Consider the following 110155-nt stretch of genomic DNA (forward strand, 5'->3'; position numbering starts at 1 on the left):
AACGGCTCGCGGGCGCGAAGCTCGCGCTGCTGGGCGAGGCAAGCCACGGCACGCACGAGTTCTATGCCGAGCGCGCGTGGCTTACGCAGCGCCTCATCCGCGACCACGGGTTCAATGCCGTCGTGGTCGAGGCCGACTGGCCGGACGCCTGGCGCGTCAACCGCTACGTGCGCTGGCGCTCCGACGACCGCGGCGCGGAGCAGGCGCTCTCCGGCTTCGAACGCTTCCCCACCTGGATGTGGCGCAACACCGTGGTGCGCGACTTCGTGGAGTGGCTGCGCGAGCACAACCACGCCCTGCCGCCGTCGCAGCAGTGCGGCTTCTACGGCATGGACCTGTACAGCCTGTACAGCTCCATCCGCGCCGTGCTGGACTACCTGGACCGCGCGGATCCGGAAGCCGCGCAGCGCGCGCGCAGCCGCTATGCCTGCTTCGACCACTACGGCGAGGACAGCCAGGCCTACGGCTATGCCGCGAGCTTCGGCATGAAATCGAGCTGCGAGGACGAAGTGATCCAGCAGCTGCGCGAGATGAACCGCCGCAGCGCGGAGATGTTCGCCGCATCGGGCGAGGACCGGGCCGACCTGTTCTTCGCGCAGCAGAACGCGCGCCTGGTGCGCAATGCCGAGGAGTACTACCGGACCATGTTCCACGGGCGGGTCTCGTCCTGGAACCTGCGGGACAGCCACATGGTGGAGACGCTGCAGGCGCTGGAGAAGCACCTGGAGAACCTGCACGGGCACGTGCGCATGGCCGTGTGGGCGCACAACTCGCACCTGGGCGATGCCAGCGCGACGGAGATGGGCGACATCGGCGAATGGAACGTCGGCCAGCTCGCGCGCGACCGCTGGGGCGACGACGCGATGCTGGTGGGCTTCAGCACCCATTCGGGGACCGTGACCGCGGCCTCGGAATGGGACGCGGCCGCGGAACGCAAGCGCGTGCGGCCGGGCCTTCCGGGCAGCTACGAGGACCTGTTCCACCAGGTCGGGGAGGCGCGCTTCTGGCTGCCGCTGAAAGGCAACGCGGCGCTGCGCGACCTGCTGCAGGAGAAGATGCTGCAGCGCGCGATCGGCGTGATCTACCAGCCGCGCACCGAGCGCCAGAGCCACTACTTCCACACGCGGCTGCCGGCGCAGTTCGACGCGATGATCCACATCGACCACACGCGGGCACTGGAGCCGCTGGTGCGCGAACCGCTCTGGCACGCCGGCGAAGCGGCGGAGACGTATCCGTCGGGACTCTGATCCGTACCCTGGGAGAGTTGCTTCGTTTCCGCCCCCTCCTGGCGCTGCGCCGCGTCGGATCGCGAACTGCCGCCCTTCGATGGGCAGCAGGAGGAGCGGACCGCAGTCGCCCGCGCAACGCAGGTCCAGGGCGGGGCAGCCCGTCCCGGTGAAGTCAAGGAGGAGGAGCGGCCCTCAGCCGGAGGCGAGGGCCGCGCGGGGGACATTCACCGGGACGGGCTGCCCCGCCCTGGACCGGCCCGGAGGCAACGCCCTATGCCGCCATCGGCGCGCTGACGCCCTGGGGCGGACGGCGGCGCAGCTGGCGCGCGAACAGCACGGCGCCCACGATCGCGAAGAAGACGAACCACAGGAAGGACCAGTTGGCGATGGAGCCGCCGAGGAAGGTCCAGTCGATCTTGGTGCAGTCGCCGCTGCCGCGGAAGATCATGGGGATCGCGCGCTTGAGCGGGAAGGTCTCGATCATCCCGTAGAAGTCGCGGCCGCAGGAGGCGATCTCGGGCGGATACCACTGCAGCCAGCTCTGGCGCGCGGCGACAAACGCACCGAAACCGGCGACGAGCGTCATGAGGCCGGAGCCCACGAGCCACGCACCGCGGCCCTTGAACGCCGCGGCCACGCCCGCGACGATCGCCACCAGCACCAGCGCGTAGCGCTGCACGATGCACATGGGGCAAGGCTCCAGCCCCACCACGTGCTGCAGGTACAGCCCGAAGGCGAGCATCGCCACGCAGGCCAGGGCCACCAGGGCCAGGATGCGCCGGGGCGCGGCATCGAACCAGTCCAGAATCCTCATCCTTCTCCGTCCTCTCCGCGCCGGCTGCTCCCTTTCAGATGCCGGCGCCGCTCTCCAGGAACACGCGGGCCTGCCGCGGTGTCGCCACCAGCGTCTCGCCCTCGCGCAAGCCCATCTCCCTGAACTGCTGCGCGGGGATCTGCGCCTCGATCAGGGGGTCCGTCCCCGCATTGTCCGCTGCTTTGGTCCCGTCGACCGGCAGAAGTTCCAGCCGCGCCACGGGGCCGACGACGATCGCGCGCGACAGCTTGACCACGATGCCGCTGGCGCCCGGCGCCCAGCGCCGGACGTCCAGGTCGTGCGGACGCACGTAGGCGGCCGCACGCGCGTTCTGCGCGCCGGCCAGTTCGGGAGAGTCGATCTGCACGCCTTCGAAGCTCACCGCGCCCTCGTGCGCACGCCCGTGGAACAGGTTCACGTCGCCGAGGAAGCCGTAGACGAACGGGCTGGCGGGATGGTCCCAGACCTCCTGCGGCGAGCCGACCTGCTCGATGTTGCCGGCGTTCATCAGCACGACGCGGTCCGCGACTTCCAGCGCCTCCTCCTGGTCGTGCGTGACGAAGATGGAGGTCACGTGCAGGTCGTCGTGCAGGCGCCGCAGCCAGCGGCGCAGTTCCTTGCGCACCTTCGCGTCGAGCGCGCCGAACGGTTCGTCGAGCAGCAGCACCTTGGGTTCCACCGCGAGCGCGCGGGCGAGCGCGATGCGCTGCCGCTGGCCGCCGGAGAGCTGCGAGGGGAAGCGGTCGGCCAGCCAATCGAGCTGTACCAGCCCGAGGAGCTCGTGCACCTTCTGCTTGATCTGCGCTTCGCTCGGGCGCTGCGACCGCGGCTTCACGCGCAGGCCGAACGCCACGTTCTCGAACACGGTCATGTGCCGGAACAGCGCGTAATGCTGGAACACGAAGCCGACCTGGCGCTCGCGCACGTGCACGTCGGTCGTGTCCTCGCCGGCGAACAGGATGCTGCCCGCGTCCGCGGTCTCCAGGCCCGCGATGATGCGCAGCAGCGTGGTCTTGCCGCAGCCGGAGGGGCCGAGCAAGGCGACGAGTTCGCCGGAATCGATGTTCAGCGAGACGTCGTTCAGCGCCTTGAAGTTGCCGAAATTCTTCGTGACGTTGCGGATCTCGATGCTCATGCTGTTGCTTTCCCTTCCAGCGCCATCGGGCGCTCCGGCGGCAGCTCGGCCGACGCCTTCATTTCGCGTTCCTGCTGCCATTCCGCCACCGACTTGATCACCAGCGTGACCAGGGCGAGCAGCGCCAGCAGGGAGGCCACGGCGAAGGCCGCGACCGACTGGTATTCGTTGTAGAGGATCTCCACGTGCAGCGGCATCGTGTTGGTCTGGCCGCGGATGTGGCCCGACACCACCGACACCGCGCCGAACTCACCCATCGCCCGCGCATTGCACAGGATCACGCCGTAGATCAGGCCCCACTTGATGTTGGGGAGCGTGACGTGCCGGAACGTCTGCCACCCGGTGGCGCCCAGCACGATCGCGGCCTGCTCTTCCTCCGTTCCCTGCGCCTGCATCAGCGGGATCAGCTCCCGCGCGATGAAGGGAAAGGTGACGAAGATGGTCGCCAGCACGATGCCGGGCACGGCGAAGATGATCTTCACGTCGTGCGCCGCGAGCCAGGGGCCCAGCCAGCCCTGCGCGCCGAAGACCAGCACGTAGATCAGGCCGGAAACGACCGGCGAGACGGAGAACGGCAGGTCCACCAGCGTGGTCAGGAAGGCCTTGCCGCGGAATTCGAACTTGGCGATCGCCCAGGCCGCGCAGACGCCGAACACCAGGTTCAGCGGCACCGCGATGGCGGCCGTGATCAGCGTGAGGCGGATCGCCGCCCAGGCATCGGGCTCCTTCAGGGCCTCGAGGTAGGCGCCCAGGCCCTTGCGCAGCGCCTCGGTGAACACCGCCGCGAGCGGCAGCACGAGGAACAGCAGCAGGAAGACGAGCGCCAGTGCGACGAGGGTCCAGCGGACCCAGGCCGGCTCGGTCGTGGTGACGCGCTTGCGCGTGAGGTCGGTCGCTGCCATCACTGGCCTCCGGACCGGCGACGCTGCCAGGCCTGCAGCGCGTTGATCACCAGCAGCAGGATGAAGGACATGACCAGCATCACCACGGCCACGGCCGTCGCGCCGGCATAGTCGTACTGCTCCAGCTTGCCGATGATGATCAGCGGGGTGATCTCCGAGACCATGGGCATGTTGCCGGCGATGAAGATCACCGACCCGTATTCGCCCACGGCACGCGCGAAGGCCATTGCGAAGCCGGTGAGGAGCGCCGGCGCGATGGCGGGGAAGATCACCTTGCGGAAGGTCTGCCAGCGCGTGGCGCCCAGGCACATGGCGGCCTCTTCCAGCTCCTTCTCGCTCTCTTCCAGCACCGGCTGCACCGTGCGCACCACGAATGGCAGCCCGATGAAGATCAGCGCGATCACCACGCCGTTGGGGTTGAAGGCGAGCTGGATGCCCAGAGGCTCCAGGTACTGCCCGATCCAGCCGTTGCCGGCCAGCAGCGCCGTCAGCGAGATGCCGGCCACGGCGGTGGGCAGCGCGAACGGCAGGTCCACCAGCGCGTCGACGATGCGCTTGCCGGGGAAGGAGTAGCGCACCAGCACCCAGGCGACCAGCAGGCCGAACACCGTGTTCACGCACGCCGCGAGGAAGGACGCGCCGAACGTGAGCCGGTACGAGGCGAGGACCCGGGGGGAAGCGACGGCCGCCCAGAACTGGTCCCACGACAGCGTGAAGGTCTTGAGGACCAGCGCCGACAGCGGGATCAGCACGATCAGGCACAGGTACAGGACGGTGTAGCCCAGGGTCAGGTGGAACCCGGGCAGCACCTTCCGGCCGCGGCCGCGCGAAGAAGAAGGCGCCGCCGCCGATCCCGGCAGCGGCGCCGCGAGTGCGCCACTCATGTCGTGCCTACCTGACGGTGTAGATCTTGTCGAACTGGCCGCCGTCGTTGAAGTGCACCTTCTGCGCCTCGGAGAGCGAGCCGTACAGTTCCTGCACGGTGAACAGCTTGATCTGCTTGAACTTGGGGTACTTCTTCAGCACGGCCTCGTTGGTCGGGCGGATGTAGTGCTTCGCGGCGATCTCCTGGCCCTCTTCCGAGTACAGGAAGTTCAGGTACGCCTTGGCGAGGTCGCCCGTGCCCTTCTTGGCGACGGTGCGCTCCACGACCGCGACCGGGTTCTCGGCCACGATGCTGACGGAGGGGTACACCACGTCCACCTTGTTCGCGCCGAACTCCTGGTTGACGGATTCCACTTCGGACTCGAACGTGATCAGCACGTCGCCGGTGTTGCGCTGCAGGAAGGCGCTGGTGGCGTCGCGGCCGCCGCGGGCCAGCACCGGCACGTTCTTGTAAAGCCTGGACACGAAGTCCGCGGCCTGCGCGTCGGTGCCGCCCTTCTTCTTCACGTAACCCCAGGCCGCGAGGTAGGCGTAGCGGCCGTTGCCGCCGGTCTTCGGGTTCACCACCACGACCTTGACGTCCGGCTTCAGCAGGTCGTCCCAGTCCTTGATGCCCTTGGGGTTGCCGTTGCGCACCAGGAACAGCATGGTGGACGTGGTCGGCGCCGCGTTGTGCGGAAAGCGCTTGGCCCAGTCCTTGGCGACGATGCCCTTGTCCGCGAGGAATTCGACGTCGGTCGTGGTGTTCATCGTCACCACGTCGGCATCGAGGCCGTCGGCCACGGCACGCGCCTGCGCGCTGGAGCCGGCGTGCGACTGCTCGATCTTCACGTCCTTGCCCGTGCTCTTCTTGTAGAAGGGCACGAACGCGGCGTTGATGTCCTTGTAGAACTCGCGGGCCACGTCGTAGGAGACGTTCAGCAGGCTTTGCTGGGCGGAGGCGATGCCGCTGGCGGCGAGGGCGAGGGAGGCGAGGAGGATCTTGAACTTGGTCATGGGAGAGGCATGCGGGGCCTCGGGGGCCCCGTCTTTCTGCTGGGTCTTATTGATTCGGCTGCGGCGTCAGGCGCAGGTACGGGCGCACGGCGTTGAAGCCCTTGGGGAAGCGCTCGGCCAGTTCCTTCGGGTCCGTGATGCTCGGGACGATGACGACGTCGTCGCCCTGCTTCCAGTTCGCCGGCGTGGCGACCTTGTGGCTGTCCGTGAGCTGCAGCGAGTCGATCACGCGCAGGATCTCGTCGAAGTTGCGGCCGGTCGACGCGGGATACGTCAGCGTCGCGCGGATCACCTTCTTCGGGTCGATGATGAACACGCTGCGCACGGTGGCGTTGGCCAGCGAGTTCGGGTGGATCATGTCGTAGAGGGTTGCGACCTTCTTGTCCGCATCGGCGAGGATCGGGAAGTTCACGGTGCAGTTCTGCGTGTCGTTGATGTCCTTCACCCACCCGTGGTGCGATTCGACCGGGTCGACGCTCACGGCGATGGGCTTCACGCCACGCTTGCGGAACTCGCCCGCCAGCGCGGCCGTCTTCCCCAGCTCGGTGGTGCACACCGGGGTGAAGTCGGCGGGGTGCGAGAACAGCACCACCCACGAGTCGCCGGCCCACGCGTGGAACCGGATGCTGCCTTCGGTGGAATCCTGGGTGAAATCGGGGGCGGTATCGCCGAGCCGCAAGGTCATGGCCTTCTCCTTCTGGACGGGGAAGGAGGATTGTGGAGACGCCCTCTTAGTTGCACAACGAATATGTCGTTGTGTGCTTATGGCTTCCGCCATCTAAAGCAGGGGGCGAAGCTCCCGTGCGGCCTCCTGCAGCAGAGGCAGGAGGTCTTTCTGCGCGGCGCGAGGTTCCAGCCTCTGCCGTGTGGTGACCACGTTGAGGGCCGCGATCGTGCGCCCGTCCATGTCCCGCAGGGGAACAGCCAGCGCGTGCACGCCCAGCTCGTGCTCTTCGCTCGCCATGCAGAAGTCCTGGCGCCGCACCTCGTCGATCAGGGCACGGAAGGTGCGCGGGTCGGCGACGGTGTGGCCCGTCAGCCGCGGCAGTTCGCGGCCCTTCATCCAGGCGCTGAACTCCGTGCGGCCCTTCGCCGCCAGCAGCACCCGGCCCGTGGAGGTCGCGTGCGCGGGCAGGCGCGCCCCGAGGTGCAGGCCGTAGGCCAGCAAGGCCGAGCCGCTGCGCGCGACGATCACGACGTGATCGCCTTCCAGCACGACCGCCGAGAACGATTCGCCGGTCAGTCCGGCCAGCCGGTTGAGCGTGGGCTGCACCGCCCGCGGCAGGCGCGCCGTCGCCAGGTAGCTGCCGGAAAAGCGCAGCACCTTGGGCGCCAGCCAGAACCAGCTGCCGTCCGTTTCCAGGTAGCCCAGGTGCGCCAGGGTGAGCAGGTGGCGCCGCGCGGCCGCGCGGGTGAGCCCGGCGCGCTCTGCGGCCAGCGTGGCGTTGAGCCGCTGGCGCTGGGTATCGAAGCTTTCCAGCACGGCCAGGCCCTTGGCCATGCCGGCGATGTAGTCGGCGTGCGCGATCGTCATGGGAGTCGGTGCGCGATGATCGCGCAAGGTGCGCAATGATCGCACAGAGCCGCGCGCCCTCCCCTGTTCTCCGGGGCCTGCAACGCCTAAGCTCGCGGCAACAGGAGACACCCATGACCATCCGCACCCAGGTCGCCATCATCGGCGCCGGCCCCTCCGGCCTTCTGCTCGGCCAGCTGCTGCACAAGGCCGGCATTTCCAACGTGATCCTCGAGCGCCAGAGCGCCGACTACGTGCTCGGCCGCATCCGCGCCGGCGTGCTGGAACAGGTCGCCGTGGACCTGATGGAGGAATGCGGCGTCGCGGACCGCATGCACAAGGAAGGCCTGGTGCACGAAGGCATCGAGCTGCTGTTCCAGGGCCAGCGCCACCGCATCGACTTTCCCGGCCTCACCGGCGGCAAGACGGTGATGGTGTACGGCCAGACCGAAGTCACGCGCGACCTGATGGCGGCGCGCTCCGCGGCAGGCCTGCCCACCTACTACGAGGTGGGCGACAGCGTGCGGCTGCATGGCTTCGACGGCACGAGCCCGAAGGTGACCTTCCGCAAGGACGGCCGCGACGAGGAGATCGCCTGCGACTTCATCGCCGGCTGCGACGGCTACCACGGCGTGAGCCGCGCGAGCGTGCCGAAGGACGCGATCCGCGAATACGAGAAGGTGTATCCCTTCGGCTGGCTCGGCCTGCTGGCGGACGTGCCGCCGGTGTTCCACGAGCTGATCTACGCGAACACGGAGCGCGGCTTCGCGCTGTGTTCCATGCGCAGCCCGACCCGCAGCCGCTACTACGTGCAGGTGCCGCTGACGGACAAGGTGGAAGAGTGGTCCGACGACGCCTTCTACGACGAGCTCAGCCGCCGCCTGGACCCGGAAGCGCGCGAGCGCCTGGTGCGCGGGCCGTCGCTGGAGAAGAGCATCGCGCCCCTGCGCAGCTTCGTCGCCGAACCCATGCGCTTCGGCCGCCTGTTCCTCGCCGGGGACGCGGCGCACATCGTGCCGCCGACGGGTGCCAAGGGCCTGAACCTCGCCGCCTCCGACGTGAAGTACCTGTCCGACGGCATCGTGGAGCACTACCGGGAGCGCAGCAGCGCCGGCCTGGACCACTACTCCGACCGCGCCCTGCGCCGCGTGTGGAAGGCGGAGCGCTTCTCCTGGTGGTTCACCTCCCTCATGCACAAGTTCCCGGGCGAAGGCCCGATCGCGCAGAAGCTGCAGGAGGCGGAGCTGGACTACCTGGTGAACTCGAAGGCGGCGTCGATGTCGCTGGCCGAGAACTACGTCGGGCTGCCGCTGTAGGCACGCCCGCAAGAAAAAAGGGCCGCGCGAGCGGCCCTTTTCGTTTCGTGCGGTCCTCAGTCCGCGAACTTGCCCCCGGCCTTGATCACCGGGCCCCACTTGTCGATCTCCGACTTCAGCCACGCGTGCAGCGCCTCGGGCGTGTTCGTGGCATCGGGCACGATCTCGGCGCCGAGGTCGTCCATGCGCTTGATCACGTCGGGATCCTTCAGCGCGGCGCGCACGGCGGCGTTCATGCGGTCGACGACCGGCTTCGGCGTGCCCTTGGGCGCGTAGATGCCGTGCCACACGACGACCTCGAAGTCCTTCAGGCCCTGCTCCGCCAGCGTCGGCGCGTTCGGCAGCACCTTCACGCGGTTCTTCGTCGTCACGCCATACAGCTTGACGCTGCCGGCCTTGATCTGCGGCACCGTCTGCGTGGTCTGGTCGCACAGCACGTCCACCTGGCCGCCCAGCAGCGCGTTCATCGCGGGCGCGGTGCCCTGGAACGGCACCTCGGTCAGCTGCACGCCCACCGCGCGCTGGAACATCATGCCGCACAGCTGCGACACGGCGCCCAGGCCCGCGTTGGCGAGGTTGATCTTCTCCTTGTTGGCCCGGATGTAGGTCACCATCTCCTGGAAGTTGTTCGCCGGGAAGTCCTTGCGCGCGAGGAAGGTCATCGGCACTTCGACCGCCTGGCTCACGAATTCGAAGTCCTTCAGGGGATCGAACGACAGCTTGCGGTACAGCGCCGGCGCGGTGGCCATGCCGTTGTGGTGGATGAAGAAGGTGTAGCCGTCCGGCTGCGCCTTGGCCACGTAGGCGGCGGCGACGGTGCCGCCGGCGCCCAGCTTGTTCTCGACGACGACGGTCTGGCCCAGGCTCTTGGTCATCGCGGCGCCGAGGGTGCGCGCCACGACGTCGGTGGGTCCGCCCGCCGCGAAAGGCACCACCAGCGTGATCGGCTTCGTCGGCCAGTTGCCCTGCGCGTGGGCGAATGCGGCCGTGCCCAGGGCCAGCAGCGTGAACAGGGTGCGCTTGAACTGCATCGTTGTGCTCCTTGATGGATGCCGGACTACCGCGGCATGGGCCGCAGGGTAGCCAGCCCGGCGGAAAGCACCATCGGTAAGTACCCGGGCGGGCCCTCTGCTAGCCTGTGTCCATGACCCACGCACCCTTGCACGGCATCCGCATCCTGAGCCTCGCGCTGAACCTGCCCGGCCCCGCGGCGCTGATGCGTTGCCGCCGCATGGGCGCGACCTGCACGAAGCTGGAGCCGCCCGCGGGCGATCCCATGGGCCACTACAACCCTTCGGCCTACTCGGAGCTGCACGAAGGCGTGAAAGTCCTGCAGGCCGACCTCAAGACCCCACAGGGCCAGGAGACGGTGCACCGCGAACTCGCGCGCACCGACATCCTGCTCACGTCCTTCCGGCCTTCGGCGGTGGAGAAGCTCGGGCTCGGCTGGAAAGGGCTGCACAGCCGCTACCCGGGCCTCAGCCACGTCGCCATCGTCGGGGCGCCGGGCGGGCGCGCGGAGGAGCCGGGACACGACCTCACGTACCTCGCGGACAACGGACTGGTCCCCGGGCTGGAACTGCCCGCCACGCTGTATGCCGACATGGGCGGCTCGCTCATGGCCTCCGAGGCGGTGCTGAAGGCGGCGCTGCGCAAGCACGAGCGCTATGCGGGTGGCGGCGACCCGCATCCCGAAGGCCTGTACCTGGAGGTGGCGCTGTCCGATGCCGCGGGCTATCTCGCGCTACCGCGGCGCTGGGGGCTCACGCAGCCGAGCGGCTCGGTGGGTGGCGCGCACGCGGGCTACCGCGTCTATCCCTGCCGGGACGGGCGCGTTGCCGTCGCCGCGCTCGAACCGCATTTCGCCGCCCGCTTGTGCGAGGCGGCCGGGATCCAGGCGACGGATGCGAAGACCATGTTCCGCCCGGACACGCATGCGGCACTGGCGACGTTCTTCGCCGCGAAGACGCGAACCGAGCTCGACGCGCTCGCGACCGCGCAGGACCTGCCGCTCCACACGCTCGTGCCCTAGGCGCGCGAGCCGGCGCCCTGCAGCAACGCCTCCACCTCCCGGTCCTTGTCCTCCCACAGCGCGGTGAGCCAGCGCCCGAAGGCGCGGCGGAACTGCGGGTCGGCCGCGTAGTCGCGCGCCGTGAATTCCGCCGGAATCGGCACCTGCCGCACGCGCACGACGACGCGCGGCACGCGGCCGCAGAGGAAGTCCCAGAACGTCGGGACCCCGCCGGGATACACGATCGTCGCATCCAGCATGCAGCGGAACTGCCCGCCCATGGCCTGCAGCGTGAGCGCGAGCGCGCCCGCCCGGGGCTTCAGCAGGTGGCGGTACGGCGAGGCCTGCGCCTCGCGCTTGCGCGGCGTGAAGCGCGTGCCTTCGGCGAAGTTCATGACGCTCGTGGGCACCAGGGAGAACTTGCGGCAGGCGCGCAGGGCCGCTGCGTGGTCCTCCGAACGCAGTTCGGGGCGCTTGCGCAGCTTGTCCTTCCCGTGCCGCTTCATGAAGGGGAAGTCGAGCGCCCACCAGGCGAGCCCGATCACCGGCACGTAGATCAACTGCTGCTTGAGGAAGAACTTCAGCAGCGGGATGCGCCCGCGCAGCACGTGCTGCAGCACGAAGATGTCGACCCAGGACTGGTGGTTGCAGTTCACCAGGTACCACGCGCCAGCGCGCAGGCCCGCCAGCCCCTCCACGTCCCAGCGCGTCGGTTGCGCCAGGTGCATCCACCCGCTGTTGCAGGCCACCCAGCCGTTGGCGAACGCATTGAGCACGGGGTCGACCCGGCGCCGCACCGCGGGGAACGGCAGGGCCAGCTTGAGCAGTGCGCCGGCGAAGACGGGAAGGCTCCACACCAGGGTGTTGAGCACGAGGAGCAGCAGCGCGAGCGCGCCGCGCAGGAACGAAGGCATGGACGCATCATCGCCACGCACGGCGCGGCGCGCCTTGCGTCGCGTCAAGCATTGCGCGCTCAGCGCGGCTTGCGGGGCGGCTTGGCGGCGCCGGTCACGCGCGGCGGCAGGCCGGTGTGCTGCGTCAGCACGGCGCCCTTGCGGGGCGCGGCCGTCGAGTTCTTGCGGCGCGGGCTCGCGTAACTGCCGTCCGTGACCGGCTGGTACGTCGGGACCAGGTGGTGCTTGCCGTTGCCGATCAGGTCGGCGCGGCCCATGGCCTTCAGTGCCTCGCGCAGCATCGGCCAGTTGTTCGGGTCGTGGTAGCGCAGGAAGGCCTTGTGCAGGCGCCGCCGGCGTTCGCCGCGCACGATGTCCACGGTCTCGCTGTCGCGCGTGACCTTGCGCAGCGTGTTCTTGCCCGAGTGGTACATGGCCGTCGCCGTCGCCATCGGGCTCGGGTAGAAGGCCTGCACCTGGTCCGCGCGGAAGCCGTTGCGCTTGAGCCAGACCGCGAGGTTCATCATGTCCTCGTCGCTGGTGCCCGGGTGCGCCGCGATGAAGTACGGGATGAGGTACTGCTCCTTGCCCGCTTCCTTCGAGAACCGGTCGAACATCTGCTTGAAGCGGTCGTACGAGCCGACGCCCGGCTTCATCATCTTCGACAGCGGCCCCTGCTCCGTGTGCTCCGGAGCGATCTTGAGGTAGCCGCCGACGTGGTGCTGCACGAGTTCCCTGACGTACTCGGGCGATTGCACGGCCAGGTCGTAGCGCAGGCCGGAGCCGATCAGGATCTTCTTGATGCCCTTCAGCGCGCGGGCACGGCGGTAGATCTGGATCAGCGGCCCGTGGTCGGTCTTCAGGTTCTGGCAGATGCCCGGGTAGACGCAGCTCGGCTTGCGGCACGCCGCCTCGATCTCGGGCGACTTGCAGCCGATGCGGTACATGTTGGCCGTCGGGCCGCCGAGGTCGGAGATGACGCCGGTGAAGCCTTCCACCTTGTCGCGGATCTCCTCCACCTCGCGGATGATCGAATCCTCGCTGCGGCTCTGGATGATGCGGCCTTCGTGCTCGGTGATCGAGCAGAAGGTGCAGCCGCCGAAGCAGCCCCGCATGATGTTGACGCTGAAGCGGATCATCTCCCAGGCCGGGATCCTGGCGCCGCCATAGGACGGATGCGGTGCGCGGGCGTACGGCAGGCCGAACACGTGGTCCATCTCCGCCGTCGTGAGCGGGATGGGCGGCGGCGTGAGCCACACGTCGCGTTCGCCGTGCGCCTGCACGAGCGCGCGGGCGTTGCCGGGGTTGGTCTCCAGGTGCAGCACGCGGTTGGCGTGGGCGTAGAGCACGGGGTCGGACTTCACCGCTTCGTACGAAGGCAGGCGGATCACCGTGCGTTCGCGGTTCAGCTTCACGCGCGGGTTCGGCACGAACTGCAGCGCCTGCACCGCGCCCTGCACGGGCCCGGCGCCCTCTTCCTTCGCGCACGTCTCGCCCTGGGCCTTCGCCTGCTCGGAGATCGTCATGTACGGGTTGACGTGCTCCTCCACGCGGCCGGGCGTATCGACGCTGGTGGAGTCGACCTCCATCCAGCCTTCCGGCGTGGAGCGGCGCACGAAGGCCGTGCCGCGCACGTCCGTGATGTTCTCCACGGGCTCGCGGGCCGCGAGGCGGTGCGCGATCTCGATGATCGCGCGCTCGGCGTTGCCGTACAGCAGCAGGTCGCACTTCGCGTCCAGCACGATGCTGTGGCGCACCTTCTCCGACCAGTAGTCGTAGTGCGCGATGCGGCGCAGGCTGCCCTCGATCCCGCCGAGGATGACCGGCACGTCCTTGAACGCCTCGCGGCAACGCTGGCTGTACACGATCGCGGCGCGGTCCGGCCGCTTGCCGCCCACGTCGCCCGGCGTGTACGCGTCGTCGCTGCGCAGCTTCCGGTCCGCCGTGTAGCGGTTGATCATCGAGTCCATGTTCCCGGCGGTCACGCCCCAGAACAGGTTCGGCTTGCCCAGCGCCTTGAAGGGCTCGGCGCTCTGCCAGTCCGGCTGGGAAATGATGCCGACGCGGAAGCCCTGCGCCTCCAGCGTGCGGCCGATCACCGCCATGCCGAAGCTCGGGTGGTCCACGTACGCATCGCCCGTCACGAGGATGACGTCGCAACTGTCCCAGCCGAGCGCCTCCATCTCCCTGCGGCTCATGGGCAGGAAGGGCGCGGGGCCGAAGCGATGCGCCCAGTACTTGCGGTAGCTGGTGATCGGCTTGGCGGCGCGGGCGAAGAGGGAGACGTCGAGAGGTGCGTTCATGGGGGGCGGGGAATTGTAGGGACTTCCCCTGAGCACCAAGGTTCCAGGGACTTTGCCGTCGCATGACAGCACATTGCCCTCCTGGCATCTGCGTGTGGCGTAGATCACACTGCACTCACTTTATCGCCGGCTTAGACGAAACAAGATGTTGCAGACGTCCAGCCGCTGGGGCACGCTTGCGGTTCGCTGACGAGGAGGAGTCGCATGAACAAGTACGTTGGGATCCTGGCGGCGTGCGCCGCCTTTGCGGCGTCGCAGCCTGTGGCGGCGCAAGTCCTGGAAGTGTCGGGCGCCACGACCGTCCAACGGCGCGTGCTCGAGCCGGGCGCGGAGCCGCTCAAGGCGGCCACGGGCATCCAGCTGAAGATCCTGGGCCCGGGCACGGGCAAGGGCATGCTGGCGCTGTTCGACGGCAAGGTGCCCGTCGCGGCCGCCGGCGAATCGCTGGAAGACGCCGTCGCCAGCGCCAAGGCCGCCGCCGCCGAGGCCGGCCGCACGGTGACCGTGCCCGCCAACCTCGTGTACCACCCGGTCGCCTCCGACAACATCGTGGTGGCCGTGCACGCCGCCAACCCGGTCAAGACCCTGACGCGCCAGCAGATCAAGGACCTGCTGACCGGCAAGACGAAGAACTGGAAGGACGTGGGCGGCCCCAACCTGCCGGTGAAGCTCTACGCCGCGGCGCCGGGCCAGGCGGTGCGCAACGCGGTCCAGAAAGGTTTCATGGAGGGCGCCGAGTACCCGGCGGACGCCACGGACATCCGCACCGCGGTGGAGCAGCTCAAGGTGATCGCTGGCGACCCCGCCGGCATCGGCGCGATGAGCGAACCCGTGATCAAGGCCGGCCCGGAGAAGGTCCACGTGGTCACGGGCGCGGTGATTCCCCGGCCGCTGGGCTTCGTCACCATCGGCGCCCCGAATCCGCAGGCGCAGAAGATGATCGACTACTTCCGCTCGCCGGAAGGCCAGAAGCAGATCAGGTAGGTCCTGCGATGCGCCATCTGAAGGTCGGCGTCCGCCTCGCAGTCGGCTTCGGCCTGCTGCTGGCGCTCATGGTCGCGGCGGTGCTGGTCGGCCTGCTCGGCATCCGCTCGGCACAGGAACAGGCCACCCGCCTGGAACAGGAGAACATCGCGCTGCTGAAGGCGACCAGCGCCATGCAGGTGGCGCAGCTGAACCAGGCCGTCGCCATCCGCGATTTCGTCGGCATGGCCGACGTGGAGAGCCAGCGCGCCGCCCTGCGCGCGCTGAGGGCGGGCGAAACGGCGTACGCCGAAGCGCTCGCGGTGCTGACGCGACTCGCCACCGACGGCAGCCTCGGCGGCGAGCTGCTCGCGCAGGCGAGCCAGCTCGAATCGGCCAGCAAGCGGGTCAACGCGAAGGTCAGCGAGGCGCTGGACCTCGTCGACACCGCGGAGTACCAGCAGGCACAGTCCGTCGTCTACAAGGAGGTGCGTCCGCTTCAGGCCGCCATCGCGACGCAGTTGCGCGAGCTGGCGGGGCGGACCCATGTCCTCGCCCAGGAGCGCGCCACGGCCGCACGGCTGGAGGCGCAGTCGAACGAGCGTCGCCTCGCACTGGTGCTCGCGGCGGCGCTGCTGCTCGGCGTGGGTGCCACGGTGCTGATCACGCGGGGCATCGTGCGTCCGCTGGCCGACGCCGTGCGCACCGCCGAGCGCGTCGCCGACGGCGACCTGACCGGGCACGAAGTGCGTGCGGGCCGCGACGAGACCGGTCGCGTCCTCGCGGCGCTCGCAGGCATGCAGCAGGCGCTGAACGGGCTGGTGCGCTCCGTCCGGGTGGGGGCGGAAGGCGTGAACCACGCCTCGGCGCGGCTCTCGAGCGGCAACGCCGAACTCGCCGCCCGCACGGAAGAACAGGCAGCTGCGCTCGAGGAGGCGGCCGCCAGCGTCGAGGAACTCACGGCCAGCGTCAAGCACAACACGGGCAGCGCGCTCAAGGGCAGCGAACTCGCGCGCGAAGCCGCGCAGCTGGCCGGCAGCGGCGGCACCGCCGTGCAGGACGTGATGGGAACGATGGCGGGCATCCAGAAGTCGGCCCGCCGCGTGTCCGACATCGTGGGCATGATGGACGAGATCGCGTTCCAGACCAACCTGCTGGCGCTCAACGCCGCGGTCGAAGCGGCACGCGCCGGCGACCAGGGCCGCGGCTTCGCCGTGGTGGCGGCGCAGGTCCGCGTGCTGGCGCAGCGCAGCGCCGAGGCGGCGCGCGACATCAAGCAGCTCGCGCACGAGGCCGTCGGCCAGGCGGACACCGGCGCCAAGGCAGCCGAACGCGCCAGCGAGACCATGGAGAAGGTCGTGCGCGTTGCCCGCGACGTCGCGGAAGTCGTGTCGGACATCGCGCGGGCGAGCGAGGAGCAGCGCTCCGGCATCGAGCAGGTGAACACCACGGTGAGCCAGCTCGAGACCGCGACGCAGAGCAACGCGGGGCTGGTCCAGGAGATCAGCACGCTCACCGACGCCCTGCTCTCCGGTGCGCGCGACCTCGTCGCGGCCGCGAACCGCTTCCGGCTCGACGCGGGAGAAGCCCACGCTGGCGGCTTCGACGACCAGGCGCCGGTGCAGGAGCCGCCCGCCGTCGGCTGGCAGGAAACGCGGCCCGCCCTGACCTAGCGAGCGTCGTCCTGCAGGCAGCGTTCGCGCGCACGCGCCACGAGCCGCAGGACTTCCTCCGCGTCGGGCGCCTTCGCCATCAGCCCCAGCGCAACCATCGCGAGCAGCAGCTCGCTGCGCGCGGGGCCGACCTCCCCGAGCGCCCGGCACAAGGCGGTGTAGCTGCGATCCAGCTCGGTGTCGCTCATGGCGCGAGTCCCTTCTCTTCCAGGCAGGCGAGCACGGGCGCGGGATCCAGGCCCCGCCACCGGCCCATCACGTAGCCGTCCGGACGAACGAGCACCAGCCCCGTCGCCCCGGGCGCGGGCAGGCCGTAGCGCGCCCATGCCTGCCCGTGCGCATCGGCTTCCGGTGCGATCTCCAGGACCCCGATGCCGTGCGCCGCGAGGTCGGCCACGGCGTGCGGCACCGCGCCGTCGCAGAACACCAGGCAGGTGAAGTCCGTGCCGAAGCAGCGCGTGAGGTGCCAGGCGCCTTGCCGCCCCTGCAACAGCGCCTCCGGGGCAGGCTGCCCCGGAGCCGCCTGCGCGTTCGCCCACGCACCCTGCTCCGGCGCGTTCAGCGGCGAATCGCCGTATGCGACCGGCGCGACCTGCCGCGGGTTGATCAGGGAGCGCACCGCCGGCTCGTCCAGCGCGAGCCGCAGCGTCGCCTCGCGCAGCAGCCGGAACGCGAAATCCGGCGGCGCCATGAACTCGGTGCTCTTGGCGCCGTAGGCGATGTTCTCGCGCGCGGCCTGCACGCGTTCGGACGAATACGTGTCCAGCAGCGCGTCGGCCGCGCCGCCTTCGAGCACGAGCGCCAGCTTCCACGCGAGGTTCGCCGCGTCGTCGAGGCCGGAGTTCAGCCCGCGCACGCCGAAGATCGGCACCAGGTGCGCCGCATCGCCGGCGAACAGCACGCGCCCGTGGCGGTACGCGGGCAAGGTGAGGCACTTCGCGTTGTACATCGAGGCCCACAGCAGCTGCCAGGGCGCGTCCTCGCCGATCATCGCGAGGTGGCTCTGCACGCGCGGCAGGATGTTCTCCGGCTTCAGCGCCTCCACCGCATCCTCGCCGTCCCGCAGCTGGTAGTCGATGCGCCAGACCGAGTCCGGCTGGCGGTGCATCAGCAGCGTGGAGCCGGGGTTGGAGGGCGGATCGAACCACGCCAGGCGCTCCACCGGGCGGCGCGTCTCCTGCACGATGTCGACGATCACGTAGCGGCCTTCGTACTGCGTGCCCTCGAAGGCGAGCCCGAGCTGCTCGCGCACGGTGCTGCGGCCGCCGTCGCAGGCCACGACGTGGTCCGCGCGGATGCGCTGCGGGCCGGCGGGTCCCTCGGCCTCCACGACCACCCCGTCCGGCCCCGCGTCGAGGTCGACGAGGCGCGTGGACCAGGCGACCTGCACGAGGTCCGGCACGCCTTGCAGCGCCGCGTGCACGAAGGCTTCCACGTGGTACTGCTGGATGTTCACCATGGGCGCGAAGCGCTGCGTGGGCTCGTGCGGCATCTCGAAGTGCAGCACTTCGCGGTCGCGCCAGTAGCTGCGCCCGCCGGTCCACGGCAAGGCCTTCGCGGCGAGCGCGGGGCCCGCTCCCGCCGTCCAGAGGATCTCCTGGGAACGCCGCGAGATGCAGATGGCGCGGCTGCCCGTGCAATGGCCCGCGTCCGCCTCCAGCACCAGGCTGCGCACGCCGTGGCGCGCCAGCAGCGCGGCCAGGGTGAGTCCCACCGGTCCGCCGCCGGCGATGAGAACCGGAACGGTGTCCGGCAGCGGAGGGGATGAGGCCACGCAAGCTCCTGTATCGTGCGGCGCCACTCTAGCGCACGCACGGGACGAGGAGCGCTAGCGGTCCTTGGGCAGCTTGCCGCGCGCCGCTTCCAGCTCCCAGGGGCTGTCCTCGACGTTCGGGCCGTCCGGATACGACGCGGGCCCTTTCGCGATGCCGGGCCGCGCGCGCGCGCCGGGCACGCCGGCGGGCACCTGCGCGCCCGCTTCGTCCAGGACGCCCTCGGCCCCCGCGGGCGGCTGCTGGGTGGCCTGGTCGCCGAGCGTCTTGTTGCCGCAGCCGTCGGCGTTGCCGTGGTTCTCGTTGCCCCCGCGGTCGCCCTCGGGGCCGATGCTCGTGTTCGTGCTCATGGGGACGAATCTAGGCGCGGCCGGCGGCCGCACCTGCAAGCAGCGCCGCCGGGGCGGTGTAGGACGCCACGCGCGCAGCTCCTAAACTGGGCAGCCCCACAGGAGGAGCGCCCATGCCGATCTTCAGCACCCTTCGCATCACCCAGGACGAGCAGCATCCCCGCATCGCGCGGCTGCTCCTCGACCGGCCCGAGCGCCTGAACGCCATCAACGAGGAGATGCCGCGCGAGATCCGCGCGGCAGTGGACTGGGCGAATGCCAACGACGAGGTGCACGTGATCGTCGTGGAAGGCGCCGGCAAGGGCTTCTGCGGCGGCTACGACCTTTCCATCTTCGGCCAGGGCGACGTCGACCACCCGTGCCAGCAGGAACGCAGCCCCTGGGACCCGATGGTCGACTACGCCTACATGAAGCGCAACACCGAGGACTTCATGGCGTTGTGGCGCAGCCCGAAGCCGACGATCGCGAAAGTGCACGGCCACGCGGTGGCGGGCGGCAGCGACATCGCGCTGTGCTGCGACCTGCTGGTGATGGCGGAGGACGCACGCATCGGCTACATGCCCACGCGCGTGTGGGGTTGCCCCACCACCGCGATGTGGACCTTCCGCCTCGGCCCCACGCGCGCCAAGCAACTCATGTTCACCGGCGACACCATCGACGGCCGCACGGCCGCCGCGTGGGGGCTGGCCAACGAAGCGGTCGCTGCCGAGGCGCTGGACGCCGCCACGCTGGCGCTCGCGCAGCGCATCGCGGGCGTGCCGCGCAGCCACCTCGCGATGCACAAGCTCGTGGTGAACCAGGTGCTGCTCACGATGGGCCTCGAGCAGGCGCAGAGCATGGCCACCGTGTTCGACGGCATCACGCGCCACAACCCGGAAGGCCTGTGGTTTCGCCGCTATGCCCAGGCCGAGGGCTTCAAGGCCGCCGTGCAGTGGCGCGACAGCGGCCGGCCCGTTCCCGAAGGAGACGAGGCGCGCGCGCTCGCGGAGCAGCTGAGGCGGGACCGGCAGGGCTGAGTTCCCCTGCCCCTGCGCAAGCCAGCTCCTACACCAGCCGCGCGCACGTCCGACATGCACGGCGCCCGGCCGTTCTTACATTGGTTGTCGGACCGGCCCCACGCCGGCCCTCTCGCAACTTCAAGGAGAGCACGATGGCACAAGGCCAAGAGCAGAACCGCCAGCAGGACCAACACAACCAGCAGAACCAGGGTGGCTCCGGCATGAACCAGGGCGGCAGCCAGCAGCAGGACCGGGGACAGGCCTCGCAGGACCAGCAACGGCAACGCCAGCAGGACCAGCAGCAGGATCGCGGCCAGGCATCGCAGGACCAGCAGCGCCAGCAGTCCGGCAACCAGCAGTCCGGCAGCCAGCAGGACCAGCAACGCCAGGACCAGCAAAGGCAGGACCAGCGCTGATACGGACCTTCCACAGGACGGAGGCGGGGCGGTACCCCGCCTCTTGTTTTTTGCGCGATGCCCTAAGCTCGCGGCCATGAGCGACGAGCACGATCCCACCGAGGTGCTGCGGTTCTGGCGCGACGCCGGCCCCGCGCGCTGGTTCCGCGTCGACGCTGGCTTCGACGCCCTCTTCCGCGATCGCTTCCTTGCCGCGCACGAAGCCGCGGCCACCGGCCGCCTGGCGCACTGGAGCGAATCGCCGGACGGCGCGCTCGCCCTGGTCCTGCTGCTGGACCAGTTCCCGCGCAATGCCTTCCGTGGCACGCCGCGCGTCTACGCCACCGATGCCAAGGCACGCGAGGTCGCCGACGCGGCGATCGCGGCGGGACACGACCTGCGCGTCGAGCCGTCGCTGCGCCCCTTCTTCTACCTCCCGTTCATGCACTCGGAAGAACTGCGCGACCTGGACCGGTGCGTGGCGCTCACCCGGGAGCTCGGCGGCGAGCACCTGCGCTTCGCGCAGCACCACCGGGGCATCGTGGAACGCTTCGGCCGTTTCCCGCACCGCAACGCGGTGCTGGGACGCCGCAGTTCAGCGGAGGAAGAGCGCTTCCTGGCGGAAGGCGGGTTCCGCGGCTAGGAGCCTGCGCGGCAGAGAAACGGGCCTGCGCCGGTGCCTGGAAGCGCGCCAGGCTAGGCGCGGGCGACGCCGTGTAGTTCATCTACACAAGGAGCCCGCAACAACGCATGGCGCGCTTCCAGGCACCGGCCCGAAGGGTTGGGCCGATAAGGGGGCGCCTGCGTCGTTGCGAAAGCGGGTCAAGCCGTCCAGGCTTGACCCGCTTTCGCGCCTAGCATCCGCCCCCTTCTCGGCCCAACGCAGGCCCGTTTCTCTGCCGCGCAGGCTCCTAACAAACGATGTCGACGGCGGTCGCTTCGCTGTGCAGCGCGAGCGTCGACAGGTCGAGTTCGGAGTCCTCGAAGTCGGGGGCGTCCGCGTCGGCATGCAGCCGCACGCGGCCCTCGTTGGGCCCGTAGGTCTCGGGAGAGATGACGATGCCGCCGACACTGGCGCTCGCGGCGACGGCCGCGGCGCGCTCCGGCTGGCTGCCCAGGGGGGTGCACCACAGGCGCCCCTGCACGCGGAAGTAGGCCAGCGTGCAGACCCCGCTCACCACCCCGATGCGCAGCGGCATGGTGTCCGCCACGCGCTGCAGCTCGATGGCCATGCGCACGGCAGCGCCGGGGTTCTCGAAGGTCACCAGCGCAGCGCCGTCCTGGTAGGGGTCGAGCCGGCCGTTGTGGCGGCCGTTGAGGACCTGCAGGGCCTGGTGGAACGAAGCGAGCCCGTCCGCCCGGGAAGGGGCGGCGCTCAGGTCCGCGTGGACCAGCGTGAGGTGGCGTTGTTCGAAGCGGATGCTGTCGCGCTCCTCCCCGAGGAAGAGCCCCTTCCAGACGGTGGCGGGCAGCTGGTGCAGCACCTTGTCCGAGAGGGCCTCGAGCAGCAGGGCACGTTCCTGGACTGATTGCATCTTTTCCCCTTGCGACGTAACGGGATGAAACCACGCACTCATCCGTGACGCGATAGGGAAAACGGTCGGGCTGCTAGGGGATTTTCCTAGGGCCGGCGCTTGCGTGCCCTGGCGGGAGGGGCTGTGGCGGCGGCGAGATCCAGTTCCACCCAGGTCGGCGCGTGGTCGCTGGCCTTCTCCTCCCCGCGCACCCACGTGTCCACCCCCGCTGCGCGCAGGGAAGGCGCGAGCCGGCGGTTCAGCAGCAGGTGGTCGATGCGCAGGCCGGCGTTGCGCTGCCAGTGCTGGCGGAAGTAGTCCCAGAACGTGTAGACCGGCGCGTCGGGGTGCAGCTTGCGGATGGCGTCCGTCCAGCCCTGCTCGAGGAGCCGTTCCCAGCAGGCGCGGCTTTCCGGCTGCAGCAGCGCGTCCTTGCGCCACGAACGGGGGTTGTAGATGTCCGCGTCCGTGGGCACCACGTTGTAGTCGCCGCAGAGGACGACCGGGTGCTCCGAATCCACGAGCGTCTTCGCATGCGCGATCAGGCGCTCGAACCATGCGAGCTTGTAGTCGAACTTGGGGCCGGGCTGCGGGTTGCCGTTCGGGAGGTAGAGGCAGCCCACGATCACGCCCTCCACCGCGGCTTCGAGGTAGCGGCTCTGCTCGTCGGCTTCGTCGCCGGGCAGCGCACGCCGCACCTCCACCGGCTCGACGCCGCGCGCGAGGATGGCGACGCCGTTCCAGGAACGCTGGCCCTTCCACAGCGCGTGGTAGCCCGCGGCGCGGATCTCCTCCGCCGGAAACCCTTCGTCCAGCGCCTTGAGCTCCTGCAGGCAGGCGACGTCCGGCTGCTCGCGCTCGAGCCAGCGCAGCAGGTGCGGCAGCCGCGTCTTCACCCCGTTGACGTTGAAGGTCGCGATTTTCATCGGCGGCCCGATCCTACAGAAGACCGCCGCGCGCCGGGCTTAGATTGGCTGCATCGCACAGGAGAAAACGACATGCCCGATCCCAAGGACAACGCCAAGGCCAGCGGCGACGTGCACCTGCCGGAAATCGAGGAGCAGGCGCGCCGCAACAGCGGCGGCCGCGCCCGCGCGGAAGACAAGGACCCCGACCCGGACCTGCAGGACGAAGCTCGCCCCGGCAAGGGCGAGAACCAGGCCGGCTTCCTCAAGGACAAGGAAGCCCCCGGCCCCGGCGAAGGGTCCCGCTCCCGCTAGGGCCTGGCGCGGTCGCGGCGGAAGGCTTCGGCCCCGCCGCTGCCGCCGCCGTCGGGGAAATCGTGCGGGTCCAGCCGCCTCTTGTTCGGCACCTGCGGCGCCTCCGTGATCGTGCTCGCCGAGTTCTCGCCGTGGTCCGGCTTGGCCGGGACCGAGGACGTGGGACGCTCGCCGAGGTGCGCGTTGCGGGTGCGGGTGTCTCGGGATTTCATGGTGCAAACTTAAATCCCGGCCGCCGCCCCACGCTGTCGGACAAGCCCGCGATGCATGCCTTCCTCCCCGCCTGTGCCTTGCTGCTGCTCGCGGCGGCGCAGCCCGTGCGCGCGCAGGAGGACCCGCTGAAGTCGCCCGCGTGCGGCGCGGCGCTGGCGAGCCTGCAAGCGGCACGCTCGCAGGGCGAGGCCGCAGCGCGCGTGGAGACGCTGCGCAGCGCGGCGGCGTCCACCTGCCTCGGCTCGGGCACCGTGCCCACGCGCCTGTCGCGCGTGGTGCAGGCACCGGTCGTGGTGCCGCCGCCGCAGGTCGAGGTGACGCCCACGGCGCCGCCTTCGCTGCCGGCGCCCACGCCGTTGCCGCCGCCGGTGGCCATCGAGCGCCTTCCCCTGCCCTCGACGTGCGACGCCACCGGCTGCTGGACGAACGACGGCACGCACCTGCGGCACGTCCCGCCCAACCTCATGGGCCCGGGCGGGCTGTGCAGCCAGCTGGGCGGGATGGTGTATTGTCCGTAGCCTTTCACAACCCCGAAGCAGAAGGAAGCAGCCCCATGGGCAACAAGATCGTCACGGAAGCCGACCGCAAGCGCACCCCCGCGCCGAAGACCGCCAATGGCCTGAGCGTCCGCAAGCAGGGCACCGGCCAGAAGGTCAGCCTCGAGCGCGGCGTCTCCACGCGCAGCAAGAAGAACCCCGGCAAGCGTCCGCACAAGGGCGGCTGATCGCCTGCGGTGCACGGCGCGAAGCGCCCTGCACCCTTCGCCTGCGCCGTCCTACAGGGGCGGCGCGGCGTGTCCCCTACCGTGGATGGGCTGCAGACACAGGATTTCGCATGCCCGCACCCACCAGCTCCCGCACGCTCTGGAAAGGCGCCATCAGCTTCGGCCTGGTGCACATCCCCGTGACGCTGCACTCCGCGACCGCGGAGAGCCGCATGAAGTTCAACCTCCTCGAGAAGTCCTCGATGACCCGCGTGGGCAACAAGCAGGTCAACAAGGCCACGGGCGAAGCCATGCCCCGCGAGGAGATCGTCAAGGGCTTCGAGGTGGAGAAGGACCAGTTCGTCGTGCTCACGCCCGACGAGATCAAGGCGGCCATGCCCCGGTCCACGCAGACGATCGACATCGAGTCGTTCGTCGACCGCGAGCAGATCCCCAGTGTCTTCTTCAACAAGCCCTACTACGTGAGCCCGGCCGGCAAGGGCGGGCAGAAGCCCTTCGCGCTGCTGCGCGAGACGCTCGCGCGCACCGGCAAGGTGGGCATCGCCAAGGTCGTGATCTCCACCAAGCAGCACCTCGCGATGCTGGTGCCGCAGGACAACGGCCTCGTGCTGAACCTGCTGCGCTGGTCCGACGAGGTCCGCGACACCGCCGGCCTCGCGTGGCCCGCCGAGGACACCACCGTGAGCGCCGCCGAACTGAAGATGGCGGAACAGCTCGTCGACGCGATGGCGGGCGACTGGCAGCCGGACCTCTTCCACGACGAGTTCCGCGAGAAGCTGATGGCGCTCGTGGAGCAGAAGGCCAAGGAAGGCGGCCTGCGCGCGGCCGCGCCCCTGCCGGGCGAGGACGCGCCCGCCACGGCGGAAGTCATCGACCTCACCGAGCTGCTGCGCCGCAGCCTCAAGGGCAATACGGGCGCCGCGGCGCCTGCCGCGAAGAAGGCCGCGGCCCGTCGCGAGGCGGAAGCGGCGAACGACGCGCCCGCCCCGCTGAAGAAGGCCGCCGCGCGCAAGAGCGCCACGACGGCGCGCGCCAGCGCGAAGCCGGCCGCGAAGCGCAAGAGCGGCTGATCCCGGGAGTGCTCCCATGAAGCTCAGGGGGTTGTTGGCCCTGGCGCTGCTGGCGGCCGCCATCGCGGGCTGCGACGGCAGCCGCCGCAACGACACGGCCGTCCTGGGCGGCAATGGGCAGGGCGGCGGCGGCGAGCAGGCCCTGGTCGATGCCCGCGGGCGCGCGATTCCGCGGCCGCCGGCGCCGCCGGGCACCACCGTGCAGGCCGTGCGCAGCGCCGAGGACGCCGCGCTCGCGGCGTGGGTCGCCGACGACCACGTGGTGGCGTCCGCCTGGACGCCCGCGACCGGATGGTCCGCCCCGGAACCGCTCGAACGCATCTACGGCGAATCGCGCGACGTGCAGCTCGCGAGCAACGGGCAGGGACAGGCCATGGCCGTGTGGCACCACCGCGTGGGCAACATCCACAGCCTGCGCTTCAGCCGCTTCGACGCGAACGGCTGGAGCCTCCCGGACGTGCTGCCCGGCGCGCTGCCCCGCCCCGCCGTCGCGGGCACGCCCGCAGGCCAGGACGCGCCGCAGCTGCAGATGGACGCGCAGGGCAACGTCATGGCGCAGTGGCCGAGCGGCTTCCATGCGAACGAGCTGCAGGTCGCCCGCTACACCGCCGGGCAAGGCTGGAGCCGGGCCGTCAGCGAGCCGGTGGCGTCAGCGCCGAGCGCATCGCCTCCGAGCCCTGCGCCATCATCTGCCCGATAGGCACGGCGAGCGCGTCGGGCAGCAGGTCCACGGTCCACTCGAACCGGCAGCGGTCGTCGGCGAGCGGCTGCACGTGGACGACACCGTTGTAGTGGCTCGCGCGGCCGCCTTCTGCGGTGTAGGCCAGGCGGCGCATGGCGTCGTCGAGCGTCACGAGCCGCTCGCGCACCTGCATGCCGTTGGCGAAGGTCACCAGGCGCACGGCGCCGCCCTCTTCGACCGCGCATGCGCCGACGAAGCCCGGGGCGAGCCGCACGAGCCCGCCGAACTCGCGCACCACCGCCCACACCGCCTCCGCGGATGCGGGCACCTCGAAGTCCTTGCGGATCGTGGCCATCAGTTCCTCCTGGGGGTCGGCTGCGCCTGCAGCCAGTCGGCGAAGGCGCGGGCGCTGGGGTTGTGCGCCGCCTGCGGCGCAAGGGTGACGCAGTAGCCGCGGCGCGATGCCGCGGGACTGCGGAACGGGGCGACCAGCTTCTTCTGCCGCACGAGGTCGGCCAGCAGCGGCAGGCGGCCGATCACGACACCCTGCCCTGCGACCGCGGCGGCCACGGCCTCGCCGTACTGCGTGAAGCGCAGCGTGTGCGCCATGTGCAGGCCCGGCAGGCCCATGAGGCGCAGCCAGGGTTCCCAGTCGACGGTGAGCGGCGCGTCCTGCATCTCCACCGTGAGCAGCGTGTGGCGCTCGAGGTCGGCGGGGGCCTTGAGCGGCCGCGTGGCATCGCGCAGCAGCTGCGGCGCGCACATGGGCTGCACCTCCTCCTCGAACAGCAGCGGCCCCTGCCCCTGCGCGCTCGGCAGGAAGCGCACCGCGAGGTCCACGCCGCTGCGCTCCAGGTCGACGAGGTCGAGCGTCGCCGAGATGCGCACGTCGACGTCGGGATGGGCCGCGGTGAACCCGGCCAGGCGCGGGATCAGCCAGAACGAGGCGAAGCCCGGCGTGCAGGTGAGCGTGACGTGCGGGCGGACCGCGGTGCTGCGCACGCGCGCGGCCGCGTCGCGCAGGCGTTCCAGGCTGTCCTCCACCGCGCGCCGCATGATGCGGCCCGGCTCGGTGAGCGCCAGCGCGCGGTGGCGCCGCTCGAACAGCGGGGCACCGACGCTTTCTTCCAGCTGCTGCACCTGCCGGCTCACGGCGGACTGCGACAGGAACAGCTCCTCCCCCGCCTTCGTGAAACTGAGGTGGCGCGCCGCGGCCTCGAAGGTGTGCAGCAGGTCCAGCCGCAGCTGCCGCGACCGCGGCTCGGGTGCGTTCGCATTCCGTTCCTGCATGCGAGACATGCGATTTCGCCGTTTCTCCAAGGGAGGAGCGGCCAGTATATTGATTCGCATGCCGCATGCAAAGGAGCACGCCATGGACGCCGCACCGACCGTTTCCCTGCCCGCCCGCCAGCTGTTCGCGATCGCCGACGCGTCCACCGCGCGCATCACCTGCACCAGCGGCTGCCTGTGGCTGACGCTGGACGACGACCCGCGCGACGTGATCCTGGAGCCCGGCGACAGCTTCGCCACGGGCGAGCCCCGCCGGGCCCTGCTCTATGCCTTGCAGGGTTCGGCGTTCGTGCTGGCGCCGCAGCCTCAGCGCAGCGTGCGGCGCAGCGAGGCGAAGAACAGGTCGGACTGCATGCGTTCGCCCGCCGTCTGGGCGGCGACGCGCGCGGCGAGTTCGGGCTGAACCGGCCGCAGCGGCCGACCGGTCGCCTGCGCCAGCACCTGGTGCATGCAGGCGCGCTCCAGGTAGTACAGGTCGTCGAACGCCCAGCCCACCTGCTCGCCGCAGACGATCACGCCGTGGTTGGCCAGGAATGCGACGTCGGCATCGCCCATCGCGCGCGCGATCCGCTCGCCTTCGCCCGCGTCGAGCGCGAGCCCGTTGTACGCGGCGTCCACGGCGATGCGCCCGTGGAAGCGCATCGCGTTCTGGGACAAGGTGGTGTCCAGCCCGCCGCTGTCGGTGAGGGTGAGCGCCGTCGCGTACGGCATGTGCGTGTGCATCACGCAGGCCTTGCGCGCGATGCGGTGCACGGCCGCATGAATGAACATCGCCGTGGGCTCGACGGGGTGCGTGCCGGCCAGCCGCTGTCCTTCGGCATCGACGAGCACGATGTCGTGTCCCTGCACCTCGCTCCAGTGCATGCCGCGCGGGTTGAGCAGGAACCACTCGGGCCGCTGCGGCAGCGCGACGCTGAAATGGTTGCACACGCCTTCGCCCAGGCCGTGGTGCGCGGCGGCGCGCAGCGCGAGCGCGAGGTCGTCGCGCAGGGCGCGCACGGCGGGGGCGCGGAACAGGTCCTGGGCCTGGACGGGGATCTCGTTCTTCATGGCAGGGTGCCTCCTGCACGCCATCCTAATCGCAGCCGTTGCGCCGTGTGCGTCCTTGTCCTACGTCGGCGACAGGCCGGCGACTACAGTCAATTGCGTCCCGCAGCCCACACTCGCGGCAACCGCAGGGAGGGCAGCAGGTGGGCAAGCGCACGACCGGCTCCGGGCCCGCCAAGCCCGGGCGCAAGGACAAGGCAACGCCGCCGTCGCCGCTCGAGCGTCACAGCGGCGAAGGGTCCGCGAGCGCCCTCGAGACCCTGCAGAAGCTGGAGAAGCGCCGGGTGGCGTCCCGGCCCGCCGATCCCCATCGCGACGACGACAAGCTTTCCTAGGCCCGCGCCACCGGCAGGTCCTGCCAGCGCGTCGTGTACTGCGGCGTGCGCCATTGCTGCTTCATCGTCCAGCTCCGTGCATCGCCGCCCAGACCGGCGCTGGCGAGTTGGACCGTGCCGCGGCCGAAGCGGTCGTTCAGGCGATCCACCGCGGCCATGAGGTTGTTTCCCGAAGGCCAGGCGGCCGCGTCGCCGTCGAGCGCGAGCTCTCCCTGCACGACAGCCGCATCCTGCAGGTCCAGCAGGATCACGCCCGCCTTGTGGATGCGGAAGCCGCTGCGCCAGATCGTCCGCAGCCCGCTGAGCGCCGACGCGACGATCGCCGCCGTCTCCGCGCTCGGCCGCCGCAACGGCACCGTGATGCTGCGCGCGTACTGCCGCTCCGAGCGCCGGAAGGGGTTCGTGTGGATGAAGACGAGCACCTGCGCGGCGGTGCTCGCCTGCTGCCGCAGCTTGAAGGCGGCACGCGTGGCGTATTCGCTCACGGCTTCCACCAGCGGCGGCAAGGTGGCCACCGGGTCCCCGAAAGCGCGCGTGCAGGACACCTCCTTGCGCGCCGGCGGCACGTCCTCGACCTGCAGGCACGACACGCCCTGCAGCTCGCGCACCGTGCGCTCCAGCACCACGCCGTAGCGGCGGCGCAGGCTGGCCGGGTCGCAGCGCGCCAGGTCGAGGGCGCTCGCCACGCCGTCCGCGCGCAGGCGGGCGGTGAGTTGCCGGCCCACGCCCCAGATGTCGCCTGCATCCGTGGCGGCGAGCAGCGCATCGACGGGGACGCCGGGCGCGGACAGGTCGCAGACCTGCGCGAGCGACGCCGGATACGGCCCGCCCGGGCGGCGCTCCGCTTCCTTCGCGACGTGATTGGCGAACTTCGCGAGCGTCTTGGTCGGGCCGATGCCGATGCCGCACGGGATGCCGATCCACTGCAGGAGGCGTTCGCGCAGGCGCCGCGCGCGTTCGCGCAGGTCGCCGCGCAACCCGTGCAGGCCGACGAAGCATTCGTCGATCGAATAGATCTCCTGCGCCGGCCCCAGCCCGGCCGCGATCGCCATCATGCGGCTGCTCATGTCCCCGTACAGCGGGAAGTTGGCGGACAGCGCCACCACGCCCGCGTCGGGCAACGCGGCCCGCACTTCGTGGAAGGGCGTGCCCATGCGGATGCCCAGCGCCTTCGCTTCGTTGCTGCGCGCGATGGCGCAGCCGTCGTTGTTGGACAACACGATGACGGGCTTGCCGTTCAGGCTCGGCCGGAACACGCGCTCGCAGCTGACATAGAAGTTGTTGCCGTCCAGGAGCGCGTACATGGCCGCCACTGTACATCCATCCATGTGTTGGCATGCCAACACACACGCACATCCGGTTCGCATACCGACGCGGCCGCGGCATGTCGTCCTACACTCCGGCGCGCCGCGGGATGACAGGATCGCGCCGACCCGACCCGATCTGATTCCAAAGGTTGACCTCGCACTTGCACGCTGTTCCCGCCCGCTTTCCCGACGATCCGCCCGGCGACGCGCTCGCCGCCCTGCGCGGCGCCACGCGCGCCCACCACGACCGGGTCGACCGGCTCGTGGACCTGCCCCGCATGCAGGACCGGGACCACTACACGCGCGTGCTGCAGGTCCTCGACGCCTTTCTGGCCGGATGGGAACCGGTGGTCGCCGCGGCGCTCGGTGCGCGCTGGCAACCCTGGCTTCAGGCGCGCTCGCGCCGTGCCTTCCTGCGGCAGGACCTGCGCGAACTCGGCGCGGCGCCGGATGCACCCGCGCGCATGCCGGCCCTGGCCGGCGGCGCAGCCGCGTGGGGCTCGGTCTACGTGATGGAAGGCTCCGCGCTCGGCGGGCAGTTCATCGCGCGCCACCTCTCGCACACGGGCGCGGAAGGCCGCTCCGCCGGTTCCTATTTCCGCGGCTGGGGCGAAGCCACCGGCGGGATGTGGCGCGACGTGCGCGGCCTGCTGGCGCAGGAGCTCGACACCCCCGAGCGCATCGCGCAGGCCTGCGACGCCGCGCGCGAGACTTTCGACACCCTCGCCCACCTGCTGGAAGGCACGCTGCATGAGCGCACTCCCGCTGCCTGACCTGTCGCAGTGCGCGGACGAACCGATCCGCACGCCGGGAGCGATCCAGCCGCACGGCCGGCTGGTCGTGCTCACCGCCGACACGGGCCGGCTGGTCGCCTACAGCGCCAACTGGCCCTCGGACGCCGCGGCGCGCGAAGCGCTGTCCATGTTGCCCGTCGACAGCCTGCGGCTGCAGCCTGGCAGCGGCCCCGCATGGCTCGGCAGCCTGCCGCTCGAAGGCCGCACCTGGGACGCAGCCGCGCACCGCCAGGGCGACCACGTCCTGGTGGAATACGAACCCGGCGGCCCCGCGGCCAGCATGGTGGCGCCGATCTACAGCGTCGCCCGCGACCTGCTGCCGGTGCTGCAGCAGGCCGAGTCGGTGGCCGCCCTGTGCGAGACGGTGGCGCGCGAGATGAAGCGGCTCACCGGCTTCGGCCGCTGCCTGATCTACCGCTTCGACAGCGACGGCCACGGCGAGGTGCTGGCCGAGCGCGCGGACCCGGGCTACCACTCCTACGCGGGGCACCGCTTCCCCGCGAGCGACGTGCCCGCGCAGGCGCGCGAGCTCTATCGCGTGAACCACATCCGCCTGATCCCGGATGCCGACTACGATCCGGTGCCGCTGCTGCCCGCGGCGGACGGCCCCGAGCCCGCGAACCTGGACCTCAGCTTCGCCGCGCTGCGCAGCGTTTCGCCGGTGCACCTCGAGTACATGCGCAACATGGGCACGCTGGCTTCCATGTCCGTGTCCATCGTGGTGGGCGGGCGGCTCTGGGGCCTGATCTCCTGCCACAACCGCGAGCCGCGGCACCTGCCGTTCCAGACGCGCGTGGCGTGCGAGCACCTGGGACGGCTGCTGTCCCTGCAGATCCAGGCGCAGGAGGACAACGCGGAGGTCGCGCAGCGGCTCGCTCTGCACCAGCGCGTGCTGACGCTCGTGGCCCTGATGGCGGAAACCGACGGCACGCTGCAGCGCCTGACCGACCCCGAGCTCGCGATCGACCGGCTCACGGGAGCGACCGGCGCCGCCGTGGTGCTCAACGACAGCTGCTGGACGATCGGCGAGACGCCGCCGCAGGACGACATCCGCAAGCTCGCGCACTGGATCGTGGCGCGCGGGGAGGACCTGTTCGCCACCGACCGCCTGCCCGAGGTGTACCCGGAAGGCGAGGCCCTGCTGCCCGCCTGCGCCGGCGTGCTGGCGATCTCCATCTCGCAGGTGCACCGGCACTGCGTGCTGTGGTTCCGTCCCGAACTGATCCAGACGATCCGGTGGGCCGGCGACCCGCGCAAGACCCTGCCGGCGCACGGGCGCATCCATCCGCGGCAAAGCTTCGAGAGCTGGCAGGAGCGCGTGCGCGGCCGCAGCGCCCCCTGGCTGCCCGCGCAGCAGGCGGCCGTGTCGGAACTGCGGCAGGCGCTCATCGCGCTGGTGCTGCGGCGCGCCGAGGAAATGGCGGGCCACGCCGTCGAACTCGGGCGCGTCAACAAGGAACTGGAAGCCTTCAGCTACACCGTCTCGCACGACCTGCGCGCGCCCATGCGCCACATCGCGGGCTACGTGGACCTGGTGCTGGAGGACAACGCGGACAAGCTCGATGACCGCGCGCGCCGCTACCTGCGCCACGTGAAGGACGCGGCGTCGTACGCCGGCCAGCTCGTGGACGCGCTGCTCGACTTCTCGCGGCTGGGCCGCTCCGGCCTGAGGCCCTCGGCGGTGGACAGCGCGGTGCTGGTGGAGGACCTCGTGGAGGAACTGCGCCAGCAGGAACGCGGCCGCGCGATCGAATGGGACGTCGCCGGCAAGCTGCCCATGCTCTGGGCGGATCCGCTGCTGCTGCAGGTCGCGGTGCGCAACCTGCTGGGCAACGCGGTGAAGTACACGCGCGGCCGCGCGCCGGCGCGCATCCGCGTCACCGCGGTGTCGCTGCCCGAGGGCGACGGACTGGAAATCAGCGACAACGGCGTGGGCTTCCCGATGAAGTACGTCGGCAAGCTGTTCGGCGTCTTCCAGCGGCTGCACCGCACCGAGGATTTCGATGGCACCGGCATCGGCCTGGCCAACGTGAAACGCATCGTCGAACGCCATGGCGGCAACGTCTGGGCGCGCGGCGAGCCCGACCGGGGGGCCACGTTCGGCTTCGTGCTGCCGCCCCGACCCAAGAACAACGAGGGGGCCGCCGGCGCGCGCCCCGAGGAGTCTGCCTGATGCTCAAGCCCATCCTGCTGGTCGAGGATGACCCCCGCGACCTCGAACTGACCCTGGTGGCGCTCGAACGCAGCCAGCTCGCCAACGAAGTGATCGTCGTGCGGGACGGCGAGGCGGCGCTGGAGTACCTGACCCGCTCGGGCGAATACGCCGCGCGGCCCGAAGGCAATCCCGCCGTGATCCTGCTGGACCTGAAGCTGCCGAAGGTGAACGGCCTGGAGGTGCTGCAGACCGTGCGCAGCACCGATCCCCTGCGCAGCGTGCCGGTGGTGATGCTCACGTCGTCGCACGAGGAATCGGACGTGCTGCGCAGCTACCAGCTGGGCGTGAACGCGTACGTGGTGAAGCCCGTCGAGTTCAAGCAGTTCGTCGAGGCCATCGCGGACCTCGGCATCTTCTGGGCCGTGCTCAACGAGCCGCCGCCGGGGTCGCTCCGGACGAGGCGGCGGCATGACTGAGGCGCGGGAGGACACCCGCCCCCTGCGGACGCTCCTGGTCGAGGACTCGCGGCTCGACGTGGAGCTGCTGCGCGTGCAGCTCGAGCGCGCCTATCCCAACGTGCGGCTGGACGTGCTGCGCGAGGAGGCGGCGTTCGTCGACGCGCTGCGCGGCGAACGCTGGGACCTGATCCTCTCCGACTACGAGCTGCCCGGCTTCACCGGCGCCGACCTGCTGGAGCACCGCAACCGCATCGCGCCGCAGACGCCCTTCATCTTCGTCTCCGGCGTCATCGGCGAAGACAACGCCGTGGAACTGCTCAAGCGCGGTGCGACCGACTACGTGAGCAAGTCGCGGCTGGCGCGGCTCGCGCCCGTGCTGCAGCGCGCGCTGCGCGAGGTGGACGACCGCCGCGGCCGCGAACTGGCGGAGCGCCAGCTGCGCCACGCGGACATCATCTTCGCGCGCGTGGTCGACGGCCTGCGCGATTACGCCGTCATACTGCTGGACGACGCCGGCTGCATCCAGTTCTGGAACCAGGCCGCGCGCAGCATCTTCGGCTACGAGGCCGGGGAGGTGCTCGGGCGCTCCGCCGCCCTGCTCTTCCCGCCCGAGGCGCAGCCCGAGGCCGCCCTGGGCGCGGAGATGGACCAGGCGCGCACGTCCGGCAAGGCGAGCGACAACCGCTGGCTGATCGCGCGCGACGGCCGCCGGCTGTGGGCCGAAGGCGTGCTCACCGCGCTGGACAACGAGGACGGCCGCGGCGGCTTCTGCAAGCTGGTGCACGACGCCACCGAGCGCTACCTCGCGGCCGAGGCGCTGCGCGCCGCGAAGGAGGAAGCCGACCGGGCGAACCAGTCCAAGGACCGCTTCCTAGCCGTGCTGTCGCACGAACTGCGCACGCCGCTCGCGCCGATCACCACCGCCGTGCACGTGCTGGAGAAGGTCGCCCAGGTCGACATGCGCCACCGCGAGCTGCTGCCCATGATCCGGCGCAACGTGGCGCTGGAGGCGCGGCTGATCGACGACCTGCTGGACCTCACCGCCATCAGCGCCGGCAAGGTCCACCTGCAGCGCGAGCGCGTCGACATGCACCAGCTCACGCAGGCCGTCGTGGCCATGGTGCAGGAGACGCTCAAGGACAAGGAGATCCGGCTGGACCTGCAGCTGGAGGCGGCGAACCCGTGGGTGGACGCCGACCAGGCACGCATGCAGCAGGTGCTGTGGAACATCATCCGCAACGCGAGCAAGTTCACGCCGCGCGGCGGCCGCATCGTGGTGCGCACGCGCGACGTCGACGGCCGGTTCACGCTGGATTGCACGGACACCGGGATCGGCATCTCGCCCGAGGCGCTGCCGCGCATCTTCCGTCCCTTCGAACAGGCGGACGCGGAAGTCTCCAAGCGCTACGGCGGCCTCGGCCTGGGCCTGGCGATCGCGCAGGGCCTGATGGCGCAGCATGGCGGACAGATCGTCGCCAGCAGCGACGGACGCGGCAACGGCTCCACCTTCAGCATCGGCATGCATTGCGCCGGCTCCTTGCCGCAGCCGGACGCGGCGCCGCGCCCCGAGTCCGCGCCGGTGGACGGCGGGCGCAAGCGCGTGCTGCTGGTGGAGGACAACGAGGACGCCGCCGTGGCGCTGGCGATGTGCCTCGAGGAGTACGGGTACGTCGTGCATCACGTCGCCACGTGCGCCGATGCGCTGCGGACGGCCCGCTCGCAGGCGTTCGATGCGGTGCTCACCGACCTGGGCCTGCCCGATGGCAGCGGCATCGACGTGGGCCGCGCCCTGGCCAAGGACCTGCCGGTGGTCGCGCTCAGCGGCTACGGCCGCGAGCAGGACCGGCAGCGCTCGGCCGAGGCAGGCTTCGCCGCCCACCTCGTGAAGCCCGCGGACCCCGCGGAAGTCCACGCCACGCTCACCGACGTGCTGTCCGGCCACGCCATCGGCGCGTAGGCCGCGCGTAGCACAGCGGGTTGCCCGCGTCGGACGGTGCTTGCCGTCCGGGTCTTACAGCCGGGCTTTCGCGCGGCTCCCAGAATTCAGGTCACCAACCAAACCAAAGGGAGTCTTGCCATGCGCCAAACCGCTTTCATCCTCGCCGGCCTCGTGTCCGCCGCGTCCATCGGCCTCGTCGGCTGCGACGTGCAGAAGACCCAGGAAGGCAACGTGACCGTGCCGAAGTACGAAGTGTCCAAGACCCAGGAAGGCGACGTGACGCTGCCGAAGTACGACGTGGACGCGCCCAAGGTGGACGTGACCACCGAGAAGAAGGAAGTCGAGGTGCCGAAGGTCGGCGTCTACACCGAGAAGGAGACCCTCACGATCCCGAAGGTGGAAGTCACGCCCGCCAAGGACCGTGACGACGACAAGGTTGCCGAGAAGAAGTAAACAACAACAGCGCTACCAGGGTTACCGGGGCCGGCTTGCCGGCCCTTTTCCTTTTCAGCGGAACTTGCGGATGGCGGCCGTCACCACGCCGCAGATCGTCAGCACCTGGCCTTCGCGCGGCACGATGTCGGGAAAGGTCGGGTCCGCGGCCACGAGCTTCACGCGGCCCGCGCGCCGGTGCAGGTACTTCACGGTGAAGTCGTTGTCGACCTCCGCCACGACGATGTCGCCGTGCACCGGGTCGAGCGCGCGGTTCACGACCAGGATGTCGCCGTCGGCCACGCCGGCGCCGTGCATGGAAGTGCCGCGCACGCGCCAGAAGAAGGTCGCGGCCGGATGCGTGATGAGCAGGTCGTTCAGGTCGTGGCGCTTCTCCGCGAAATCGTCGGCGGGCGACGGGAAGCCGGCGCGCACCGTGCCCTGCACCATCGGCAGCGGCAGCGGCGCTCCGGCCACGAAGGGCCACGGACACGATCGGCGACAACTGTACACGCGTCCAGTATAGCCACGCGGGCCGCGCGCAGCCTGCGGCGAGGCTGACGTCGCGGTGCGCGCGGGACCTGCGATGCGGCGTTGTCTGGCACGCGTGCAGGACAAGGCCGCCACCTGATCAACTCACACCCAATGCACATCGAAGGCGCTTAGACTCTGGGCCCACCGGCCCCGCGAGCCGGACGCCTCGCCCGTGCCACACAACGCCATACCTGCCCACGTCCTGCTGGTCGACGACCAGCCCGCCAACCTGCTGGCCCTGGAAGCCGCACTGGATTCGCTCGGCGTGAACCTCGTGCGCGCCGTCTCCGGCACGCAGGCGCTCGCCGCGCTGGAGAAGCAGGACTTCGCCGCCGTGCTGCTCGACGTCCGCATGCCGGGCATGGACGGCTTCGAGGTCGCCCGCGAGATCCGCTCGCGCGCGCGCTCCCGCTTCACGCCCATCCTCTTCGTCACCGCGGGCGACGACCCCGACGAAGCCATGCTCTCGGCCTACGCGCTCGGCGCGGTCGACTTCCTCTCGAAGCCGCTGCGCAGCGAAGTGCTGCAGGCGAAGGTCGGCGTGTTCGTGGAGCTCTATCGCAGCAAGGAGGAGTTGCGCGTGCGCGAGCGGCGCGACTTCGAGCAGCGGCTGGAAGCCAAGGAGGAGCGCTACCGCGCGCTCTTCGAGTCCATCGACGAGGGCTTCTGCGTCGTCAAGCTGCTGCGCGGCCCCGACGGCGAGGTGTACGACCTGCGCTACGAGGAGGCCAACGAGGCCTTCAGCATGCACACCGGGCTGGAGAACCCGGTCGGCAAGACCATGCGCGAACTCGTGCCCGGCTACGAGGGCACGCGCTTTCCCGTGTACGACCGCGTCGCGCGCACCGGCGAGGCGACGCGCTTTGTGCAGGAAGACCGCACCATGCAGCGCTGGTTCGACATCTACGCGAGCCGGCTCGGCGCGCCGGGTGGCGACCTCGTCGCGGTGCTCTTCTCGGACATCACGCAGCGCCTGCTCGCCGAGCAGGACCTGCGCCGGCTCAACGAGGAACTCGCGCAGGCCAACCGCCGCAAGACCGAGTTCCTCGCCACGCTCGCGCACGAGCTGCGCAACCCGCTCGCGCCCTTGTCCAACGGCCTGCACCTCATGCGCATGGCCTCCACCAAGCCGGAGCTGCTGGAGAAGACCCGCCAGATGATGGAGCGGCAGATCCAGCACATGGTGCACCTCGTCGACGACCTGCTGGACGTCGCGCGCATCAGCACCGGCAAGGTGGAACTGCGCCGCAGCCGCATCGACCTGCGGGACGTGGTCGCCACCGCCGTGGAGACCAGCGCCTCGCTGGTCGAGGCGGGCGGCCACCAGCTCACCGTGGACGTGCCCGACGAGCCGCTGCCCATGGACGCCGACCCGACGCGCATCGCGCAGGTGGTCAGCAACCTCCTGAACAATGCCGCCAAGTACACGCCGCAGGCCGGACGCATCGCCCTGCAGGTGCGCGTGGAAGGCAACGAGGCCGTGCTGAGCGTCAGCGACACCGGCATCGGCCTCGCCCCCGACGCGCTCGACAAGGTGTTCGAGATGTTCGCCCAGGTCCCCGGTGCGGGCAAGCCGCAAGGGGGCCTCGGCATCGGCCTGTCGCTGGTACAAAGCCTGGTGGCGCTGCATGGCGGCAGCGTCTCCGCATCCAGCCGCGGCCCCGGCCAGGGCAGCACGTTCGCCGTGCGCCTGCCGCTCCTTTCGCCCGATTCGGAGGTGACCACCCTTATGTCGCAGCCCGCAAGCTCCACCCAGCCCGACCAGCTGCACGTGCTGGTCGTCGACGACAACACCGATGCCGCCGAAAGCCTCGGCGTGCTCCTGGACATCGAGGGCCACGCGGCCCACATCGCGCACACCGGCGCCGAGGCGCTGCAGCTCGCGCAGACGCAGCCGCTGGACGTCGTGTTCCTCGACATCGGCCTGCCCGACATGACGGGCTACGACGTCGCCAAGCGCATGCGCCTGCTGCCGAGCATGCAGAAGACGCTGCTCGTGGCGCTCACCGGCTGGGGCACGGAAGACGACCGCCAGCGCACGCGCGATGCCGGCTTCGACCGGCACCTCACGAAGCCCGCGGAACTGCCCGCCGTCGAGGAATTGCTGCGCGCCGCGGCGCAGGCCAAGCGCGACGGCTAGGAGCGCTACACGCGCGACAGCAGGCCGCGCGCGATCTCCTCGAGCTCGCGCGCGAGCGGCGCCACCGCGTCGTCGCCGCTCTCGCCGTTGCGCGCGCGCTGCCAGTGCGCGATGAGCTCGGCGCGCCGCGCTTCCACCGCCGCCACCACCTCGCTGCGCCAGGATTGCGGCAGGCCGCCCTCGCCTTCGCCCGGGCTGCGGTGCGCCGCGGCCAGGTAGGCCAGGAGCAGGCTCTCGGTGAGCGTCTGCAGCAATTCGTCGCCGATCTGCACCTGCGGCTGGCCCGTGGCGCTGCCGCGGTTCTTCCAGGCCGCGGCGGCATACGCGGCGCCACCGCCGATCACGGCACCGAGTGCCGTCGCGGCGCCCAGCGTCAGGCCACCGGTGATCAGGTCGATGCCCGCGCCCATCGCGGCGCCCGTGGCAGCGCCCGCCATGCCGGCCTGCGGCGAGTCCACGGTCTGCTGCTCGCTGAAGCCGCTTTCCATGCGCGCGCCGGACAGCGCCGCCACCGGCGTGCCGGTGCGGTGCAACTGCACCAGCGCGGCGAAGGTGTCCGCCTCGCCCGCGCGCAGCCGCTGCAGCAGCGCCGAACGCGCCGCCTCGCGCGCGCGCTGCGCCGCGTCGCGGTCCGCGGCGCTCACGAGTTGCCGGAGGCTGACCGGCGCGCTGCCGACCTCCTCCGCGTCGCGCGCGGCGCGCACCAGTTCCGCGGCCACGCGGTGCATGGCCTCGGTGAAGCGCACCGCGTTGCGGTCCTTCCAGGTCGCCGCGATGCGCTCGAAGCCGGCGCGCTTGCCGGTCGGCATGCGCGCCGCGGCGGCCTCCAGCAGCAGCGGGTCGCGCAGCCAGTGCGCCATGGAACGCTCCAGCGGCAGCACTTCGGCGGCCAGCCCCAGCCGCTGCACCGCGCTGCGGTACGGCACGTCGTCGCCCGGCACGAGCAGCAGCGCGGGCTGCGCGACCCAGTGCAGCAGGCGCGTGGCTTCCTGCACGTCCACCGGGCTGGCGGGCAGCAGCAGCAAGAGGTCCGTCTCGGCCAGCGCGCTGCCGACCGCATCGTGCGCCAGCGCGCGCGGCGCCGCCTTGAAGCGCCCGAGCAGGTCCTGCAGCCACGCCTGCGCGGACGGCAGCCCGCCGGCATGCGCCGCCACGGCCGGCGCGGGCGGCCGGTAGCCAGGAGGCACCTCCAGCACCCGCAGCACGTCGCCGCGTGCCGTGCCCAGCACGGTCCACGGGCCTTCGCGCGGCGGCGGATGGTCCGACACCTCGCGCAGCATGCGTTCCCAGGCCTCGTGCCCGCCGCCTTCGCTGGCAAGCACCGCGAGCGTCACGCGCGCCGGGCTCACGCGCGCGAGCAGCTGCACGAAGTACGCGTCCCGCAAGTCGATGGGCACGGCGCGCGCGAGGCGCCGCCGCTGCCAGTGCGACCAGCCGGCCAGCAGCGCGCGCGGCACGAGCACCACGACGAGCAGCAGGGCCACGTACATCCAGACCCAGCGCCGCGCTTCCTCCACGCCGATGGTGGCGCCGGAGCGGAAGTGCATGCGCTGCAGGTCCGCGACGCTGAACGCCTCGAAGGGCAGCAGCGCCACCACGGGCGCGAACATCGCGCTCAGGAAAGCGTGCACCTGGCCCACCTCCAGCAGCGTGCTCTCCCAGCCGACGCGGTACTCGCGCACCACGCCGCCGAGCACGATCGAGATCGCCAGCCCCACCGCCCACCCCGCGGCGGCGAGGTGCAGCAGCTCCTTGCCCCACAGCCACTGCTGCGCCCCGGCGACGCGCAGCCAGTGCTGCTGGAAGCGCGCGAGGACGTCGGCCCGCAGCCGGCCGGTGCGGCGCCCGTCGCCCGGCGCGCCTGCCAGCCAGCGCTGCACGTGCCCGAGCAGGCCCTGGGGCGCCGCCGCGCGCGGCCACAGCGCCGACACGACGAGCATCACGTAGACGGCGAGGTTCCAGGCGAGCACGCCGAGCAGCGGCGGCGACAGCATGTTCACCTGCTGCGGGTTGTCGATGCGGTCCATCGCCGCGCCGAGCACGCACGCGAGCAGCGGCAGCAGCACGAGCAGCCAGGAGCGCCAGGGCTCCGGGTCCTGCAATGCGGCCACGCGCGGGTTGCGGTTCTCCACCGTGGCGAGCACGCGCCGCGCGCGCTCCCGCAGGTAGTCGGGGATGTCGATGCCGCCGGCGGGGCCCTGCCGGCTGGCCTCGAGCGCCTCGCGTTCGAGCTTCTCCCGCTCGACCTCGCTCAGGAGCCTGCCCTGCGTGTCGGCGTCCTCGATGGCGCGCACCAGCACCAGCTGGCGCGCGCGGGCTTCATCGAGATGCAGGATGCCGTCTTCCACGTACTCCGAGTCTAGATGCGGGTGGGCCTGTCGTGGTGGCGGACACAAGCCGTAACCGATCTTCATCCTTCTTCGTGCACGCCGGTGCGCCGCGACACGGCGCCCGCGTTGAATGCCTCATGGGGCGCAGTCGGCCCGGGCGAGGCGGCATGGTGGACACGGTGGGCAACGGTACGCAGGCGGGCCAGCGGCCCGGCGGCCAGGGCAGCGACAGGCGCCCGGGCCGCAGCGGCGAAGGTGCCCGCAGCGCCTTCGAGCAGCTCATCCAGCAGGAGCGCCGGCGTGCTGCGCAGCTCCCGCAGGAGGCCGCGGCCGAAGCCGCTCCGCCCCCGCCGCGAGGCGGCTAGGAGCCTGCGCGGCAGAGAAACGGGCCTGCGCCGGTGCCTGGAAGCGTGCCAGGCTAGGCGCGGCCGACGCCGTGTAGTTCATCTACACAAGGAGGTCGCAACAACGCATGGCACGCTTCCAGGCACCGGCCCGAAGGGTTGGGCCGATAAGGGGGCGCCTGCGTCGTTGCGAAAGCGGGTCAAGCCGGCCAGGCTTGACCCACTTTCGCGCCTAGCATCCGCCCCCTTCTCGGCCCAACGCAGGCCCGTTTCTCTGCCGCGCAGGCTCCTAGGCGCGATCAGCGCGCCTGGCGCAGGAAGCGGCGGACGTTGTCCGGATCGTGGCCGACGTACGTGACCGCGTGTTCGAGTTCGGCCTCGCTGCACCCCAGCCAGTTGCACCAGTTGCGGCGCTCCCATTCGGGCTCCAGGTGGATCAGGAGCTGCTCCGCGGCCATCTTGTTCGCATCTTCGGACATGGTTCGTTCCTCCTTGCCGATGCCCGAAGGTTAGGCGGCGCCCCGCGCTGCCGCGGCAGGACGGCGGTGCCGCATGGCGTGCGCGCGCACTTGGCGCGGCTGTAGGAAGCACCACTGCGGGGCCGCCCCTCGTCCTTCCTGCGCGATGGCGCTGCGACTACAAGGCCGTGCCTGCCGGTCGTCGACCATGGCGCATTGCCAAGGAGGTCCCCATGCTGCTGCGCAAGCTCATCGTCTTCGCCGTGACCAGCGGCCTCGCCAAGAAGGCCTGGGACCAGGTCCGCAAGGACCAGGCCCACAAGCGGCTGCCGGTCGACATCACCGAGGTGGTCGCACGCCCCGTGGCGACCGCCGACCCTTCGCGGCGGCGCACGGTCGCCGAGCGGATGGGCGCGCGTCGCCGGCGCGAGGGCCCGAGCGCGTAACTTTGCGGTTACGGGCAGGGATTACACTGCCCCGATGTTCCAGAAAACCCTGCTGATCCTCGCGATCGCCGCCGCGTGCACGACGGTGCACGCCCAACAGACTTCCACGCCCGCGAAGAAGGAACTCGTCGCGCGCATCCTCAAGATCCAGCAGCCCGCGATCGACACGATGGCGCAGGGCCTGGTGCAGCAATCGCTCGGCCCGCTGCTGGAGCAGGTGGACAACGCCGTGCGCCGGGTGCCCGCCGAGAAGCGCGACGCGGTGACCAAGGGCATCCAGGCCGACATCCGCAAGTACGTCGACGAGACCGTGCCGCTGGTGCGCGACCGCGCGAACAAGGTGGCGCCCACGACGGCGGGCGCCATCCTCGAAGAGAAGTTCACCGAGGACGAACTCAAGCAGGTCATCACGCTGCTCGAGTCGCCGGTGCTCACGAAATTCCAGGCGGCCGGCGCCGACATCCAGCGCGCCCTGGTCCAGAAGGTGGTCGCGGAAACGCAGCCCCAGGTGGAACAGCGCTTCCAGGCCCTCGAGGACAGCATCGCCAAGCGCCTGGGCATCGCGCCGCCCGCAGGCGGCAATGCACCGGCCGCTTCGGGCGCACGCGCGCCGGCGAAGAAGTGACGCGCACGCCGCCATGAAAAAAGGCCCGCAGCTGCGGGCCTTTTGCATGGCGGCGTCGTTCCGTCAGCCTGCCGCGGCGTCGGGCGCGGGCTGCGCCGGCTGCGCGCTGGCCGCGCCGTTGAGGCCCACGCGGCTGTCGAAGCTGTGGCACGCCGCCTCGAACGCGCGGATCTCGTGCAGCGCGTCCTTCAGGCTCATCTCGCCCTGGTCCATCAGCTTGCCGGCCAGGTGCTCGGTCAGCGGCTTCAGGCGCGCCAGCGCGGACTTGGTCTCGCCGTACAGGCGCTCGCTCTGCAGCTCCATGATGGAGCGCGTTTCCTCGTCGACGGTGCGGTTGCCGCTGTCGTTCAGCGCCCCGAAGTTCAGGCGCGTCTTGCGGTACATGCCCATCTCGGCGACCGCGTGGTGCAGCAGCTTGGTGACGCGCGTGATGTCGTTGTGGGCGCCGTTGGTGGTGCCCTCCTCGCCGAAGAACAGCTCCTCGTTGGCCATGCCCCCGAGCAGCACGCGCACGTCGTGCTCGATGTCGGACTTGGTCTTCAGCAGGTTGTTGCCCTGCTTGTGGAACACAAAGCCCAGCGCGTTGTTGCGCGGGTTGGCCTTCAGCGAGATCTTGATGGTCTTCATCTCGCCGAGGATCTTCTCCCAGTCGCCGCCGGCCTTCTTGCGCTCCAGCTCGAAGTCCACCAGGAAGTGGCCCCACTCGTGGATGGCGATGATGCGGCGGTCGCGCTCGCGCTCCTTCGTGGTGTTGGAGTTCACGTTGCCGACCAGCACGCGCTCGGCGGCCTGCATCAGCGTGTCCGCGTCGATCAGCTCGCCGTGCTGCACGGCGGTGATGCCGGCCTGGTTGACGATGGTCTCGAGGTCGGCGGGGCTGCGCCCCTCCGTGATCTCCACGATGTGGCGCAGGTCGAGGTCGTTCGCGACCTTCTCCGAGCGCTGCGCGAGGTAGTGCTCGAAGATCGCCCGGCGTTCTTCCTTGTTCGGCAGGCGGAAGTCCACCTTCATCTGGAAGCGGCGCAGCATGGCCTCGTCCATCGCCATGGACTCGCTGTTGAAGTTGGAGGCCACGATCCAGATGATCTCGGCGTCGCTCTTGGTGCGGACGCCGTCGAGGATCGCCAGCAGCATGTTCTGCGTGTCGTCGTCGAACTTGCGGTGGCCGCCGCGCTTCATGAAGAGGTCCTGCGCCTCGTCCAGGAAGACGATGCAGCGCTTGCGGCGCTTGGCCATGGAGGCGATGCGCGCCAGCGTGTTGGAGCCGCCGGCCACGTAGCCGGTCTCCAGGTTCGCCGCGGAATGGAACAGGATCGGCAGGCCCAGCTCCTTGGCGAGGTAGCTCGCGAGCTTGGTCTTGCCGGTACCGGCCGGTCCGCTGAACATCACGTTGAACGGCTTGTCGATGCCGTACTCCGCGTAGTCCGCGCGCCGCTCGTACTGGTCCTTGATCTGCCGCACCTCGGACTTGATGTCGTCCATGCCGACCAGGTCGTCGATGGAACCCTGCACCTGGGCGGGCTCGATGAAGCGCAGCGACTTGAACTGGCCCTTCAGGTGGAAGGCGAGGAAACCCAGCAGGCCCACCGTGAGCGCCGCGGACAGCACGCCGCTCACGCCGGCCTTCCAGCCGTCCTTTTCGGACTGCGGGCGCGCGCCGCTGAAGCGCTCGTCCAGCTTCTCCAGCATGTCCTGGCTGGTCGCGGACAGCTCGCCGCGCGGGACGAAGACCATCTTGGGGCCCCACGAGGCGGTCACCGCCTTGTCCGCGAAGATCTTGGTCTCCATGTCGCTCGGGTAGTACGCGTACTGCGTGCCCTTCGACTCGATCAGGACGATGCGCTCGGAGACGTTCCACATCAGCGGCTTGTAGACCACGGTAATGCGTTCGACGGGATTCGCTTCCAGGAAGCCGAGCACGGAGCCGGAGCCGAAGACCACCGGCAGCTTCTCGTTGAGCGTCCACATCGCCTCGGCGCCGGTCTGGCCGGCCATGGCCTTGACCTGCTCGGCGACCGCGGCCTGGCGCTGCCACACGGTGAACGAATACACCCCGGTCACCGGGATGAGGATGGCCACCGCGATCAGCATGCACTTCATGGCGGTGGACTGGATGGTGAACCAGTCGGAAAGACGGGCGCCCAGCTTCCTGAGGCTGGGCCAGAGGCTGGAGGACGCACCTTCGTCGGCGTCTTCCACGGTGTCTTTCTTGGCGGCGAGGTCGGACATGGGTTCCTGCTCGGGTTGGCTGCGCGCGGCGCGTGCAGCACGGAAATCGGTTCCGGAGAGCCTCCGAAAAGAGGCGACTCTTGTCAGAGTCATCCTACATAAAGGGTTCCCGGGAAGCGAGATCAAAAATGTTTCGCCAGGGGGGTGGAAACGGCGGCGTGACAAATTCACGAACGCCCCGGACTCCGCCCGTTGCGCGCTTGCACAGGTCCCCGGCGGCGGGAACCCCGGCACGACTTGTGCAATCAGAAGGATTGAGCCGGGTTCTTTTTCAAGTTTCTTTCCCGGCTACTTATCCCCTCGGGGCAGCAGTGCCCCGGGGGATTTTTTATTGTGCTCCCGGTGCGCGGCGCGAGCACGGCGGGCGGCCTTCATCCCTACGGCACCTCGGGCATGCGCGGCCGCGCTTGCTACAGTGGCGCGCATGCCGCTGCAGAAACTCCGCAGCCAGCGCTGGCTGGCACGCGACGACTTCCGTTCCTTCAACCATCGCTCGCGCGTGATGCAGATGGGCTTCGACCCCAAGGACTGGGAAGGCAAGCCCGTCATCGCGATCCTGAACAACTGGAACGACTACAACCCCTGCCACCAGCACTTCAAGCACCGGGTGGACGAGGTCAAGCGCGGCGTGCTGCAGGCCGGCGGCTTCCCGCTGGAGCTGCCGACCGTGTCGCTCGGCGAAGCGATCATCAAGCCCTCCGCCCTGCTCTATCGCAACTTCCTGGCGATGGAAGTGGAGGAGATGATCCGCGCGTACCCCGTCGACGGCGTGGTGCTGATGGGAGGCTGCGACAAGACCACGCCGGCGATGCTGCTCGGCGCCACGAGCGCGGACGTGCCGGCGATCTTCCTGCCCGCGGGCCCCATGCTGCGGGGCATGTCGCGCGGGCAGACGCTGGGCTCCGGCTCCGACGCCTTCAAGTACTGGGACGAGCGCCGCGCCGGCACGATCACCGAGCCGCAGTGGCAGTCCATCATCGGCGGCATCGCGCGCAGCGCCGGCACGTGCATGACCATGGGCACCGCCAGCACGATGACGTCCATCGCCGAGGCCATCGGCATGACGCTCCCCGGCGCGGCCTCGATCCCCGCCGTGGACGCCGGGCACCAGCGCATGGCCGCGCAGTGCGGCCGCCGCATCGTGGAGATGGTGCTGGACGACCTGCGGCCGGCGCGCATCCAGACCCGCGAAGCGTTCCTCAACGGCATCACCGTGGCGATGGCGCTGGGCTGCTCCACCAACGCCATCATCCACGTCATCGCGCAGGCGCGACGCGCCGGCCAGGAGATCGGCCTCGCCGACTTCGACCGCATCAGCCGCGAAGTGCCGGTGCTGGCGAACATCCGACCCAACGGGACCAGCCAGTACCTGATGGAGGACTTCCACTACGCCGGCGGGCTGCCGGCCCTGATGTCGCGCCTGAAGCCGCACCTCGCGCTGGACCAGCTCACGGTCAACGGCCGCACCCTCGGCGAGAACCTGGAAGGCGCGGAGTGCTTCAACGACGACGTGATCCGCCCCCTGGCCGACCCGGTGTACCGCGAAGGCGCGCTGGCGGTGCTGCGCGGCAACCTCGCACCCGACGGCGCGGTGATCAAGCCGTCCGCGATGAGCGAGAAGTTCCTGCAGCATTCCGGGCCGGCCATCGTCTTCGACGACTACCCGAGCCTGAAGAAGATGCTCGACGACCCGCAGGCGGACGTCACCGAAGACCACGTCATCGTGCTGCGCAACGCGGGCCCCAAGGGCGGCCCCGGCATGCCCGAGTGGGGAATGATCCCCCTGCCCGTGAAGCTGCTGAAGGAAGGCAAGCGCGACATGCTGCGCATCAGCGACGCGCGCATGAGCGGCACCAGCTACGGCGCGTGCGTCCTGCACGTCGCGCCCGAGGCTTTCGTCGGCGGCAACCTGGCGCTGGTGCGCACGGGCGACCGCATCAGCGTCGACGTGCCGAACCGCAGCCTGCGCGTGGAGATCCCCGACGAGGAGATGGAGCGCCGCCGCGCGGCGTGGAAGCCGATGCCGCCGCGGTTCGCGCGCGGCTACGGGTGGATGTTCACGCAGCACATCCTGCAGGCGAACGAAGGGTGCGACATGGATTTCCTGCGGACGGAGTTCGGGGAAGCGGCGGGGGAGCCGGATATCTTCTGAGCGCCGAATCGGTGGGGTTCGCTTCGCTCACCTGCGCGCGCTACCGCGCGCCCACCCTGCAGGGAACCGGCGCGGCCGGAATGTAGAGTGGCGACGCGACAGCGTCGGACGGTGAGCAACGCGAACCCCACCGATCACCCTCCCCCCTCGCTCGCCGCCCGCCAGAACCCCTCCGCGTGCGGCGTCATCACCTCGGGATCCCGGTACAGCCGGACCTCCACCGGCAGCCGCCAGTGCACCGGCCCCGCCACCTGCAGGCGCCGCGCCGTGAGCTCCTCCCGGATCAGCGACTCGGGCAGCCACGCCATCCCGCGGCCTTCGAGGGCCATGGACTTCAGGACGGACGCGAGCCAAGCCGTGAACACGGTCTGGAACCCGGCCGCCGCCAGCTCCGCGCCGAGCGCGTGCCGCACGATGCGGCCCAGCCCGGACTCGTCGCTGAACCCGAGCAGCGCCCGCTCCGGCGCGCCCGCCGCATGCACCGGCAGCAGCATGTCGGTCCCGACGACGATCGACGGGACGCCCGCCGCATCCAGTTCGCCACGCCCGCCGGCCGGCGCATGCGCGATCACGAACTGCACCTGCCGCTGCTGCAGCAGCCCCTCGCAGCGCGCGAGCACGTCCGACACCAGCCGGATCGGCCCGCCCGCCGTGTGCGCCTCCAGCGACTGCAGCCAGCGCGGCACGAAGGTGAAGGACAGCGCGTGGGTCGCGGCCAGGCGCAGCGTCGTCGCGTTCGCCTCGGCATGGGCGCGCGCCTGCGGCGGCAGCCCGGCCACGCGGGCCAGCAGGTCCTCCGCCTGCGGGCGCAGCCACTCGCCGGCTGCCGTGAGGCGCGCGGGCTGGGTGCTGCGGTCGAACAGGTCCACGCCCAGCCACTCCTCGAGCGCGCGGATGCGCCGGCTGAACGCCGGCTGCGTCATGTGGCGCTCCTCCGCGGCGCGCGAGAAGTTGCCGCTGGCGGCGAGCGCGAGGAAGTCCTCCAGCCAGGTGAGGTTCATGGGCGGTGCCGTGGCGGCATGGAAACCGAGAAAAGAAGCATTGGCGTGCGCGGCGTGCCTTGGCGATGATCCGTTTCCCAAGGAGCATCCATGAAGATCGTCGAGATCCGCGAAAAGACCGTCCCCATCGCCTCGCCCATCCGCAACGCGTACATCGACTTTAGCAAGATGACGCTGAGCCTCGTCGCCGTGATCACCGACGTGGTCCGCGACGGCAAGCCGGTGGTGGGCTACGGCTTCAACTCGAACGGCCGCTACGGCCAGGGCCAGCTGATGCGGGAACGCTTCCTGCCGCGCCTGACCGAAGCCAAGCCCGACACCCTCCTGGACGCCCGCGGCATCCTCGATCCCCACAAGATCTGGGACACGCTGTTCCGGAACGAGAAGCCCGGCGGCCACGGCGAGCGATCGGTGGCCATCGGCACCATCGACATGGCCGTGTGGGACGCGGTGGCGAAGATCGAGAACAAGCCGCTGTTCCAGCTGCTGGCGGACCGCTACGGCGACGGCTCCGTGAACCGCAAGGTGTTCGTCTATGCGGCCGGCGGCTACTACTACCCGGGCAAGGACGACGCGCAGCTGAAGGACGAGATGCGCAGCTACCTCGACCGCGGCTACTCCGTGGTGAAGATGAAGATCGGCGGCGCCTCGCTCGCCGAGGACCAGCGCCGCATCGAGTCGGTGCTGTCCATCCTGAAGGACGGCCAGCGCCTGTGCGTGGACGCCAACGGCCGCTTCGACATGGACACGGCCATCGCGTACGCGAAGGCGCTGCAGCCGTACAACCTGTTCTGGTACGAGGAAGCCGGCGACCCGCTGGACTACGAGCTGCAGGCCGTGCTGCGCAACTACTACACCAACCCCATGGCGACGGGCGAGAACCTGTTCTCCATGCAGGACGCGCGCAACCTGGTGCGCTACGGCGGCATGCGCCCCGACCGCGACTGGCTGCAGTTCGACTGCGCGCTGTCGTACGGGCTGGTCGAATACCTGCGCACGCTGGACATGCTGAAGCAGCACGGCTGGTCACCCGCGCGTTGCGTGCCGCACGGCGGCCACCAGATGTCGCTGAACATCGCCGCCGGCCTGGGCCTGGGCGGCAACGAGTCCTATCCGGACCTGTTCCAGCCCTATGGTGGCTTCCCCGACGGCGTGAAGGTGGACGACAGCTACGTCACCATGCCCGACCTGCCCGGCATCGGCTTCGAAGGCAAGAGCGACCTGATCGCGGAGATGCGCAAGCTGTCGGCGTGATCGACGGCGCCGGACGGCGTGGATCGCACGCCACATCGTCCGCGCATGCCTGTTCGCGTCCCGAGGACGATGCGCTACGCTCCCGGCCACAACGACCGGGAGGAGATCGATGGGAGTGATTCGCTGGGGGGCCGCGGCCCTCGCGGCTGCGTTCGCCCTGCACGCGCATGCGGCCGGCGAGGATGCTGGGATGCGCGAGCAGATCCGCGACGAGGTGCAGCGCCTGTTCGCGGCGGGCGACTATCGCAAGCTCGAGGCGAGCTACAACGACGTGCTGGCGAAGCGTGCCAGGACCTACAGCGGCGAGTACATGGCCGACGTCATGCGCAAGGCGGTGGCGGAAGTGCCGGGAGCGCCCGCCGGAGACCACGGCATCTGGGAACGGAAGGAACGCGCACTGCAGGACTGGCTGCGGCAGTACCCCCGGTCGACGCTGGCAGCGGTGGGACTCTCGCGCACCTACCTCTCCCATGGATGGGCCTGGCGGGGCGGCGGCTACTCGCGCGACGTCAGCGACCAGGGGCGGCAAAAGATGGCGGAGTACACGCAGCGCGCCTACGACACGTTGATGGCGCAGCAGGACGCCGGCCGCAGCGACCCTTACTGGTATGCGCAGATGCTCATGGTCTCGCGCATGCAGGGCTGGCCCCGCGAGCGATTCGTCCAGCTCGCCGGCGAGGCGACCCAGGCCTTCCCGCTGAACCAGGACATCTACCTGGCGGCCGCCAACCGCCTGCTGCCGCAGTGGGGCGGCAGCATGGAGGCGTTCGAAGGCTTCGCCGACTACGCCGTGCAGCGGTCCCGCGCGAGCGAAGGTGAATCCATGTTCGCGCGCATCTACGTGGGGATGGCGGAGCAGATGCACCTGGACCTGTCGGCGCCCGGCAGTCCGTGGCCGCGCATCCGCGCCGGCTTCGAGGACCTCGTGAAGCGCTACCCCGACAGCTCCAACCTGAACCAGTACGCCTGGTGGGCGTGCCAGGCGCGGGACATGGAGACCGCACGCAAGGTCCTGGCGCGCATCGGGGACCAGGTCGAGCCGGACGTCTGGCCCTCGCGTGCCAACTACGTGCGCTGCATGCAAGCCGCCGGCGTGCAGAGGGCGACGCCTTGATCCGCGCGGCGGCCCTGGCGGTCGCCCTCCTGAGCGCCGGTGCCTTCCCCTCCGTGCACGCGGAGATCAGCGACGTGAAGGACGTCCACGCGGCGTTCGCGGCGCAACGCTACGACGAGATCGAGGCGCTCTACGACAAGGTCCTGCGCGAGCGCAGGCGCGCGGCCGACGGGCGTTTCCAGTCCGAGGTGTTCCTGGGCAACCTGCCCTGGTACTCGGACGACGACCCGGCCAGCGAGAGTTACTGGCCGAAGGTGGATGCTGCGACGGCCGCCTGGCTCGCGCACTCGCCCGGTTCGCCGCTGGCCGCCATGGTGCGCGCGCACGTGCTGGCCCGCCGGGGCAACAGGCTGTCGGCCATCGGCCGCTGGAAGGAAGTGGACGCACTCGTGGCCGAAGCGCGCCGCCTCCTGGCCGGCGCTCGCGAGCAAGGCAAGAGGGATGCGAACTGGCATGCAGTGCGCCTGCGGGTGCTCGGGGTGGAGGGCGTGCCGCGCGAGGACGTGCTGGATGCGATCCATGCGGCCGCGGCGGTGGACCCGTACCCCTTGCGTCCCTGGCAGTTCGCCGCGCTCGCGCTGTCGCCGGATGGCCGCTCCACCGGCGACCTGCCCTGGCTCATGCGGCTCGCCGTGGAGCGCACCCGCACGACCGAGGGCACGACCATGTATGCGCGGGTGCTCGCGTCCGCGTACTGGCACTTCCCCCATCTCGCGGCGCATCCCTTCGGGCACGACGCGCTGGACTGGAACGTGGCGCACCGCAGCTTCACCGAGCTGAAGCAGCGCTACCCGGAAGGCTACGAACCGAATCTCCACGGCGCGCTCGCCTGCTTGGCCGGCGACCGCGCGGTCACGGCAGCGGCCCTGGCACAGGCCGGCGCGTACGCGAGAGAGGACGTGTGGAAGATCTGGGGTGGCGACAAGCACCTCGCCCGGTGCAGGGCATGGAGCACGGGCGAGGCGCAGGGTCCGCGCGCCTGAGTGCCACCCGTCCCCGCGCACCCGCCGTTCAACGGATCCCGTCCACGTTACGTTCACGCGCGCGCCGCCGGCGTGAACGAGTGCCGGGACGAACCGCCCGTCCCGCGCGCCGCACCGCCCGGGCCCCTGCGACGGGCGCGGTTTGTGAGCCCTCGTGATCCGGCGTGAGCAGCTGTGACAGCCATGCGTTGCTGGCTGCCAAACGGCGGCGCCGGGCGGCCGGAGCGGATTGCCCGCTCACCTGCCTCCTCCCTACAGTGGCCCGACACCAGGAGGAGCGTCATGAAGTCCACCGCCTCTCACGTCCGGGCCGCCGTCCTCGCGGTGGCCGCCCTGCTCGCACCGCGCGCCGATGCGCAGCAGCAGCCGCAAGTACCTCCCGCCGTCGCCGGCCTGGCGCGCGCGATCGCCGCCGAACTCGTCATGCACTGCCCGCTGGCGGACGCGGACGACGCGGGCGCCTTCGAAAGCTGCCGCGCCGCGCTGGAGGAAGGCGGCGTGCTGCGCAAGTCCCTGCCCGACTTCGTGCTGTGGGGCCGCGAAGGCGCGGAGCCGGCGCGCGCGCTGGAGCGCGGCACCTTCGCGCAGCTCGCGCCGGAGGTGTGGACGCGCCTGTACGCACCGCTCTTCATGTTCAACGGCAACCACCGCGTGGAATGGGTGGCGGCCGAGAACCAGTTCGTGATCCGCCTCGAGGCCGCCTTCCGCAACCGCCTCGCGCCCGGCCAGTTCCCCTATCCCTTCTGGCACGACGAGGCGACCTGGTCCGCGTACCAGCATGCGAACGGCGTGCTGCTGTGGGTGCAGCCGCAGACGGGGCGCGTGCACGTCGCGCAGTTCACCGAGCGCGCCGCCACGCCGCCGCTCCAGCCCGTGTCGCCCGTCGCCCGCCGCTTCGAAGGCCAGTGGTCCTGGACGGATGCGGCCGGCCGCATGCAGCCCGCCGTGACGCTGTTCGACGGCCAGTACCGCGCCGGCAACCCGCACCGCCCCGCGATCGACCGGACCTGGCGCGACCTCGCGCTGCAGCTGCGCGAGGCGGATTGCAGCCGCTGCCACGCGCCCGACAACGCGGAACGCAGCCGCCGGCTGGTGCTGCTGTCCAGCCCGGCCCATGCCGCCGGCGAGATAGAGCGCGTGATCCGCGTCGTGCGGGAGCCCACCCCGCGGCTGAAAGTCCATGCCCTGTCCGCGGACGACAAGCAGTGGCTGCTGCAGAGCGCCGAGGCCTTCCGCGACACCGTGCGCAGCGCGCGGGCCTGGGAAGCGGAGGCGGCGCGGCGCGACCAGGCACGCGAAGGGCAAGGCGCCGAGCGCGCGGTGTCGCTGCGTGCCGAGACCGAGCTGCGCCTGCGCCCCTAGCTGTGAAGTGTCAACAGGTTCTTTCGAGGAATCGAAAGACGTGAAACGGGCGCCGCCAGGTTGATGCCGTGGTGAGGGCGGTGCCAGTTGTAGAAGTGCGTCCAGGCCGGCAGGGCCTGCCGGCGCTGCTCTGAGTTCTCGTAGCGGCGGCCGTAAGCCCATTCGCGCAATGCCGATTGGATGAAGCGCTCGGCCTTGCCGTTGGTCTGCGGGCGAAATGCGCGGGTGAACTTCTGCGTCACACCCAGCTCGAGGCAAGCCTCGGAGAACAATGCAGAGTGGAACGACATACCGTTGTCCGTCAGTACGCGCTGGATCGGCACCCCCCAGCTATGGAAGTGGCTCACAGCCGCGCGTAGGAATGCCGCGGCGCTGTGCCGCGTCTCGTCCGGATACACCTGGGTGAAAGCCGCCCGGCTGTGGTCATCCACGGCAACGAAGACGTAGTCCCAGCCGACGTCACGGGCGCGCTGGCTACGGTCGCCGGTAATGCGGTGGCCCGCCTTGTCAAAGCGCCCGAGCTTTTTGATGTCGACGTGCAGCAGCTCGCCGGGGTGCTCACGCTCGTAGCGCTGCACGGGCTCAGCAGGGCCCAGATCACTCAGGCGGGACAGCCCCGCCCGACGCAGCACGCGGCTGACGGTGGCCTTGGATACGCCCATGTAGGAGGCGATGCGCGCTTGCAGGAACAGCTTGCGGCGCAACTCCACGATGGCCAGAGCCACATGCGGGGCGATCGAGCGGGGAGACCTCTCGGGCTTGGACGATTTGTCCAGCAACCCGGCCGCGCCGCCAGCCAGGTAGCGTCCCAGCCACTTGCGTGCCGTCACGGCGCTGACGCCCTGCTTGGCCGCGGCCTCTGAGGCAGAAAAACCGCCTTCGACGATGTCTTGAACCATCTCCAGGCGACGAAGGTACGTCAATCGGGCATTCTTATGGGTGTTCATCCGGTTTGGAAATCTTGGTTGACGGGGGGTTTGGCGATTCCCAGTCTCTCAAAACCTCTCCGGGTGAACACCCGCAATAACCTATTGAACCTTCACACCTAGCGCGCGCGCCGCTGCGCGTGACATCGGTCGCGGCCGGGCCAGGCCGCGGTGTAGGACCGCGCCGCGAATCGCTGTCCCGCACGTCACGGCCCAGCATCCGCTGTCGCACACTCCCGGCCGAAGAAGCAGTACAGGGAGTGTCAGCATGGAAAGGATCTGGGGGCCGGTCAACGGCTTCTACCTCGCCGCCTACGCCGCCCCCGTGGGGGATGGCGATCGTTTCAGCAGCTATGCCAAGGTCTGCTGGAGCCGTCCGGACAGCTACTGGGACGCCGACTGCGCGTTCAAGATCTTCGGCGGCGAGCACCATCGCTCGCTCGAGGGCGCGCTGAGCGCCGTCGCGATGGAGGCGCGCAACGAGATCTCCTACCTGCCCCGCCACGCGCGCACGCTCGCCGAGCAGCGCCGGCGCGACCACGTGCCGGTGCCGCGCCTGTTCGTGACCTCGTTCTTCCGGCACCGCTGGGCCTGAGCCGCAAGCTGCTGTTTTTGTAGCAGGCAACCCACACCCCGAGGGACCATGCGCGCTTTTGCTGGACGGCCGGCCGACGAAGCTCTGAAAATCGTAGCAATGGCCGACACCATGCCCACTTACTACGACGTGCTCCAGGTCGAGCGCGACGCGACGCCCGAGCGGGTGCGCGCCGCCTACCGCAAGCTCGCGCAGAAGTACCACCCGGACAAGATGCCGGGCAACGTGAACGCGGTGCGGGCGATGGCGGCCATCAATGCGGCCTACGAGGTGCTGTCGGACGCGCACCGCCGCGCCGAACACGACCTGTGGATCCGGCGCGCGTCGCAGACGAGCCAGCCCGCCCCCGCGGCGGCGCCCCTGCCCGCGAACATCTGGGCCTACCTGCATCCCGCCACGAACTGGCCCTGGTACCTGCTGTTCGGGACCCTCGCCGTCGCGCTCGGCACCGTCGCCACGGCCATGTACCTCACGGCCATGCCCGCCCGGGCGGCTTCCTACCCCATGGCCCAGCCGTGCGCGGCCACCGTCGCCGCCGCTCCCGCCGCCGGTACCACGACGCCCTGCCGCCACCGCACCTGAGCCGCAGGACATCCCTGCGGCAGGCCAGACGCCGCTGACGGGCAGAACCGCCGGGGTCCGATCCCGTTGCGACCAGCCCGGCCGCACCTTCTCCTTGTTCCGACAAGGAGATGACATGAAGCACAAGACCCTCATCGCCGCCGCGCTGGCCGCCAGCGCCTTCGCGGGCCTCGGCGTGGCCCAGGCCGCGCCTGCCGTCGTGGCCGGCACCACCCCCTACGGCAACAGCGGCTCCGTCCCCTATTACGGCGGCGGCACCGCCCCGTACTACGGCAGCACGGCACCGTACTACGGCAACACCCAGGTGTACACGTACCCCTCGAACACGGTCGTGGTGCAAGGTGCGCCGCCGGCCCCGATCTACGAGAGCGTGCCCGCCTCGCGCGAAGGCTACATCTGGGCGCCGGGCCACTACGTGTGGGAGAACGGCCGCTACCACTGGCGCGGCGGTGAATGGATGGCCTCCCGCCCCGGCTACGCCTGGCAGGCCGCGCGCTGGGAACAGCGCAGCGACGGCTCGTGGTACCTCGTGGGCGGCACCTGGGTGCGCACCGACAACGTGGCCTACGGCGACAACCGCCGCGGCCCGTACGGTGACCGCGACGGCGACGGCGTGATCAACCGCGACGACAACTATCCGCGCAATCCGAACCGCTGGTAAGCCAGCGTTCGAGCTTCGCCAGGGTGCCCGTCCAGCCGCGTTCGTGGCTGTCGCGGGCAGCCTGGTCGAAGAAGCGGTCGTGGAGGAACGCGAGCTCCGTGCCTCCGGGCACGGGTTGGAGTTCGATGCACACCCGTGAGACGCGCTCGGGCGTGCTGTGCCACGCCCAGCTGAAGACCAGCCGCCGGGGCGCCTCCACCTCCTCGTAGCGGCCGCCGACCTCGTGCTCCTCGCCATCGGGCGTGCGGAAGCGGATGCGGTAGGCACCGCCCGGGCGCACGTCGAGTTCCGCGTGCGTCACCGAATGCGGCTCGCCGGGGCCGAACCAGGCGCTCAGCGCCTGCGGGTCGGTCCACGCGCGCCAGACTTTTTCGGGGGCGACGGGGTAGCGGCGCGTGAGCCGGAGCTGCGGCTTTTCGCCGACGGGGCGGTCCATGGCTGCACTTCCTCCTGGTGGTACAGGTAGCGGCCCAGCGCGTCGAGGCGCTCGGTCCAGAATCTCTCGTAACGCGCGAGCCACATCGCAGCGTCCTCCAGCGCGCCGGGCGCCAGTTCGCAGCGCACCGTTCGTCCTTCCTTTTCGCGTACGACCAGGCCGGCGTCCTCCAGCACGCGCAGGTGCTTCATGAACCCGGGCAGCGACATGCCGTGCGGCTGGGCCAGCTCGCTCACGCTCGCCGGGCCGTGCGTGAGGCGGTCCACCACGCTGCGCCGCGTGGCGTCGGACAACGCCCAGAACACCTGGTCCAGTGCCGCGTCGTCGGTCACGAAGGCATCAGCGGCTGCAGCATGCTCAGGCGGTTGCGCTCGGTGTCGTAGAAGGCGACGTACGGGCCCACGCCGGGGATCTCCATCGGCTCGCCGAGCACTTCGCCGCCGGCTTCCTTCACCCTGCGCATGGCGGCCCGGATGTCCTGCACGCCGACGACCACGGACGGGTGCTGGCCGGGCATCTCGGGCGAGCGCTGGAAGAAGCCGCCGTTGATGGCGCCGCGGTTCGCCTTGCCCTGCGGCATCAGGTCCTGTTCCGCGGTGGTGGCGAGCACGTAGTTGCCCATCTCCTGCCCGAGCATCTCCAGCTTCCAGCCGAAGGCGGACTGGTAGAAGCGCGCGATGCGCTCGCGGTCGTCGTAAGGCAGTTCGAAGTGGACGACGGGATCCATGTGCATGTCCTCCTAGCGGGAGCGACCGTCGAAGTGCTTCACCGGGACGCTGTCCACGTCGAAGCCTTCGAGCGTACGCAGGTTGATGGCGGCCATGGGCGTGCCGTCGGGCATCTTCCCTTCGCCGAACGTGTGGATGCCGCAGTTGGCGCAGAAGCGGTGCCGGATCACGTGCTGGTTGAACATGTACGTGGCGGCGTCCTCTTCGGGCGTGAGCAGGCGCAGCTTCTCCCGCGGCACGAACCACAGCAGCGACGCGCGCCGCGCGCACATCGAGCAGTTGCAGGCCATGCCGCTGTCAGGCTCGCCTTCGACTTCGAAGCGGACGCGGCCGCAGTGGCAGCTGCCGGTTTGTGCCATGGGGGAGCTCCTTTTTTGTTAACCGAGTGGTTTAGTTTAGGCGGGATGGGCGGCGTGTCAAGCGCGGGGATCGTGATCGCCGCGCGTATGTTCGTCATCCGCAAAGGCAGGAACCCAGGGCTCCCGCGCCTCGTGGTCCGGCCGCGCTGTGGGACCGGGCACGTAGGCTGGGTTGCCCGAAGGGCACCCCAGCTTTTCGCAACGGCGCGGGTTGCTGGGGTGCGCTCCGCGCAACCCAGCCTACCGATGCGACACCGGCCCTCAGCGCCCGCCCAGCCCCATCGCCCGCGTGATCACCTCTTTCATGATCTCGTTGGTGCCGCCGTAGATGCGCTGCACGCGTGCGTCGGCGTATGCGCGCGTGATGGGGTATTCCCACATGAAGCCGTAGCCGCCGTGCAGCTGCACGCATTCGTCCATCACCTTGCACTGCAGGTCGCTGGTCCAGTACTTCGCCATGCTGGCGGTCGCGGTGTCCAGCTTGTCCTGCAGCACCAGCTCCAGGCAGCGGTCGACGAACACGCGCGCGACCTGCACCTCGGTCTGCAGTTCGGCGAGCGTGTAGCGAGTGTTCTGGAAGGCGGCCACGGGCTGGCCGAACACGCGGCGGTCCTTCACGTACTGCACCGTCCAGTCGATCGCCGCCTGCGCCGCCGCCACCGCCGTGATCGCGATCTGGATGCGCTCCCAGGGCAGCTGCTCCATCAGGCCGATGAAGCCGCGATTCAGCATCGCCTCGCCGCCCAGGAGGTTCTCCGCCGGCACGCGCACGTTGTCGAAGAACAGCTCGGACGTGTCCTGCGCCTTCAGCCCCAGCTTCTTCAGGCGCTTGCCCTTCTCGAAGCCCGGCATCCCGCGTTCGACGAGCAACAGGCTCGTGCCCTTCGCCCCGGCCTCGGGATCGGTCTTCGCCACCACGACCACCAGGTCCGCGTGCCAGCCGTTCGTGATGAAGGTCTTGCTGCCATTGAGCAGGTAGCTGCCATCCGCCTGCCGGATTGCCGTGCTGCGGATGCCCTGCAGGTCGCTGCCCGCCGCCGGCTCGCTCATGGCGATCGCGCCCACCATCTCGCCACTCGCGAGCTTCGGGAGGTAGCGGCGCTTCTGGTCCTCCGTGCCGTAGTGAAGGATGTACGGCGCCACGATCTCGCTGTGCAGCCCGAAGCCGACGCCCGTGAAGCCACCGCGCGCGAGTTCCTCCATCTGCACCACCGAGTACAGCTTGTCGACGCCCGCGCCGCCGTACTCCTCCGGCATCGTGGGACAGAGGTAGCCGTTCGCGCCGGCCTTGTTCCACAGCGCGCGGTCCACGTAGCCCTGCTCCTCCCACGCCTCGTGGAAGGGAGCGACCTCCTTGTCCACGAAGCGGCGGAAGGCGTCGCGGAAGGCTTCGTGGTCGGCGTTGAAGAGGGTGCGTTCGATCATCGTGAGGTCCCCGGAAAGCAAAAGGCCGCCGCCCTTGCACGGGGCGACGGCCTGGGAGCTTACGCGTTCAGAAGCGCGTCGACGTCGGGGCATCCCCCAGCGGCTGGCCGCCGGGGCCGTTCCTGAACGTCAGCGGGCTCTGCGCCGCCTGCTGGCCGACGCCGGGCTTGCTCCAGTCGCACACGCCGCCCTGGAACACGACCTGCATGCGTTGCCACTGCGCGTCGGTGAAAGCGACACCCGTGTACTCGGAGCGGTTCAACGGCTTGAGCTGGCACTTCAGCACGTCCTCCGAGCGCGGGCCGCCGGCCACCTGGCGCGGCGAAGCGGCCGGCTTCAGCCATGGGTCCGCGTCGCACACCGCCATGTCGTAGATGCGGTTGCTCTGCGTCGTGTCGTCCGGCTTCAGGCAGAAGTCGCGCGCCTCGTTCGGACGCGTGGCGCGCACCTTCGCCTCGATGGAGCGATTGCTCGGCTCCGTGACCAGCGCGGTGAGCCACTGGTCCATGACGTTGAATGCCTCGAGTCCGACGGTACCCGGTGCGGCGAGGCCGGTACGGGCGAAACGCCACAGCGCCTGGTTGTTGGCGTCGCCCGCGTCCCGCGTGATGCGGTCGCGGATGGCCCAGCTGTACCACTGGTGGTGGATCGGGATCGTGTTGCCGGAGAGGCCCGTGCCGGAGGAGTTCACGGCGACCGGGTTCTGCCCGGGCGGTACGTTGATGTTGGAGTCGTCCCAGCCGCGCAGGTCGATGATCGGCGCCTTGGCCAGGTTCTTGCCGGAGGCCACGATGCCGGAGCGGTAAGCCGTCTCCAGCGCCGCGGTGTCGGCCTGCGTACGCGCCGCGCGCAGCTCGGAATCCTTGTTGGTCCCGCCGATCTCCTCGTTGAGGGTCACGAACTCCTCCACCGTGATGGAGCCCGCCAGGAGCGCCTTCAGGCCGTACTGCACGCCGACGTTGTCGCGCGTGTCCTGGGGCGTGGCCGTGGTGCCGATGTGGCCCCAGATGCTCTCGCCCCAGGCCCACGCATTGCACCGCGGCAGGTTCGCCGTCGCCGTCGGGTTCGCCGGGTTGTAGACGGCCGTGTTCGGCAGCTCGCAGTTGTTGGTCTCGAAGGGAACGGTGCGGATCGTGCCCGTGTCCCAGTCCGAGAGCCGCTGCGCGCCGTTGCCGAGGGCGCCGACGGTGCGCTGGCTGTACACGCCCGGACGGCCGTTGCTGCCGAAGGCGTTGTACCAGGCCTGGCAACCGGACTGGTCGGGGTGGCCGTTGATGGCGCCCTTCCTCGCGTTGATCTGCGACTGGGTCAGTCCCATCGAGCTCCACAGGTTCAGCACGCGCGTCTTCTGGTACGCCTCGACCAGCAACGTGCAGTCACCGACCTCCAGCGTCGTGGTCTCCGAGTCCGGATATGTGCAGCTGGTCACCACGCCATCCAGCAGGCCCGGGAAGATGGAGAGGTTCATGTTCGAATTGATCGAACCGCCGGAACAGCCGGTGCCCATGGTGAACCGGATGGGGCCGTACGTGTCGATGATGTGCTCCTTCATCATCATCACCGTCTCGGTCATGAGCACGCGGTTGGAGTTCTTCACCGAGTCCGTCATGCTGTTGCCCACGACCAGCCAGCCGCGCTTGAGCTGTTCCTCCTGCGCGGACCAGGCGGTGGCCGTCGGGCGCGCCTGGCGCCGCGGCTGCCCGGTGCTGGCACCGAAGCTGTAGTAGACCTTCCCGTTCCACTGCGCCTGTGGCGCGGTCGACTTCCATTCCTTCGCGGGGTCGAAGAGCACCGCGATGTCATAGATGCCGCGGTTCATCGTGCCGCGCTCCAGCCGCACGACGAAAGGCAAGGTCCGGCCGTTCTCGGTGGTGATCGTCGCCATGTCCGCCGGCGTCGTGCCCGCCGTGTACGGCTTCCAGCAGGGATTCGCCGGCGCCGCCGGCTGCGCCGGGATCGTGCCGTTCACGCCGTCGCTGTTCCACGCCGGGTCGGGGATCGCGAGCGAACACGCGCCCGTGCCGCTGCTGGCCGTCGTGGTGCGGTAGTAGAGCTTCGTCTCGGTCGGGATGTTGCAGTTCGCGTCCGGCTGGCCCGACAGGCCGCTGCCGTTCGTGGCCGGCGTGCTGCCGGAGGCGGGCTGCGGCGTCGGGGTCGCGCAGTAGAACGGCTTGACCTGCGCGCCCGAATAGATGGGCCCGCTGCGCGGCGCGTTCGTGATCACCAGGCGCTCGCTCTGGCCGATCCCGCGCGACGAGAACTGGACTTCCAGCGTGTTCTCGCCCGTCTTCAGGCCGGTGAGCAGGCCCACGAGGCGGCCGTTGCCCTGCCGGGTGAAGCTGCTCGCGACGTTGGCGCCGTTGAGGTTGACGAGGAGGCCCTTGTCGATCTGGCCGGGAGGCGCGGTGATCTCCACGAGCGCGTCGCCGTCGCTCACGAGGTCGGCGCGGTTCGACAGGGTGTTGATCTGGATGGCGCCGCCGCCTCCGTCGCCACCGCCTCCGCCGCCGCCGCAGGATGCGAGCAGCACGGAAGCGAGTGCGACGGCGGCAAGCCGCCACGGTGCGGGCGCGGGGAGCGCCTTGCGGGTGGGATGGGGTAGCAAGCTTGTCTCCTTGGGATGCGCCCGCGTGACCGCCGCAGGCTGCGCGCCAATCTAGAACCGCCGCTCGCCGCGTGGGTGGCGGCAAACCCGGAACGCGTCACGTCGGTGACAGATCCTGCGCGACCGTGGCACGCGACGCCCGGATTCCTGCTGGGCAATTGCTCGGTGCGCGTGCCTATACTGCGGCGCATCACCCCAGGAGACGACATGACCGACGCCTACGTCTACGACGCGATCCGCACGCCCCGCGGCAAGGGCAAGAAGGACGGCAGCCTCCACGAGGTGAAGCCCGTGAACCTGCTGGCCGGCGTGCTCGCCGAGCTGCAGCGCCGCAACGACTTCGACACGGGCCAGGTCGACGACGTGGTGATGGGCGTGGTGTCGCCCATCGGCGAACAGGGCTCCGTCATCGCGAAAGTCGCGGCGCTCAAGGCGGGCTGGGACTGGCGCTGCAGCGGCGTGCAGCTCAACCGCTTCTGCGCCTCCGGCCTGGAGGCGGTGAACATGGCGGCGCAGAAGGTGCGCTCGGGCTGGGAAGACCTCGTGGTCGCCGGCGGCGTGGAGAGCATGAGCCGCGTGCCGATCGGCTCCGACGGCGGCGCGTGGGCACAGGACCCGGAAACCAATTCCGCGACGGCGTTCGTTCCGCAAGGCATAGGCGCGGACCTCATCGCGACGCTCGAAGGCTTCTCGCGCGAGGACGTGGACGCGTTCGCGCTCGAATCGCAGAAGCGCGCGGCCCGCGCACGCGAAGGCGGCTTCTTCGCGGGCAGCGTCGTGCCCGTGAAGGACTTCCTCGACCAGGTGATCCTGGACCAGGACGAGTTCATCAAGCCGCACACGACGCTGGGAGGCCTGGGGTCGCTCAAGCCCGCGTTCGAGCAGCTCGGCGCGATGGGCTTCGACCAGGTCGCCATGAGCCGCTACCCGCAGGTCGAGCGCATCCACCACGTGCACCATGCGGGCAACTCCTCGGGCATCGTCGACGGCGCGGCCGCCGTCCTGATCGGCAGCGAGGCGGCGGGCAAGACGCACGGGCTGAAGCCGCGGGCGCGCATCGTCGCGGCGGCGCTATCCGGCGCCGACCCCACCATCATGTTGACCGGTCCCATGCCCGCCGCGCGCAAGGCACTGGCCAAGGCCGGCCTCACCGTGGACCAGATCGACCTGTTCGAAGTGAACGAGGCCTTCGCGGCCGTGCCCATGAAGTTCATGAAGGAGATGGGCGTGCCGCACGAGAAGGTGAACGTCAACGGCGGCGCGATCGCCATGGGCCACCCGCTCGGCGCGACCGGCGCCATGATCCTGAACACGCTGGTCGACGAGCTGCACCGGCGCAAGCTCCGCTACGGCCTGGCCACGCTGTGCGTGGGCGGCGGCATGGGCATCGCCACGATCGTGGAGCGGATCTGACGCCATGAAGACCCTGCGCTACGAACTGGCCGACGGCATCGCGACGATTACCTTCGACGAGCCCGGCTCGCCGGTCAACACCATGTGCCTGCAGTGGCAGGAGGACCTCACCGAGGCCGTGCGGCAGGTGGTGAAGGACAAGGACACCATCCGCGGCATCGTGCTCGCGTCCGCGAAGACGACCTTCTTTGCCGGCGCCGACCTGAAGGGCACCATGCGCCTGCAGGCGGGCGATGCACCGCAGGTCTTCCGCGAGATCGAGCAGGTCAAGAAGAACTTCCGCACCCTGGAGACCCTGGGCAAGCCCGTGGTGGCCTGCCTGAATGGCGCCGCCCTCGGCGGCGGCTGGGAGGTCGCGCTCGCGGCGCACCACCGCATCGCCGTCGACAACCCGAAGATCCAGTTCGGCCTGCCGGAGATCACGCTGGGGCTGATCCCCGGCGCCTCCGGCATCACCAAGATGGTCCGCCTCCTGGGCCTCATGGGCGCGCAGCCCTACATCCTCGAAAGCAAGCTGTTCGCGCCGCGCGAGGCGCTGGAACTCGGCCTCGTGCACGAACTCGTGCCGGATGCCGAGGCGCTGCGTCCTGCCGCCCTGGCCTGGATCGCCGCGCATCCGCAGGCGCAGCAGCCGTGGGACGCGAAGGACTACCGCATGCCGGGCGGCACGCCGTCCAACCCGAAGATCGCCGGCATGCTGTCCGTCGCCCCGGCGGCGCTGAAGCAGAAGACGCGCGGCCTCTACCCCGCGCCCGAGGCCGCGCTCGCCGCGATGGTCGAAGGCGCGCTGGTGGACTTCGACACCGCGCTGCGCATCGAGACGCGCTACCTCGCCCGCCTGATCGTGTCGCCCGTGGCGAAGAACATGATCAACACCTTCTTCTTCAACATGAACGCGATCAAGGCGGGGCAGTCGCGTCCGAAGTGGGAAGGCCGCTTCAAGCCGCAGAAGGTGGGCATCCTGGGCGCCGGCATGATGGGCGGCGGCATTGCCTACGCGCAGGCGAGCCGCGGCATCGCCACGGTGCTCAAGGACGTCTCGCAGGACAAGGCCGAAGCGGGCAAGGCGTACTCGGCGAAGATCACGCAGCCGCGCGTGGAGAAGGGGCGCATGGACCCGGTGGAGCAGCAGGCGCTGCTCGCGCGCATCACGCCCACCGAATCCGCGAAGGACCTGGCGGGTTGCGACCTCATCATCGAAGCGGTGTTCGAGAACCGCGACCTGAAGGCGAAGGTCACGAAGGAAGCCGAGCCGCTGCTCGCGCCGGGCGGCTTCTTCGCGAGCAACACCTCCACCCTGCCGATCACCGGGCTCGCGAAGGCGAGCACGCGACCGGAGAAGTTCGTTGGCATCCATTTCTTCAGCCCCGTCGACAAGATGAAGCTGGTGGAGATCATCCGCGGCAAGGCGACGGACGACGAGACGGTGGCGCGCGCCTTCGACTACGTGCAGGCGCTCGGCAAGATCCCGATCGTGGTGAACGATGCGCGCGGCTTCTTCACCAGCCGCGTGTTCGGCACCTTCGTGATGGAAGGCGCCGCGATGGTCGGCGAAGGGATTCCCGCGCCCGTCGTGGAACAGGCGGGGCTGCAGGCCGGCATGCCCGTGGGCCCGCTCGCGGTGCTGGACGAGACGGCGCTGTCGCTGTCGGTGCACGTGCTGGACCAGACGCGCGCCGACTTCCGCGCCGAAGGCCAGACCTACATCGCCACGCCCGGCGAGCTGCTCGTGGAACGCATGGTCAAGGAGTTCGACCGCAACGGCCGTGCGGCCGGCGGCGGCTTCTACGAATACCCGCAGGGCGGGAAGAAGTTCCTCTGGCCGCAGCTCCAGACGCTGTTCGAGAACCCGGACGCGCCCTGGGACCTGCAGGAACTGAAGGACCGCCTGCTGTACCGCCAGGCCGTGGAAACCGCGCGCTGCCTCGCCGAAGGCGTGCTCACGAGCGTGCACGACGCCAACATCGGCTCGATCTTCGGCATCGGCTTTCCGGGCTGGACCGGCGGCGCCATGCAGTTCATCTACGGCACGGGTATCGACACCTTCCTGCACCGCGCGGAAGTGCTGGCCTCGAAGTTCGGCCCGGGTTTCGTCGTGGCGCCGCAGGTGAAGGACGCGATCCGCAGGTTCGAGCCGAAGTACTGAGGCCGGGCGCGCGCCGCCCTTGTAGGCTGGGTTGCGCGAAGCGCACCCCAGCGATCCCGCGCGTGGCGAAACGCTGGGGTGCCCTGCGGGCAACCCAGCCTACGGGCCCCGCCGCGGTCACGCGCCGAATCGTTGACTCCGGCAACGATGAGGGCCACACTGCCGCATGCCCTCCGTCGCCAAGTCCCACGTCAAGGCAGTCCGCGCGTTCAACCGCTTCTACACGCAGCGCATCGGCGTGCTCAAGCGCTACCTGGACACGGACTTCACGCTCACCGAAGTGCGCGTGCTGTACGAGCTGGCGCACCGGCCGCCGCTCGCTGCGCGCGACCTCGTGCGGGAGCTGGAGCTCGATGCGGGCTACCTGAGCCGCATCCTGCGCCGCTTCGAGGACCGGGGCTGGATCGCCCGCGAGACCGCCCCGCACGACGGGCGCCAGCACCTGCTGCGCCTCACCGAGCCCGGCTACGCGGTCTTCGCGCCCTTGCAGCAGAAGTCGCGCGACGAGACCGCCGCGCTCCTTGCCACGGTGCCGCGCGACGCCCGCCCGCAGCTGATCGCGGCGCTGGAGAAGGTGCATCGCATGCTCGAGCCCGCCGCCGCGCGCGAGCGCCGCATCGTGCTGCGCGACCCCGTGCCCGGCGACATGGGTTGGGTGGTGCAGCAGCACGGCGAGCTGTACGCGCGCGAGTACGGCTTCGACTGGACCTTCGAGGCGCTGGTGGCGGAGATCGCCGCGAAGTTCATCCGCGATTTCGATCCGCAACGCGAGAAAGGCTGGATCGCCGAAGTCGACGGCGAGCGTGCCGGCAGCGTGTTCCTCGTGCGCCAGTCGGCGCAAGTCGCCAAGCTGCGCCTGCTGATCCTGCGGCCCGAGGCGCGGGGCCTCGGCCTGGGCGGGCGGCTCACCGACGCCTGCATCGCCTTCGCGCGTGCAGCGGGCTACCGCAAGCTGGTGCTCTGGACGCAGGACAACCTCACCGCGGCGCGGGCGATCTACGCCTCGCGCGGCTTCGTGCTGAAGGCGAGCGAGCCGAACGAGGCCTTCGGGCAGAAGCTGGTGAGCGAAACCTGGGAGCTCGTGCTCTGAACCTCGCGCTGCTCGCCGCCGCGGCAACCGGCGTGCAGGTGGGCGCCGCCATCGTCGCCTCGCGCTTCGCGGTCGCCGAGGTGCCGCCGCTCACGCTGGCGATGCTGCGCTATGCGATCGGCTTCTGCTGCCTGCTGCCGTTCGCCGTGCCCGCGCTGCGCGCGATGCGCACCCTGCCCCCTGCACGCGACCTGCTCGCGATGGCGGCGCTGGGCACGGGACAGTTCGGCATCCTGATCGCCCTGCTCAATGCGGGCCTGCGGACGGTGCCGGCGGCGCCGGCCGCCCTCCTCTTCAGCCTGTTCCCGCTGCTCACGCTGCTGCTCGCCGCGGCGCTCGGGCGCGAGCAGTTCTCGCTGCGGCTGCTCGCCGGCGTGCTGCTGTCCATTGCCGGCGTGGCGGTGTCGCTGCTGCCCAAGCTGCACGGCGCGCACGGCGGCAGCTGGTGGGGCGAGCTGGCCGTGCTCGCGTCGGCCTGCGTCGGCGCGCTGTGCAGCGTGCTGTACCGGCCTTACCTGCAGCGCTACCCCACGGTGCCGGTGTCCGCCTTCGCGATGCTGGCCTCGGTGTTGTTCCTGGCCGCCATCGCATCGGGCGAGGACTGGCCTGCCCGCCTGCGAGGGGTGTCGCCGCCGGCCTGGGGCGCGGTGGCCTTCGTGGGCCTGTCCAGCGGCATCGGCTACTTCTGGTGGCTGTACGCCCTGAAGCACGAGTCCCCCACGCGCGTCACCGTGTTCCTCGCGCTCAACCCGGTGACCGCCGCGCTCCTCGGCTGGTCGCTCCTGGGCGAGCCGCTGCCGGCGCAGATGCTCGGCGCGCTGGTGCTGATCGCCGCCGGCCTCGCGCTCGCCACCTGGCCCCCGTCGGCGAAACGACAGGCGGCCCCCGGATAATCGGGGCATGTCGTCCCCCTCCGAAGCGCTGGCGGCGCCCGCGGCCGCGCGGCCCGAGAACCTCACCGACCTCTTCGTCTCCTTCACGCTGCTGGCCCTGCAGGGCTTCGGCGGCGTGCTCGCCGTCGTGCAGCGCGAGCTGGTCGAGAACAAGCGCTGGATGACGAAGGAGGAATTCGTCGAGGAATGGGCCGTGGCGCAGATCATGCCGGGGCCCAACGTCGTGAACCTCGCGATCACCCTGGGCTCGCGCTGGTTCGGATGGCGCGGCGCCCTCGCCGCGCTGGCGGGCCTGCTCACCGCGCCGCTGCTGGTGGTCCTGGCCCTGGCGCTCGTCTACGCGAACTTCGCCGACAACCCGCATGTGTCCGGCGCGCTGCGCGGCATGGGCGCGGTGGCCGCCGGCCTGATCACCGCGACCGGGCTCAAGCTGCTCCCGGCCCTGCAGAGGAACGTGATGGGCCTGCCCCTGTGCACCGCGCTGGGCATCGCCTCCTTCGTCGCGATCGCCCTGCTCAAGCTGCCCCTGGCCTGGGTGCTGGGCGTGCTCGGCGCCGTCGGCTGCATCGCCGCGTGGAGGAAGCTCGCGCCGTGAACCCGATCTCGCTGCACGCGGCCGACTGGCTGTCGCTCTTCCTGCACTACGCTTCCCTCTCGCTGCTGTGCGTGGGCGGCGCCATCACCACCGCCCCCGACATGCACCGCTTCCTGGTGCAGGAAAAGGCCTGGCTCACCGACCCGCAGTTCAGCGCCTCCATCGCCATCGCCCAGGCGGCGCCGGGGCCCAACGTGCTCTTCACCGCCCTCATGGGCTGGAACGTGGGCCTCAACGCGGGCGGGCTGTGGACCGCGCTCCTCGGCATGCTCCTCTGCCTGGGCGGGATCATGCTTCCCAGCTCGGTGCTGGTGTACCTGACCGCGCAATGGAGCCACCGCAACCGCGACCTGCGCGGCGTGCGTGCCTTCAAGCAGGGCATGGCCCCGCTCGTGATCGCGCTGCTGCTGTCCACGGGCTGGATCCTCGCCACGGGCCAGGGCTATGCCCTCGCGCACTGGCGCTCGTGGCTCGTGACGGCCGTCGCGGCGCTCTTCGTCTGGCGCACGCGCGTGCACCTGCTGTGGCTGCTCGGCGCCGGCGCGGTGCTGGGCTGGTTCGGCTGGATCTAGCAGCCCGCGCCCGCGCCGCTCACAGCGGCTTGATCTCCACCTTGCGCCACTTGATCGTGCCGCGGCCCCACTGCAAGGCGATCGGGCCCTGCGCCAGCTTCGCGTCGCGCACGTCCACGGTCTTCACGCCGTTGAACACCAGCACCAGGTGGTCGCCGCGCGCGGTGATCTCGTAGGTGTTCCACTTGCCGCCGGCCTTGGGCATCGGGTCCGGCGCCTTCGCCACCTTCACGATCGCGCCGGTGCCGTAGGTCGGGTCCGGGCGCTGGTCGAAGATGTTCGCCTCGTAGCAGTTCTCGTCGGTGATGACGGCGGGGTTCTGGCAGCGCAGGAAGATGCCGCTGTTCGCGTCGTCGCTGGCCCAGAATTCGGCGCGGAGCTGGAAGTCGCGGTAGCTGTTGCTGGTGACCAGGTAGCCCGGGTCCTTGCCGCCGCTGCTCGCCTGGATGGCGCCGTCGGCGGCGACCCAGTTGGCATCGCCGACGCGGCGGAAGTTCTCCAGGCCCCGGGTGCCGTCGACGAGGGGCGTCCATCCCATCATCGTGCTCATCGTGCCGCAGCCTGCCAGGGCCAGCACCAGGGCGGCCGAAGCCAGGGCCGCCGTCGTCCGTTTCTCCATGTCCCGTCTCCTTGGTGGATGCGCGGCCGGAAGCCGCGCCGGGCATCCTGCGACGCTTTGCGCCGCCGCACAAGGAGGGCCTTACCGGGGGTTCTCGAAGAACACGTAGTTGCCCAGGACGCCGGTCTCGAAGTAGACCTTCTTCTCGCCCGGGTCGGGCACGAAGTTCAGGTTCTCGTCCAGGATGCCGTAGCCGTAGCGATAGGCCCGCGGCTCGCCGTCGCTGGTGCCCAGGGCGGTACTGAGCTTGTCGACCCGGATGAAGCGGCGCACCAGCTTGTCGCCCGCGTAGATCTCCAGCACGCCGTCGGTGCCCGTCCAGTTCTGGATGCCGCGCCCCAGCTGGTTCTGCTGCTCCTGGGTGCAGCCGGCGGCGAGCACCGCGGCAAGAAGGGTGGCAAGGGTCCGTCGCATGTCTAGTCCTCCAGCAGTCGCGGCAGCAGCATGGCGGACGTGCCTGCGAGCACGACGTCCGCCACGTCGTCCAGCGCGGTCGGTTCGGGATTCACGACCACCACCCGGCCCCGCGTCGCGCGTGCCAGGCCGGCGGCGGGGTAGACGCGGCCCGAGGTGCCGACCACCAGCACCAGGTCGCTGCCGCTCGCGGCCTCTTCCGCCTCGACGAGCGCCGCGGCCGGCAGCAGTTCGCCGAACCAGACCACCGCGGGCCGCCGCAGGTTGCCGCACGCCGCGCACCGTGGGGGATGCCCATCCTGCACGTTCTCCGCGGTGCAACAGGCGCGCGGCCGATCCAGCCACTTGTCTTCCGCAATGTTGCCGTGCAGGGCGAGCACGCCCGCCGAGCCGGCGCGCTGGTGCAATCCGTCCACGTTCTGCGTGACCACGGTGAGGCGGCCCGGGTGCCGCTGCTGGAACGCGGCGACGGCGCGATGGCCGGCGTTCGGCTGCACCGTGGCCATGCCCACCCGCCGCGCGGCGTACCAGTCCCACACGAACCGCGGGCGGGCACGGAAGGCGTCCTCGGTGGCGAGTTCCTCGGGACGGAAGTTCGTCCACAGGCCGGACTGCGCGTCGCGGAAGGTGGGCACGCCCGATTCCGCGCTCATGCCCGCGCCCGTGAGCAGCACGATGCGACGCGCGTCGCGCACCCAGGTCTTCACGGCGGCTACGTCGCGCTCGCCCATGGAGGCCCCGCCGTCAGGCGCCCGTGCGCTGCCGCACCGCCTCGTACAGGCAGATGCCGCTGGCCACCGACACGTTCAGGCTCTCCACGGCCCCGAGCATGGGGATGGAGACGAGCGCGTCGCAGGTCTTGCGCGTCAGCTGGCGCAGGCCCGCCCCTTCCGCGCCCAGAACGAGCGCGGTGGGGCCCTTGAGGTCCGACTGGTACAGGGTCTGCGTGGCCTCGTCGCTCAGCCCCAGGCACCAGATGTTGCGTTCCTTGAGTTCCGTGAGCGTGCGCGCGAGGTTGGTGACCATGAAGTACGGCACCGTCTCGGCCGCGCCGCTGGCGACCTTGGCCACCGTGGCGTTGATGCCCACGGCGTGGTCCTTCGGCGCGATCACGGCATGCGCACCGGCGCCGTCGGCGACGCGCAGGCAGGCGCCGAGGTTGTGGGGATCCGTCACCCCGTCCAGCACCAGCAGCAGCGGCGGGCCCTCCAGGCCGTCGAGCAGGTCGTCGAGGGAGGTGGTCACCGGCAGGGGTTCCACGCGCGCCACCACGCCCTGGTGGCCGGCGCTGCCCGCCAGTCGCGACAGGCGCAGGCCGTCGGCCTCGATGGGGCGCAGGCCCGCGTCCTGGGCCTTCTGCAGGAACTGCCGCATCCGCGCGTCCTTGCGCGTGGCGTCCACGTAGAGTTCGAGGATGGTCTTCGGGGCCGTGCGCAGCCGCACGCCGACCGCGTGGAAACCGTAGAGGACTTTGGGAGTGGCCATCGCGCGATTATCGAGTGGCGACCGCGTCCTCCTGCCGCGCGATGCGGCCGGCCTCGATGGTGATGCGCCGCTGGCAGCGCTGCGCGATGCCGCGGTCGTGCGTCACGAGCACGAGCGTCGTGCCCTGCTCCCGGTTCAGGTCGAACATGAGGTTCATGACCGTCTCCCCGGTCGCGAAGTCCAGGCTGCCCGTGGGCTCGTCGGCCAGCAGCACGGCCGGCTGCACCACGAAGGCGCGCGCGAGCGCCACCCGCTGCTGCTCGCCGCCGGAGAGCACGCGGGGATAGTGGCCGAGCCGCTCCGACAGCCCCACCCGCGCCAGCATCTCGCCGGCAGCCTTGCGCGCGTCGGACCGTCCCGCCAGTTCGAGCGGCAGCATCACGTTTTCCAGCGCGGTGAGGTTCCCCATCAGCTGGAAGCTCTGGAAGACGAAGCCCACCTGCCGCGCCCGCAGCTCCGCGCGGGCGTCCTCGTCGTGGGCGAAGAGGTCCTGTCCCGCCAGCCGCACCGTGCCCTGCGTGGGCGTGTCCAGCCCCGCGATGATGGACAGCAGCGTGCTCTTGCCCGAGCCGGAAGCGCCCACGATGGCGGCGGTTTCCCTTGGCGCCAGCGAGAAATGGATATCGCGGAGAATCTCGAGGGTACCGGTCGAGTCGGTGACCGACTTGTGCACGTGTTCGACGGAGATGATGGGTTCAGGCATGCGTTCGTGTTCTTGGCAGCGGCGCGACTTTATCGCGGCGCTTGTTTCTGCTTGTTTCGCGGCCGGCGCAACCGCGGCGTCGCCGGCGGTGATCCTGGTCGTGGGCGATTCGCTCAGCGCCGAGTATGGCCTGAAGCGCGGCAGCGGCTGGGTCGCCCTGCTGGAAGACCGCCTCGCGAAGGAAAAGATCCCCGCGAAGGTGGTCAACGCGAGCATCAGCGGTGACACCACGTCCGGCGGCCGCGCGCGCCTGCCCGCCCTGCTCGCGCAGCACAAGCCCACGCTCGTGGTCCTCGAGCTGGGGGGCAACGATGCCCTGCGCGGGCTGCCGATCTCCGGCACCGAGGACAACCTGGCGCAGATGGCGCAGGCCGCGCAGAAGGCGGGCGCGAAGGTGCTGCTGGTGGGCATGCAGGTGCCGCCCAACTACGGCACCGACTACACGCGGCGCTTCTCGGAGGCGTACGTGAAGGTGGCGAAGCAGTACAAGGCCGGGCTCGTGCCCTTCCTGCTGGCGGGCGTGGCCGACGTGCCCGATGCGCGCGCGCTGTTCCAGGCGGACGGCATCCATCCGCGGGCGGAGGCGCATCCGAAGATGCTGGAGAACGTCTGGCCGGAACTGCGGAAGCTGCTGAAATGAGCGTGTTGGTCGTTCCCGCTTCAGCCGCCATCGAAGGTCTCGCGGCTTACGACGCGGTGCTGGATGCCCGCAGCGAATCCGAATACGCCGAGGACCGCCTTCCGGGCGCGGTGAACTGGCCTTCGCTCAACGACGCGGAGCGGCACGAGGTCGGCACCCTGTACAAGCAGGTCAGCCCGTTCGAGGCGCGCAAGCGCGGCGCCGCGCTGGTCGCGGCCAACATCGCGCGCCACATCGCGCGCGACGTGATGGACAAGCCCAAGGACTGGCATCCGCTCGTCTACTGCTGGCGCGGCGGCCAGCGCAGCAACTCGCTGGCGCTGGTGCTGGGGCAGATCGGGTTCCGCGTGGCGCTGGTGGAAGGCGGCTACAAGGCCTTCCGCGGCGCGGTGCTGGAGCAGTTGCCCGCCCTGGCGCAGCGGCTAGCCTACCGCGTGGTCTGCGGCCCCACGGGCTCGGGCAAGACGCGCCTGCTGCAGGCGCTGGATGCGGCCGGCGCGCAGGTGCTGGACCTGGAAGGCCTCGCCAGCCACCGCAGCTCGGTGCTGGGGCTCATCCCGGGGCAGCCGCAGCCTTCGCAGAAGCGCTTCGACACGCTGGTGTGGGAGAAGCTGCGCTCCCTCGACCCGGGGCGGCCGGTGTACGTGGAAAGCGAGAGCAGGAAGGTCGGCAACGTGGCGGTGCCCGAGGCGCTGATCGCCGCGATGCGCGCCAGCCCCTGCCTGCGCCTGGACCTGCCCGACGACGAGCGCGTGCAGCTGCTGCTGGAGGACTACGCCTTCTTCAGCCACGACACGGACCTGTTCTGCCGCCGCCTCGACGCGCTCGTGCAGCTGCGCGGCCGCGAGCAGGTGGAGCGCTGGCAGGCGCAGGTCCGCGCCGGAGAGATCGAGCCGGTCGTGCGCGAGCTGCTCGTGAAGCACTACGACCCGGGGTACGCGAGTTCGACGGAGCGGAATTTCCGGCAGTTCGGGGAGGCGCGGCCGATTGCGCCCAGGGACCGGACGCCGGAGGCGATGGCCGCCCTGGCGCGCGAGCTGGTCCTGTCGTGACGCCCTTCGGTGGGGTTCGCTTCGCTCACCGCCACCCTACAGACAGCCAGACGGGTCTCCTGCAGGGTGGCGCGGCGCCAGCCGCGGAAGGTGAGCGCAGCGAACCCCACCGCTCACGGCACATCCCACCCCACGGAGTCCTTGTACGCGTGCCACGTCGCATACCCCAGCCACGGCCCCACCACCACGATCCCGATCCCCCAGGGCCACAACGCCAGCAGCGTCAGCGCCACCACCAGCGCGCCCCAGAACAGCATCGCGCCCAGGTTGTTGAGCACGACGAACAGGCTCGTCAGCGAGGCCGTCACCGCGTCCGTGTCGCGGTCCAGGATGATGGGGATCGTCACCGCCATGAAGCAGAACACGGCCGCCGCGAACACCGCGCCGATGCCGAGGTAGGTCGCGACGAACTGCCAGTTGCGCGGATTGAAGACGGCGTCGAACACCGTGAGCGTCGTGGGCAGCCCGTTGTCGAAGAACAGCGCGAAGGCCACCAGCGAGGCGCGGCCCCACAGCATCTCCAGCAGCACCAGCACGAGCACCAGCAGGCTCATGCTGCCCAGGTGGCGCTGCCAGCAGGTGAGCGAAGCCGAGAGGTCCGGCTCGGCGCCCTGCTCGCGTTGCCGGCTCACCTCGTACAGCCCCATGGCCAGGAAGGGGCCCATCAGCAGGCAACCCGAGACCAGCGTCATGGTCCATTCCGGCCGGTAGCGGAACACCACGCCCAGGATGGCGGCCATCGCCCAGAAGCAGGCGCCGTAGAACGCCGCGATGCCCGGATAGGCCACGAGGTCGCGGGCACCGCCGGCGAGCCAGCGCAACGGAGCGACAAAGGGGATGGAGCGGACGCGGGGGATGGGCGGGGCGACGCGCGCGCCCGCGGCTTCGGTTTCGGAGATCGGGTGGTCCATGGCAACCCTCCTTCGCCGCACAGGGTAGCGCGGCGCGGGCCGCAGGTCCACTAGGTCAGGGGGCAGCACGCAGCGCGGCCAGCGCCTGCGCCAGGTCCCCTTGCAGGTCGTCCGGATCCTCCAGGCCGACCGAGAAGCGCACCAGCACCCCCTTGTGGGGCCAGGTCGCCAGCTGCGCGCTGCGCATGGAGGGGATGTCGTAAGGCACCACCAGGCTGAGCGGCCCGCCCCAGGAGTAACCGAGCTTGAACAGCTTGAGCGCGTCGCAGAAGGCGTCCACCTGCCGCACCGGGTAGCGCTCGTGGAACACCACCGAGAACAGGCCTGCCGCGAGGCCGTCCTCGCCGCAGAGCGCGCGCCAGTGTTCGTGGCCGGGGGAGCCTTCCAGCGCCGGATGCAGCACCTGCGCGACCTCCTCGCGGCCGGCAAGCCAGCGGGCCAGCTGGCGCGCGGCGGCGTCGTGCGCGCGATAGCGCACGGCGATGCTGGGCAGCGAGCGCAGCACCGCCTCCGCGTCGTTGCCGCCCACGCCGAAGCCCATGCGCATGTGCGTGAGCTTCAGCTGCTGGTGCAGCTTCTCGTCGCGCGTGACGATGCTGCCCATGAGGACGTCGCCCCCGCCGCTGGGATACTTGGTCAGCGCCTGGACGACGATGTCGGCGCCGCTGCCCGGCGTGAAGCGGTCGCCGCGCCCCAGGTCGAAGCCGTTGAACGCGAGGCCGGCGCCCCAGGTGTTGTCCAGGGCGGAGAGTACCCCCCGCTGGCGGCAGATGTGCGCCAGGTGCGCAAGCGGCGGGAACTCCATCGTCACGGAGCCCGGCGCCTCCAGCCAGACCAGCTTCGTCTTCGGCCCGATGCGCGCTTCGAGGTCGGCGGGCTTCATCGGGTCGTAGAGCTGGTGCGTGATGCCCCACGCCTTGAACTCGCCTTCGGCGAGCGCCCGGCTGGGCCCGTACACGTTGTCCGGCAGCAGCACCTCGTCGCCGGACTTCAGCAGCGCCATGCCCACGTTCGCGATGGCGGCCAGTCCGCTCGGGACCAGCACGCATTCCGCGCCGCCTTCCAGCGCCGCGATGCGCTCCTCCAGCGTGAAGGTGGTCGGCGTGCCGTGCAGGCCGTACGTGTAGCCGTTCTTGTGCTTCCAGTCGCGCGCGCGCATGGCCGCGACGTTGGCGAAGAGGACGGTGGAAGCCTTGAAGACGCCCGGCTGCGGCGCGGCGAAGCCGGCGGGCGGCTGGTAAGGATGGTGGATGAGGTCGGTGACCGGCTTGCTCATGCGAGCATGCTACCCCGTCGTCACACCTTCCACTTTTCGATGAGCTTCTCCGGCCGCATCGAGTCGTAGGTCTCGAAGGGCTGGTGGATCCACGGGTTCGTGGGCAGGAACTCCACGGAGTAGTCCGCGGTGAACTTGCTCAGGCCCTTGGTCCACAGGACGGCGGTGCGCAGTTCCGTGACCTTGCTGTACTTGCTGCGCAGCATCTCCACCACCTTGTGCAGCGTCAGCCCGGAGTCCGCGAGGTCGTCGACCAGCAGCACCTTGCCCGCGATCTCGCCCTTGGGCGTGGTGATGTAGTGCGCGATGTCCAGGTGGCCCTGCACCGTGCCGGCCTCGGCGCGGTAGGAGCTCGTCGACATGATGGCCAGCGGCTTGTCGAAGATCCGCGACAGGATGTCGCCGGGGCGCATGCCCCCGCGCGCCAGGCACAGGATGGTGTCGAACTCCCAGCCGCTCTGGTGGATCTTGATCGCGAGCTTTTCGCAGAGGTTGTGGTACTCGTCGTAGCTCACGTACAGGTGCTTGCCGTCTTCCGTCAACATCACTCTTTCCTCTCAGTTATTCACGATGCCCGCAGCAGGACGCTGCGCCAAACCATCCAGTGCCGCCGCGGAACCGGCTTTGCCGGGCCGCTGGGGGCGCCCCCTTGAGGGGGAGGCGCCGCAGGCGCTTCGGGGGTGGGCCATTCTTCAGGCCAGGTAGGGGTGCCGCATCATGATCGTGTGGTCGCGATCGGGGCTGGTCGAGATGATATCGACGGGAACGCCGGTCACGTGCTCGATGCGCTGCAGGTACAGGCGCGCGTTCACCGGCAGCTTGTCGTACTGGGTCACGCCCACCGTGGATTCGGTCCAGCCTTCCATCGTCTCGTAGACGGGCTTGCAGCGCGCGATCTCGTCCGCGCCCAAGGGCAGGATGTCGATGTGCTCGCCATCCAGCTCGTAGCCGGTGCACAGCTGCAGCTCCTTCAGGCCGTCGAGCACGTCGAGCTTGGTGATGCAGAGACCCGTGAGGCCGTTCACCTGCGCGCTGCGCTTCAGCAGGGCGGCGTCGAACCAGCCGCAGCGGCGCGAGCGGCCGGTGGTCACGCCCTTCTCCGCGCCGACCGTGGACAGGTGGTAGCCCACCGTGCCCGGCTTCTCCCAATCGAGTTCGGTCGGGAACGGGCCGCCGCCCACGCGCGTGCAGTAGGCCTTGGTGATGCCCAGGATGTAGTGCAGCATGCCCGGGCCCACGCCGGCCCCTGCCGCCGCATTGCCGGCCACGCAGTTGCTGGAGGTGACGTACGGATACGTGCCGTGGTCCACGTCCAGCAGCGTGCCCTGCGCGCCTTCGAACAGCAGGTTGTCGCCGTGGATGTGCGCCTCGTTCAGCTCGCGCGAGACGTCGGCCATCATGGGACGCAGGGTCTCGCCGTGGCGCAGCGCCTCGTCCAGCACCTGCTGGTAGTCCAGCGGCTGGGCCCCCAGGAACTGCGTCAGCACGAAGTTGTGCAGCTCCAGCAGTTCCTTCAGCTTCGCGGCGAAGCGCTCGGGGTGCTTCAGGTCCTGCACGCGCAGCGCGCGGCGGGCGATCTTGTCCTCGTAGGCCGGGCCGATGCCGCGGCCGGTGGTGCCGATCTTCTCGGTGCCGCCCTGCTCCCGCTTCGCCTCGCGCGCGATGTCCAGCGCGGCGTGGAAGGGCAGGATCAGCGGGCAGGCCTCGGAGATGCGCAGGCGCGAACGCACTTCCACGCCGGCCTTCTCCAGGCCTTCGATCTCCTCCAGCAGCTTGGCCGCCGAGAGCACCACGCCGTTGCCGATGTAGCACTTCACGCCGGGGCGCATGATGCCGCTGGGGATCAGGTGCAGCGCGGTCTTCACGCCGTTGATCACGAGCGTGTGGCCGGCGTTGTGGCCGCCCTGGAAGCGCACCACGCCCTGTGCCATCTCGGTCAGCCAGTCGACCAGCTTGCCCTTGCCTTCGTCACCCCACTGGGTGCCGACCACGACCACGTTGCGGCCCTTCGTCTTCGTCATGACTTGCTCTCGGGAAAAATGATTCGGGGTTCAGAGGGCGCGCACCGCCCAGCGGCCGGCGGCATCGCGCGCCAGCTCGCGGTCGCAGTGGAACTCGTCCACTTCGCTTTCGTGGCCCGGCAGCACGCAGACCACGGTCTCGCCCTCGCGGCGCAGGCCGGCGATCGCCGTGCGCAGTTCGGCGGCGTCCGGCCCGGCATCGAGCCAGGGCGCGCGGATCGCCGCCTTCAGCGGCCGCTGCGCGGCCACGCCCACCAGCTCGCGCACGTCCAGGCTGAAGCCCACGGCCGGCCGGTTGCGGCCGAACACGGCGCCCACCTCGTCGTAGCGGCCGCCGCGCACCAGCGCGTCGCTCGCGCCCGGCGTGTAGATGCCGAAGCGCACGCCGCTGTAGTACGCGTAGCCGCGCAGGTCGGCCAGGTCGAAGGTGACGCGGGCGCCCTGCACGCGGCCCGACAGCCACTGCAGCTGCTCCAGCGCCTGCTGGATCACGGGCGTGCGGGGCAGCACCTTCGCGGCCTCGGCGAGCACCTTCGCGTCGCCATAGAGCGTGATCAGGGCCTGCAGCGCCTGCTGCGTGGCCGCGGGAAAGTCCTTCGCGAGCGAGGCGAGCTCCGTGGCGTCCTTGGTCGCCAGGGCGGCGTGCAGGCGCTCCAGGCGCGCCGCATCGACGCCGAGTCCGGACAGCAGCGAACGGACGATGCGGGCATCGGCCATGTCCACCGTGAGCGCCTCGACCTTCGTCGCCTTCAGGCAGTCGAGGGCGAGCTGCAGGGCTTCGACGTCGGCCTCGAGGCCCGCGTGGCCGTAGATCTCTGCACCGAACTGCAGCGGCTCGCGCGTGGCGTGCGGGCGGTCGGGGCGCGTGTGCAGCACGGGGCCGCAGTAGCACAGGCGGGTGATGCCCTGGCGGTTCAGGAGGTGGGCGTCGATGCGGGCGACCTGCGGCGTCGTGTCGGCGCGCAGGCCCAGCATGCGGCCGGAGAGCTGGTCGACCAGCTTGAACGTCTGCAGGTCCAGCGCCTCGCCCGTGCCGGTGAGCAGCGACTCCAGGTGCTCCAGCATGGGCGGCATCACCAGCTCGTAGCCGTAGCCACGGGCGGTGTCCAGCAGTTCGCGGCGCAGTTCTTCGATGTGCCGGGCCTCGGAAGGCAACACATCGGCGATGTGATCCGGCAGGACCCAGGCGGACATGGGAATGCGGGGGCTGTTAAAAACGTGATTCTACCGGGCGGCGGGGAACGGCCGAGCTTCGCTGGGGTGCGCTTCGCGCAACCCAGCCTACGAACGCCGCGAACGCCACGCACCGGCAACGGTACGTAGGCTGGATTGCGCGTCAGCGCACCCCGGCGCTCACCCGAGCGACAGCACCCAGAGCGTCACCAACCCGATCGCGATGCTCCTCAGCCCGAAGAACCGCAGCTGGCCGTCCCGCAGTTCGATCAGCTTCATGAAGGTCCGGCGCCAGCCGCCCGGCGACAGGAAGGGGAACAGCCCTTCCAGCACCAGCATCAGCGCGAGCGCCGTCCAGAGGACGTCGGTATCCAAGGCTCAGCGGCGCGCAGGAGCCGCGGGCGCAGCGGCCCCGCCGCCGCCACCGCCGGTGAGACCGTTGCGGAACGTGCGGAAGAACTCGGTGCCGTTCGGGTCGACGACCAGCACGTCGCTCTTCTTGTTGAAGCTGCCCTTGTACGCCTCGAGGCTGCGGTAGAACTGCGCGAACTGCGGGTCGCGGCCGAAGGCCTCGGCGTAGGCCGCCGCGGCCTGCGCGTCGCCCTCGCCCTTGACCTTCTGCGCATCGCGGTACGCGTTGGCGACCGTCACCTCGCGCTGGCGGTCGGCGTCGGCGCGGATCTTCTCGCCCTCGGCCGCGCCGGTGGAGCGCAGCTCGTTGGCGACGCGCTTGCGCTCCGCTTCCATGCGGCGGTACACGGACTCCGTGATGGCCTCGACGTAGTCGGCGCGCGTGATGCGCACGTCGACGATCTCGATGCCCCAGGGCTTGGCGCCCTTCACGGTCTCGGTCGTCTCGCGCTTCACGTCGGCCATCAGCTGTTCGCGCTTGGACGACAGCAGTTCGCGCACCGTGAACCGGTTGACTTCCTCCTGGAAGGCGTTGCGCACCACGCGATTGAGCTGGTTGGCACCTGCCGCTTCGTCCAGGCCCACGTTGCGGATGTACGCCAGCGGGTCGGTGATGCGCCAGCGCACGTACCAGTCGATCACCACGCGCTGCTTCTCCGCCGTCAGCATGGGCTCGGTGTCCACGCTGTCCAGCGTCAGCAGGCGCTTGTCGATGTAGCTCACGTTCTGCAGCGGCGGCGGCAGCTTGAACTTCAGTCCCGGCTCGGAGATGACCTCCTTCACCTGGCCCAGGGCGTAGACCACGCCGAACTGGCGCTGGTCCACCACGAACAGCATGGAACTGAGCAGCGCGAGCGCGACCAGCAGCGACGTGACGATGAATCCGATGCGGTTCATTAGCGGGACTCCCTCTCGCGGCCGCGCGCGTTCTCGCGGTTGCGGGCGTCGCTGGACGCGCCCGCGCTGGACGAAGGCGGGGTGGTGCTCGCGGGCGGCGCGGCTTCCGGGGCCGGGGCCGCGGCACCGCCCGCGGCCACCTGCTGCATGATCCGGTCCAGCGGCAGGAACAGCATGTTGCCGCCCTGGCGGGACTCCACCATCACCTTGGTCACGTTGCTGTAGATCTGCTGCATGCTTTCCAGGTAGAGCCGGTCGCGCGTCACCTGCGGCGCGCGCTGGTATTCGGCCAGCAGCAACTTGAAGCGCTGCCCGTCACCCTGGGCCTGCGCGACGATGCGCGCCTTGTAGCCCTCGGCTTCCTGCTGCAGGCGCGAGGCGGCGCCCACCGCGCGGGGGATCACGTCGTTGGCATAGGCCTGCGCCTCGTTCTTGGCGCGCTCGCGTTCCTGGCCGGCGCGCAGCACGTCGTCGAAGGCGGACTGCACCTGCTCCGGCGGACGCACGCCGCCCTGCTGCAGGTTGATGCCGACCACCTCGACGCCGATCTTGTAGCGGTCCAGGATCTGCTGCATCAGCACGCGCACGCGGGGCGCGATCTGGTCGCGCTCCTCGGCCAGCGCGGTGTCCATGCGCATCTTGCCGACGACTTCGCGCACGGCGGTCTCGGCGGCCTGCACCACGGCTTCCTGCGGGTTCTTGCTCTCGAACAGCCACGCACGCGCGTCGTTCAGGCGGTACTGCACGGCGAACTTGATCTCGACGATGTTCTCGTCCTCGGTCAGCATCGCCGATTCCTTGAGGCCCGTCGCGCGGATCACGTTGTCGCGGCCCACGTCCACGGCGCGGATCTGCGTGACGTTGACGATCTCGTGGCGCTCGATCGGGTACGGCAGGCGCCAGTTGAAGCCGGCGCCGACGGTGGCGCTGTACTTGCCGAAGCGCGTGATGACGGCCTGCTGGCCTTCCTGCACGATGAAGATGCCGGTGCCCATCCAGATCACGACCACGACGATCGCGATCAGGCCGGCCCCCACGCCGGCGCTCTTCATGTCCGGCTGGAAGTTGCCGCCGTTGCCCCCGCCATAGCCGCCGCCGCCTCCCCGGCGGCCGCCGAACAGCCCGGACAGCTTGCGGTTGAAGTCGCGCCACAGCTCGTCGAGGTCCGGCGGTCCCTGGTTGGGGCCCTTGTTGTTGCCCTCGGGACGCTGGTTCTCGTTCTTGTTGTCGTCGCCGCGGCCCCAGCGGGGATCGTTCAGGTTGAACATCCCCCGGATGCGGTGTCTCAGCCCGGTGAAGGCCAGGCTGCGGGACAAAAGGTTCATTCGTTCGTTTTCTTTCGGTGGTCGGCGGGTGCCATTGTGCCCAAGGTCTCTGACGTCAGGATGAGCCAGGAGTTTCCGCGGGAGCCGGCGTGGCCTCGTGGACGATGCGCGCCAGCTCGCGCCGCAGCTGCGCCAGGCCCTCGCCCGTCCGGCTGCTGACGAAGACGCGCGGCACCTGCACACCCTCCACCTCGTAGCGGTCCACCGTCGCGAGCGGCTGCTGCCCCGGCGGGAGGGCGTCAATCTTGTTGAACACGACCAGCTGCGGCACCTCGGCCGCGCCGATCTCGTGCAGCACCCGCTGCACTTCCTCGACCTGCTCCGGGTGGTGCGGGTTGGACGCGTCCACCACGTGCAGCAGCAGGTCGGCATCGGCCGCCTCCTGCAGCGTGGCCTGGAAGGCGTCGATCAGCCCGTGCGGGAGGTCGCGGATGAAACCCACGGTATCGGACAGGGACACCGATCGGCCGGTGCCGTCCAGGCCCTCCTCGTCGCGCAGGTAGAGCTGGCGCGTCGTCGTGTCGAGGGTGGCGAACAGCTGGTTGGCCGCATAGGCCCGCGCCTTCACCAGCGCGTTGAACAGCGTGGACTTGCCGGCGTTGGTGTAGCCGACGATGGAGATGTTGAAGGTCTCGCGGCGCTCGCGCTGCCGGCGCTGCGTGGCGCGCTGCTTCTTCACCTTCACCAGGCGTTCGCGGGTGCGCTTGATCGCGTCGTCGATCATGCGCCGGTCCAGTTCGATCTGCTTCTCGCCCGGGCCGCCGCGCACGCCGGCGCCGCCGGTCTGGCGCTCCAGGTGCGACCAGCGCCGCACGAGCCGGGTGCTCAGGTACTGCAGGCGGGCGAGCTCCACCTGCAGCTTGCCCTCGTGGCTGCGGGCGCGCTGGGCGAAGATCTCCAGGATCAGCAGGGTGCGGTCGTTGACCGGCAGGCCCATGTGCCGCTCCAGGTTGCGCTGCTGCGCGGGGCTGAGGGCCTGGTCGAAGAGGATCTCGCTGGCGCCGGTTTCCTCGGCGAGCTGCTTGATCTGGTCGGCCTTGCCCTTGCCGACGAAGAGCGCGGCGTCGGGCGCCTTGCGCTTGGCGGTGATGCGGGCGACGGGCTCCATGCCCGCGGTCTGGGCCAGCTGGCCCAGTTCCTCGAGCTCGGCGTCGAAATGGGGAAGGCCCAGGTCCACCCCCACCAGGATGGTGGCGGCGGCCGGGCGGTCGGGTGATGCGGTCAAGCCGGCAACCAGGAGGGACTGCGGGTCAGGCGCCCGGGGTTCCGGGCGCCGCGGGACGGCGGCTTCAGCTGGCGGTACCCTCGCCGGCTTCGCTCGGCGAGAAGTTCACCGCGCGGCCGGGCACGATGGTGGAGATGGCGTGCTTGTAGACCATCTGCGTGACGGTGTTGCGCAGCAGGACGACATACTGGTCGAAGGATTCGATCTGTCCCTGCAGCTTGATGCCGTTGACGAGATAGATCGACACCGGCACATGCTCGCGGCGCAGGGTGTTCAGGAAGGGGTCTTGTAGTAGCTGCCCTTTGTTGCTCACGATATTCTCCGTGTTCCGGCGTTGTTGGAAGTTGCACATTACCACAGCAAGGCGCCGTGGCGGTCAAGCCGAGGCTGACCAGTTGCCGCCGTTCGGGCGGAAAACAAGGCCGGCGGGCGGGGCCCCGCCCTATTCTTTGTCCGCGTAGGGGTTCTTGCTGGTGCGCATCTCGATGCGCAGGGGCGTGCCCACCAGGTTGAATTCCTTGCGGAAGCGCCCTTCCAGGAAGCGCTTGTAAGCGTCCGTCACGTGTTCCAGGGAATTCCCGTGCACGACGATCACCGGCGGGTTCATGCCGCCCTGGTGCGCGTACCGCAGCTTGGGCCGGAACATGCCGGCGCGCTTGGGCGACTGGAACTGCACCGCCTCGAGCACCAGGCGGGTGAGCACGGGCGTGGTCATCTTGACCATCGCCGACCGGTAGGCGTTGGCGATCGAGGCCCACAAGGGCCCCAGGCCCTGCCGCTTCTGCGCGGAGATGAAGTGCAGCTCGGCGAACTTGAGAAACACCAGGCGCGTCTCGATCTGGCGGCGCACCACTTCGCGCTCGTAGTCGTCCACCGCGTCCCACTTGTTCACGGCCAGCACCACGGCCCGGCCCGACTCCAGGATGTAGCCGGCGATGTGGGCGTCCTGGTCGGTCACGCCCTGCGTGGCGTCCAGCAGCAGCAGCACCACGTTGGCGGACTCGATCGCCTGCAGCGTCTTGACCACCGAGAACTTCTCGATCGCCTCGAACACCTTGCCCTTGCGGCGCAGGCCGGCGGTGTCGATCAGCTCGAACTTCTGGCCGTTGCGCTCGAAAGGCACCGAAATGGCGTCCCGCGTGGTGCCCGGCATGTCGAAGGCCACCAGCCGTTCCTCGCCCAGCCAGGCGTTGATCAGGGTGGACTTGCCGACGTTGGGCCGGCCGGCGACCGCCAGCTTGATGGTCCCCGTGCCTTCGGCCTCGTCGCTTTCCTCGTCCTCGGGCAGGTTGAGCGGGTCGAAGGCGGCATCGACCAGGCTGCGGATGCCCTGACCGTGCGCCGCGGAAATGGGGTGCAGCTCGCCCAGGCCCAGCTCGTAGAACTCGGCGAGCTGCGGGCCTTCCTGCATGCCTTCGGCCTTGTTGGCCGCCAGCACGGTGGGCTTGCCCAGCTTGCGCAGGTACTTCGCGATGTCGTGGTCCTGCGCGGAGAGGCCCTCGCGCGCATCGACGACGAAGACGACGACGTCCGCCTCGGCCACCGCCTGGCGGGTCTGCTTGGCCATCTCCTTGTAGATGCCCGACTCCGCCGTCGGCTCGAAGCCGCCGGTGTCGATCACGATGAACTCGTAGCGCCCGTGCTTCGCGTTGCCGTAGTGGCGGTCGCGGGTGAGGCCCGCGAAATCCGCGACGATCGCGTCGCGCGACTTGGTCAGCCGGTTGAACAGCGTCGACTTTCCGACGTTGGGGCGGCCCACCAGGGCCATCACCGGCTTCATGGAATCCTCTTTTACTGGGGTGCGAAGGCGAAGACGCCCCCGTTGCGGGTCACGACGACCAGGCTGTTCGACGCCGCCACGGGCGCGGCCGCGATGGCCGAGCCGTCGGTGGCCAGGCGCGTGAGCAGCGTGCCGTCCTCGCGGGAGAGCAGGTGCACGAAGCCGAAGCTGTCGCCGACGACGACCGAGCGGCCGAGCGCCAGCGGCGTGCCGAGGCCGCGGTGCAGCAGGCGCTCGTTGGTCCAGGCGCGCTGGCCGTTCTCGCGCTTCCACGCGACGACGCGGCCGTCGTTCTCGGTGCCGAACACGGAAGCTCCGTCGCCGCCGAGGCCCTCGCCGCCGTTGGCGCGCTGGGTCCAGGTGGTGCGGCCGCCGGCCGTGTCGACGCAGCCCACGGCGGCCTGGAAGGCCCGGGCGCAGACGGAGTCGCCGACGCGGCTGGCGTGGCCCACCAGGTCGACGAGGCGTTCGATGTCGTTGATGCCGCGGGCAGCGGCGATGGTGCTTTCCCAGCGGACGCTGCCGTTCAGGGGGTTCAGGCCGACCAGGCGGCCGCCCTGCCCCACGACCAGCGTGTCGCCCACCGGCAGCATGACGCCGGCCTGGCGCAGCACCAGGGGCTCGCCCGTGCGCTGCTGCGACCAGAGGCGGCGGCCGGTGCCGCCGTCGAAGGCGCTCACGGAGCGGTCGCCGCTCAGCACGAAGACGCGGGCGCCGGCCACCAGCGGCGGCGTGTACGACAGCGCCGGCAGCTTCTGGCGCCAGGCTTCCTTGCCGCTCACGAAGGCGACCAGGTCGTTGTTGCGGGTGACCACGGCGGCGGTGCTGCCGTCGAAGCCGATGCCGGCGGCGATGGGCGCGCCGGCGGTGCCGCGCCACTGCTCGCGGCCGGTGGTCGCGTCGAAGCCGGCGACGGTGCCGTCACCGGCAGCCACGGCCACGGCATTGCCGCTCACGCCCACCACCAGCGGGAAGTCCACGGCCGCCACGCGCCCCGTCCAGGCCTGGCGCACGCCCAGCAGCTTCGGGTCCGGCTGCAGTTCGGCGGGCTTGGGCTTTTCCGAGGAGCCGAACCAGCCGGTCGGCATCATGGAGCAGGCCGAGAGCGAGACGAGCGATGCGACGGCGAGGGTGCGGAACATCATCGTGGCGGCGCGGCTCATGACTTGGGGGCCTCCGCGGGCTGCTGCGCCTTGAGGGTGGCCACGTCCACGCCGAGGGCGGTCAGCTTGACCTCCACCAGCGCGCGGTAGTCGGTGTCGGCCGCCAGGCCCTGCCAGGCCTTGGTGTATTCGGCCTTGGCCTGGTCCTTCTTGCCCTGCAGGTTGTAGATGTCGCCGCGGCGGTCGGCCGCCAGCGGCTCGAACTTGCCCGGCAGGCCCGAGGAGAGCTGCTTCAGCGCGTCGTCGTAGCCCTTGGACTCGACCAGCAGCCCGGCCAGCCGCAGCTTGGCCAGCGCCTGGTAGCCCTCGTCGCCGGCGTTGTCCGCCACCCATTGCAGGGCGGCCTTGGCGGCGTCCGGCTTGCCCTTCTCGGCCAGCACCTTGCCGGCGAGCAGGCCCGCCTGCTGCGCGTAGGCCGTGCGGCCGAACTTGTCCTGGATGTCCTTGAAGGCCTGCTCCACGCGGGCGGTGTCGCCCGTGCCGGCGGCGCGCTCCACCTCGTCGTACAGGACGGACGCCTCCAGGCCCTGCTTGCGCTGCCAGTACTGCCAGCCGTTGAAGGCGGCATAGGCGCCGAGGACGGCGATGAGCACCCAGGTGATCAGGTTGCCGTACTGCTTCCAGAAGTGCTTGAGCTCGTCAAGCTTCTCCTGTTCTTCGAGGTCGAAATGTGCCATGTGTTGCCCAGTTGCGGGCGAGATTGTAGTTACCTCAGGGAGGCGGCCCAGGCCGGTACCGCGTCCAGCGGCTGCAGCACCTGCGCGGCTTCGCGGTCGCGCAGCGATTTCACCGCCACCTTGCCCTGCGCGATCTCGTCGGCGCCGAAGATGAGGGCGTGGCGGGCGCCGCTGGCGTCCGCCTTCTTGAACTGCGACTTCATGCTGCCGGGGCCGTCCGCGCCGCCCGCGTGCTGCACCACCCGGACGCCGCATTCCCGCAGCTGTTCGAGCACCGCGACCACCGCCGGCAGCGGCGTGCCGGGCGGCACGATGGCGTAGGCGTCGGCGCCCGCATCGGGCACCTTCACCTGCAGTTCCTGCAGCAGGAGCAGCAGGCGCTCGATGCCGAGGCCGAAGCCCACGGCGGGCGCGGGCTTGCCCCCGAGCTGCGCGATCAGGCCGTCGTAGCGGCCGCCGCCGCAGACCGTGCCCTGCGATCCGAGCTGGTCGGTGACCCACTCGAACACGGTGAGGTTGTAGTAGTCCATGCCGCGCACCAGGCGCGGGTTGACGCGGTAGGCCAGGCCCACGGCGTCCAGCGCCGCCTTCACCGCGTCGAAGTGCGCGCGCGAGGCCTCGCCGAGGAAGTCGATCAGCTTCGGCGCGCCTTCGATCACGGCCTGCATCGCGGGGTTCTTGCTGTCCAGGATGCGCAGCGGGTTCGTGTGCAGGCGCCGCTGCGAGTCCTCGTCCAGCGTGGCGGCGTGCTGGGAGAAGTACGCGACCAGCGCGTCGCGGTGCTGCTTGCGCTCCTCGGGCTCGCCCAGGCTGTTGATCTCCAGGCGCACGTCCCTGCCTTCGACCAGGCCCAGCTCGCGCCAGAGCGCGCGCGCCATGAGGATCATCTCCGCGTCCACGTCGGGCCCGGCGAAGCCCAGGGCCTCGACGTCGAGCTGGTGGAACTGGCGGTAGCGGCCCTTCTGCGGCCGCTCGTGGCGGAACATGGGGCCGATGGTCCACAGGCGCAGCGGGCCGTTGTACAGCGCGTTGTGCTCGTTCATCGCACGCACGATGCCGGCGGTGGCCTCGGGACGCAGCGTGAGCCGGTCGCCGTTCATGGCGTCGACGAAGGAGTACATCTCCTTCTCGACGATGTCGGTCACCTCGCCCAGCCCGCGCACGAACAGCGCCGTGGGCTCCACGATGGGCGTCAGCAGGTACTGGTAGCCGTAGCGCCCCATTACGCCGCGCACGCAGGACTCGAACCATTGCCACAGGCCGGAATCGGGCAGCTTCTCCGTGCGCGGCACGGAGGCCGGCAGGATGTCGTTCATGCCCTTGACGGCAACGAGCTTCTCCGCCTTCTTCGGGGCGGCCTTGTTCTCAGTGGTCATGTCGCTCAGGCGTGCTCGACCGCGTGGCCGAACCGCTTCTCGATGTACTTCTCGACGATCTGGTGGAACTCGCGCGCGATGTTCTCGCCGCGCAGGGTCATCGCCTTCTGCCCGTCGATGAACACGGGGGCGGCGGGCGCCTCGCCCGTGCCGGGCAGGCTGATGCCGATGTCGGCGTGCTTGCTCTCGCCGGGGCCGTTGACGATGCAGCCCATCACGGCCACCTTCATCTTCTCCACGCCCGGGTACTTCGCGCGCCACACCGGCATCTGCGCGCGCAGGTAGTCGTCGATCTGCTTGGCGAGTTCCTGGAAGGTGGTGCTGGTCGTGCGGCCGCAGCCGGGGCACGCCGTCACGCTGGGCACGAAGCTGCGCAGGCCCAGCGCCTGCAGGATCTCCGAGGCGATCACGACTTCCTGCGTGCGCGACTCGCCGGGCTGCGGCGTGAGCGAGACGCGAATGGTGTCGCCGATGCCTTCCTGCAGCAGGATGCCCATGGCGACCGACGACGCCACCGTGCCCTTGGTGCCCATGCCGGCTTCGGTGAGGCCCAGGTGCAGCGGGTAGTCGCACCGGCGCGCCAATTCCCGGTAGACGGAAATCAGGTCCTGCACGCCGCTCACCTTGCAGGACAGCAGCACCTGCTCGTGCCGCATGCCCAGCTCCTCGGCGAGCTTCGCCGACTGGATGGCGGAGGTGATGAGCGCCTCGTACATCACCTGCTTCGCGTCCCAGGGCTGCGCGCGCTGCGCGTTCTCGTCCATCAGCTGCGCGAGCAGTTCCTGGTCGAGGCTGCCCCAGTTGACGCCGATGCGCACGGGCTTGTCGTACCTGAGGGCCGCTTCCACCATCTGCGCGAACTGGCGGTCCTTCTTGTCGCCCTTGCCCACGTTGCCGGGGTTGATGCGGTACTTGGACAGCGCCTGCGCGCAGTCCGGGAATTCGGTGAGCAGGCGGTGGCCGTTGTAGTGGAAGTCGCCCACCAGCGGCACCGCGATGCCCATGCGATCGAGCTGCTCGCGGATGTAGGGGACCTGCTTCGCGGCCTCGGGCGTGTTGACCGTGATGCGCACCAGCTCGCTGCCGGCCAGCGCCAGTTCCTTCACCTGGATCGCGGTGGCGATCGCGTCCTCGGTGTCGGTATTGGTCATCGACTGCACGCGCACCGGCGCGTCGCCGCCCACCGTGACCACGTTCGCGCCCCAGGCCACGCGGGCCTGGGCGGAGCGGCGCGCCTTGGGCGCCGCGGGTTCGATGGGCAAGCAGGGCTCCTTCATCGCAGGATCACTTCACTTGGAAACGGGCCACGTTGTCCTTGGACACCGGGCCGAGGTTGTAGGGCTGGCCCCGCACCTGCACTTCCGTGGCCTCGACGCTGCCGACCACGACCGACAGCGGCAGGGTGCCGTTGGCGCCGGCGCTCTCGCCCGGCTGCATCAGCCGCTGGAGCACGGTGGCGCCGGCGGCATCCGTGACCTGGATCCAGGACGGGGCGCGGGTGCGGAACACGACGATGCCGCGCGCGTCGATCGGGCCCGAAGCCGCGGCTTGCGGCGCGGAGGCGGCGCTCGCGGCGGGGCTGGCCGGCGCGGGCGCGGCACTCGCCACGACCGCGGGGGCCGGCGGAGCGAGCGGCGCGGGAGCGGCCGACGGCACCCCGGGGGCGGTCGCGGGCGCGGGGTCGGAGGCCGGCACGACGGCGGCCGGCGGCGCGGGTTCCGCCGGTGCCTGCGTCGCCGGCGCACCGGGAACGGATGCGGCCGGCGGCACGCCGTTGTCGTTGCCTGCCGTGGTCACCGCGTCGTAGCCGCGCTGCGCCATCGGCAGGAAGATCAGGACGAGCGCGCCGAGCAGCAGCGCCACCACGGTGAGCACGACGGGGCGCGAGACCTGGTCCAGCACGCCGGGGCTGGGGCCGTCGCCGGGGGCGCGGAACGGGGCGTTGATGCCCTGCGCATCCTCGACGAGCCGCGGCGACGCGGTCTGCGGCAGCCGCTGCAGCACCGGCTGCGGATCGATCTTGAGCGTGCGGCAGATGCTGGAAGCCAGCGCGCGCACGAAGACCGCATCGCCCAGCAGGTCGTAGCGGTCTTCCTCCAGCGCTTCGAGCTTGCGCAGCGGCACCTTCAGGTTGGCGGCCAGGGTGGCGGCATGCAGGCCGGCCGCTTCGCGCGCCTCGCGCAGCAGCGTGCCCGCCGTGGTGCCGTCGGCCGGGACGGCGGCCTCACTCATCGAAGGCCTTCCGGTCCAGCGACGAGCGCTCGCGCGACTGCGGGTAGCGCTTGCGCAGCTGCTCGCTCAGCTGGTTCATCGCCGCCATGTCGTTCATGCGGTTCTCGACCTTGATGCCGAGCCACAGCGTTTCCGCGTTCGCGAGCTCGCTGTTGTTCAGGCGGCGGATGTAGAACTGCGCGCGCGGGTACTCGCCGCGCTGGTACAGCACGCGGGCGAGGTTGTAGCCGGTGACGGGATTGGCCGCGTCGAGCTCGTACGAGCGCGCGAGGCTGCGCTCCGCCGCTTCGAACTGGCCGGCGCGCGCCTGGCACACGCCCATCGCCAGGAAGGTCTTGGAGCGGCCGCCGTACAGCGGGTTCGTGAGCGCCTGGTGGAACTGCGCTTCCGCCTCGGGGTAGCGCCCCTGCTGGCACTGCAGCCAGCCGAAGTTGTGCAGCGTCTCGGAGTCGCGCGGGTTGAGCACGATCGCGCGGCGGAAGCTGTCCTCCGCCTGGCGTGCGTCGCCGAGGCGCATGAAGATGAGGCCGCGCAGGTTGTACGCGTCGGAGTAGTTCGGGTCGATGGCCAGGACCTGCTTCAGCTCCTCGAGCGCGATCTCGGTCTTGCCTTCCTCGAAGTAGCTGGAGGCGAGCTCCAGGCGGATGCGGGCGCGCTTGCGGGCTTCGCTTTCCTCGATGGTGGGCGCCGCCAGGTCCGCGGAGGCCTGCTGGTTCGGGGCGGCGCAGCCCACGAGCACGGTCCCCAACACGCCGGCCAGCGCAACGGCCGCCAGCCCTCCCGCCGTGAAGCGGCTCGCTGCCGCCATGGCTTTCGTCATGATCCCCTAGGCCTCCTTCGTGGTGTCCGCGGGGACCGGCTTGAGCATCACCGTACGCTGCTGCGCGATGCGCCGGTCCACCCGGGTGCGGTCCTTGACGTCGCCGGCCAGCTGGCCGCAGGCGGCATCGATGTCGTCGCCGCGCGTCTTCCGCACCGTCGTGACGATACCAGCATCACTCAGGATTTTCGCGAAAGCCTGCACGCGCTGTTGCGGCGAACGCACCAGTCCGGAGGCGGGGAAGGGATTGAACGGGATCAGGTTCAGCTTGCACGGCACGCCGCGGCCGCCGTGCGTCTGCACGAGGCGCGCCAGCTCGCGCGCGTGCTCCGGCGTGTCGTTCACGCCATCGAGCATGCAGTACTCGAAGGTGATGAAGTCGCGCGGCGCGTGCACGAGGTAGCGCGTGCAGGCGTCGAGCAGTTCGGCGATCGGGTACTTTCGATTGAGGGGGACGAGCTTGTCGCGCAGTTCGTCGTTCGGCGCGTGCAGCGAGACGGCGAGCGCCACCGGCGCGTCCTCGCCGAGCCGGTCGATCATCGGCACGACCCCGGAGGTCGACACGGTCACGCGACGGCGCGAGAGGCCGTAGCCGTGGTCGTCCAGCATGATGCGCAGCGCGGGGACGAGCGCGGCATAGTTCTGCAGCGGCTCGCCCATGCCCATCATCACCACGTTGGAGATGACGCGCTCGCCGTTCGTTTGGAGGTGCGCGCGCAGGAAGTGCTCGGCGAACCAGAGCTGCGCGATGATCTCGCCGGTGCTCAGGTTGCGCGAGAAGCCCTGGTGGCCCGTGGAGCAGAAGCGGCAACCCACGGCGCAGCCGGCCTGGGAAGAGATGCACAGGGTGCCGCGGTCAAGAACTGACGGCCCCCAGCCGCCTGCGGCGGCAGCCCCCCGAGGGGGCAGTACGGCGCCTTGGGGCGGCCCGGCGTCGCCGTACTCGGGGATGAACACGGCCTCGACGGCGTTGCCGCCGCCCACGTCGAACAGCCACTTGATCGTGCCGTCGGCGCTCTCGTGCCGGGAGATGACGGGCAGGCCCTCGATGCGGGCGCTGCCCTGGAGCTTGTCGCGCAGCGACTTCGCGAGGTCGGTCATCTCGCCGAACTCGCGCGCGCCCTTCTGGTGGATCCAGCGGAACAGCTGGGTCGCCCGGAACTTCTTTTCTCCGAGCGACGCGCAGAACGCGGCCAGACCCTCGAGGTCGTAATCGAGCAGGTTGGCCGTCATTTCATGCTTATCGCGAGTAGATGTTCATGGCCGGGAAGAAGAAGGCGACTTCGTTCTTCGCGGTCTCGGCGGCGTCGGAACCGTGCACGGCGTTCGCATCGATGCTGTCGGCGAAGTCGGCGCGGATGGTGCCCGGGGCGGCCTTCTTGGGGTCCGTGGCGCCCATCAGGTCGCGGTTCTTCAGGATGGCGCCCTCGCCTTCCAGCACCTGGATCATCACCGGGCCGGAGATCATGAAGTCCACCAGGTCCTTGAAGAAGGGACGCTCCTTGTGCACGGCGTAGAACTGCTCGGCTTCCGCGCGCGACAGGTGGGCCATCTTGGCGGCGATGACCTTCAGGCCCGCGGCTTCGAAGCGGGCGTAGATCTGGCCGATCACGTTCTTCGCCACGGCGTCGGGCTTGATGATGGAGAGGGTGCGTTCGATAGCCATGAGGGGTTCCTGAGCTTGTGTTTTAGGGTTTCGCCGGAGGCAAAAAGTTCGGCAAAGCCCGCAATTCTAGCTTGCGGGCATGACAAATGCCTGTATGCGGGAAAGGGCCGCTAGCGCCCGCGGCCGCCGCGGCCACCGCCGCGCCCGCCCCGGCCACCACCGCCGCCGCCACCGCCGCCCGGCATGCCGCCACCGGGGCCGCCGCGGCGCTGCCGGTTGAAGCTGTCGGCGCCGATGTAGCCCAGCGAGGTCTTCATCGGATCGGGCTGGCCGCCACCGCCGCCGGCGCCACCACCCCCGCCGCCGGACTTCCGCCGGCCCTGGCCGCCCTGCCCCTGCCCCTGGGCATTGCCCTGGCGCTGGCCAGGCCCGCCTTGCGGACGCGGGCCGTCGCCGCGCGGGCCGCCGCGGCGCTTGTTGCGCCCGCCGCCGCCCTTGCCTTCGTCGCGCTGCTGGCCTCTATCCGGTCGCGCCAGTCCCGGCACGCCGGCCGCGCGGGTGAGTGCCTCGATGTCGCGCTCGTCGAGTTCCATCCACGCCCCGCGCTTGAGGCCGCGCGGCAGCAGCATCGCGCCGTAGCGGATGCGGATGAGGCGGCTCACCGCATGGCCGACCGCCTCGAACAGGCGGCGCACCTCGCGGTTGCGGCCTTCGCTGATCGTCACGCGGTACCAGACGTTGGAGCCTTCGCCGCCGCCTTCGTCGATGGAGCCGAACTGCGCGCGGCCGTCGTCGAGGTCCACGCCATCGAGCAGCTTCTGCCGCTCCTCGTTGCTCAGCGCGCCGAGCACGCGCACGGCGTACTCGCGCTCGAGGCCGAAGCGCGGGTGCATGAGCCGGTTCGCGAGCTCGCCGGAGTTCGTGAACAGCAGCAGGCCCTCGGTGTTGAGGTCGAGGCGGCCCACGGACTGCCACTTGCCCTGCTGCAGCTTGGGCAGCTTGCGGAACACGGTGGGCCGGTTCTGCGGGTCGTCGTGCGTGACGACCTCGCCCACCGGCTTGTGGTACGCGATCACGCGCGCCGGCGGCGGCGCGATGCGCACCTTGATCGGCTTGCCGTTGACCTTGATCTGGTCGCCGAACTGGATGCGCTGGCCGATGTGGGCGGGCTCGTTGTTGACCGAGATGCGCCCTTCCATGATCAGCTGCTCCATCTCGAGGCGCGAGCCGAGGCCGGCCTGCGCCAGCACCTTGTGCAGCTTGGGCTGTTCGGGTTGCGGCGCGAGCACGCGCTTGAGCGGCGCTTCGGCGGATTCCTCCTCGGCGTCGAAGCGGCCGGTGATCACGTCCTCGAAGCGGATGCCGGGCACGGGAGCGGCCGCGCTCTGGCGGCCACGGGGCGCGGCGCGCTCGCGGTCGTCGCGATCTTCGTCGTCGTCGTCGTCCTCGTCGTCGCCTTCGTCCTGGTCCTGGTCCTGGTCGTCGTCGGCGGCTTGCGCCACCGGCGCTGGCTCCTCGGCCGGGGCGGCAGGCGCGGCTTCGGCCGGCACGGTCGCGGCGGCTTCGGTCTCCGCCTGCCGCGGCTCCTCGGGCGTCTCGTCGGACGGGGTGCGCGCCATCGCGTCGCTGGGATTGTTCATGTCAGTTCTCGATGGCCTGCGCGGGGTCGTGGTCGCCGATGTCGCCGGAGGGCGCGGGGCGGGATTCGCCTTCGGCGGACCCGGCTTCGGCTTCGGCCGTGGCGGTTTCGCCGTTCTCGCCTTCCGGCGCGGCTTCCGCGGGCTCCATCGCCAGCTCCGGCTGCGGTTCGCCGGCGTGCGCGAGCGCCTCGAACACGCCTTCCTGGGCGGGGCTCTGCAGCTCGGGCAGCTGGTCGAGCGAAGCCAGTCCCAGGTCGTCCAGGAACTGGCGCGTGGTGGCGTAGAGCGCGGGGCGCCCCACGGCTTCGCGGTGGCCGATCACCTCGATCCAGCCCCGGTCTTCCAGCTGCTTGAGGATCTGCGTGTTGATCGTGACGCCGCGGATGTCTTCCATGTCGCCGCGCGTGACCGGCTGGCGGTACGCGATGATGGCGAGCGTCTCCAGGGCGGCGCGGCTGTACTTCGGCGGCTTCTCCGGATGCAGCCGGTCGAGGTACTCGCGCATCTCGGGGCGGCTCTGGAAGCGCCAGCCGGTCGCGACGCAGACGAGCTCCACGCCGCGCTGCGCCCATTCCTGCTGCAGTTCTCCCAGCAGCTCCTTGACCGTGTCGGCCCCGAGCTCGTCGTCGAACAGCACGCGCAGCTCGCGCACCGTGAGCGGCTGCTGGGTGCAGATCAGCGCGGTTTCGAGGACGCGCCTGGCATCCGCCGTATTCATCGTCTTGTCGTGTGGAAGAGTGCCTCGCGAGGCACTTCGGTTCTGGGCCCTGGGCTTCGTCCTGGTCGCCGCTGGGCACCCCCTCCGGGATGCTCAAGCGGGTGCCGGGCCGGACAGGCCATCGAAGGCTGCCGCCGCCGGCTGGCTCGTGAGCCATTCGGATTCATTGTAACGCAGCCCCCACGCCGCCCATGCGCTGCGCAGGTCCGGCGGCAGGGGGGCGTGGAAGGCGAGGGACACGCCCGTGACCGGATGCGCGAACGCGAGGCGGAAGGCATGCAGCGCCTGGCGCTGCAGCCCCGCCGCCGGCGCGCCGCCGTAGAGCGGGTCCGCCACGAGGGGATGGCCGATGTGCGCGGCGTGCACGCGGATCTGGTGCGTGCGGCCCGTCTCCAGCGTGCACAGCAGGCCGCAGCCCTGCGGCGACTGGTCCAGGAGCTGGAACACGGTGGCCGCGGGCTTGCCGGAATGGCGCTCGGGATCGACCACGGCCATGCGCAGGCGATTGCGCGGGTCGCGACCGATCGCCGCGTCGACGCGCCGGCTCGCGGGCCCTTGCCACGGCCGGTGCGCGAGCGCGAGGTACTGGCGCGCCACTTCGCGCGCCGCGATCTGCGCGACGAGGCGGTCCATCGCGGCGCGCGTGCGCGCCACGACCATGAGGCCGCTCGTGTCCTTGTCCAGCCGGTGCACGATGCCGGCGCGCGGCAGCAGGCGCGCGCCCGCGTCGCGCGCGAGCAGCGCGTTGAGGAGCGTGCCGCGCCAGTTGCCCGGCGCGGGATGCACCACCAGGCCGGCGGGCTTGTCGACGACGAGCAGGTGCTCGTCCTCGTGCACCACGGTGAGCGGGATCGCCTCGGCCACGAAGGCCTGGCTCTGGGGCGTGGGGCGCAGCTCGATCTCGCCGGCCTCGCCCGCCTTCACGCGCTGGGACGGCTTGGCCGCGACGGCGCCGCGCACGCGCACGGCGCCGGCCTCGATCAGCTGCTGCAGGTAGCTGCGCGAGAACTCGGGCACGAGCTGCGCGAGCGCGCGGTCCAGGCGCTCGCCATGCGCGGCGGCGGCGATCACGAAAGGACGCGTCTCCGCTTCGGCGCCGGGTTCGTCCAGCAGGTCCTCGGCGGGGTCCTGCGGGGGGTCGGTCGATATAATGGCTCGCCCTTCAGGTCAAGAGAGTTGCATGCTTGCTCGCGCCAAATTATCGGTGGTCCCCCTCGCCCTCGCCGCGTCCCTGCTGGCAGGGTGTTCCAGCCTGAAGGACGAGGACAAGACCGCCCAGTGGAGCCCGAACCGGATCTACGCCGAGGCGAAGGACGAGATGAACTCGGGCGCCTACGACAAGGCGATCCCGCTGTACGAGAAGCTGGAAGGCCGCGCGGCCGGCACGCCGCTCGCGCAGCAGGCGCAGCTGGAACGGGCCTACGCGTACTACAAGCAGAACGAGCAGGCGCAGGCCCTCGCCACGCTGGACCGCTTCATCAAGCTGCACCCGGCCAGTCCCGCGATGGACTATGCGCTGTACCTCAAGGGCATCGTCAACTTCAACGACAACCTGGGCATGTTCTCGTTCATGTCCCGGCAGGACCTGTCCGAGCGGGACCAGAAGGCCGCCAAGGAATCGTTCGAGGCGTTCCGCGACCTGGTGAACCGCTTCCCCGACTCGAAGTACGCGGCCGACGCGCGCTCGCGCATGACCTACATCGTCAACTCGCTGGCGAAGTACGAGGTGCACGTGGCGCGCTACTACTACAGCCGCGGCGCCTACGTGGCGGCGATCAACCGCGCGCAGAGCGCGCTGGCCGACTACCGCGACGTCCCGGCGCTGGAAGAGGCGCTGTTCATCCTGATGCGCAGCTATGATGCGCTGGGCATGGCGCAGCTGCGCGACGACACCCGTCGCGTGATGGAAAAGAGCTATCCGCAGAGCCCGTACCTCACCGGCAGGGGGCCGGGGGTGAACAAGCCCTGGTGGCAGGTGTGGTGAGATGAGGAAAGGGCCGCGGTTGCGGCCCTTGTCGTTTCTGGCGGTGGGGTTCGCTGACGCTCACCTTCCGGCGCTGTCGCGCCGCCACCCTACGAATGCAAGGCGCGCGGAAGTTGTAGGGTGGCGCGGCGACAGCCGCGGAAGGTGAGCGTCAGCGAACCCCACCGATCAGCCGGCCAACGCGTCCAGCGCCTCCTCGAACCCGCCCTCGTCCACGATCCGCCGCATCGGCGGCAGCGCCGCCAGCAGCCGCCGCCCGTACCCCATCTGCTCCAGCCGCGTGTCGCACACCACCAGCAAGCCGCGGTCGCTCTCGCGGCGGATCAAGCGCCCTGCTCCCTGCTTCAAGGCGACGGCGGCCTCGGGCACGAAGTAGTCGTTGAAGGGGCTGCGGCCCTGCGCCTGCAGGCGCTGGCCACGGGCTTCCACGAGCGGGTCGCCCGGGGGCGGGAACGGGAGCTTGTCGATGATCACCAGCTGCAGCGCATCGCCCGGCACGTCCACGCCTTCCCAGAAGGACGCGGAAGCCACGAGGATGCAGCCCGGGCGGCCGTCGCCCGCCCCTTCGCGGAAGCGGTCGATCAATCGCCGCTTGGGCCACTGGCCTTGCACCAGCACCTCGAGCTCGCCCGTGGCCTGGAAGCGCGCCTGCAGCTGCTCGCCGATGGCACGCAGCGCCCGCAGCGTCGTGGTGAGCACCATCGTGCGGCCGCCGATGCGCAGGGCCGCGCGCTGCGCCACCCGTGCCACCGCGTCGCTGTGCCCCGGATCGTTGGGCTTCGGCAAGCCGCGCGGCAGGTACAGCGCCGCCTGCGCCGCGTAGTCGAACGGGCTCGCCACCCGCACGACCTCGGCGTCGCCCAGCCCGCAGGGTTCGGTGAACCAGGACAGGCGCGCATCGTCGCCGAGGGTCGCCGAAGTGAAGATCCAGGCCTTGCGCGCGTTCTCCGCTTCCGGGTCGGCGTCGGTCTTCAGCAGCTTGCGTTGCACGGCCTCCGCGATGTCGAGCGGCGATTCCACGAGGCGCAGGTGCGTGCCGGCGTCGACCCAGCGGACCGCACCTTGCTGGGGCGCCTCTTCGAACGCGCGCACGCGCTGCGCGAGCTGCACTGCACGCTCGTGCAGGCGCGCGAGGTCGGGTGCGGCCTCGTGCACGGTCGCCAGCCCTTCGGCTGCGAGGTCCAGCGCGGAAGCCAGGGCCGCGAGCCCTTCGCACCACGTCACCTCGTCCACGCCGTCCGGCGCGGCTCCCGCCCAGCGCAGGCGCGCCCCGGGCGCCGTGCGCCCCACCGAGAGCCGGAAGTCGCGCGCCGCGCGTTCTAGCGTGCCGGCGGCCAGCTGCCAGTCCACCAGCCCGCGCGCGAACTGCAGGCCGGCGCCGAGCATGTCGCGCGCGAAGTCGAGGACCTGCCCCGTCCCGAGCTGGCGCCCGAGGAACTGCACGCCCGTTTCATTGAGCTGGTGCGCCTCGTCGAAGATCACGACGCGCACGCTGGGCAGCAGTTCGGCCATGCCCGACTCGCGCACCGCCAGGTCCGCGAAGAACAGGTGGTGGTTGATGACCACCACGTCCGCCGCCATCGCTTCGCGGCGCGCGGCGTTCACGTGGCAGGTGCGGAACTTCGGGCACTGCGAACCGAGGCAGTTCTCGCGCGTGGAGGTGACCAGGGGCAACAGCGGTGAACGTTCGTCGAGGCCGGGCATCTCGGCGAGGTCGCCGCTGCGCGTGGTCTGCGCCCATTGCTCGATCTTCGCCAGCGTGCGCAGCGCGCTGCGGTCCGGGAGGTTCGCGTCGTGCCGCGCCAGCTCCAGCCGGTGCGTGCACAGGTAGCTGGCGCGCCCCTTCAGCAGCGCCATGCGCACGGGCAGGCCGAGCGCGTCCGCGAGCCGCGGCAGGTCGCGGGCGAACAGCTGGTCCTGCAGGGTCTTCGTGGCCGTCGAGAGCAGCACGCGCTCGCCGCTCAGGAGCGCGGGCACGAGGTACGAGAAAGTCTTGCCGACGCCGGTGCCCGCCTCGACGACGAGCGCCCCGCCGTGCGCGATGGTGCGTGCGACGGCCGCGGCCATCTCGGTCTGGCCATGCCGCGGACGGAAGGCTTCGGCCGCGCGCGAAAGCACGCCGCCGGGCACGAAGGCCTCGCGTGCCAGCTGTTCGAGGTCCTGCGCCTCGGGCGCGGGCCACACGCCCGCCGCGGGCGCGTCGTGGCGCCCGGACGACGCCGCTGCCGATTCCGTCATCACGCCGGTTCTTTGGGATCGAGGACGAGTTCGAGCCGCGCGATCGCATCGCGCAGGGCGAGCCGGCGTTTCTTGAGGCGGCGCATCATGAGTTCGTCGACGGGGTGCTGCTCCGCTGCGCGGTCGATCAGCGCGTCGAGGTCGGCGTGCTCCATGCGCAGCTCGATCAGGCGCCGTTCGGGAGAGTGCAGGTTGGAGTCCAAAGGTAATAAGCGGGGCGCCGCTGCGGATCGTTCGATAATACGACCCCAACCGTCCATCATCGCAGCGAACGCGCGCCAGCGCCACTTTTCCCGCCCATGAGCAGCAGCAAAGGTTACCGACTCACCGCGTCCACCGGCATCCACAAGGGGGACCGGGAGTACCAGCAGGACCAGATCGCCCTGATCGCCCACCCGCGGGTGAACGGCTGCGTGCTCGGCGTCGTCGCCGACGGCATGGGCGGCCGCAGCGGCGGGCGCAAGGCGTCCGACCAGGTCATGATGACCTGCAAGCAGCTGTTCGACCGCTACTCGCCGACCGCCGACGACACGCCCACGCTGCTCAGGCAAATGGTGCAGGAGTCGCACCTCGTCATCAAGCTGACCGCCATCTCCGCCGAGCAGGAGCCGCACAGCACCATCGCGGCCTTCATCATCAACCCGGACGGCGAATGCCACTGGGTGCATGCCGGCGACTCGCGCATCTACCACTTCCACGGCAACCAGCTCGTGAAGCGGACCATGGACCACTCCTACGTGCAGACGCTCGTCGACCGCGGCGAGCTGACGGAGGAAGAGGCCAACGTGCACCCGCAGTCGAACATCCTCATGGGCTGCCTCGGCGCCGAGGACGACCCGCCGGCGGACCTGCACACCATCCCGCAGCTGCGCCCCGGCGACACCCTGCTCGCCTGCAGCGACGGCGTGTGGCACTACTTCAGCCCCGAGGAACTGGGCTCCGTGCTGTCCTCGCTCTCGCCGCGCGAGGCGAGCGAGTTCCTGATCGAGAAGGCGCGGTCGCGGGCGCACGGCGGCGGCGACAACCTGTCGCTGGTGATCGTCAAGCTGGAGCCGCTGGCGGCCTGATCTGCCCCCTCCCCCTCCGCGGAGGGCCGGGGTGGAGGCTAGCGCGCCGGCGGCGGCAGGTCCGCGGAAGCGGACTTGCCCTTCTTCGCGTTGCGCTCGGCGACTTCCGCCTTGTGCCGCTGCGCCTCGCGCAGGCGCTCCTCGTAGGCGGCGCGGTTCTTCGCGGCCTCGTCCGGCGTCGGGGCATGGCTCGCGGGGGCCTTGGGGTCCCGGGGCTTGCCTTGCGGGCCGGAGGAGCCGTGCGGCTCCTTGACGCGCGGGCCGCGCCTAGCGCGTTCCGCATCGTCGGCGGACTTCTTCGCCGCCTTCTCCGCGGCCTGCGCCTCGCGCTCCTGCTGCTCGGCGGCGGCCTTGGCGCGCTTCTCGGCGGCCTCCTTCTGGCGCTCGGGCGAGTTGCGCTCGTCGATGTCCCGCTGGCGCTCCGCGGCCTTGCGCTTGCGCTCGGCGTCGTTCAGCACGCGCTCCTGCCGCTTCAGCTCGTTGACTTCCACGTTGTGCGCACGGCGGGCGTCGTCGAGGCAGTCGTTGACGGCGAACTTCGCGCGGCAGGCCTTCTGGGCCTCCGTGTAGCGCGCCTCGGCGGCCTGGCGCTCGCCCCGGATGCGCGCGCGCTCCGCGGCGTCGTCCGGCGCCTGCGCGTGGGCGGCGAAGGCGGCAATGGCAATGGCGAGCGGGACGAAATGCTTCATGTCAGACGGGTATCCACCATGCGGTGTTCGAGGGCCAGGAATTCCGCGGACTGCATCTCGTTGAGCCGGGACACGGTGCGCGGGAACTCGTGGGCCAGCGGGCCCTCGGTGTACAACGCCTCCGGTGGGACCTCGGCCGACAGGATCAGTTTCACCCGTCGATCGTAAAGAACATCCACCAGCCAGGTAAATCTCCGCGCCTCGGACGCATTGCGCGCCGACATGCGGGGCACGTCGCTCAGCAGCACCGTGTGGAACTGGGTCGCGATCTCCAGGTAGTCGTTCTGCGAGCGGGGACCGCCGCAGAGGGTGCCGAAGTCGAACCAGACCGCGCCGCCGGCCTTGCGCCGCGCGCGGATCTCGCGCTGCTCGATGTGCAGCACGGGGTCCTCGTCGTGGCTCTCGGCGAGCCGGCTGAAGGCATCGTTCATCTCGGCGTCGGCCTGCGCGCCCAGCGGCGTGTGGTACAGCCGCACCTGCTCCATCGTGCGGCGCCGGTAGTCCGTGCCGTTGTCGACGTCGATCACCTCCAGCTTCTGGTTCAGGAGCTCGATCGCCGGGAAGATGCGTTCGCGGTGCAGCCCGTTGGGGTACAGGTCGTCCGGCTTGAAGTTCGAGGTGGTGACGAAGCCCACGCCGTTGTCGAACAGCGCGTCCAGCAGGCGGTGCAGGATCATCGCGTCCGTGATGTCCGCGACGTGGAACTCGTCGAAGCAGATCAGCCGGAAGCGCCTGGCGATGCGCGCCCCCAGCGTGTCCAGCGGGTTCACCGTGCCCTGCAGCTCGGCGAGCTCGCGGTGCACCTCGCGCATGAACTCGTGGAAGTGCAGGCGCGTCTTGCGCACCACGGGCACGGCCTGGAAGAAGCAGTCCATCAGGAAGCTCTTGCCCCGCCCCACCCCGCCGTACATGTACACGCCGCGCGGGATCGGGGGCCGGTTGATCAGCTTCTTGAAGGCGTTGGAGCGCTGCTCCTTGTACGCCGCCCAGTCGCTGGCGCAGCGCTCGAGCGCCGCGACGCCGCGCAGTTGCGCGGGATCGCTCTGGTAGCCGCGGGCCTGGAGCTCCGCCTCGTAGACAGCCTTGACGCTCATCGAAGAGATGAACGCAGAGGCCGCAGAGATTCCGCAGAGGTCGCAGAGAAATCCATGAAGGTATTCTCTGCGACCTCTGCGTTGCCTCTGCGACCTCTGCGTTCCGTTGCTAGAAGTTCAGCGTCCGCTTGTCCACCGCCAGCGCCGCTTCCTTCGTCGCTTCGGACAGCGACGGGTGCGCGTGGCAGATGCGGGCGATGTCTTCGGCGGAGGCCTTGAACTCCATGGCGACCACGGCCTCGGAGATCAGTTCGCTGGCCATGGGGCCCACGATGTGCACGCCGAGGATCTCGTCGGTCTTGGCGTCGGCCAGGAACTTCACCATGCCGGTCGTGTCGCCCAGCGCCCGCGCGCGGCCGTTGGCCATGAACGGGAAGGTGCCGGCCTTGTACTGCACGCCGTCCGCCTTGAGCTGCTGCTCGGTGCGGCCCACCCACGCGATCTCGGGCGAGGTGTAGATCACCCAGGGGATCGTGTTGAAGTTGACGTGCCCGTGCTGGCCGGCGATGCGCTCGGCCACCGCCACGCCCTCTTCTTCCGCCTTGTGCGCGAGCATCGGGCCGCGCACGACGTCGCCGATCGCCCAGACGTTCGGCAGGTTCGTGCGGCACTCGTCGTCGACGACGATCGCGCCGCGCTCGTCCAGCTTCAGGCCCACCGCTTCCGGCTTCAGGCCGATGGTGTTGGGCACGCGGCCGATCGAGACGATCACGTGGTCGGCGTCGAGCGTCTGCTGCTCGCCCTTGGCCGTCGTGTACGCCACCGACACGCCCTTGCCGCCCGTCTTGATCTCGCCGACCTTCACGCCCAGCTCGATCTTCAGGCCCTGCTTGGTGAACGCCTTGTGCGCTTCCTTGGCGATCTGCTCGTCGACGGCGCCCAGGAACGTGGGCAGAGCTTCCAGCACGGTGACTTCCGCGCCGACGCGGCGCCACACCGAGCCCATCTCCAGGCCGATCACGCCGGAGCCGATCAGCACCAGCTTCTTCGGCACCGCGGGGATGCGCAGCGCGCCGTCGTTCGAGAGGATCTTCTCCTCGTCGAAGGGCACGCCGGGCAGCGCACGGGCGTTGGAGCCGGTGGCCACGATCACGTGCTTCGCCACCAGCGTCTCGTCGCCGACCTGGATCTCGTAGCCCGCGTCGGTCTTGTTGCCGAAGGAGCCGCGGCCGTGGAAGAAGCTGACCTTGTTCTTCTTGAACAGGTACAGGATGCCGTCGTTGTTCTGCTTCACGACGGCGTCCTTGCGACCGAGCATCTTCTGCACGTCGATGCTCAGGCCCTGCACGCCGATGCCGTGGTCCGCGAAGTGCTTCGAGGCGTGCTCGTAGTTCTCCGAGGACTGCAGCAGCGCCTTGGACGGGATGCAGCCCACGTTGGTGCAGGTGCCGCCCGGCGCGGGCTTGCCGTCCTTCGTCTTCCACTCGTCGATGCAGGCGGCATTGAAGCCCAGCTGCGCCGCGCGGATGGCGGCGATGTAGCCGCCGGGGCCGCCACCGATGACGACCACGTCGAATTGTTTGCTCATGTTGAGGGGCTAGGTTCTAGGGGCTAGGGTCTAGGGAGGAACCGGCTGTTGCCCTAGTCCCTAGCCCCTAGTCTCTAGCCCCTTGGTTTTTTAAATATCGAACAGCAGCCGCGCCGGATCTTCCAGCGCTTCCTTCATCGCCACCAGGCCCAGCACGGCTTCGCGGCCGTCGATGATGCGGTGGTCGTAGGACATCGCCAGGTAGTTCATCGGGCGGATCACGATCTGGCCGTTCTCCACCACCGCGCGGTCCTTGGTCGCGTGCACGCCCAGGATGGCCGACTGCGGCGGGTTGATGATGGGGGTGGACAGCATCGAGCCGAACACGCCGCCGTTGGAGATGGAGAACGTGCCGCCGGTGAGCTCTTCCAGGCCCAGCTTGCCGTCACGAGCTTTCTGGCCAAACTCGGCGATCTTCTTCTCGATGTCGGCGAAGGACATCTGATCCGCGTTGCGCAGGATGGGCACCACCAGGCCGCGCGGCGAACCCACCGCGATGCCGATGTCGAAGTAGCCGTGGTAGACGATGTCGTTGCCGTCCACCGAGGCGTTGAGCACCGGGTACTTCTTCAGCGCGTGCACGGCCGCCTTCACGAAGAAGGACATGAAGCCGATCTTGACGCCGTGCTCCTTCTCGAACTTCTCCTGGAAGCGCTTGCGCATCTCCATCACGGGCGCCATGTTCACCTCGTTGAAGGTGGTCAGGATGGCGTTGGTGGACTGCGACTGCAGCAGGCGCTCGGCCACGCGGGCGCGCAGGCGCGACATCGGCACGCGCTGCTCGGGGCGGTCGCCCAGGTCGGCGGGCGCCACCGGGGCGGAGACCTGCTGCAGCGGCGCGCGGGCCGGGGCAGCGGCGGGCGCCGCCGGGGCCTTGGCGGTCGCGCCGGACGCGAGGGCGCCGATCACGTCGCCCTTGGTGACGCGGCCATCGCGGCCGGTGCCGGCCACGGAGCCGGCGGCCAGGTTGTTGTCCGCCATCATCTTGGCGGCGGCGGGCATCGCCACGTCCGACTTGGAGCCACCGGCGCCGGGTGCCGCGGCGCTGGACGTGGCAGCGGCCGGCTTGGCCGCCGCGGGAGCGGCAGCCGCCGGCGCGGCGGCGCTCGCCTTGCCTTCGCTGTCGATCTTCGCGATCACCTGGTCCGAGGTCACGGTGCCGCCGTCGGCCACCACGATCTCCGCCATCACGCCGGCGCTGGGGGCCGGCACTTCGAGCACCACCTTGTCGGTCTCGATCTCGATCAGGATCTCGTCCTGCGCCACGGCCTCGCCGGGCTTCTTCTTCCACTGCAGCAAGGTCGCTTCGGCAACCGACTCGGACAGTTGCGGGACCTTCACGTCAACGATAGCCATTTGTGTTCTTTCTGGATTCGGGAGCGCGCCAGACATCGTCATTCCCGCGAAGGCGGGAACCCAGGGCGCCCTGGGCCCCCGCCTGCGCGGGGGTGACGAAGGGCCTTACTTCGAGAGCACGAAGCCCTTGAGCTTCGAGAACGCCGCATCCACCAGCGCCTTCTGCTGCTCGGTGTGCAGGTGCGAATACCCCACGGCGGGCGACGCGGACGCCGGGCGGCCGGCATAACCCAGCTTCTGGCCTTCGCTCATGTTCTCGTGCAGGTTGTGCTGGATGAAGAACCAGGCGCCCTGGTTCTGCGGCTCGTCCTGGCACCACACGATGTCGGTCGCGTTGGGGTACTTCTTCAGCTCCGTCGCGAACGCCTTGTGCGGGAACGGGTACAGCTGCTCGACGCGGATGATCGCCACGTCGTCGGTCCCCTTCTCCTCGCGCTTCTTGGCCAGGTCGTAGTAGACCTTGCCCGAGCAAACGACGAGGCGCTTGACCTTGTCGGCCTTCAGGTCCTTGTGCTGGTCCGGGATCACCGTCTGGAAGCTGCCCTTCGTGAACTCGGCGAGCGGGGACGTGGCGTCCTTGTTCCGCAGCAGCGACTTCGGCGTCATGATCACCAGCGGCTTGCGCAGGTTGCGCACCATCTGGCGGCGCAGCACGTGGAAGATCTGGCTGGCCGTCGTCGGCTGCACCACCTGCATGTTGGCGTCCGCGGACAGCTGCATGAAGCGCTCGAGGCGCGCGGAGCTGTGCTCCGGGCCCTGCCCTTCGTAGCCGTGCGGCAGCATCAGGGTGATGCCGTTGACGCGGCCCCACTTCACCTCGCCCGAGGCGATGAACTGGTCGATGACGACCTGCGCGCCGTTGGCGAAGTCGCCGAACTGCGCTTCCCAGATCACGAGCGTGTTCGGGTCGTTGGAGGCGTAGCCGTACTCGAAGCCCAGCACCGCCTCTTCCGACAGGATGGAGTCGATGCAGACGAAGGGCGCCTGGTTCTCCGCCACGTTCTGCAGCGGCACGTAGGTGCCGACGTCCCACTTCTCGCGGTTCTGGTCGTGCAGCACGGCGTGGCGGTGCACGAAGGTGCCGCGGCCCACGTCCTCGCCCGAGAGGCGCACGGGGTAGCCGGAGGCGACCAGCGAGGCGAAGGCCATGTGCTCGCCCATGCCCCAGTCGACGTTGACGTCGCCGCGGCCCATGGCGGCGCGGTCTTCCAGCACCTTCTTCACCAGCGGGTGCACGGCGAAGTCGGACGGCACGGTGGTGATGCGCTCGGCGAGGCGCTTCCACTCGGCGAGCGGGATGGCGGTGTCGGCCGCGTCGGTCCACTTCTTGCCGAGGAAGGGCGCCCAGTCGACGGCGTACTTGCTCTTGAAGTTGGACAGCACCGGGTCGACCGTGTGCTTGCCGGCGTCCATCGCGGCGCGGTAGGCCTTGACCATGTCGTCGCCGAGCGTGTCGCCCAGGCCCTGCGTGGCCAGCTTGTCGGCGTACAGCTTGCGCGTGCCGGGGTGCGCCGCGATCTTCTTGTACATCAGCGGCTGCGTCAGCGCGGGCGTGTCCTGCTCGTTGTGGCCCAGCTTGCGGAAGCACACGATGTCGATCACGACATCCTTGTTGAACTCCATGCGGTACTCGAGCGCGAGCTGCGTCGCGAGCACCACGGCTTCCGGATCGTCGCCGTTCACGTGCAGCACCGGCGCCTCGATCATCTTCACGATGTCCGTGCAGTACAGCGTGGAGCGCGCGTCGCGCGGGTCGGAGGTGGTGAAGCCGATCTGGTTGTTGATGACGATGTGCACCGTGCCGCCCGTGTAGTAGCCACGGGTCTCGGCCAGCGCCAGCGTCTCCTGCACCACGCCCTGGCCGGCGATGGCGGCGTCGCCGTGCACGAGCACGGGCAGCACCTGGTTGCCCTTGGCGTCGCCGCGGCGGTCCATGCGGGCGCGGGTGGAGCCCTCGACCACCGGGTTCACGATCTCCAGGTGCGACGGGTTGAAGGCCAGCGACAGGTGCACCGGGCCGCCGGGGGTGCTGACGTCGGAGCTGAAGCCCTGGTGGTACTTCACGTCGCCGGCGGGCAGGTCCTCGGGAGCGGTGTGCTCGAACTCGGCGAACAGGTCCTTGGGCATCTTGCCCAGGGTGTTGACCAGCACGTTCAGGCGGCCGCGGTGGGCCATGCCGATCACGACTTCCTGCACGCCGCGGGCGCCGGCCTGCTGCACCAGTTCGTCCATCGAGGCGATGAAGCTCTCGCCGCCTTCCAGCGAGAAGCGCTTCTGGCCGACGTACTTGGTGTGGAGGAAGCGCTCGAGGCCTTCGGCCGCGGTCAGGCGGTCGAGGATGTGCTTCTTCTTCTCGGCGTTGAAGCTGGGCTTGGAACGGATCGCTTCCAGCTTCTGCTGCCACCAGCGCTTGTGGCCCTGGTCGCTGATGTACATGAATTCGGCGCCGATGGTCCCGCAGTAGGTCTCGCGCAGCGCGTTCATCAGCTCGCGCAGCGACATGCTCTGCTTGCCGAAGAAGGTGTTGCTGGTGTTGAACACCGCTTCCTGGTCGGCATCGGTGAAGCCGTAGAAGGACGGCTCCAGCTCGGGGATGTTCTCGCGCACGTCGCGCTTGAGCGGGTCGAGGTCGGCCCAGCGGGCGCCGACGTTGCGGTAGGCGGCGATCAGCTGCTGGACGGCCGTGCCCTTGCGGGCGAGTTCGGGGTCGCCACCGGCGGCCACGACGACGCGGGTGCCGCCCTGCTTGGCGCGCTGCGCGAAGGCGTTGACGACCGGGAGGTGGGGGACGTCCTTGGCGTTGCTGCCGTCGACGGCGGGAACGTTCTGGAGGGCGTCGAAGTACTCGCGCCAGTGGTCGGGCACGCTGCCCGGGTTCGCGAGGTAGTTTTCATACATCTCCTCGACGTACGGCGCGTTGCCGCCGAAGAGATAGGTGTTTCCGCGGTACGCGGAATAGATCGAGCTCTGATCGCTCATCCTGTTGCGCTACTTTCCGCTCCCCTGCAGGGAGCCTGAGCTGGTTGGAAAACCTTCCGCGACACGGCTTTACCGATTGGCGGATGCGACTGTGGGGGAAGGGCCCTGGGTCTGGTTGCGGGCGGATTGTGCCATCGAACCCGGGTTTTCACCAAGGTGAGGCCGGAAGCGCCTGCCGCAAGTGCGGTCAGGACGCCACGAGATCCTTGATCTGCTGCAGAGCCGCCGGGTCTTCGATCGTCGTCAGGTCGCCCGGATCGCGGCCTTCGCACACCGCCTGGATCGCGCGGCGCAGCAGCTTGCCGCTGCGCGTCTTGGGCAGGACGGTCACGAAGCGCACGCGCGCGGGACGCGCAACGGCGCCCAGCGTGTCGTCGACCACCTTCATCACCTCGCCTTCGAGCTTCAGGCGGGCCTTGTCGTCGACGAGCGCCGAGGCGTCCTTGACGACGGCAAAGGCCATGGCGACCTGGCCCTTGAGCGGATCGGCGACGCCCACGACCGCGACTTCGGCGATGTTGGGATGGCCGGAGATGCTCTCCTCGATCTCGCGCGTGCCGAGCCGGTGGCCGGCCACGTTGATCACGTCGTCGGTGCGGCCCAGGATGTAGAAGTAGCCGTCCTCGTCGCGGATGCCCCAGTCGAAGGTGCTGTACACCTGCCGGCCCGGGATGCTGGACCAGTAGGTCTGGACGAAGCGCTCGTCGTCGCGCCACACCGTCTGCATGAAGCCGGGCGGCGTCGGCCCCTCGAGGACCACCACGCCCTTCTGGCCGGCCCCGGTGAGCTCCTCGCCGGTGGACTCGTGCACCAGGCGCACGTCGAAGCCGTACATGGGCACGCCGGGGCTGCCGAACTTGCTGGCCTTCTTCTCGATGCCGTTGGCCACCGTGAGGATCGGCCAGCCGCTCTCGGTCTGCCAGTAGTTGTCGATGATGGGCACGCCCAGGCCGTCGCTGATCCAGCGGGCGGTGGGCTCGTCGAGCGGCTCGCCCGCGAGGAACAGCGCCTTGAGGCTGGAGAGGTCGTGCTTCTTCAGGAAGGCCGGATCCTGCTTCTTCAGCACGCGCACCGCGGTCGGCGCGCTGAACATCGAGGCCACCTTGTACTTCTCGACGAGGTTCCACCAGATGCCGGCGTCCGGGCGGATCGGCAGGCCCTCGTACAGGATGGTGGCCATGCCGGCGATCAGCGGCCCGTAGACGATGTAGCTGTGGCCGACCACCCAGCCGATGTCGCTGGTCGAGAAGTAGGTCTCGCCCGGCTTGCCGAGGAAGATGTGCTTCATGCTCGCCGCGAGCGCCACGGCATAGCCGCCGACGTCGCGCTGCACGCCCTTGGGCCGGCCCGTGGTGCCGCTGGTGTAGAGCGTGTAGCTGATGTCGGTGGCGTCCAGCCAGGCGCAGGGCACCTGCGTGCGCTGGTGCCGGTCGGCCAGCGTGGCCCAGTCGTGGTCGCGGCCGGCCACCTTTTCCATCGGCGCGAGCTTGCGGTCCACGAGCAGCACGGCGCCCGGCTTGTGCTGCGAGAGCCGGATGCTTTCGTCCAGCAGCGGCTTGTACGGCACGACCTTGCCGCCGCGCGACCCCGCGTCGGCGCTGACCACGACCTTGGGCGTGGCATCCTCGATGCGCGAGGCGAGCGACACCGAGGCGAAGCCGCCGAACACGACCGAGTGGATGGCGCCGAGGCGCGCGCACGCGAGCATCGCGAACACGGCTTCGGGGATCATCGGCATGTAGACCAGCACGCGGTCGCCGCGGCCGACGCCGAGCGTTGCCAGCACGGCGGCCATGCGCTGCACCTCGGCGTGCAGTTCGCGGAAGGTGTAGACCTTTTCCTGCCCGGTCTCCGTGGAGACGTAGATCAGCGCCGCCTGGTCCGCGCGCTGCGCGAGGTGGCGGTCGACGGCGTTGTGGCACAGGTTGGTGCGGCCGCCGGCGAACCAGCGGTAGAACGGCGGGCGGCTCGCGTCGCAGATGGTGGCCGGCGGCGTCTCCCAGTCGACCAGCTTCGCCTGCTCCGCCCAGAAGGCGTCGCGATCCTCGATCGAACGCCTGTAGAAGTCCGCGTACCCCATGCCGTGTCTCCTGTGCTGTCCGGCGCATTGTGGGCACCGGGCTTGCCGCAGGCTGACAGGCCGCGGCAGGCCTATTTGACGATGCTCAAGACTTCCTTGAACCGGGGATGTCCCGCATCCCGCAGCCATTCGAAGGCGACCATCTCGGTGGTCACGAGCTCGGCGCCGGCGCCGGCGAGGCGGTCGAAGGCGGCGTCGCGGTTGCGCTCACTGCGCGAGCTGCAGGCGTCGGTGACGACCCAGACCTCGAGCTCCTCCTCCAGCAGGCCCAGCGCCGTCTGCATCAGGCACACGTGCGCTTCGCAGCCGGCGAGCACGATCATCTCGCGGCCCGGCGCCGGGGCCGGGGCGGCCTTCTGCAGGTGCTTGGGCAGGCTGCGCGCGTTGCCGCCCTGCTGGCGCGGCGCCGGCTTGAGCCGGGGCAGCAGCACGCTGGTGCCGTCGAACGCCATCTTGGGCAGCACGCGGCCGGCCACGAGCGGCTGCAGCGCCTCCACGGTGCCGCCCAGGCCCTCCGGGTTTTCTTCGGTGGCCCAGACGGGCACCTGCAGCAGCTGCGCGATGCGCGCGAGGCGCTGCGCGTTGGCCACGACGAGGTCGGCCTCGTGGATGGCGGGCAGGAGGCGGGACTGGTAGTCGACCAGCACCAGTTGCGATTCTTCGGCGTCCAGGAGCATGCGGAAATCCTTTGGCCCCGATTATTCCAGCGCGCGTTAGGGAACAGGCTTACTTACCCGGCCGCGCAACCCGACGGTAAACTCGCTGCCCACCCTCTCATGTCCAGTCGCGCAGTTCTCGATTCGAAACCCATCCGGCTGCTGTGCGTGGAGGACAACCCGGACGACGTGGAGCTGATGGGGATCGCCCTCGAACGGGCCGACCCCGTGCGGCGCTACGAGCTGCACCGCGTCGACAACGCGGCGAGCTTCGTCGCCGCCCTCGACGGCGACTGGGACGTGATCCTCTGCGACTTCAACCTGCCGCGGTTCTCCCCGTACGCCGCCCTGCAGATCCTCGTCACGCGCCGCAGCAACGTGCCCCTGATCGTGCTGACGCGCGCCATCGGCGAGGAAGCCGCGGTGCACGTGCTGCGCTGCGGCGCCAAGGACTACTTGACCAAGGACAAGCTGGGCACCCTGCCCCAGATCATCGGCCGGGTGCTCGAGGAACGGCGGCGCGCGCAGGAGAAGGAACGGCTGGACGCGGAACTGCAGGGCGCCTATGCGCGCCTGAAGGAACTGTCGGCGCGCTTCGTGCTCGCCCAGGAGCGGGAACGCTCGCACATCTCGCGCGAGCTGCACGACCAGCTCGGGCAGACGCTCACGGCGGTGGTGATCCACCTGCACGCGGCGGACCGCGCGGGCGACGCCGACGTCCGGCGCAAGCACAACACGACGGCGGCGGAACTCGCCAACGGCGCGCTGCAGCAGCTCAAGACGCTGTCCTTCTCGCTGCGGCCCGCGCAGCTGGACCTGCTGGGGCTCGTGCCCGCGGTGCAGTCGGCCATGCAGCGCATCGCGGAGCCCGCGGGCCTGCGCTGCGAGGTCTCCACCCGCGGGCAGGAGCCGGAACGGCTGGAGGAGAACGCGGCGGTCGCGGTGCGGCTGGTGCAGGAGGCGCTGACCAACACGGTGCGGCATGCAAAGGCAT

General features: G+C 70.1%; 111 protein-coding genes (2 of these 111 cut by a window edge). 43 read left to right on the top strand and 68 right to left on the bottom strand.

Annotation, left to right across the window (positions count from 1 at the left end):
- A protein-coding gene (locus H8N03_RS11415) for an erythromycin esterase family protein (RefSeq protein ID WP_187076305.1) crosses the window boundary here: on the top strand, positions 1-1247 show its 3' portion. It extends 103 nt beyond the left edge of the window; 1247 of the gene's 1350 nt are visible here — the last part of the coding sequence; the start codon falls outside the window, past its left edge; its stop codon occupies positions 1245-1247.
- Positions 1248-1500: 253 nt separating this feature from the next.
- Here the strand turns inward: H8N03_RS11415 and H8N03_RS11420 are convergent, their stop codons facing one another.
- From H8N03_RS11420 to H8N03_RS11450, 7 genes are all read right to left on the bottom strand, one after another.
- Positions 1501-2043 (bottom strand): disulfide bond formation protein B, encoded by a 543-nt coding sequence (locus H8N03_RS11420; protein ID WP_187076306.1) that lies wholly within the window; start codon positions 2041-2043, stop codon positions 1501-1503.
- A 34-nt stretch (positions 2044-2077) separates the two neighbouring features.
- Entirely contained in the window at positions 2078-3178 is a 1101-nt protein-coding gene (locus tag H8N03_RS11425) for a sulfate/molybdate ABC transporter ATP-binding protein (protein WP_187076307.1), read from the bottom strand.
- On the bottom strand, positions 3175-4080 hold the full coding sequence (cysW, locus tag H8N03_RS11430) for a sulfate ABC transporter permease subunit CysW (RefSeq protein ID WP_187076308.1): 906 nt from the start codon (positions 4078-4080) through the stop codon (positions 3175-3177). Before cysW ends, H8N03_RS11425 begins: the two co-directional genes overlap by 4 nt.
- Entirely contained in the window at positions 4080-4964 is an 885-nt protein-coding gene (gene cysT, locus H8N03_RS11435) for a sulfate ABC transporter permease subunit CysT (RefSeq protein ID WP_187076309.1), read from the bottom strand. Before cysT ends, cysW begins: the two co-directional genes overlap by 1 nt.
- Positions 4965-4971: 7 nt before the next feature.
- The gene (locus H8N03_RS11440; RefSeq protein WP_187076310.1) at positions 4972-5961 is read right to left on the bottom strand and encodes a sulfate ABC transporter substrate-binding protein; all 990 of its coding nucleotides are present in this window, start codon (positions 5959-5961) and stop codon (positions 4972-4974) included.
- A gap of 46 nt (positions 5962-6007) precedes the next feature.
- Positions 6008-6646 (bottom strand): peroxiredoxin, encoded by a 639-nt coding sequence (locus H8N03_RS11445; RefSeq protein WP_187076311.1) that lies wholly within the window; start codon positions 6644-6646, stop codon positions 6008-6010.
- Positions 6647-6739: 93 nt separating this feature from the next.
- Positions 6740-7495: an IclR family transcriptional regulator domain-containing protein gene (locus tag H8N03_RS11450; RefSeq protein ID WP_187076312.1), complete on the bottom strand. Its 756-nt coding sequence runs from the start codon at positions 7493-7495 to the stop codon at positions 6740-6742.
- Between the two features lie 119 nt (positions 7496-7614).
- On the opposite strand from H8N03_RS11450, the gene pobA reads away from it, so the two are divergent.
- Complete coding sequence (pobA, locus tag H8N03_RS11455; RefSeq protein WP_187076539.1) at positions 7615-8790, top strand: 4-hydroxybenzoate 3-monooxygenase; 1176 nt, start codon at positions 7615-7617, stop codon at positions 8788-8790.
- Positions 8791-8846: 56 nt separating this feature from the next.
- Here the strand turns inward: pobA and H8N03_RS11460 are convergent, their stop codons facing one another.
- On the bottom strand, positions 8847-9821 hold the full coding sequence (locus tag H8N03_RS11460) for a Bug family tripartite tricarboxylate transporter substrate binding protein (protein WP_187076313.1): 975 nt from the start codon (positions 9819-9821) through the stop codon (positions 8847-8849).
- Between the two features lie 113 nt (positions 9822-9934).
- Between H8N03_RS11460 and H8N03_RS11465 the strand changes: the two genes are divergently transcribed.
- The gene (locus H8N03_RS11465) at positions 9935-10822 is read left to right on the top strand and encodes a CoA transferase (RefSeq protein WP_187076314.1); all 888 of its coding nucleotides are present in this window, start codon (positions 9935-9937) and stop codon (positions 10820-10822) included.
- Here H8N03_RS11465 and yihG read toward each other — a convergent pair.
- Entirely contained in the window at positions 10819-11715 is an 897-nt protein-coding gene (gene yihG, locus H8N03_RS11470; protein ID WP_187076315.1) for a 1-acylglycerol-3-phosphate O-acyltransferase, YihG family, read from the bottom strand. The genes H8N03_RS11465 and yihG overlap by 4 nt on opposite strands.
- Positions 11716-11774: 59 nt before the next feature.
- Entirely contained in the window at positions 11775-13997 is a 2223-nt protein-coding gene (locus tag H8N03_RS11475) for a YgiQ family radical SAM protein (protein ID WP_187076316.1), read from the bottom strand.
- A 204-nt stretch (positions 13998-14201) separates the two neighbouring features.
- On the opposite strand from H8N03_RS11475, the gene H8N03_RS11480 reads away from it, so the two are divergent.
- On the top strand, positions 14202-14981 hold the full coding sequence (locus H8N03_RS11480) for a substrate-binding domain-containing protein (protein WP_187076317.1): 780 nt from the start codon (positions 14202-14204) through the stop codon (positions 14979-14981).
- A gap of 8 nt (positions 14982-14989) precedes the next feature.
- Positions 14990-16633, top strand: a complete 1644-nt coding sequence (locus H8N03_RS11485) for a methyl-accepting chemotaxis protein (protein ID WP_187076318.1) — start codon at positions 14990-14992, stop codon at positions 16631-16633.
- Here the strand turns inward: H8N03_RS11485 and H8N03_RS11490 are convergent.
- Genes H8N03_RS11490 through H8N03_RS11500 form a run of 3 tightly spaced genes read right to left on the bottom strand, consistent with a single transcriptional unit; the run spans position 16630 to position 18755 of the window.
- On the bottom strand, positions 16630-16821 hold the full coding sequence (locus H8N03_RS11490) for a hypothetical protein (protein ID WP_187076319.1): 192 nt from the start codon (positions 16819-16821) through the stop codon (positions 16630-16632). The two genes, H8N03_RS11485 and H8N03_RS11490, sit on opposite strands and share 4 nt — an antisense overlap.
- Positions 16818-18407, bottom strand: a complete 1590-nt coding sequence (locus tag H8N03_RS11495) for an FAD-dependent monooxygenase (RefSeq protein WP_187076320.1) — start codon at positions 18405-18407, stop codon at positions 16818-16820. Before H8N03_RS11495 ends, H8N03_RS11490 begins: the two co-directional genes overlap by 4 nt.
- 54 nt (positions 18408-18461) lie before the next feature.
- Positions 18462-18755 carry a hypothetical protein gene (locus tag H8N03_RS11500; RefSeq protein ID WP_187076321.1) on the bottom strand — a complete coding sequence of 98 codons (294 nt, stop codon included), beginning with the start codon at positions 18753-18755 and terminating at the stop codon, positions 18462-18464.
- 113 nt (positions 18756-18868) lie between these two features.
- Between H8N03_RS11500 and H8N03_RS11505 the strand changes: the two genes are divergently transcribed.
- The 3 genes from H8N03_RS11505 (at position 18869) to H8N03_RS11515 (ending at position 20791) form a co-directional block, all read left to right on the top strand.
- On the top strand, positions 18869-19771 hold the full coding sequence (locus H8N03_RS11505) for a crotonase/enoyl-CoA hydratase family protein (protein WP_187076322.1): 903 nt from the start codon (positions 18869-18871) through the stop codon (positions 19769-19771).
- A gap of 134 nt (positions 19772-19905) precedes the next feature.
- Positions 19906-20169 carry a hypothetical protein gene (locus H8N03_RS11510; protein WP_187076323.1) on the top strand — a complete coding sequence of 88 codons (264 nt, stop codon included), beginning with the start codon at positions 19906-19908 and terminating at the stop codon, positions 20167-20169.
- A 76-nt stretch (positions 20170-20245) separates the two neighbouring features.
- A complete protein-coding gene (locus tag H8N03_RS11515; RefSeq protein ID WP_187076324.1) occupies positions 20246-20791 on the top strand; it encodes a DUF924 family protein in 546 nt (181 codons plus the stop codon).
- Positions 20792-21059: 268 nt separating this feature from the next.
- Here H8N03_RS11515 and H8N03_RS11520 read toward each other — a convergent pair whose 3' ends face one another.
- Positions 21060-21683 (bottom strand): hypothetical protein, encoded by a 624-nt coding sequence (locus H8N03_RS11520; protein ID WP_187076325.1) that lies wholly within the window; start codon positions 21681-21683, stop codon positions 21060-21062.
- Between the two features lie 86 nt (positions 21684-21769).
- Entirely contained in the window at positions 21770-22588 is an 819-nt protein-coding gene (gene xth, locus H8N03_RS11525) for an exodeoxyribonuclease III (protein WP_187076326.1), read from the bottom strand.
- Between the two features lie 72 nt (positions 22589-22660).
- On the opposite strand from xth, the gene H8N03_RS11530 reads away from it, so the two are divergent.
- A complete protein-coding gene (locus tag H8N03_RS11530; RefSeq protein ID WP_187076327.1) occupies positions 22661-22882 on the top strand; it encodes a hypothetical protein in 222 nt (73 codons plus the stop codon).
- On the opposite strand, the gene H8N03_RS11535 is transcribed toward H8N03_RS11530, so the two are convergent.
- A complete protein-coding gene (locus H8N03_RS11535; protein WP_187076328.1) occupies positions 22879-23094 on the bottom strand; it encodes a hypothetical protein in 216 nt (71 codons plus the stop codon). The genes H8N03_RS11530 and H8N03_RS11535 overlap by 4 nt on opposite strands.
- Positions 23095-23145: 51 nt before the next feature.
- Between H8N03_RS11535 and H8N03_RS11540 the strand changes: the two genes are divergently transcribed.
- The 4 genes from H8N03_RS11540 (at position 23146) to H8N03_RS11555 (ending at position 25589) form a co-directional block, all read left to right on the top strand.
- On the top strand, positions 23146-23613 hold the full coding sequence (locus H8N03_RS11540; protein WP_187076329.1) for a hypothetical protein: 468 nt from the start codon (positions 23146-23148) through the stop codon (positions 23611-23613).
- Between the two features lie 35 nt (positions 23614-23648).
- Positions 23649-23819: a hypothetical protein gene (locus H8N03_RS11545; RefSeq protein WP_187076330.1), complete on the top strand. Its 171-nt coding sequence runs from the start codon at positions 23649-23651 to the stop codon at positions 23817-23819.
- Between the two features lie 110 nt (positions 23820-23929).
- Complete coding sequence (gene ku, locus H8N03_RS11550; protein ID WP_187076331.1) at positions 23930-24889, top strand: non-homologous end joining protein Ku; 960 nt, start codon at positions 23930-23932, stop codon at positions 24887-24889.
- A gap of 16 nt (positions 24890-24905) precedes the next feature.
- Positions 24906-25589: a hypothetical protein gene (locus H8N03_RS11555; protein WP_187076332.1), complete on the top strand. Its 684-nt coding sequence runs from the start codon at positions 24906-24908 to the stop codon at positions 25587-25589.
- Here the strand turns inward: H8N03_RS11555 and H8N03_RS11560 are convergent.
- Positions 25522-25926 (bottom strand): SRPBCC family protein, encoded by a 405-nt coding sequence (locus tag H8N03_RS11560; RefSeq protein WP_187076333.1) that lies wholly within the window; start codon positions 25924-25926, stop codon positions 25522-25524. The two genes, H8N03_RS11555 and H8N03_RS11560, sit on opposite strands and share 68 nt — an antisense overlap.
- Positions 25926-26861, bottom strand: coding sequence for a LysR substrate-binding domain-containing protein (locus H8N03_RS11565; protein ID WP_187076334.1), 936 nt, complete (start codon positions 26859-26861; stop codon positions 25926-25928). Before H8N03_RS11565 ends, H8N03_RS11560 begins: the two co-directional genes overlap by 1 nt.
- A gap of 82 nt (positions 26862-26943) precedes the next feature.
- Between H8N03_RS11565 and H8N03_RS11570 the strand changes: the two genes are divergently transcribed.
- Positions 26944-27264: a DUF2917 domain-containing protein gene (locus H8N03_RS11570; RefSeq protein ID WP_187076335.1), complete on the top strand. Its 321-nt coding sequence runs from the start codon at positions 26944-26946 to the stop codon at positions 27262-27264.
- Here H8N03_RS11570 and H8N03_RS11575 read toward each other — a convergent pair.
- Positions 27168-27911 carry an aldolase gene (locus tag H8N03_RS11575; RefSeq protein ID WP_187076336.1) on the bottom strand — a complete coding sequence of 248 codons (744 nt, stop codon included), beginning with the start codon at positions 27909-27911 and terminating at the stop codon, positions 27168-27170. The two genes, H8N03_RS11570 and H8N03_RS11575, sit on opposite strands and share 97 nt — an antisense overlap.
- A 140-nt stretch (positions 27912-28051) precedes the next feature.
- Here H8N03_RS11575 and H8N03_RS11580 point away from each other — a divergent pair, with 140 nt between their 5' ends.
- Positions 28052-28243: a hypothetical protein gene (locus H8N03_RS11580; RefSeq protein ID WP_187076337.1), complete on the top strand. Its 192-nt coding sequence runs from the start codon at positions 28052-28054 to the stop codon at positions 28241-28243.
- Here the strand turns inward: H8N03_RS11580 and H8N03_RS11585 are convergent.
- Entirely contained in the window at positions 28240-29547 is a 1308-nt protein-coding gene (locus H8N03_RS11585; protein ID WP_187076338.1) for a Y-family DNA polymerase, read from the bottom strand. The genes H8N03_RS11580 and H8N03_RS11585 overlap by 4 nt on opposite strands.
- Before the next feature lie 164 nt (positions 29548-29711).
- On the opposite strand from H8N03_RS11585, the gene H8N03_RS11590 reads away from it, so the two are divergent.
- The 5 genes from H8N03_RS11590 to H8N03_RS11610 all read left to right on the top strand — a co-directional run bounded on the left by H8N03_RS11590 (position 29712) and on the right by H8N03_RS11610 (position 35349).
- Positions 29712-30323, top strand: coding sequence for a biliverdin-producing heme oxygenase (locus H8N03_RS11590; RefSeq protein WP_187076339.1), 612 nt, complete (start codon positions 29712-29714; stop codon positions 30321-30323).
- On the top strand, positions 30301-32517 hold the full coding sequence (locus H8N03_RS11595) for an ATP-binding protein (protein WP_187076340.1): 2217 nt from the start codon (positions 30301-30303) through the stop codon (positions 32515-32517). The genes H8N03_RS11590 and H8N03_RS11595 overlap by 23 nt, the downstream gene beginning before the upstream one ends.
- Positions 32517-32975 carry a response regulator gene (locus H8N03_RS11600; protein WP_187076341.1) on the top strand — a complete coding sequence of 153 codons (459 nt, stop codon included), beginning with the start codon at positions 32517-32519 and terminating at the stop codon, positions 32973-32975. The genes H8N03_RS11595 and H8N03_RS11600 overlap by 1 nt, the downstream gene beginning before the upstream one ends.
- The gene (locus H8N03_RS11605) at positions 32968-34914 is read left to right on the top strand and encodes a hybrid sensor histidine kinase/response regulator (protein WP_187076342.1); all 1947 of its coding nucleotides are present in this window, start codon (positions 32968-32970) and stop codon (positions 34912-34914) included. The genes H8N03_RS11600 and H8N03_RS11605 overlap by 8 nt, the downstream gene beginning before the upstream one ends.
- 120 nt (positions 34915-35034) lie before the next feature.
- On the top strand, positions 35035-35349 hold the full coding sequence (locus H8N03_RS11610) for a hypothetical protein (RefSeq protein ID WP_187076343.1): 315 nt from the start codon (positions 35035-35037) through the stop codon (positions 35347-35349).
- Between the two features lie 54 nt (positions 35350-35403).
- On the opposite strand, the gene H8N03_RS11615 is transcribed toward H8N03_RS11610, so the two are convergent.
- On the bottom strand, positions 35404-35805 hold the full coding sequence (locus tag H8N03_RS11615) for a LexA family protein (protein ID WP_354005108.1): 402 nt from the start codon (positions 35803-35805) through the stop codon (positions 35404-35406).
- Positions 35806-36034: 229 nt separating this feature from the next.
- Between H8N03_RS11615 and H8N03_RS11620 the strand changes: the two genes are divergently transcribed.
- Entirely contained in the window at positions 36035-38002 is a 1968-nt protein-coding gene (locus H8N03_RS11620) for a hybrid sensor histidine kinase/response regulator (RefSeq protein ID WP_187076344.1), read from the top strand.
- A gap of 5 nt (positions 38003-38007) precedes the next feature.
- On the opposite strand, the gene H8N03_RS11625 is transcribed toward H8N03_RS11620, so the two are convergent.
- Complete coding sequence (locus H8N03_RS11625) at positions 38008-40350, bottom strand: DUF3482 domain-containing protein (RefSeq protein ID WP_187076345.1); 2343 nt, start codon at positions 40348-40350, stop codon at positions 38008-38010.
- Between the two features lie 149 nt (positions 40351-40499).
- Between H8N03_RS11625 and H8N03_RS11630 the strand changes: the two genes are divergently transcribed.
- Positions 40500-40697 carry a hypothetical protein gene (locus H8N03_RS11630; RefSeq protein ID WP_187076346.1) on the top strand — a complete coding sequence of 66 codons (198 nt, stop codon included), beginning with the start codon at positions 40500-40502 and terminating at the stop codon, positions 40695-40697.
- 278 nt (positions 40698-40975) lie between these two features.
- On the opposite strand, the gene H8N03_RS11635 is transcribed toward H8N03_RS11630, so the two are convergent.
- Entirely contained in the window at positions 40976-41155 is a 180-nt protein-coding gene (locus H8N03_RS11635) for a DUF3606 domain-containing protein (RefSeq protein ID WP_187076347.1), read from the bottom strand.
- Between the two features lie 212 nt (positions 41156-41367).
- On the opposite strand from H8N03_RS11635, the gene H8N03_RS11640 reads away from it, so the two are divergent.
- Together H8N03_RS11640 and H8N03_RS11645 are read left to right on the top strand one after the other, a co-directional pair.
- Positions 41368-41580, top strand: a complete 213-nt coding sequence (locus H8N03_RS11640; protein ID WP_187076348.1) for a hypothetical protein — start codon at positions 41368-41370, stop codon at positions 41578-41580.
- Positions 41581-41614: 34 nt separating this feature from the next.
- Positions 41615-42205, top strand: coding sequence for a DUF2059 domain-containing protein (locus H8N03_RS11645; RefSeq protein WP_187076349.1), 591 nt, complete (start codon positions 41615-41617; stop codon positions 42203-42205).
- A 63-nt stretch (positions 42206-42268) separates the two neighbouring features.
- On the opposite strand, the gene H8N03_RS11650 is transcribed toward H8N03_RS11645, so the two are convergent.
- On the bottom strand, positions 42269-44434 hold the full coding sequence (locus tag H8N03_RS11650) for an AAA family ATPase (RefSeq protein ID WP_187076350.1): 2166 nt from the start codon (positions 44432-44434) through the stop codon (positions 42269-42271).
- Positions 44435-44858: 424 nt separating this feature from the next.
- Here H8N03_RS11650 and araD point away from each other — a divergent pair, with 424 nt between their 5' ends.
- Entirely contained in the window at positions 44859-46586 is a 1728-nt protein-coding gene (gene araD, locus H8N03_RS11655; RefSeq protein WP_187076351.1) for an L-arabinonate dehydratase, read from the top strand.
- Between the two features lie 134 nt (positions 46587-46720).
- Here the strand turns inward: araD and H8N03_RS11660 are convergent, their stop codons facing one another.
- The gene (locus tag H8N03_RS11660) at positions 46721-47587 is read right to left on the bottom strand and encodes a LysR family transcriptional regulator (RefSeq protein ID WP_187076352.1); all 867 of its coding nucleotides are present in this window, start codon (positions 47585-47587) and stop codon (positions 46721-46723) included.
- 90 nt (positions 47588-47677) lie between these two features.
- On the opposite strand from H8N03_RS11660, the gene H8N03_RS11665 reads away from it, so the two are divergent.
- From H8N03_RS11665 to H8N03_RS11680, 4 genes are all read left to right on the top strand, one after another.
- A complete protein-coding gene (locus H8N03_RS11665) occupies positions 47678-48841 on the top strand; it encodes a mandelate racemase/muconate lactonizing enzyme family protein (RefSeq protein WP_187076353.1) in 1164 nt (387 codons plus the stop codon).
- A gap of 109 nt (positions 48842-48950) precedes the next feature.
- Positions 48951-49955: a hypothetical protein gene (locus tag H8N03_RS11670; RefSeq protein WP_187076354.1), complete on the top strand. Its 1005-nt coding sequence runs from the start codon at positions 48951-48953 to the stop codon at positions 49953-49955.
- Positions 49952-50938 (top strand): hypothetical protein, encoded by a 987-nt coding sequence (locus H8N03_RS11675; RefSeq protein WP_187076355.1) that lies wholly within the window; start codon positions 49952-49954, stop codon positions 50936-50938. The genes H8N03_RS11670 and H8N03_RS11675 overlap by 4 nt, the downstream gene beginning before the upstream one ends.
- 282 nt (positions 50939-51220) lie before the next feature.
- Positions 51221-52300, top strand: a complete 1080-nt coding sequence (locus H8N03_RS11680) for a hypothetical protein (protein WP_187076356.1) — start codon at positions 51221-51223, stop codon at positions 52298-52300.
- On the opposite strand, the gene H8N03_RS11685 is transcribed toward H8N03_RS11680, so the two are convergent.
- Positions 52297-53247 (bottom strand): IS481 family transposase, encoded by a 951-nt coding sequence (locus H8N03_RS11685; protein WP_187076357.1) that lies wholly within the window; start codon positions 53245-53247, stop codon positions 52297-52299. The two genes, H8N03_RS11680 and H8N03_RS11685, sit on opposite strands and share 4 nt — an antisense overlap.
- Positions 53248-53494: 247 nt before the next feature.
- Between H8N03_RS11685 and H8N03_RS11690 the strand changes: the two genes are divergently transcribed.
- The 3 genes from H8N03_RS11690 to H8N03_RS11700 all read left to right on the top strand — a co-directional run bounded on the left by H8N03_RS11690 (position 53495) and on the right by H8N03_RS11700 (position 55064).
- Entirely contained in the window at positions 53495-53821 is a 327-nt protein-coding gene (locus H8N03_RS11690; protein WP_187076358.1) for a hypothetical protein, read from the top strand.
- A 99-nt stretch (positions 53822-53920) separates the two neighbouring features.
- Positions 53921-54403 (top strand): J domain-containing protein, encoded by a 483-nt coding sequence (locus H8N03_RS11695; RefSeq protein WP_255428175.1) that lies wholly within the window; start codon positions 53921-53923, stop codon positions 54401-54403.
- A gap of 115 nt (positions 54404-54518) precedes the next feature.
- A complete protein-coding gene (locus H8N03_RS11700; protein ID WP_187076359.1) occupies positions 54519-55064 on the top strand; it encodes a YXWGXW repeat-containing protein in 546 nt (181 codons plus the stop codon).
- Here H8N03_RS11700 and H8N03_RS11705 read toward each other — a convergent pair.
- The 6 genes from H8N03_RS11705 to H8N03_RS11730 form a co-directional block, all read right to left on the bottom strand.
- The gene (locus tag H8N03_RS11705; protein WP_187076360.1) at positions 55021-55500 is read right to left on the bottom strand and encodes an SRPBCC family protein; all 480 of its coding nucleotides are present in this window, start codon (positions 55498-55500) and stop codon (positions 55021-55023) included. The two genes, H8N03_RS11700 and H8N03_RS11705, sit on opposite strands and share 44 nt — an antisense overlap.
- Positions 55398-55832, bottom strand: a complete 435-nt coding sequence (locus H8N03_RS11710; protein ID WP_187076361.1) for an ArsR/SmtB family transcription factor — start codon at positions 55830-55832, stop codon at positions 55398-55400. Before H8N03_RS11710 ends, H8N03_RS11705 begins: the two co-directional genes overlap by 103 nt.
- Entirely contained in the window at positions 55829-56227 is a 399-nt protein-coding gene (locus H8N03_RS11715) for a VOC family protein (RefSeq protein WP_187076362.1), read from the bottom strand. Before H8N03_RS11715 ends, H8N03_RS11710 begins: the two co-directional genes overlap by 4 nt.
- Before the next feature lie 12 nt (positions 56228-56239).
- Positions 56240-56587 (bottom strand): GFA family protein, encoded by a 348-nt coding sequence (locus H8N03_RS11720; protein ID WP_187076363.1) that lies wholly within the window; start codon positions 56585-56587, stop codon positions 56240-56242.
- Positions 56588-56848: 261 nt separating this feature from the next.
- On the bottom strand, positions 56849-58012 hold the full coding sequence (locus H8N03_RS11725; protein ID WP_187076364.1) for an acyl-CoA dehydrogenase family protein: 1164 nt from the start codon (positions 58010-58012) through the stop codon (positions 56849-56851).
- A 67-nt stretch (positions 58013-58079) separates the two neighbouring features.
- A complete protein-coding gene (locus H8N03_RS11730) occupies positions 58080-60617 on the bottom strand; it encodes a DUF6351 family protein (RefSeq protein ID WP_187076365.1) in 2538 nt (845 codons plus the stop codon).
- Between the two features lie 207 nt (positions 60618-60824).
- Between H8N03_RS11730 and H8N03_RS11735 the strand changes: the two genes are divergently transcribed.
- From H8N03_RS11735 to H8N03_RS11760, 6 genes are all read left to right on the top strand, one after another.
- On the top strand, positions 60825-62030 hold the full coding sequence (locus tag H8N03_RS11735; protein ID WP_187076366.1) for an acetyl-CoA C-acetyltransferase: 1206 nt from the start codon (positions 60825-60827) through the stop codon (positions 62028-62030).
- A gap of 4 nt (positions 62031-62034) precedes the next feature.
- Positions 62035-64176 carry a 3-hydroxyacyl-CoA dehydrogenase NAD-binding domain-containing protein gene (locus tag H8N03_RS11740; protein ID WP_187076367.1) on the top strand — a complete coding sequence of 714 codons (2142 nt, stop codon included), beginning with the start codon at positions 62035-62037 and terminating at the stop codon, positions 64174-64176.
- A 166-nt stretch (positions 64177-64342) separates the two neighbouring features.
- Complete coding sequence (locus H8N03_RS11745; protein WP_187076368.1) at positions 64343-65266, top strand: bifunctional helix-turn-helix transcriptional regulator/GNAT family N-acetyltransferase; 924 nt, start codon at positions 64343-64345, stop codon at positions 65264-65266.
- A gap of 8 nt (positions 65267-65274) precedes the next feature.
- A complete protein-coding gene (locus H8N03_RS11750; protein WP_255428191.1) occupies positions 65275-66159 on the top strand; it encodes a DMT family transporter in 885 nt (294 codons plus the stop codon).
- A 7-nt stretch (positions 66160-66166) separates the two neighbouring features.
- Positions 66167-66754: a chromate transporter gene (locus H8N03_RS11755; RefSeq protein ID WP_187076369.1), complete on the top strand. Its 588-nt coding sequence runs from the start codon at positions 66167-66169 to the stop codon at positions 66752-66754.
- Positions 66751-67326 carry a chromate transporter gene (locus tag H8N03_RS11760; RefSeq protein ID WP_187076370.1) on the top strand — a complete coding sequence of 192 codons (576 nt, stop codon included), beginning with the start codon at positions 66751-66753 and terminating at the stop codon, positions 67324-67326. The genes H8N03_RS11755 and H8N03_RS11760 overlap by 4 nt, the downstream gene beginning before the upstream one ends.
- A 19-nt stretch (positions 67327-67345) precedes the next feature.
- On the opposite strand, the gene H8N03_RS11765 is transcribed toward H8N03_RS11760, so the two are convergent.
- From H8N03_RS11765 to H8N03_RS11785, 5 genes are all read right to left on the bottom strand, one after another.
- The gene (locus H8N03_RS11765; protein WP_187076371.1) at positions 67346-67945 is read right to left on the bottom strand and encodes a 3-keto-disaccharide hydrolase; all 600 of its coding nucleotides are present in this window, start codon (positions 67943-67945) and stop codon (positions 67346-67348) included.
- 81 nt (positions 67946-68026) lie between these two features.
- Positions 68027-68359, bottom strand: coding sequence for a hypothetical protein (locus H8N03_RS11770; protein ID WP_187076372.1), 333 nt, complete (start codon positions 68357-68359; stop codon positions 68027-68029).
- A gap of 2 nt (positions 68360-68361) precedes the next feature.
- Positions 68362-69090, bottom strand: coding sequence for an SIR2 family NAD-dependent protein deacylase (locus tag H8N03_RS11775; protein ID WP_187076373.1), 729 nt, complete (start codon positions 69088-69090; stop codon positions 68362-68364).
- A 13-nt stretch (positions 69091-69103) separates the two neighbouring features.
- Entirely contained in the window at positions 69104-69844 is a 741-nt protein-coding gene (rlmB, locus tag H8N03_RS11780) for a 23S rRNA (guanosine(2251)-2'-O)-methyltransferase RlmB (protein WP_187076374.1), read from the bottom strand.
- A gap of 7 nt (positions 69845-69851) precedes the next feature.
- Complete coding sequence (locus tag H8N03_RS11785; protein WP_187076375.1) at positions 69852-70547, bottom strand: ABC transporter ATP-binding protein; 696 nt, start codon at positions 70545-70547, stop codon at positions 69852-69854.
- On the opposite strand from H8N03_RS11785, the gene H8N03_RS11790 reads away from it, so the two are divergent.
- Both H8N03_RS11790 and mnmH read left to right on the top strand, forming a co-directional pair.
- Complete coding sequence (locus H8N03_RS11790; RefSeq protein ID WP_187076376.1) at positions 70546-71187, top strand: arylesterase; 642 nt, start codon at positions 70546-70548, stop codon at positions 71185-71187. The two genes, H8N03_RS11785 and H8N03_RS11790, sit on opposite strands and share 2 nt — an antisense overlap.
- The gene (gene mnmH, locus H8N03_RS11795; protein ID WP_187076377.1) at positions 71184-72239 is read left to right on the top strand and encodes a tRNA 2-selenouridine(34) synthase MnmH; all 1056 of its coding nucleotides are present in this window, start codon (positions 71184-71186) and stop codon (positions 72237-72239) included. Before H8N03_RS11790 ends, mnmH begins: the two co-directional genes overlap by 4 nt.
- Before the next feature lie 113 nt (positions 72240-72352).
- On the opposite strand, the gene H8N03_RS11800 is transcribed toward mnmH, so the two are convergent.
- From H8N03_RS11800 to H8N03_RS11905, 22 genes are all read right to left on the bottom strand, one after another.
- Positions 72353-73150, bottom strand: coding sequence for a DUF2189 domain-containing protein (locus H8N03_RS11800; RefSeq protein WP_187076378.1), 798 nt, complete (start codon positions 73148-73150; stop codon positions 72353-72355).
- A 55-nt stretch (positions 73151-73205) separates the two neighbouring features.
- On the bottom strand, positions 73206-74426 hold the full coding sequence (locus H8N03_RS11805) for a PLP-dependent transferase (RefSeq protein WP_187076379.1): 1221 nt from the start codon (positions 74424-74426) through the stop codon (positions 73206-73208).
- A 20-nt stretch (positions 74427-74446) separates the two neighbouring features.
- Positions 74447-74971, bottom strand: coding sequence for a phosphoribosyltransferase (locus tag H8N03_RS11810; RefSeq protein ID WP_187076380.1), 525 nt, complete (start codon positions 74969-74971; stop codon positions 74447-74449).
- 147 nt (positions 74972-75118) lie between these two features.
- Complete coding sequence (locus H8N03_RS11815) at positions 75119-76447, bottom strand: adenylosuccinate synthase (protein WP_187076381.1); 1329 nt, start codon at positions 76445-76447, stop codon at positions 75119-75121.
- A 30-nt stretch (positions 76448-76477) separates the two neighbouring features.
- On the bottom strand, positions 76478-77641 hold the full coding sequence (locus tag H8N03_RS11820) for an ATP phosphoribosyltransferase regulatory subunit (RefSeq protein ID WP_187076382.1): 1164 nt from the start codon (positions 77639-77641) through the stop codon (positions 76478-76480).
- A 159-nt stretch (positions 77642-77800) separates the two neighbouring features.
- Complete coding sequence (locus H8N03_RS11825) at positions 77801-77995, bottom strand: DUF2065 domain-containing protein (RefSeq protein WP_187076383.1); 195 nt, start codon at positions 77993-77995, stop codon at positions 77801-77803.
- 3 nt (positions 77996-77998) lie between these two features.
- A complete protein-coding gene (gene hflC / locus H8N03_RS11830) occupies positions 77999-78928 on the bottom strand; it encodes a protease modulator HflC (protein ID WP_187076384.1) in 930 nt (309 codons plus the stop codon).
- Positions 78928-80253: an FtsH protease activity modulator HflK gene (gene hflK / locus H8N03_RS11835; protein ID WP_187076385.1), complete on the bottom strand. Its 1326-nt coding sequence runs from the start codon at positions 80251-80253 to the stop codon at positions 78928-78930. The genes hflC and hflK overlap by 1 nt, the downstream gene beginning before the upstream one ends.
- A gap of 55 nt (positions 80254-80308) precedes the next feature.
- On the bottom strand, positions 80309-81478 hold the full coding sequence (hflX, locus tag H8N03_RS11840; RefSeq protein ID WP_222622955.1) for a GTPase HflX: 1170 nt from the start codon (positions 81476-81478) through the stop codon (positions 80309-80311).
- A 64-nt stretch (positions 81479-81542) separates the two neighbouring features.
- Positions 81543-81791 (bottom strand): RNA chaperone Hfq, encoded by a 249-nt coding sequence (gene hfq, locus H8N03_RS11845; RefSeq protein WP_435531664.1) that lies wholly within the window; start codon positions 81789-81791, stop codon positions 81543-81545.
- A gap of 129 nt (positions 81792-81920) precedes the next feature.
- Positions 81921-83258: a ribosome biogenesis GTPase Der gene (gene der, locus H8N03_RS11850; protein WP_187076387.1), complete on the bottom strand. Its 1338-nt coding sequence runs from the start codon at positions 83256-83258 to the stop codon at positions 81921-81923.
- Between the two features lie 11 nt (positions 83259-83269).
- A complete protein-coding gene (gene bamB / locus H8N03_RS11855) occupies positions 83270-84421 on the bottom strand; it encodes an outer membrane protein assembly factor BamB (RefSeq protein WP_187076388.1) in 1152 nt (383 codons plus the stop codon).
- On the bottom strand, positions 84418-85098 hold the full coding sequence (locus tag H8N03_RS11860) for a YfgM family protein (RefSeq protein ID WP_187076389.1): 681 nt from the start codon (positions 85096-85098) through the stop codon (positions 84418-84420). Before H8N03_RS11860 ends, bamB begins: the two co-directional genes overlap by 4 nt.
- Positions 85099-85127: 29 nt before the next feature.
- A complete protein-coding gene (gene hisS, locus H8N03_RS11865; protein WP_187076390.1) occupies positions 85128-86474 on the bottom strand; it encodes a histidine--tRNA ligase in 1347 nt (448 codons plus the stop codon).
- Between the two features lie 5 nt (positions 86475-86479).
- A complete protein-coding gene (gene ispG / locus H8N03_RS11870) occupies positions 86480-87751 on the bottom strand; it encodes a flavodoxin-dependent (E)-4-hydroxy-3-methylbut-2-enyl-diphosphate synthase (protein ID WP_187076391.1) in 1272 nt (423 codons plus the stop codon).
- Between the two features lie 7 nt (positions 87752-87758).
- Entirely contained in the window at positions 87759-88706 is a 948-nt protein-coding gene (locus tag H8N03_RS11875; RefSeq protein WP_187076392.1) for a helix-turn-helix domain-containing protein, read from the bottom strand.
- Positions 88699-89526 carry a type IV pilus biogenesis/stability protein PilW gene (gene pilW, locus H8N03_RS11880; protein ID WP_255428176.1) on the bottom strand — a complete coding sequence of 276 codons (828 nt, stop codon included), beginning with the start codon at positions 89524-89526 and terminating at the stop codon, positions 88699-88701. Before pilW ends, H8N03_RS11875 begins: the two co-directional genes overlap by 8 nt.
- A gap of 6 nt (positions 89527-89532) precedes the next feature.
- On the bottom strand, positions 89533-90759 hold the full coding sequence (gene rlmN / locus H8N03_RS11885) for a dual-specificity RNA methyltransferase RlmN (RefSeq protein ID WP_187076393.1): 1227 nt from the start codon (positions 90757-90759) through the stop codon (positions 89533-89535).
- Positions 90760-90766: 7 nt separating this feature from the next.
- Positions 90767-91192 (bottom strand): nucleoside-diphosphate kinase, encoded by a 426-nt coding sequence (ndk, locus tag H8N03_RS11890; protein WP_187076394.1) that lies wholly within the window; start codon positions 91190-91192, stop codon positions 90767-90769.
- A gap of 110 nt (positions 91193-91302) precedes the next feature.
- A complete protein-coding gene (locus H8N03_RS11895; RefSeq protein ID WP_187076395.1) occupies positions 91303-92772 on the bottom strand; it encodes a pseudouridine synthase in 1470 nt (489 codons plus the stop codon).
- A 1-nt stretch (position 92773) separates the two neighbouring features.
- The gene (gene scpB / locus H8N03_RS11900; RefSeq protein ID WP_187076396.1) at positions 92774-93490 is read right to left on the bottom strand and encodes an SMC-Scp complex subunit ScpB; all 717 of its coding nucleotides are present in this window, start codon (positions 93488-93490) and stop codon (positions 92774-92776) included.
- Positions 93491-93583: 93 nt separating this feature from the next.
- Complete coding sequence (locus H8N03_RS11905; RefSeq protein WP_222622964.1) at positions 93584-94603, bottom strand: RluA family pseudouridine synthase; 1020 nt, start codon at positions 94601-94603, stop codon at positions 93584-93586.
- Positions 94604-94670: 67 nt separating this feature from the next.
- Between H8N03_RS11905 and H8N03_RS11910 the strand changes: the two genes are divergently transcribed.
- Positions 94671-95474: an outer membrane protein assembly factor BamD gene (locus H8N03_RS11910; RefSeq protein ID WP_187076397.1), complete on the top strand. Its 804-nt coding sequence runs from the start codon at positions 94671-94673 to the stop codon at positions 95472-95474.
- Positions 95475-95642: 168 nt separating this feature from the next.
- On the opposite strand, the gene yoaA is transcribed toward H8N03_RS11910, so the two are convergent.
- Both yoaA and H8N03_RS11920 read right to left on the bottom strand, forming a co-directional pair.
- A complete protein-coding gene (yoaA, locus tag H8N03_RS11915; protein WP_187076398.1) occupies positions 95643-97712 on the bottom strand; it encodes a DNA repair helicase YoaA in 2070 nt (689 codons plus the stop codon).
- Positions 97712-97915: a YdcH family protein gene (locus H8N03_RS11920; protein ID WP_187076399.1), complete on the bottom strand. Its 204-nt coding sequence runs from the start codon at positions 97913-97915 to the stop codon at positions 97712-97714. Before H8N03_RS11920 ends, yoaA begins: the two co-directional genes overlap by 1 nt.
- A gap of 96 nt (positions 97916-98011) precedes the next feature.
- On the opposite strand from H8N03_RS11920, the gene H8N03_RS11925 reads away from it, so the two are divergent.
- Positions 98012-98779, top strand: coding sequence for a PP2C family protein-serine/threonine phosphatase (locus tag H8N03_RS11925; protein WP_187076400.1), 768 nt, complete (start codon positions 98012-98014; stop codon positions 98777-98779).
- Positions 98780-98817: 38 nt separating this feature from the next.
- Here the strand turns inward: H8N03_RS11925 and H8N03_RS11930 are convergent, their stop codons facing one another.
- The 7 genes from H8N03_RS11930 to H8N03_RS11960 all read right to left on the bottom strand — a co-directional run bounded on the left by H8N03_RS11930 (position 98818) and on the right by H8N03_RS11960 (position 109182).
- Positions 98818-99468, bottom strand: coding sequence for a hypothetical protein (locus tag H8N03_RS11930; protein WP_187076401.1), 651 nt, complete (start codon positions 99466-99468; stop codon positions 98818-98820).
- On the bottom strand, positions 99465-100562 hold the full coding sequence (gene zapE, locus H8N03_RS11935) for a cell division protein ZapE (RefSeq protein WP_187076402.1): 1098 nt from the start codon (positions 100560-100562) through the stop codon (positions 99465-99467). The genes H8N03_RS11930 and zapE overlap by 4 nt, the downstream gene beginning before the upstream one ends.
- A gap of 109 nt (positions 100563-100671) precedes the next feature.
- The gene (gene lpdA / locus H8N03_RS11940; RefSeq protein ID WP_187076403.1) at positions 100672-102090 is read right to left on the bottom strand and encodes a dihydrolipoyl dehydrogenase; all 1419 of its coding nucleotides are present in this window, start codon (positions 102088-102090) and stop codon (positions 100672-100674) included.
- 90 nt (positions 102091-102180) lie between these two features.
- On the bottom strand, positions 102181-103446 hold the full coding sequence (gene odhB / locus H8N03_RS11945) for a 2-oxoglutarate dehydrogenase complex dihydrolipoyllysine-residue succinyltransferase (protein WP_187076404.1): 1266 nt from the start codon (positions 103444-103446) through the stop codon (positions 102181-102183).
- 105 nt (positions 103447-103551) lie between these two features.
- Positions 103552-106425 (bottom strand): 2-oxoglutarate dehydrogenase E1 component, encoded by a 2874-nt coding sequence (locus tag H8N03_RS11950; protein WP_187076405.1) that lies wholly within the window; start codon positions 106423-106425, stop codon positions 103552-103554.
- Positions 106426-106612: 187 nt separating this feature from the next.
- Positions 106613-108505 carry a propionate--CoA ligase gene (locus tag H8N03_RS11955; RefSeq protein ID WP_187076406.1) on the bottom strand — a complete coding sequence of 631 codons (1893 nt, stop codon included), beginning with the start codon at positions 108503-108505 and terminating at the stop codon, positions 106613-106615.
- Positions 108506-108576: 71 nt separating this feature from the next.
- Positions 108577-109182: an isochorismatase family protein gene (locus H8N03_RS11960; RefSeq protein ID WP_187076407.1), complete on the bottom strand. Its 606-nt coding sequence runs from the start codon at positions 109180-109182 to the stop codon at positions 108577-108579.
- A gap of 99 nt (positions 109183-109281) precedes the next feature.
- Between H8N03_RS11960 and H8N03_RS11965 the strand changes: the two genes are divergently transcribed.
- Positions 109282-110155, top strand: the 5' portion of a protein-coding gene (locus tag H8N03_RS11965) for a hybrid sensor histidine kinase/response regulator (protein ID WP_187076408.1). Its footprint extends 221 nt past the window's final position; 874 of the gene's 1095 nt are visible here — the first part of the coding sequence; its start codon is at positions 109282-109284; the stop codon falls past the right edge of the window.

The sequence above is a fragment of the Ramlibacter cellulosilyticus genome (genome assembly GCF_014297465.1).
GTDB lineage: Bacteria > Pseudomonadota > Gammaproteobacteria > Burkholderiales > Burkholderiaceae_C > Ramlibacter > Ramlibacter cellulosilyticus.

Coding starts and splice junctions, on each gene's coding strand:
- H8N03_RS11785 (WP_187076375.1), bottom strand. CDS start 70,547: ATGCCTGAACCCATCATCTCCGTCGAACACGTGCACAAGTCGGTCACC.
- H8N03_RS11765 (WP_187076371.1), bottom strand. CDS start 67,945: ATGGAGAAACGGACGACGGCGGCCCTGGCTTCGGCCGCCCTGGTGCTG.
- H8N03_RS11585 (WP_187076338.1), bottom strand. CDS start 29,547: ATGTACGCGCTCCTGGACGGCAACAACTTCTATGTCAGCTGCGAGCGC.
- H8N03_RS11960 (WP_187076407.1), bottom strand. CDS start 109,182: ATGCTCCTGGACGCCGAAGAATCGCAACTGGTGCTGGTCGACTACCAG.
- H8N03_RS11575 (WP_187076336.1), bottom strand. CDS start 27,911: ATGAAGAACGAGATCCCCGTCCAGGCCCAGGACCTGTTCCGCGCCCCC.
- H8N03_RS11695 (WP_255428175.1), top strand. CDS start 53,921: ATGGCCGACACCATGCCCACTTACTACGACGTGCTCCAGGTCGAGCGC.
- H8N03_RS11745 (WP_187076368.1), top strand. CDS start 64,343: ATGCCCTCCGTCGCCAAGTCCCACGTCAAGGCAGTCCGCGCGTTCAAC.
- H8N03_RS11790 (WP_187076376.1), top strand. CDS start 70,546: ATGCGTTCGTGTTCTTGGCAGCGGCGCGACTTTATCGCGGCGCTTGTT.
- H8N03_RS11685 (WP_187076357.1), bottom strand. CDS start 53,247: ATGAACACCCATAAGAATGCCCGATTGACGTACCTTCGTCGCCTGGAG.
- H8N03_RS11925 (WP_187076400.1), top strand. CDS start 98,012: ATGAGCAGCAGCAAAGGTTACCGACTCACCGCGTCCACCGGCATCCAC.
- H8N03_RS11490 (WP_187076319.1), bottom strand. CDS start 16,821: ATGAGCGACACCGAGCTGGATCGCAGCTACACCGCCTTGTGCCGGGCG.
- rlmN (WP_187076393.1), bottom strand. CDS start 90,759: ATGACGGCCAACCTGCTCGATTACGACCTCGAGGGTCTGGCCGCGTTC.
- H8N03_RS11820 (WP_187076382.1), bottom strand. CDS start 77,641: ATGTCCGCCTGGGTCCTGCCGGATCACATCGCCGATGTGTTGCCTTCC.
- H8N03_RS11670 (WP_187076354.1), top strand. CDS start 48,951: ATGGGAGTGATTCGCTGGGGGGCCGCGGCCCTCGCGGCTGCGTTCGCC.
- H8N03_RS11895 (WP_187076395.1), bottom strand. CDS start 92,772: ATGAACAATCCCAGCGACGCGATGGCGCGCACCCCGTCCGACGAGACG.
- H8N03_RS11530 (WP_187076327.1), top strand. CDS start 22,661: ATGCCCGATCCCAAGGACAACGCCAAGGCCAGCGGCGACGTGCACCTG.
- H8N03_RS11700 (WP_187076359.1), top strand. CDS start 54,519: ATGAAGCACAAGACCCTCATCGCCGCCGCGCTGGCCGCCAGCGCCTTC.
- H8N03_RS11555 (WP_187076332.1), top strand. CDS start 24,906: ATGAAGCTCAGGGGGTTGTTGGCCCTGGCGCTGCTGGCGGCCGCCATC.
- cysW (WP_187076308.1), bottom strand. CDS start 4,080: ATGGCAGCGACCGACCTCACGCGCAAGCGCGTCACCACGACCGAGCCG.
- H8N03_RS11595 (WP_187076340.1), top strand. CDS start 30,301: ATGAGCGCACTCCCGCTGCCTGACCTGTCGCAGTGCGCGGACGAACCG.
- ispG (WP_187076391.1), bottom strand. CDS start 87,751: ATGAAGGAGCCCTGCTTGCCCATCGAACCCGCGGCGCCCAAGGCGCGC.
- H8N03_RS11875 (WP_187076392.1), bottom strand. CDS start 88,706: ATGAGTGAGGCCGCCGTCCCGGCCGACGGCACCACGGCGGGCACGCTG.
- H8N03_RS11445 (WP_187076311.1), bottom strand. CDS start 6,646: ATGACCTTGCGGCTCGGCGATACCGCCCCCGATTTCACCCAGGATTCC.
- zapE (WP_187076402.1), bottom strand. CDS start 100,562: ATGAGCGTCAAGGCTGTCTACGAGGCGGAGCTCCAGGCCCGCGGCTAC.
- odhB (WP_187076404.1), bottom strand. CDS start 103,446: ATGGCTATCGTTGACGTGAAGGTCCCGCAACTGTCCGAGTCGGTTGCC.
- H8N03_RS11690 (WP_187076358.1), top strand. CDS start 53,495: ATGGAAAGGATCTGGGGGCCGGTCAACGGCTTCTACCTCGCCGCCTAC.
- H8N03_RS11460 (WP_187076313.1), bottom strand. CDS start 9,821: ATGCAGTTCAAGCGCACCCTGTTCACGCTGCTGGCCCTGGGCACGGCC.
- der (WP_187076387.1), bottom strand. CDS start 83,258: ATGAAGCCGGTGATGGCCCTGGTGGGCCGCCCCAACGTCGGAAAGTCG.
- H8N03_RS11725 (WP_187076364.1), bottom strand. CDS start 58,012: ATGATCGAACGCACCCTCTTCAACGCCGACCACGAAGCCTTCCGCGAC.
- H8N03_RS11500 (WP_187076321.1), bottom strand. CDS start 18,755: ATGAGCACGAACACGAGCATCGGCCCCGAGGGCGACCGCGGGGGCAAC.
- H8N03_RS11535 (WP_187076328.1), bottom strand. CDS start 23,094: ATGAAATCCCGAGACACCCGCACCCGCAACGCGCACCTCGGCGAGCGT.
- H8N03_RS11705 (WP_187076360.1), bottom strand. CDS start 55,500: ATGGACCGCCCCGTCGGCGAAAAGCCGCAGCTCCGGCTCACGCGCCGC.
- H8N03_RS11800 (WP_187076378.1), bottom strand. CDS start 73,150: ATGGACCACCCGATCTCCGAAACCGAAGCCGCGGGCGCGCGCGTCGCC.
- H8N03_RS11425 (WP_187076307.1), bottom strand. CDS start 3,178: ATGAGCATCGAGATCCGCAACGTCACGAAGAATTTCGGCAACTTCAAG.
- H8N03_RS11680 (WP_187076356.1), top strand. CDS start 51,221: ATGAAGTCCACCGCCTCTCACGTCCGGGCCGCCGTCCTCGCGGTGGCC.
- mnmH (WP_187076377.1), top strand. CDS start 71,184: ATGAGCGTGTTGGTCGTTCCCGCTTCAGCCGCCATCGAAGGTCTCGCG.
- H8N03_RS11860 (WP_187076389.1), bottom strand. CDS start 85,098: ATGGCACATTTCGACCTCGAAGAACAGGAGAAGCTTGACGAGCTCAAG.
- H8N03_RS11740 (WP_187076367.1), top strand. CDS start 62,035: ATGAAGACCCTGCGCTACGAACTGGCCGACGGCATCGCGACGATTACC.
- hflC (WP_187076384.1), bottom strand. CDS start 78,928: ATGAACCGCATCGGATTCATCGTCACGTCGCTGCTGGTCGCGCTCGCG.
- H8N03_RS11465 (WP_187076314.1), top strand. CDS start 9,935: ATGACCCACGCACCCTTGCACGGCATCCGCATCCTGAGCCTCGCGCTG.
- ndk (WP_187076394.1), bottom strand. CDS start 91,192: ATGGCTATCGAACGCACCCTCTCCATCATCAAGCCCGACGCCGTGGCG.
- H8N03_RS11805 (WP_187076379.1), bottom strand. CDS start 74,426: ATGAGCAAGCCGGTCACCGACCTCATCCACCATCCTTACCAGCCGCCC.
- H8N03_RS11560 (WP_187076333.1), bottom strand. CDS start 25,926: ATGGCCACGATCCGCAAGGACTTCGAGGTGCCCGCATCCGCGGAGGCG.
- H8N03_RS11645 (WP_187076349.1), top strand. CDS start 41,615: ATGTTCCAGAAAACCCTGCTGATCCTCGCGATCGCCGCCGCGTGCACG.
- xth (WP_187076326.1), bottom strand. CDS start 22,588: ATGAAAATCGCGACCTTCAACGTCAACGGGGTGAAGACGCGGCTGCCG.
- H8N03_RS11770 (WP_187076372.1), bottom strand. CDS start 68,359: ATGCGACGGACCCTTGCCACCCTTCTTGCCGCGGTGCTCGCCGCCGGC.
- cysT (WP_187076309.1), bottom strand. CDS start 4,964: ATGAGTGGCGCACTCGCGGCGCCGCTGCCGGGATCGGCGGCGGCGCCT.
- H8N03_RS11475 (WP_187076316.1), bottom strand. CDS start 13,997: ATGAACGCACCTCTCGACGTCTCCCTCTTCGCCCGCGCCGCCAAGCCG.
- H8N03_RS11650 (WP_187076350.1), bottom strand. CDS start 44,434: ATGTCCGACCTCGCCGCCAAGAAAGACACCGTGGAAGACGCCGACGAA.
- H8N03_RS11600 (WP_187076341.1), top strand. CDS start 32,517: ATGCTCAAGCCCATCCTGCTGGTCGAGGATGACCCCCGCGACCTCGAA.
- H8N03_RS11755 (WP_187076369.1), top strand. CDS start 66,167: ATGTCGTCCCCCTCCGAAGCGCTGGCGGCGCCCGCGGCCGCGCGGCCC.
- H8N03_RS11810 (WP_187076380.1), bottom strand. CDS start 74,971: ATGTTGACGGAAGACGGCAAGCACCTGTACGTGAGCTACGACGAGTAC.
- hisS (WP_187076390.1), bottom strand. CDS start 86,474: ATGACCACTGAGAACAAGGCCGCCCCGAAGAAGGCGGAGAAGCTCGTT.
- H8N03_RS11640 (WP_187076348.1), top strand. CDS start 41,368: ATGCTGCTGCGCAAGCTCATCGTCTTCGCCGTGACCAGCGGCCTCGCC.
- H8N03_RS11910 (WP_187076397.1), top strand. CDS start 94,671: ATGCTTGCTCGCGCCAAATTATCGGTGGTCCCCCTCGCCCTCGCCGCG.
- H8N03_RS11630 (WP_187076346.1), top strand. CDS start 40,500: ATGGTGGACACGGTGGGCAACGGTACGCAGGCGGGCCAGCGGCCCGGC.
- bamB (WP_187076388.1), bottom strand. CDS start 84,421: ATGAGCCGCGCCGCCACGATGATGTTCCGCACCCTCGCCGTCGCATCG.
- ku (WP_187076331.1), top strand. CDS start 23,930: ATGCCCGCACCCACCAGCTCCCGCACGCTCTGGAAAGGCGCCATCAGC.
- H8N03_RS11660 (WP_187076352.1), bottom strand. CDS start 47,587: ATGAACCTCACCTGGCTGGAGGACTTCCTCGCGCTCGCCGCCAGCGGC.
- H8N03_RS11605 (WP_187076342.1), top strand. CDS start 32,968: ATGACTGAGGCGCGGGAGGACACCCGCCCCCTGCGGACGCTCCTGGTC.
- yihG (WP_187076315.1), bottom strand. CDS start 11,715: ATGCCTTCGTTCCTGCGCGGCGCGCTCGCGCTGCTGCTCCTCGTGCTC.
- araD (WP_187076351.1), top strand. CDS start 44,859: ATGCCGCTGCAGAAACTCCGCAGCCAGCGCTGGCTGGCACGCGACGAC.
- H8N03_RS11545 (WP_187076330.1), top strand. CDS start 23,649: ATGGGCAACAAGATCGTCACGGAAGCCGACCGCAAGCGCACCCCCGCG.
- H8N03_RS11665 (WP_187076353.1), top strand. CDS start 47,678: ATGAAGATCGTCGAGATCCGCGAAAAGACCGTCCCCATCGCCTCGCCC.
- H8N03_RS11735 (WP_187076366.1), top strand. CDS start 60,825: ATGACCGACGCCTACGTCTACGACGCGATCCGCACGCCCCGCGGCAAG.
- H8N03_RS11480 (WP_187076317.1), top strand. CDS start 14,202: ATGAACAAGTACGTTGGGATCCTGGCGGCGTGCGCCGCCTTTGCGGCG.
- H8N03_RS11720 (WP_187076363.1), bottom strand. CDS start 56,587: ATGGCACAAACCGGCAGCTGCCACTGCGGCCGCGTCCGCTTCGAAGTC.
- H8N03_RS11505 (WP_187076322.1), top strand. CDS start 18,869: ATGCCGATCTTCAGCACCCTTCGCATCACCCAGGACGAGCAGCATCCC.
- H8N03_RS11715 (WP_187076362.1), bottom strand. CDS start 56,227: ATGGATCCCGTCGTCCACTTCGAACTGCCTTACGACGACCGCGAGCGC.
- H8N03_RS11515 (WP_187076324.1), top strand. CDS start 20,246: ATGAGCGACGAGCACGATCCCACCGAGGTGCTGCGGTTCTGGCGCGAC.
- H8N03_RS11775 (WP_187076373.1), bottom strand. CDS start 69,090: ATGGGCGAGCGCGACGTAGCCGCCGTGAAGACCTGGGTGCGCGACGCG.
- H8N03_RS11450 (WP_187076312.1), bottom strand. CDS start 7,495: ATGACGATCGCGCACGCCGACTACATCGCCGGCATGGCCAAGGGCCTG.
- H8N03_RS11570 (WP_187076335.1), top strand. CDS start 26,944: ATGGACGCCGCACCGACCGTTTCCCTGCCCGCCCGCCAGCTGTTCGCG.
- H8N03_RS11955 (WP_187076406.1), bottom strand. CDS start 108,505: ATGGGGTACGCGGACTTCTACAGGCGTTCGATCGAGGATCGCGACGCC.
- H8N03_RS11485 (WP_187076318.1), top strand. CDS start 14,990: ATGCGCCATCTGAAGGTCGGCGTCCGCCTCGCAGTCGGCTTCGGCCTG.
- yoaA (WP_187076398.1), bottom strand. CDS start 97,712: ATGACGGAATCGGCAGCGGCGTCGTCCGGGCGCCACGACGCGCCCGCG.
- H8N03_RS11610 (WP_187076343.1), top strand. CDS start 35,035: ATGCGCCAAACCGCTTTCATCCTCGCCGGCCTCGTGTCCGCCGCGTCC.
- H8N03_RS11950 (WP_187076405.1), bottom strand. CDS start 106,425: ATGAGCGATCAGAGCTCGATCTATTCCGCGTACCGCGGAAACACCTAT.
- H8N03_RS11540 (WP_187076329.1), top strand. CDS start 23,146: ATGCATGCCTTCCTCCCCGCCTGTGCCTTGCTGCTGCTCGCGGCGGCG.
- H8N03_RS11635 (WP_187076347.1), bottom strand. CDS start 41,155: ATGTCCGAAGATGCGAACAAGATGGCCGCGGAGCAGCTCCTGATCCAC.
- H8N03_RS11420 (WP_187076306.1), bottom strand. CDS start 2,043: ATGAGGATTCTGGACTGGTTCGATGCCGCGCCCCGGCGCATCCTGGCC.
- H8N03_RS11815 (WP_187076381.1), bottom strand. CDS start 76,447: ATGACGAAGACGAAGGGCCGCAACGTGGTCGTGGTCGGCACCCAGTGG.
- H8N03_RS11510 (WP_187076323.1), top strand. CDS start 19,906: ATGGCACAAGGCCAAGAGCAGAACCGCCAGCAGGACCAACACAACCAG.
- hflK (WP_187076385.1), bottom strand. CDS start 80,253: ATGAACCTTTTGTCCCGCAGCCTGGCCTTCACCGGGCTGAGACACCGC.
- H8N03_RS11565 (WP_187076334.1), bottom strand. CDS start 26,861: ATGCAGGAACGGAATGCGAACGCACCCGAGCCGCGGTCGCGGCAGCTG.
- H8N03_RS11930 (WP_187076401.1), bottom strand. CDS start 99,468: ATGAAGCATTTCGTCCCGCTCGCCATTGCCATTGCCGCCTTCGCCGCC.
- pilW (WP_255428176.1), bottom strand. CDS start 89,526: ATGACGAAAGCCATGGCGGCAGCGAGCCGCTTCACGGCGGGAGGGCTG.
- lpdA (WP_187076403.1), bottom strand. CDS start 102,090: ATGAGCAAACAATTCGACGTGGTCGTCATCGGTGGCGGCCCCGGCGGC.
- rlmB (WP_187076374.1), bottom strand. CDS start 69,844: ATGGCCACTCCCAAAGTCCTCTACGGTTTCCACGCGGTCGGCGTGCGG.
- H8N03_RS11520 (WP_187076325.1), bottom strand. CDS start 21,683: ATGCAATCAGTCCAGGAACGTGCCCTGCTGCTCGAGGCCCTCTCGGAC.
- scpB (WP_187076396.1), bottom strand. CDS start 93,490: ATGAATACGGCGGATGCCAGGCGCGTCCTCGAAACCGCGCTGATCTGC.
- H8N03_RS11440 (WP_187076310.1), bottom strand. CDS start 5,961: ATGACCAAGTTCAAGATCCTCCTCGCCTCCCTCGCCCTCGCCGCCAGC.